The 115,343-nt window shown below is 62.6% G+C and carries 103 protein-coding genes and 1 pseudogene (2 of these 104 cut by a window edge); 37 read left to right on the plus strand and 67 right to left on the minus strand.

Annotated elements, in window-relative coordinates:
* The 9 genes from ruvB to P9250_RS20495 form a co-directional block, all read right to left on the minus strand.
* Positions 1-366, minus strand: the start of a protein-coding gene (gene ruvB / locus P9250_RS20455) for a Holliday junction branch migration DNA helicase RuvB (protein WP_244826994.1). It extends 693 nt beyond the left edge of the window; the window shows 366 of its 1,059 coding nt (coding positions 1-366); the start codon lies at positions 364-366; its stop codon lies beyond the left edge, outside the window.
* Between the two features lie 80 nt (positions 367-446).
* On the minus strand, positions 447-1,028 hold the full coding sequence (ruvA, locus tag P9250_RS20460; RefSeq protein ID WP_244826995.1) for a Holliday junction branch migration protein RuvA: 582 nt from the start codon (positions 1,026-1,028) through the stop codon (positions 447-449).
* A 24-nt stretch (positions 1,029-1,052) separates the two neighbouring features.
* A complete protein-coding gene (gene ruvC, locus P9250_RS20465; RefSeq protein WP_310394850.1) occupies positions 1,053-1,595 on the minus strand; it encodes a crossover junction endodeoxyribonuclease RuvC in 543 nt (180 codons plus the stop codon).
* Positions 1,596-1,706: 111 nt separating this feature from the next.
* Complete coding sequence (gene purH, locus P9250_RS20470; protein WP_244826997.1) at positions 1,707-3,272, minus strand: bifunctional phosphoribosylaminoimidazolecarboxamide formyltransferase/IMP cyclohydrolase; 1,566 nt, start codon at positions 3,270-3,272, stop codon at positions 1,707-1,709.
* Between the two features lie 64 nt (positions 3,273-3,336).
* Positions 3,337-3,570: a Fis family transcriptional regulator gene (locus P9250_RS20475; protein WP_310394853.1), complete on the minus strand. Its 234-nt coding sequence runs from the start codon at positions 3,568-3,570 to the stop codon at positions 3,337-3,339.
* On the minus strand, positions 3,567-4,658 hold the full coding sequence (dusB, locus tag P9250_RS20480) for a tRNA dihydrouridine synthase DusB (protein WP_250491781.1): 1,092 nt from the start codon (positions 4,656-4,658) through the stop codon (positions 3,567-3,569). The genes P9250_RS20475 and dusB overlap by 4 nt, the downstream gene beginning before the upstream one ends.
* A 257-nt stretch (positions 4,659-4,915) precedes the next feature.
* Positions 4,916-6,127, minus strand: a complete 1,212-nt coding sequence (locus P9250_RS20485) for a UbiH/UbiF/VisC/COQ6 family ubiquinone biosynthesis hydroxylase (RefSeq protein WP_310394855.1) — start codon at positions 6,125-6,127, stop codon at positions 4,916-4,918.
* Position 6,128: 1 nt separating this feature from the next.
* Positions 6,129-7,571 (minus strand): aminopeptidase P N-terminal domain-containing protein, encoded by a 1,443-nt coding sequence (locus tag P9250_RS20490; RefSeq protein WP_409014917.1) that lies wholly within the window; start codon positions 7,569-7,571, stop codon positions 6,129-6,131.
* Between the two features lie 274 nt (positions 7,572-7,845).
* Positions 7,846-9,159 carry a class I SAM-dependent RNA methyltransferase gene (locus P9250_RS20495; RefSeq protein WP_310394860.1) on the minus strand — a complete coding sequence of 438 codons (1,314 nt, stop codon included), beginning with the start codon at positions 9,157-9,159 and terminating at the stop codon, positions 7,846-7,848.
* A gap of 180 nt (positions 9,160-9,339) precedes the next feature.
* On the opposite strand from P9250_RS20495, the gene P9250_RS20500 reads away from it, so the two are divergent.
* Positions 9,340-10,059, plus strand: a complete 720-nt coding sequence (locus tag P9250_RS20500) for a hypothetical protein (RefSeq protein ID WP_309841352.1) — start codon at positions 9,340-9,342, stop codon at positions 10,057-10,059.
* Between the two features lie 54 nt (positions 10,060-10,113).
* Here the strand turns inward: P9250_RS20500 and P9250_RS20505 are convergent, their stop codons facing one another.
* The 3 genes from P9250_RS20505 to P9250_RS20515 are packed head-to-tail and all read right to left on the minus strand — an operon-like array spanning position 10,114 to position 13,041.
* Entirely contained in the window at positions 10,114-11,556 is a 1,443-nt protein-coding gene (locus P9250_RS20505; RefSeq protein ID WP_244827002.1) for an NAD(P)(+) transhydrogenase (Re/Si-specific) subunit beta, read from the minus strand.
* Positions 11,557-11,877, minus strand: coding sequence for an NAD(P) transhydrogenase subunit alpha (locus P9250_RS20510; RefSeq protein WP_244827003.1), 321 nt, complete (start codon positions 11,875-11,877; stop codon positions 11,557-11,559).
* 18 nt (positions 11,878-11,895) lie between these two features.
* Positions 11,896-13,041 carry a Re/Si-specific NAD(P)(+) transhydrogenase subunit alpha gene (locus tag P9250_RS20515; protein WP_250491784.1) on the minus strand — a complete coding sequence of 382 codons (1,146 nt, stop codon included), beginning with the start codon at positions 13,039-13,041 and terminating at the stop codon, positions 11,896-11,898.
* A 222-nt stretch (positions 13,042-13,263) separates the two neighbouring features.
* On the opposite strand from P9250_RS20515, the gene P9250_RS20520 reads away from it, so the two are divergent.
* The 3 genes from P9250_RS20520 (at position 13,264) to P9250_RS20530 (ending at position 15,627) form a co-directional block, all read left to right on the plus strand.
* Positions 13,264-13,755, plus strand: a complete 492-nt coding sequence (locus tag P9250_RS20520; protein WP_310394863.1) for an NUDIX hydrolase — start codon at positions 13,264-13,266, stop codon at positions 13,753-13,755.
* Between the two features lie 14 nt (positions 13,756-13,769).
* On the plus strand, positions 13,770-14,906 hold the full coding sequence (mnmA, locus tag P9250_RS20525; RefSeq protein ID WP_250491786.1) for a tRNA 2-thiouridine(34) synthase MnmA: 1,137 nt from the start codon (positions 13,770-13,772) through the stop codon (positions 14,904-14,906).
* Positions 14,907-15,069: 163 nt separating this feature from the next.
* Complete coding sequence (locus P9250_RS20530) at positions 15,070-15,627, plus strand: TetR/AcrR family transcriptional regulator (RefSeq protein ID WP_244827007.1); 558 nt, start codon at positions 15,070-15,072, stop codon at positions 15,625-15,627.
* 422 nt (positions 15,628-16,049) lie between these two features.
* Here P9250_RS20530 and P9250_RS20535 read toward each other — a convergent pair whose 3' ends face one another.
* From P9250_RS20535 to P9250_RS20555, 5 genes are all read right to left on the minus strand, one after another.
* Positions 16,050-16,658 (minus strand): glutathione S-transferase N-terminal domain-containing protein, encoded by a 609-nt coding sequence (locus tag P9250_RS20535; RefSeq protein WP_244827008.1) that lies wholly within the window; start codon positions 16,656-16,658, stop codon positions 16,050-16,052.
* A 72-nt stretch (positions 16,659-16,730) separates the two neighbouring features.
* The gene (locus P9250_RS20540; protein WP_310394865.1) at positions 16,731-17,453 is read right to left on the minus strand and encodes a PqiC family protein; all 723 of its coding nucleotides are present in this window, start codon (positions 17,451-17,453) and stop codon (positions 16,731-16,733) included.
* A complete protein-coding gene (locus P9250_RS20545; protein ID WP_250463054.1) occupies positions 17,450-19,117 on the minus strand; it encodes an intermembrane transport protein PqiB in 1,668 nt (555 codons plus the stop codon). The genes P9250_RS20540 and P9250_RS20545 overlap by 4 nt, the downstream gene beginning before the upstream one ends.
* Complete coding sequence (locus P9250_RS20550) at positions 19,110-19,799, minus strand: paraquat-inducible protein A (protein ID WP_250508562.1); 690 nt, start codon at positions 19,797-19,799, stop codon at positions 19,110-19,112. Before P9250_RS20550 ends, P9250_RS20545 begins: the two co-directional genes overlap by 8 nt.
* Positions 19,796-20,461 (minus strand): paraquat-inducible protein A, encoded by a 666-nt coding sequence (locus tag P9250_RS20555; protein WP_250463059.1) that lies wholly within the window; start codon positions 20,459-20,461, stop codon positions 19,796-19,798. Before P9250_RS20555 ends, P9250_RS20550 begins: the two co-directional genes overlap by 4 nt.
* Before the next feature lie 498 nt (positions 20,462-20,959).
* Between P9250_RS20555 and P9250_RS20560 the strand changes: the two genes are divergently transcribed.
* The 3 genes from P9250_RS20560 to P9250_RS20570 all read left to right on the plus strand — a co-directional run bounded on the left by P9250_RS20560 (position 20,960) and on the right by P9250_RS20570 (position 22,855).
* Entirely contained in the window at positions 20,960-21,529 is a 570-nt protein-coding gene (locus P9250_RS20560) for a cytochrome b (RefSeq protein ID WP_244827013.1), read from the plus strand.
* A gap of 119 nt (positions 21,530-21,648) precedes the next feature.
* The gene (locus P9250_RS20565) at positions 21,649-22,212 is read left to right on the plus strand and encodes a YceI family protein (protein ID WP_244827014.1); all 564 of its coding nucleotides are present in this window, start codon (positions 21,649-21,651) and stop codon (positions 22,210-22,212) included.
* A 124-nt stretch (positions 22,213-22,336) separates the two neighbouring features.
* Positions 22,337-22,855 (plus strand): YceI family protein, encoded by a 519-nt coding sequence (locus P9250_RS20570; RefSeq protein WP_244827958.1) that lies wholly within the window; start codon positions 22,337-22,339, stop codon positions 22,853-22,855.
* A 132-nt stretch (positions 22,856-22,987) separates the two neighbouring features.
* Here the strand turns inward: P9250_RS20570 and secF are convergent, their stop codons facing one another.
* From secF to queA, 5 genes are all read right to left on the minus strand, one after another.
* On the minus strand, positions 22,988-23,938 hold the full coding sequence (gene secF, locus P9250_RS20575) for a protein translocase subunit SecF (RefSeq protein WP_250463062.1): 951 nt from the start codon (positions 23,936-23,938) through the stop codon (positions 22,988-22,990).
* Between the two features lie 26 nt (positions 23,939-23,964).
* Positions 23,965-26,037 carry a protein translocase subunit SecD gene (gene secD / locus P9250_RS20580; protein ID WP_310394871.1) on the minus strand — a complete coding sequence of 691 codons (2,073 nt, stop codon included), beginning with the start codon at positions 26,035-26,037 and terminating at the stop codon, positions 23,965-23,967.
* Between the two features lie 123 nt (positions 26,038-26,160).
* Complete coding sequence (gene yajC / locus P9250_RS20585; RefSeq protein WP_244827017.1) at positions 26,161-26,487, minus strand: preprotein translocase subunit YajC; 327 nt, start codon at positions 26,485-26,487, stop codon at positions 26,161-26,163.
* A 222-nt stretch (positions 26,488-26,709) separates the two neighbouring features.
* On the minus strand, positions 26,710-27,870 hold the full coding sequence (gene tgt / locus P9250_RS20590) for a tRNA guanosine(34) transglycosylase Tgt (protein ID WP_310394873.1): 1,161 nt from the start codon (positions 27,868-27,870) through the stop codon (positions 26,710-26,712).
* Between the two features lie 111 nt (positions 27,871-27,981).
* Entirely contained in the window at positions 27,982-29,034 is a 1,053-nt protein-coding gene (gene queA / locus P9250_RS20595) for a tRNA preQ1(34) S-adenosylmethionine ribosyltransferase-isomerase QueA (RefSeq protein WP_309841366.1), read from the minus strand.
* A gap of 84 nt (positions 29,035-29,118) precedes the next feature.
* On the opposite strand from queA, the gene recG reads away from it, so the two are divergent.
* From recG to P9250_RS20630, 7 genes are all read left to right on the plus strand, one after another.
* Positions 29,119-31,536 (plus strand): ATP-dependent DNA helicase RecG, encoded by a 2,418-nt coding sequence (gene recG, locus P9250_RS20600; protein WP_310394874.1) that lies wholly within the window; start codon positions 29,119-29,121, stop codon positions 31,534-31,536.
* Positions 31,537-31,676: 140 nt separating this feature from the next.
* Entirely contained in the window at positions 31,677-32,636 is a 960-nt protein-coding gene (locus tag P9250_RS20605) for a hydrogen peroxide-inducible genes activator (RefSeq protein ID WP_244827021.1), read from the plus strand.
* Between the two features lie 335 nt (positions 32,637-32,971).
* Positions 32,972-34,456: a catalase gene (locus P9250_RS20610; protein WP_250463071.1), complete on the plus strand. Its 1,485-nt coding sequence runs from the start codon at positions 32,972-32,974 to the stop codon at positions 34,454-34,456.
* Positions 34,457-34,476: 20 nt separating this feature from the next.
* Positions 34,477-34,635 (plus strand): hypothetical protein, encoded by a 159-nt coding sequence (locus tag P9250_RS20615; protein WP_244827023.1) that lies wholly within the window; start codon positions 34,477-34,479, stop codon positions 34,633-34,635.
* Between the two features lie 196 nt (positions 34,636-34,831).
* On the plus strand, positions 34,832-35,320 hold the full coding sequence (locus tag P9250_RS20620) for a Dps family protein (protein ID WP_244827024.1): 489 nt from the start codon (positions 34,832-34,834) through the stop codon (positions 35,318-35,320).
* Between the two features lie 139 nt (positions 35,321-35,459).
* Positions 35,460-36,317: a 4-hydroxybenzoate octaprenyltransferase gene (ubiA, locus tag P9250_RS20625; RefSeq protein WP_310394877.1), complete on the plus strand. Its 858-nt coding sequence runs from the start codon at positions 35,460-35,462 to the stop codon at positions 36,315-36,317.
* A 114-nt stretch (positions 36,318-36,431) separates the two neighbouring features.
* A complete protein-coding gene (locus P9250_RS20630) occupies positions 36,432-37,262 on the plus strand; it encodes an FkbM family methyltransferase (protein WP_310394879.1) in 831 nt (276 codons plus the stop codon).
* Between the two features lie 149 nt (positions 37,263-37,411).
* Here P9250_RS20630 and proC read toward each other — a convergent pair whose 3' ends face one another.
* The 6 genes from proC to P9250_RS20660 form a co-directional block, all read right to left on the minus strand.
* Positions 37,412-38,224 carry a pyrroline-5-carboxylate reductase gene (gene proC / locus P9250_RS20635; protein WP_310394884.1) on the minus strand — a complete coding sequence of 271 codons (813 nt, stop codon included), beginning with the start codon at positions 38,222-38,224 and terminating at the stop codon, positions 37,412-37,414.
* 22 nt (positions 38,225-38,246) lie between these two features.
* The gene (locus tag P9250_RS20640) at positions 38,247-38,942 is read right to left on the minus strand and encodes a YggS family pyridoxal phosphate-dependent enzyme (RefSeq protein WP_310394886.1); all 696 of its coding nucleotides are present in this window, start codon (positions 38,940-38,942) and stop codon (positions 38,247-38,249) included.
* Positions 38,943-38,983: 41 nt separating this feature from the next.
* Entirely contained in the window at positions 38,984-40,210 is a 1,227-nt protein-coding gene (glcF, locus tag P9250_RS20645; protein WP_244827029.1) for a glycolate oxidase subunit GlcF, read from the minus strand.
* Positions 40,211-40,218: 8 nt separating this feature from the next.
* Positions 40,219-41,307: a glycolate oxidase subunit GlcE gene (glcE, locus tag P9250_RS20650; RefSeq protein WP_310394888.1), complete on the minus strand. Its 1,089-nt coding sequence runs from the start codon at positions 41,305-41,307 to the stop codon at positions 40,219-40,221.
* Between the two features lie 111 nt (positions 41,308-41,418).
* Entirely contained in the window at positions 41,419-42,972 is a 1,554-nt protein-coding gene (locus P9250_RS20655; RefSeq protein WP_244827031.1) for an FAD-linked oxidase C-terminal domain-containing protein, read from the minus strand.
* Positions 42,973-43,129: 157 nt separating this feature from the next.
* Positions 43,130-44,551: an FAD-linked oxidase C-terminal domain-containing protein gene (locus P9250_RS20660; protein WP_310394891.1), complete on the minus strand. Its 1,422-nt coding sequence runs from the start codon at positions 44,549-44,551 to the stop codon at positions 43,130-43,132.
* 338 nt (positions 44,552-44,889) lie between these two features.
* Between P9250_RS20660 and P9250_RS20665 the strand changes: the two genes are divergently transcribed.
* The gene (locus tag P9250_RS20665; protein ID WP_310394894.1) at positions 44,890-45,456 is read left to right on the plus strand and encodes a cob(I)yrinic acid a,c-diamide adenosyltransferase; all 567 of its coding nucleotides are present in this window, start codon (positions 44,890-44,892) and stop codon (positions 45,454-45,456) included.
* Between the two features lie 50 nt (positions 45,457-45,506).
* Here the strand turns inward: P9250_RS20665 and aroG are convergent, their stop codons facing one another.
* The 4 genes from aroG to P9250_RS20685 form a co-directional block, all read right to left on the minus strand.
* Positions 45,507-46,580, minus strand: a complete 1,074-nt coding sequence (gene aroG / locus P9250_RS20670; protein WP_250463084.1) for a 3-deoxy-7-phosphoheptulonate synthase AroG — start codon at positions 46,578-46,580, stop codon at positions 45,507-45,509.
* A 351-nt stretch (positions 46,581-46,931) separates the two neighbouring features.
* Positions 46,932-48,398, minus strand: a complete 1,467-nt coding sequence (tldD, locus tag P9250_RS20675; protein WP_244827035.1) for a metalloprotease TldD — start codon at positions 48,396-48,398, stop codon at positions 46,932-46,934.
* Between the two features lie 133 nt (positions 48,399-48,531).
* Positions 48,532-49,359 carry a carbon-nitrogen hydrolase family protein gene (locus tag P9250_RS20680; protein WP_310394897.1) on the minus strand — a complete coding sequence of 276 codons (828 nt, stop codon included), beginning with the start codon at positions 49,357-49,359 and terminating at the stop codon, positions 48,532-48,534.
* A 57-nt stretch (positions 49,360-49,416) separates the two neighbouring features.
* Complete coding sequence (locus tag P9250_RS20685; protein WP_310394899.1) at positions 49,417-53,739, minus strand: YhdP family protein; 4,323 nt, start codon at positions 53,737-53,739, stop codon at positions 49,417-49,419.
* 205 nt (positions 53,740-53,944) lie between these two features.
* On the opposite strand from P9250_RS20685, the gene glnE reads away from it, so the two are divergent.
* Positions 53,945-56,746, plus strand: a complete 2,802-nt coding sequence (gene glnE, locus P9250_RS20690) for a bifunctional [glutamate--ammonia ligase]-adenylyl-L-tyrosine phosphorylase/[glutamate--ammonia-ligase] adenylyltransferase (protein ID WP_310394903.1) — start codon at positions 53,945-53,947, stop codon at positions 56,744-56,746.
* A 47-nt stretch (positions 56,747-56,793) separates the two neighbouring features.
* Here the strand turns inward: glnE and recN are convergent, their stop codons facing one another.
* The gene (gene recN / locus P9250_RS20695; RefSeq protein WP_310394905.1) at positions 56,794-58,446 is read right to left on the minus strand and encodes a DNA repair protein RecN; all 1,653 of its coding nucleotides are present in this window, start codon (positions 58,444-58,446) and stop codon (positions 56,794-56,796) included.
* Positions 58,447-58,475: 29 nt separating this feature from the next.
* Positions 58,476-59,369, minus strand: a complete 894-nt coding sequence (locus P9250_RS20700; RefSeq protein ID WP_244827040.1) for an NAD kinase — start codon at positions 59,367-59,369, stop codon at positions 58,476-58,478.
* Between the two features lie 189 nt (positions 59,370-59,558).
* On the opposite strand from P9250_RS20700, the gene hrcA reads away from it, so the two are divergent.
* The 8 genes from hrcA to pabB all read left to right on the plus strand — a co-directional run bounded on the left by hrcA (position 59,559) and on the right by pabB (position 69,156).
* Positions 59,559-60,575 (plus strand): heat-inducible transcriptional repressor HrcA, encoded by a 1,017-nt coding sequence (gene hrcA / locus P9250_RS20705; RefSeq protein WP_244827041.1) that lies wholly within the window; start codon positions 59,559-59,561, stop codon positions 60,573-60,575.
* Between the two features lie 128 nt (positions 60,576-60,703).
* Positions 60,704-61,771: a ferrochelatase gene (gene hemH, locus P9250_RS20710; RefSeq protein ID WP_244827042.1), complete on the plus strand. Its 1,068-nt coding sequence runs from the start codon at positions 60,704-60,706 to the stop codon at positions 61,769-61,771.
* Between the two features lie 14 nt (positions 61,772-61,785).
* On the plus strand, positions 61,786-62,193 hold the full coding sequence (locus tag P9250_RS20715; RefSeq protein WP_310394908.1) for an RNA-binding S4 domain-containing protein: 408 nt from the start codon (positions 61,786-61,788) through the stop codon (positions 62,191-62,193).
* 575 nt (positions 62,194-62,768) lie between these two features.
* Positions 62,769-63,359: a nucleotide exchange factor GrpE gene (gene grpE / locus P9250_RS20720; RefSeq protein ID WP_310396822.1), complete on the plus strand. Its 591-nt coding sequence runs from the start codon at positions 62,769-62,771 to the stop codon at positions 63,357-63,359.
* 17 nt (positions 63,360-63,376) lie between these two features.
* A complete protein-coding gene (locus tag P9250_RS20725) occupies positions 63,377-63,781 on the plus strand; it encodes a thioredoxin family protein (protein WP_310394910.1) in 405 nt (134 codons plus the stop codon).
* Between the two features lie 166 nt (positions 63,782-63,947).
* Entirely contained in the window at positions 63,948-65,912 is a 1,965-nt protein-coding gene (gene dnaK, locus P9250_RS20730; protein WP_250463099.1) for a molecular chaperone DnaK, read from the plus strand.
* A gap of 270 nt (positions 65,913-66,182) precedes the next feature.
* Positions 66,183-67,319 carry a molecular chaperone DnaJ gene (gene dnaJ, locus P9250_RS20735; protein WP_244827046.1) on the plus strand — a complete coding sequence of 379 codons (1,137 nt, stop codon included), beginning with the start codon at positions 66,183-66,185 and terminating at the stop codon, positions 67,317-67,319.
* Positions 67,320-67,356: 37 nt separating this feature from the next.
* On the plus strand, positions 67,357-69,156 hold the full coding sequence (pabB, locus tag P9250_RS20740) for an aminodeoxychorismate synthase component I (protein WP_310394913.1): 1,800 nt from the start codon (positions 67,357-67,359) through the stop codon (positions 69,154-69,156).
* A 39-nt stretch (positions 69,157-69,195) separates the two neighbouring features.
* On the opposite strand, the gene dgoD is transcribed toward pabB, so the two are convergent.
* The gene (dgoD, locus tag P9250_RS20745) at positions 69,196-70,344 is read right to left on the minus strand and encodes a galactonate dehydratase (RefSeq protein WP_244827048.1); all 1,149 of its coding nucleotides are present in this window, start codon (positions 70,342-70,344) and stop codon (positions 69,196-69,198) included.
* 578 nt (positions 70,345-70,922) lie between these two features.
* Between dgoD and P9250_RS20750 the strand changes: the two genes are divergently transcribed.
* From P9250_RS20750 to P9250_RS20760, 3 genes are all read left to right on the plus strand, one after another.
* Positions 70,923-71,603, plus strand: a complete 681-nt coding sequence (locus tag P9250_RS20750) for a FadR/GntR family transcriptional regulator (RefSeq protein ID WP_309845125.1) — start codon at positions 70,923-70,925, stop codon at positions 71,601-71,603.
* A gap of 3 nt (positions 71,604-71,606) precedes the next feature.
* Positions 71,607-71,846: a hypothetical protein gene (locus tag P9250_RS20755; protein WP_310394917.1), complete on the plus strand. Its 240-nt coding sequence runs from the start codon at positions 71,607-71,609 to the stop codon at positions 71,844-71,846.
* 304 nt (positions 71,847-72,150) lie between these two features.
* Positions 72,151-73,164: a DedA family protein/thiosulfate sulfurtransferase GlpE gene (locus tag P9250_RS20760; RefSeq protein ID WP_310394919.1), complete on the plus strand. Its 1,014-nt coding sequence runs from the start codon at positions 72,151-72,153 to the stop codon at positions 73,162-73,164.
* Between the two features lie 86 nt (positions 73,165-73,250).
* Here the strand turns inward: P9250_RS20760 and P9250_RS20765 are convergent, their stop codons facing one another.
* The 14 genes from P9250_RS20765 to P9250_RS20830 form a co-directional block, all read right to left on the minus strand.
* Positions 73,251-74,180, minus strand: coding sequence for a DMT family transporter (locus P9250_RS20765; RefSeq protein ID WP_250491808.1), 930 nt, complete (start codon positions 74,178-74,180; stop codon positions 73,251-73,253).
* Positions 74,181-74,516: 336 nt separating this feature from the next.
* Positions 74,517-74,903: a lactoylglutathione lyase gene (gloA, locus tag P9250_RS20770; RefSeq protein WP_244827053.1), complete on the minus strand. Its 387-nt coding sequence runs from the start codon at positions 74,901-74,903 to the stop codon at positions 74,517-74,519.
* Between the two features lie 124 nt (positions 74,904-75,027).
* Positions 75,028-75,909: a M48 family metallopeptidase gene (locus P9250_RS20775; RefSeq protein ID WP_244827054.1), complete on the minus strand. Its 882-nt coding sequence runs from the start codon at positions 75,907-75,909 to the stop codon at positions 75,028-75,030.
* A 91-nt stretch (positions 75,910-76,000) separates the two neighbouring features.
* Positions 76,001-76,774, minus strand: coding sequence for a lysophospholipid acyltransferase family protein (locus P9250_RS20780; RefSeq protein WP_310394924.1), 774 nt, complete (start codon positions 76,772-76,774; stop codon positions 76,001-76,003).
* 25 nt (positions 76,775-76,799) lie between these two features.
* Positions 76,800-77,360 carry a D-glycero-beta-D-manno-heptose 1,7-bisphosphate 7-phosphatase gene (gmhB, locus tag P9250_RS20785; protein ID WP_250463113.1) on the minus strand — a complete coding sequence of 187 codons (561 nt, stop codon included), beginning with the start codon at positions 77,358-77,360 and terminating at the stop codon, positions 76,800-76,802.
* Positions 77,357-79,456, minus strand: a complete 2,100-nt coding sequence (gene glyS, locus P9250_RS20790; RefSeq protein ID WP_310394926.1) for a glycine--tRNA ligase subunit beta — start codon at positions 79,454-79,456, stop codon at positions 77,357-77,359. Before glyS ends, gmhB begins: the two co-directional genes overlap by 4 nt.
* Before the next feature lie 17 nt (positions 79,457-79,473).
* On the minus strand, positions 79,474-80,490 hold the full coding sequence (glyQ, locus tag P9250_RS20795) for a glycine--tRNA ligase subunit alpha (RefSeq protein WP_250463120.1): 1,017 nt from the start codon (positions 80,488-80,490) through the stop codon (positions 79,474-79,476).
* A 253-nt stretch (positions 80,491-80,743) separates the two neighbouring features.
* Positions 80,744-82,408 carry an apolipoprotein N-acyltransferase gene (gene lnt, locus P9250_RS20800; RefSeq protein ID WP_310394930.1) on the minus strand — a complete coding sequence of 555 codons (1,665 nt, stop codon included), beginning with the start codon at positions 82,406-82,408 and terminating at the stop codon, positions 80,744-80,746.
* An 84-nt stretch (positions 82,409-82,492) separates the two neighbouring features.
* Positions 82,493-83,398, minus strand: coding sequence for an HlyC/CorC family transporter (locus P9250_RS20805; RefSeq protein WP_244827060.1), 906 nt, complete (start codon positions 83,396-83,398; stop codon positions 82,493-82,495).
* Between the two features lie 195 nt (positions 83,399-83,593).
* Positions 83,594-84,271 carry a gamma-glutamylcyclotransferase gene (locus tag P9250_RS20810; RefSeq protein WP_244827959.1) on the minus strand — a complete coding sequence of 226 codons (678 nt, stop codon included), beginning with the start codon at positions 84,269-84,271 and terminating at the stop codon, positions 83,594-83,596.
* A 35-nt stretch (positions 84,272-84,306) separates the two neighbouring features.
* Positions 84,307-84,768, minus strand: coding sequence for an rRNA maturation RNase YbeY (gene ybeY / locus P9250_RS20815; RefSeq protein WP_244827061.1), 462 nt, complete (start codon positions 84,766-84,768; stop codon positions 84,307-84,309).
* 4 nt (positions 84,769-84,772) lie between these two features.
* On the minus strand, positions 84,773-85,858 hold the full coding sequence (locus tag P9250_RS20820; protein ID WP_250463127.1) for a PhoH family protein: 1,086 nt from the start codon (positions 85,856-85,858) through the stop codon (positions 84,773-84,775).
* A gap of 21 nt (positions 85,859-85,879) precedes the next feature.
* Complete coding sequence (miaB, locus tag P9250_RS20825; protein WP_310394933.1) at positions 85,880-87,259, minus strand: tRNA (N6-isopentenyl adenosine(37)-C2)-methylthiotransferase MiaB; 1,380 nt, start codon at positions 87,257-87,259, stop codon at positions 85,880-85,882.
* Positions 87,260-87,379: 120 nt separating this feature from the next.
* Positions 87,380-88,351 (minus strand): LysR family transcriptional regulator, encoded by a 972-nt coding sequence (locus P9250_RS20830; RefSeq protein ID WP_409014969.1) that lies wholly within the window; start codon positions 88,349-88,351, stop codon positions 87,380-87,382.
* A gap of 103 nt (positions 88,352-88,454) precedes the next feature.
* Between P9250_RS20830 and P9250_RS20835 the strand changes: the two genes are divergently transcribed.
* Positions 88,455-88,832: a VOC family protein gene (locus P9250_RS20835; protein WP_250491814.1), complete on the plus strand. Its 378-nt coding sequence runs from the start codon at positions 88,455-88,457 to the stop codon at positions 88,830-88,832.
* A gap of 19 nt (positions 88,833-88,851) precedes the next feature.
* Positions 88,852-90,033, plus strand: a complete 1,182-nt coding sequence (locus P9250_RS20840) for an MFS transporter (protein ID WP_310394937.1) — start codon at positions 88,852-88,854, stop codon at positions 90,031-90,033.
* Here the strand turns inward: P9250_RS20840 and glpK are convergent.
* On the minus strand, positions 90,030-91,526 hold the full coding sequence (glpK, locus tag P9250_RS20845) for a glycerol kinase GlpK (RefSeq protein WP_310394939.1): 1,497 nt from the start codon (positions 91,524-91,526) through the stop codon (positions 90,030-90,032). The two genes, P9250_RS20840 and glpK, sit on opposite strands and share 4 nt — an antisense overlap.
* A 255-nt stretch (positions 91,527-91,781) precedes the next feature.
* Here glpK and P9250_RS20850 point away from each other — a divergent pair, with 255 nt between their 5' ends.
* On the plus strand, positions 91,782-92,162 hold the full coding sequence (locus P9250_RS20850; RefSeq protein ID WP_310394941.1) for a hypothetical protein: 381 nt from the start codon (positions 91,782-91,784) through the stop codon (positions 92,160-92,162).
* A 48-nt stretch (positions 92,163-92,210) separates the two neighbouring features.
* On the opposite strand, the gene P9250_RS20855 is transcribed toward P9250_RS20850, so the two are convergent.
* Complete coding sequence (locus tag P9250_RS20855; RefSeq protein ID WP_244827069.1) at positions 92,211-92,408, minus strand: hypothetical protein; 198 nt, start codon at positions 92,406-92,408, stop codon at positions 92,211-92,213.
* Positions 92,409-92,852: 444 nt separating this feature from the next.
* Between P9250_RS20855 and ggt the strand changes: the two genes are divergently transcribed.
* The 3 genes from ggt (at position 92,853) to P9250_RS20870 (ending at position 96,224) form a co-directional block, all read left to right on the plus strand.
* Positions 92,853-94,490: a gamma-glutamyltransferase gene (gene ggt, locus P9250_RS20860; RefSeq protein WP_310394944.1), complete on the plus strand. Its 1,638-nt coding sequence runs from the start codon at positions 92,853-92,855 to the stop codon at positions 94,488-94,490.
* Positions 94,491-94,821: 331 nt separating this feature from the next.
* Complete coding sequence (locus P9250_RS20865; RefSeq protein ID WP_309841443.1) at positions 94,822-95,646, plus strand: ferritin-like domain-containing protein; 825 nt, start codon at positions 94,822-94,824, stop codon at positions 95,644-95,646.
* Positions 95,647-95,711: 65 nt separating this feature from the next.
* Positions 95,712-96,224, plus strand: a complete 513-nt coding sequence (locus tag P9250_RS20870) for a hypothetical protein (protein ID WP_310394946.1) — start codon at positions 95,712-95,714, stop codon at positions 96,222-96,224.
* A 17-nt stretch (positions 96,225-96,241) separates the two neighbouring features.
* Here the strand turns inward: P9250_RS20870 and P9250_RS20875 are convergent, their stop codons facing one another.
* From P9250_RS20875 to P9250_RS20890, 4 genes are all read right to left on the minus strand, one after another.
* Positions 96,242-97,834 (minus strand): DEAD/DEAH box helicase, encoded by a 1,593-nt coding sequence (locus P9250_RS20875; RefSeq protein WP_310394948.1) that lies wholly within the window; start codon positions 97,832-97,834, stop codon positions 96,242-96,244.
* Positions 97,835-98,085: 251 nt separating this feature from the next.
* On the minus strand, positions 98,086-98,706 hold the full coding sequence (gene trhA / locus P9250_RS20880; RefSeq protein WP_250463154.1) for a PAQR family membrane homeostasis protein TrhA: 621 nt from the start codon (positions 98,704-98,706) through the stop codon (positions 98,086-98,088).
* 110 nt (positions 98,707-98,816) lie between these two features.
* Complete coding sequence (locus P9250_RS20885) at positions 98,817-100,115, minus strand: cytochrome c (RefSeq protein ID WP_250463157.1); 1,299 nt, start codon at positions 100,113-100,115, stop codon at positions 98,817-98,819.
* A 21-nt stretch (positions 100,116-100,136) separates the two neighbouring features.
* On the minus strand, positions 100,137-100,880 hold the full coding sequence (locus P9250_RS20890; RefSeq protein WP_244827960.1) for a cytochrome c: 744 nt from the start codon (positions 100,878-100,880) through the stop codon (positions 100,137-100,139).
* A gap of 469 nt (positions 100,881-101,349) precedes the next feature.
* Between P9250_RS20890 and P9250_RS20895 the strand changes: the two genes are divergently transcribed.
* The gene (locus tag P9250_RS20895; RefSeq protein WP_310394949.1) at positions 101,350-102,291 is read left to right on the plus strand and encodes a CopD family protein; all 942 of its coding nucleotides are present in this window, start codon (positions 101,350-101,352) and stop codon (positions 102,289-102,291) included.
* Positions 102,292-102,306: 15 nt separating this feature from the next.
* Here P9250_RS20895 and P9250_RS20900 read toward each other — a convergent pair whose 3' ends face one another.
* From P9250_RS20900 to hda, 7 genes are all read right to left on the minus strand, one after another.
* Positions 102,307-102,606 carry a hypothetical protein gene (locus P9250_RS20900; protein ID WP_244827077.1) on the minus strand — a complete coding sequence of 100 codons (300 nt, stop codon included), beginning with the start codon at positions 102,604-102,606 and terminating at the stop codon, positions 102,307-102,309.
* An 88-nt stretch (positions 102,607-102,694) separates the two neighbouring features.
* Complete coding sequence (gene panB / locus P9250_RS20905) at positions 102,695-103,510, minus strand: 3-methyl-2-oxobutanoate hydroxymethyltransferase (RefSeq protein ID WP_244827078.1); 816 nt, start codon at positions 103,508-103,510, stop codon at positions 102,695-102,697.
* Between the two features lie 47 nt (positions 103,511-103,557).
* Positions 103,558-104,238 (minus strand): deoxynucleoside kinase, encoded by a 681-nt coding sequence (locus P9250_RS20910; RefSeq protein WP_244827079.1) that lies wholly within the window; start codon positions 104,236-104,238, stop codon positions 103,558-103,560.
* Positions 104,235-104,795, minus strand: coding sequence for a 2-amino-4-hydroxy-6-hydroxymethyldihydropteridine diphosphokinase (gene folK, locus P9250_RS20915; RefSeq protein WP_250463170.1), 561 nt, complete (start codon positions 104,793-104,795; stop codon positions 104,235-104,237). The genes P9250_RS20910 and folK overlap by 4 nt, the downstream gene beginning before the upstream one ends.
* Positions 104,796-104,893: 98 nt before the next feature.
* Complete coding sequence (gene pcnB / locus P9250_RS20920) at positions 104,894-106,456, minus strand: polynucleotide adenylyltransferase PcnB (RefSeq protein ID WP_310394952.1); 1,563 nt, start codon at positions 106,454-106,456, stop codon at positions 104,894-104,896.
* Positions 106,449-107,135 carry an HAD family phosphatase gene (locus tag P9250_RS20925; RefSeq protein WP_244827082.1) on the minus strand — a complete coding sequence of 229 codons (687 nt, stop codon included), beginning with the start codon at positions 107,133-107,135 and terminating at the stop codon, positions 106,449-106,451. The genes pcnB and P9250_RS20925 overlap by 8 nt, the downstream gene beginning before the upstream one ends.
* Before the next feature lie 11 nt (positions 107,136-107,146).
* Complete coding sequence (gene hda, locus P9250_RS20930) at positions 107,147-107,950, minus strand: DnaA regulatory inactivator Hda (protein ID WP_244827083.1); 804 nt, start codon at positions 107,948-107,950, stop codon at positions 107,147-107,149.
* 267 nt (positions 107,951-108,217) lie between these two features.
* Between hda and purM the strand changes: the two genes are divergently transcribed.
* Complete coding sequence (gene purM / locus P9250_RS20935) at positions 108,218-109,273, plus strand: phosphoribosylformylglycinamidine cyclo-ligase (RefSeq protein WP_310394954.1); 1,056 nt, start codon at positions 108,218-108,220, stop codon at positions 109,271-109,273.
* Positions 109,274-109,353: 80 nt separating this feature from the next.
* On the opposite strand, the pseudogene P9250_RS20940 reads toward purM, so the two are convergent.
* From P9250_RS20940 to mutL, 4 genes and pseudogenes are all read right to left on the minus strand, one after another.
* Positions 109,354-109,709: pseudogene (locus tag P9250_RS20940) on the minus strand (DUF86 domain-containing protein).
* Positions 109,706-109,999 carry a nucleotidyltransferase family protein gene (locus P9250_RS20945; RefSeq protein ID WP_250463250.1) on the minus strand — a complete coding sequence of 98 codons (294 nt, stop codon included), beginning with the start codon at positions 109,997-109,999 and terminating at the stop codon, positions 109,706-109,708. The pseudogene P9250_RS20940 and the gene P9250_RS20945 overlap by 4 nt, the downstream one beginning before the upstream one ends.
* A gap of 101 nt (positions 110,000-110,100) precedes the next feature.
* Complete coding sequence (miaA, locus tag P9250_RS20950) at positions 110,101-111,045, minus strand: tRNA (adenosine(37)-N6)-dimethylallyltransferase MiaA (RefSeq protein ID WP_310394957.1); 945 nt, start codon at positions 111,043-111,045, stop codon at positions 110,101-110,103.
* Positions 111,042-112,976, minus strand: a complete 1,935-nt coding sequence (mutL, locus tag P9250_RS20955; RefSeq protein ID WP_310394959.1) for a DNA mismatch repair endonuclease MutL — start codon at positions 112,974-112,976, stop codon at positions 111,042-111,044. Before mutL ends, miaA begins: the two co-directional genes overlap by 4 nt.
* A gap of 193 nt (positions 112,977-113,169) precedes the next feature.
* Between mutL and P9250_RS20960 the strand changes: the two genes are divergently transcribed.
* On the plus strand, positions 113,170-113,829 hold the full coding sequence (locus P9250_RS20960) for a VTT domain-containing protein (RefSeq protein WP_244827087.1): 660 nt from the start codon (positions 113,170-113,172) through the stop codon (positions 113,827-113,829).
* Positions 113,830-113,906: 77 nt separating this feature from the next.
* On the opposite strand, the gene P9250_RS20965 is transcribed toward P9250_RS20960, so the two are convergent.
* On the minus strand, positions 113,907-114,158 hold the full coding sequence (locus P9250_RS20965; protein ID WP_244827961.1) for a GlsB/YeaQ/YmgE family stress response membrane protein: 252 nt from the start codon (positions 114,156-114,158) through the stop codon (positions 113,907-113,909).
* A 382-nt stretch (positions 114,159-114,540) separates the two neighbouring features.
* Here P9250_RS20965 and P9250_RS20970 point away from each other — a divergent pair, with 382 nt between their 5' ends.
* Positions 114,541-115,343, plus strand: the 5' portion of a protein-coding gene (locus P9250_RS20970) for a peptidoglycan DD-metalloendopeptidase family protein (protein ID WP_310394961.1). The gene runs 88 nt beyond the window's last position; the window shows 803 of its 891 coding nt (coding positions 1-803); it begins with the start codon at positions 114,541-114,543; its stop codon lies off the right edge, out of view.

Raw genomic sequence — 115,343 nt, forward strand, 5'->3', positions numbered from 1 at the left:
ATGAATCTCGTCGATGAACAACACGTCATTCGCTTCGAGATTGGTGAGGAGGGCAGCGAGGTCGCCCGCGCGCTCCAGCACCGGCCCTGAGGTCTGTCGCAAATTAACGCCCATTTCCCGCGCGATGATGTGCGCGAGTGTCGTCTTGCCGAGACCCGGCGGCCCGAACAGCAGTACATGATCGAGCGCTTCCGAACGGCGCTTGGCCGCCTCGATGAAAATCTCGAGCTGGCCGCGCACCTTTTCCTGGCCGACGTATTCGTCGAGCTGGCGCGGTCGCAACGCGCGCTCGAAGGCTTCTTCGTTCGGCGAGACGGGCGTGGCCGCGATGATGCGCTCAGCGGCGAGTTTGTCGGTTTCGATCATCCGTCGATTGTACAGCGAGCTTTCCCGCGATAAACCTGGCCGAACGGCCTAATGGCGCAACACGCGAAACGCCCGCAGAATCAGCCTTTCGAGAGCGCCTTGAGCGCGAGCTTGATGCCCTCGGAGACGCCGGTTCCGGCAGGCACGTTCTTAATCGCGGTGAGCGCTTCTTTCTCGGAATAGCCGAGCGCAAGCAGGGCATTGAGGATGTCGGAGGCGTGATCGGACTGCGAAGCCGCGCTTGCCATCGCGCCGAGATCGGCGCCGAGCTTGCCCTTGAGTTCGAGCAGCAGACGCTCGGCCGTCTTCTTGCCGATGCCCGGCACGCGCGTGAGGCGCGCGGCGTCCTGCGTCGTCACCGTTTGCGAGAGCTCCTGCACGCTCATGCCGGAGAGCACGGCCAGCGCCATGCGCGCGCCGATGCCGCTGATCTTTAACAACTCGCGAAACGTCGAACGCTCCTGCGCGGTGAGAAATCCGTACAGCAGATGCGCGTCCTCACGCACGATCATCTGCGTGAGCAGGACGACCTTCTCGCCGGCATGCGGCAGGTTGTAGAAGGTGCTCATCGGCACGTCGATTTCGTAGCCGACGCCGCCGCAATCGACGAGCAGATGCGGCGGATTTTTTTCCAGCAGAACGCCGGCAATGCGACCGATCATATTTGCAGTAAGTATCGAGGTTGATTAGCCGATGAGACGACCGCGCCTGACGCGCAAGCCTTTTTTCGCCAGCGACGGCGCGATCGTGCCGAGCGCCGCGAGGCCGGTGCCGCCATGCGCGTGGCAGATCGCCATGCCGAGCGCATCCGCTGCGTCGGTGCTGGGTACGCCTGTCAGGCCGAGCAGACGCACGACCATCTGCTGCATTTGCTCCTTGGTGGCGCGGCCATAGCCGACCACGGCTTGCTTCAATTGCAGCGCGGTGTATTCCGCGACCGGCAGGCCGCTCGCCACCATGCCGCAGATGGCCGCGCCGCGCGCCTGGCCAAGCAGCAGCGTGGACTGCGGATTCACGTTCACGAAGACTTTTTCGATCGCCGCCTGATCTGGATTGTGCTGCCCGATGAGCGTGGAAATGCCCTCGAAGATGGTGTTCAGACGCGAAGGCAAGTCTGCGTCGGCTGTCTTGATCACGCCGCTCGTCACGTAGGTGAGCGAGTGCCCGGTCTTGTCGATGATGCCGAAGCCGGTCACGCGCAAGCCCGGATCGATGCCTAGAATTCTCATGTTTGCGGAAATGCGCTCCGGCGTGGCGGTCGTTCGAAATGAAATTGGCCTGTCTGTGCCGCCAATCAGCAGGCAGCGCAAACAGGCCAATAATAAAGGATGCCGCAGCGATTAATGGCGGAAATGACGCGTGCCGGTGAGAATCATCGCAACATTGTGCTCGTCGGCGGCGGCGACCACTTCGTCGTCGCGCATGGAGCCGCCTGGCTGGATCACGCAGGTCGCGCCTGCATTGACCACCACGTCGAGCCCGTCGCGGAACGGGAAGAACGCGTCCGAAGCCACGGCCGAGCCGGTCAGCGTGAGACCCGCGTTCTGCGCCTTGATGCCCGCAATGCGCGCCGAATCCACGCGGCTCATCTGCCCCGCGCCGACGCCAAGCGTCATGCCGCCGCCGCAGAACACGATGGCGTTCGACTTCACGAACTTCGCCACGCGCCACGCAAACATGAGGTCGTCCATTTCCTTGGGCGTGGGGTGGCGCTTCGTCACCACGCGCAGTTCATGCGGCTGCACGTTCTTCGAATCGAGCGATTGCACCAGCAGCCCGCCGCCCACGCGCTTCAGGTCGAACGCGTTATGACCGTCGCCGAGCGCGATCTGCAAGAGACGCACGTTCTGCTTGGCCGCGAACACCGCGCGCGCGGCATCGCTGAACGAAGGCGCGATCAGCACTTCGACGAACTGCTTGGCTACGGCCTGCGCCGCCGCTTCGTCCACTTCGCGATTGAACGCGATGATGCCGCCGAACGCCGACGTAGGATCGGTCTTGAACGCCTTGGAGTAGGCTTCGTGCGCGTTTGCGCCGAGCGCCACGCCACACGGATTCGCATGCTTGATGATGACGCAGGCGGGCGCGTCGAAGGTTTTCACGCATTCCCATGCCGCGTCGGAATCGGCGATGTTGTTGTACGAGAGTTCCTTGCCCTGCAACTGCTCGTAGTTAGCGAGCGCGCCAGCGGGCACCGCGAGATCGCGATAGAACGCCGCGCTCTGATGCGGATTCTCGCCGTAACGCAGATCCTGCACCTTCTCGAAAGCGACGTTGAAGGTTGCCGGATACGTATTGCGAGTTGCGTGTTGAAGCTCTTCGGTCAGACTCGTCAGATAGTTCGTGATCGCGCCATCGTATTGCGCGGTATGCGCGAACACTTTCGTGGCGAGACGGAAGTTCGTCTTGTAGGCCACGCTGTTGTGATTCGCGCGCATTTCGTCGAGCACGGTGGCGTAATCGGCCGGATCGACGATCACGGTGACATCGCGATGATTCTTTGCCGCCGAGCGCAGCATGGTCGGCCCGCCGATGTCGATGTTCTCGATGGCGTCTTCCAGCGAGCACTCTTCCTTCGCCACGGTCTGCACGAACGGATACAGATTCACCACTAGCAGATCGATGGTCGGAATGTCGTGCTTCTCCAGCGCCGCCATGTGCTCCGGCAGATCGCGGCGCGCGAGAATGCCGCCGTGAACCTTGGGATGCAGCGTCTTCACGCGCCCATCGAGCATTTCCGGAAAGCCGGTGTAGTCGGCGACCTCCGTGACGGGCAAGCCCGCGTCGGCCAGCAGTTTCGCCGTGCCGCCGGTCGAGAGGAGCTTGACGCCGAGCTCCGCCAGCGATTTGGCGAAGTCGATGATGCCGGATTTGTCGGAAACGGAAATGAGCGCTTGCTTGATCATGGTGAACACTGAAACCAAAAAGGATAGCCAGGCCAGACCAGGGCGGACGCCCCGGTCCGATGAATCAAATCAGTCCGTGCTGCTGAAGCTTCTTGCGTAAGGTGTTGCGGTTGATGCCGAGATAATCGGCCGCAAGCGACTGGTTGCCGCCTGCCTGCTCGAGCACCACTTCGAGCAGCGGTTTTTCCACGCACGAAATCACCATGTCGTAGACGTCGTGCGGGTTGGAGCCGTCCAGATCCTGAAAATAATTGTCCAGGCTCTGGCGGACGCATTGTTCGATGTTATGTCTGCTCATGCGGCTTTTTGTCGGTCTATGTCGTGATGCCCGCCGCACGATTCTTCGGCAGCCGCGTCGCAGTCGTCGCCGCTCTCGTCGACATAGACCAGACGGTCGGACAACGCTTTTTGCGCGTCGAAGAATTCGTTGACCGCGAGCAATTGTTCTTTGGTCGTGTCCAGCGTATTCATCCGGTGCCGGAAGGTGTTGGCGCCGGAAAGGCCGCGAGTGTACCAGCCGATGTGCTTGCGCGCAGTCCGTACGCCCGTGAATTCCCCGTAGAAAGCGTAGTGATCTTCGAGGTGCTCGTTCATCACCTGCTGGATCTCTTCGATGAGCGGCGGCGGCAGCCGTTCGCCCGTCGTCAGAAAATGTTCGATCTCGCGAAAGAGCCACGGTCGACCCTGCGCCGCGCGGCCGATCATGATCGCGTCCGCGCCCGTCACCGTCAGCACGTGCCGCGCCTTCTCGGGCGTCGTGATGTCGCCGTTCGCGACCACTGGAATCTTCACCGCGTTCTTGACGGCCGCGATGGTCTCGTATTCGGCGTCGCCCTTATAGAGGTCCGCGCGCGTGCGGCCATGCACGGTGAGCATGGAGATGCCGGCATCTTCCGCGATCCGCGCGATGTTCAGCGCGTTCTTGTTCTCGCGATTCCACCCCGTGCGAATCTTGAGCGTGACGGGCACGGCATCCGGCCCTACGCCGACGGCCTGAACCACCGTCTCGACGATACGCGCCACGAGTTCTTCGTTCTGCAGGAGCGCGGAACCCGCCGCGACGTTGCAAACCTTCTTGGCGGGACATCCCATGTTGATGTCGATGACCTGCGCGCCGTTCGCGACGTTGTGGCGCGCGGCTTCGGCCAGCATCTGCGGGTCGGCGCCCGCGATCTGAACGGAGATTGGCTCGACTTCGCCCGCGTGGTTGGCGCGCCGCATGGTCTTTTCGCTCTTCCACAACTGCGCGTTCGAAGCGACCATCTCCGACACCGCGTAGCCCGCGCCCATGCGCTTGCAGAGCTGACGGAACGGACGGTCGGTGACGCCTGCCATCGGGGCGACGAACAGGTTGTTGCGCAGAACGTGCGAACCAATGCTTGGCATGAAGGCTTGGGCGTGGCGCCGACGACATGAAGCAAGGCGCCATGAAAAGCGCCGCGCTGCGTCGAGCGTTTGCTAGTGATGAAGGGAAACGCGTATTTTAACGCGAAGCGGGTGCTGAAATTAAGAGCAATCGCGCGCAAGTCTTTAAATCTTCTATGAAAGCGGACGAGCTCATAGAGGATAAGTCGGGCTTTGTGCTGACGAATGAGGCGGCGTCGCGTCGTGCGACCCGCCGCCGAATACAGATAGAAAGCGGATCAGCGTCTTTGCCCGAACATCATCTGACGGGCGAGCGCCGTCTTCAATGGCGGCAGGAACTCGAGCGCCGTCAAGGCAAGCCCGCGCATCGCGGCAAGCGGAGCGAAGTCCACCGTGAAGATGCGCGCGAGCGTATCGGTGGCGCCGATCGTCAGACGCCGGTCGAGCGCGCGGCGTTGAGCGAAGCGCAGAAGCGCAAGCGGACGCGCGCCATCGGCGGACAAGGCATCCGACAGCGCGCGTGCATCGCGCAAGCCCAGGTTCAGGCCTTGACCCGCGACCGGGTGCAAGGTCTGCGCCGCGTTGCCGATTGCGACCGTGCGGCGATCCACCAGCGCGTGGAGCGCGGTGAGCCCGAGCGGAAACGCCGCCCGCGACGCGATGCGCGTGAAGCGGCCCATGCGCGTACCGAAGGCAGCGCCGAGTTCGGCGAGAAACGCCGAGTCGTCGAGCTGCATGCGCCGCGCGGCTTCATCGGGCGAACCGCACCAGACGAGCGAATAGTCCGCGTGACGCGCGCCGCCGCAGGGCAGCAACGCAATCGGACCTTCGCGCGTGAAGCGCTCCCATGCCACGTTCGCCTGAGGCTCCGATACGCTCACCGTACCGACGATCGCCGTTTGCGCGTAATCGCGCGCGTGCCGTTCGTTCGAGACGGCGCTCTCGCCCGAAGTCTGCTGATACAGCCCGCCTTCCGCGTTCACCAGCACGCGCACGCGGATCGTGCGTTCGCCCGCCGACGACTTGAGCGGCAAGGTGACGCCCTCGTCGTCCTGCAGCGGCGGCAGCGCGGAGGTCTCGGTGAGCCAGTCCACGTTCGTTGCGCGCACCCCGCTGGCAAGCGCACTGACGAGCGAACCGTAGCGCACCACGTAGCCCAGCTCGGGCAACTCGTGTTCGTCGTGCTCGATCAGCGTGCGGCCGAAGTGCCCGCGCTGCGACACGTGGATGCGGCGGATTGGCGTGGCATCGGCGGGAAAGCCGAGCGGCTGAAGCATCACGCGGCTGCCATGCGAGAGCGCGAGCGAACGCGGATCGCTCGCGGCGGCTTCAGGCGTGCGTGCGTCGATCAACGCGATCGACAAGCGTTGCGTGGCGCTGCGCCGCGCAAGCCAGCCCGCGAGCGCGAGCCCGACCGGCCCCGCGCCGACAATGGCGATGTCATGGTCGAAATTCCCTTCGTCCTGCACGGGCCTGGTCGTGTCGTTCATATCAGTCTTGGTTCGATTCGCGCATCAGCGCTTCGATTTCGTCGGCATCGACGGGCACTTCACGGGTGAGCAACTCGCAGCCATTAGGCGTGACGATGGCGTCGTCCTCGATACGAATGCCGATGTTCCAGTAGCGCTCGGGCACGTCTTCGGCGGCGCGCACGTAAAGGCCTGGTTCGATGGTGAGCGCGTTGCCCGCGGCGAGCGTGCGCCACTCGCGCGCGCCCTGCGCATCGCGCGGGCCGTCGGCGTTGCGATAGTCGCCCGCGTCATGCACGTCCATGCCGAGCCAGTGCCCCGTGCGATGCATGTAGAAGCGCGCGAAGGCGCGTTCGCCGATCACGTCATCGACATTGCCGAACTTCGCTTTATCGAGGATGCCGGTATCGAGCAAACCTTGCGACAGCACTTTCACCGCAGCCTGATGCGGTGCGTCGAAACTGACGCCGGCGCGGGTCGCTTCGATGGCGGCGCTTTGCGCGGCCAGCACGATGTCGTAAAGCTCGCGCTGCGGCGGCGTGAACAGACCGCTTGCCGGGAAAGTGCGTGTGATGTCGGAGGCGTAGCCGTCGAGTTCGCAGGCGGCGTCGATGAGGATCAGGTCGCCATCCCGCGCGATGGCATTGCCCGCCGGATAGTGCAGCACGCAGGCATTCGCCCCCGCCGCGACGATGGAACCGTAAGCGGGCGCCTGCGCGCCGCGTCGGCGGAACGTATAGAGCAGTTCGGCTTCGATCTCGTATTCGTGCATGCCGGGACGACACGCACGCATGGCGCGCCGATGCGCTTCGGCTGAAATCGACCCGGCGCGTCGCATGATCGCGATTTCGTGCGCGTCTTTCACGAGCCGCATCTCGTCGAGCAGCGGCAGGAGATTGCGTGCCTCTTCCGGCGCGCGAACACCGCTGCGGCCTTGCGCGCGCACGGCGGCGAGCCAGCCGCGCACTTGCGCGTCCACTTCCGCCGATGCCCCGAGCGCGTAGTACAACGCGGGTCTATCCGCGATGAGACGCGGCATCTCCTCGTCGAGCGAATCGATGGCGAAGGCGGCATCGAAACCGAAGGCATCGCGCGCGGCTTCGGGGCCAAACCGAAAGCCTTCCCAGGTTTCGCGCTCGGCGTTCTTTTCGCGACAAAAGAGGATGGATGCAGGCTCGCCGTCTTGCGCGCTCGCGTTCAGCACGAGCGTCGCCTCGGGCTCGGTGAAGCCTGTCAGATAGTAGAAATAGCTGTCGTGGCGAAAGGGGTAGTCGGCGTCGCGATTACGCAAGACTTCCGGCGCGGTAGCCACGACGGCGATGCCCCCGCCTTGGGCGCGCATCGCGGCGAGCACGCGTTCGCGGCGGCCGCGATAGACGTCGACGGCGATGGGGCTGGCAAGTTCGGTGAGTGAGTTCATTCGCCGATTGTAGCGCCGGGTTTCGATGCAGGGGGACTCGGCCATTCGGCCTGTTGGTGAGTGCGGTGAGGGTAGGGCAGAATTTGCGGTCGAGTGGAGCGCGCGGGGCGTATGTGCTTTCGTCGCGGACGAATCGGCGCGCGGAATGTCGATTTTCGGCGATGCGCAGGGTCTCAGGCCCGATGGATCTACGCAGCATCACGGATTGATTCGTCGCATGTCTTCGACCTCCGTGGTGCGCACTGTCGGCAGTCGAGTCACCGAAGCGAAGCGGCGAACGCCGCACTGCCACGTGTCGCCCACTCGCAAACCAAGCTGCTTACTCTTCGCTCGCCCGATTTCGCACGCTGCCCGCGATCAGATCGAAGCGGAACAAACGGCATTCGAGCGCGCCATTAAAGAGCGGCGTCTTGGTCGATTCGCGCAACCGCAACATGCCCGGCAGCTTGCGGTCCGAAGTCAGCACGTAAGCGCGCCAGCCCGGGAAGCGTTGCTTGAGCGCGTTGCCGAAGGAGATGAAGAATTCGGTATCGGCGGGATCGGGTTGAGCGCGCGCGAAGGCTTCTTCGTCGTCACGATCGTCGCGACGCGAGCGCGGCGTGTCGCGAATCTCGCCGCGCGGGCCGCGTCCACGCACTTCGATCCGCTCGCCATACGGCGGATTCGCCACGAGAATGCCGGGCGCTTCCGTGGGCGGCATCATGTTGCGGGCATCGACCTGTTTGAGCTGCAGGTTCGATACACCGGCGCGGCTCAGATTGGCGCGCGCCTTTTCCAGCATGTCGCCGGAGATGTCGCTGCCGAAGATGTTCAACTCCGAGCGCGCCGAGCGCGCGGCGCGCTTCGCTTCGCCAGCGGCCGACTTGAGCTTCTGCCACATGCCCGGATGAAACGGCTTGAGCTTCTCGAAGCCAAAGCGCCGTTCGCTACCCGGCGCGATATCGAGCGCGGTCTGCGCGGCTTCGGCGAGGAAGGTGCCGCTGCCGCACATCGGATCGAAGAGCGGCGTGCCGGGCGTCCATCCCGTGAGACGCAGGATGCCGGCTGCAAGATTTTCGCGCAGGGGCGCCGCGCCCTTGTCCAGACGCCAGCCGCGCTTGAAGAGCGGCTCGCCGGAGGTATCGAGATAGAGCGTGCATTCGTTCACCGTGAGGAACGCAAACACGCGCACGTCCGGCTGCGCGGTGTCGATGCTCGGGCGCGCGCCGGCAACATCTCGCAGGCGGTCGCAGACGGCATCTTTGACACGCAGCGTCGTGAATTCGAGGCTCTTCACCGGCGACTTGATGGCGGTGAGATCGACGCGCATTGTCTGGCTCGGCGTGAACCATTGCTCCCAGCGCTGCTGGTGCGTGAGTTCGTAGATATCGTGTTCGTTGCGATACGGGCCATGCGCGATCTTCAAGAGCACGCGGCTCGCAATACGCGAATGCAGATTCGCCGCCATGCCCGCGACCCAGCCGCCCCGGAAGTGCACGCCACCGGGAACCTGTGCGCCGACGGCAAGCGTTCCGCCGCCGGATAACGGCGCGCTTGCGACATGGCGCTCCCCGATCTCGGCGAGCTCGGCGGCAAGCGGCGCTTCGAGACCGCGCGGGCAGGGGACAAACCAGTCGAAGAGGGGGGAGGACATGAGGGGGCTTTCGTTTGCGTGAATCGGAAGGCGACATTGTACGCGGCAGGTGGTTCGGCCGACCGGCGGCGCATTTCAGACGATTCACGTTGTGTACCAGCCGCTTAACATTTACCGTCGCACCGCCGTTGCTTTCATGGCGGCCAGATAGTAGCTCGTCCAACTTGTCGGGAAAAAAAGATGGAAGCCGCAGTGCAGCATGTACTAGACGCGCTCAGAGATGCAGAGCCACTCAGAGCGAAAGCTCTTGAGAAAGAAAAAAAGCCGCAACATCAAAAGAGAAAGCGGCTAACAAGTATTGTCTTTTATGGAGGTTTCTTCGTTGTCTTCCTCGCAGGGTTTTTCGCTTGGATGGCAAAACATCAATTTCTGCCTGGGAGGACGGGTTGGCTGCTAACCTTTACTGTCGTCTGGTTGATCTGGCTGGTTTCCAATCTTGTTATCGCTTGGCCAGAAAGCGGCCAATTAAAGCTAGCCTTTCAGTTTAGGCAGTACGAGAACCTGCGCGAACGAAAAGAGTTCGAGCACGATATGACGTTTGCCAGCAGGTTAGCTGCATTTCCAACAGCAGACTTGCAGAGCGCCACCGAATGGATTCGTATTGTCTCCGAGCGTCGAAAAGCCGCCATTGCACGATGCATTGGGTCCGTCGACAAAATCGCGCTATCGGCACTAGTCGCGACTCTTGTCGAAGCGAGTGGAACCCTTAAAGGTGTGGATGCGATTATTCACTTTAAGAGCTTCGAGGCTGCAGCAGCGGGTCTCGTCGCGCTGGGGACCACTTCTACGCAAGTGGGTTTTGCCATCGGTGCGCTCTTCCTGAGCAGCGTGGTCGCGCGTTACGACTATCATCGTGATCTGCTCTCGCTCGCAATGCGGATTCAAGATTTTCATAACTGATGCTTGCCTGGTCCAGATGCTCCCTCGGACCAGGCAAAAATGAACGTCAGCCCCTCAATCCACCGCCTTCATCATATCCTCCACCACCTTCTTCGCGTCCCCGAAAACCATCATCGTCTTGTCCATATAGAACAGTTCGTTATCGAGCCCGGCGTAGCCCGCCGCCATCGACCGCTTGTTCACGATGATCGTGCGCGCCTTGTACGCTTCAAGAATCGGCATGCCTGCAATCGCCGATTTCGGGTCGGTCTTTGCCGCAGGATTCACCACGTCGTTGGCGCCGAGCACGAGCACCACATCCACCTGCCCGAACTCGCTGTTGATGTCGTCCATCTCCTGCACCATTTCGTAGGGCACTTCCGCTTCGGCGAGCAGTACGTTCATGTGCCCCGGCATGCGCCCCGCGACCGGGTGAATCGCATAGCGCACGTCGATGCCTTTCTCCACGAGCTTGTCCGTCAATTCCTTCAGCGCATGCTGCGCGCGCGCCACCGCAAGCCCGTAACCCGGCACGATCACCACGCTTTCCGCATTGCCGAGCATGAAGGCCGCGTCATCGGCGGAACCGGATTTCACCGGGCGCTGTTCCTGCGCGCCGCCCACCGCCGGGCCGCCCGCTTCGCCGCCGAAGCCGCCGAGAATCACGTTGAAGAAGGAACGGTTCATCGCCCGGCACATGATGTAGGACAGAATCGCGCCCGACGATCCCACCAGCGAACCCGCGATGATCAGCATCGGATTGTTGAGCGAGAAACCAATGCCCGCCGCCGCCCAGCCCGAGTACGAATTGAGCATGGACACGACCACCGGCATATCCGCGCCGCCAATCGGAATGATGATGAGCACGCCCAGCGCGAACGCGATCAACGTCATCACGATGAACGGCAACCATGATTGCGTCAGCATGAAGATCACGCCGAAGCCGATCATCGCCACGGCAAGGAGCAAGTTGATGAGATGCTGTCCCGAATACGTGACGGGCGCGCCCTGAAAGAGCCGGAACTTGTACTTGCCCGACAGCTTGCCGAACGCGATCACCGAACCGGAAAACGTGATCGCCCCGACGAACGTGCCGATGAACAACTCGACGCGATTGCCGTACGGCATGTAATAGCCCGGCGGCGCAAGGCCGAACGCCGAAGGTTCCGACACCACGGCATACGCAATGCAGACCGCCGCGAGCCCGATCAGCGAGTGCATCGCGGCGACGAGTTCGGGCATCTTCGTCATCTCGACTTTCGCCGCGATATAGGCGCCCGCCGCGCCGCCGATCAGAAGCGCCGCGAACAAGAGCGTGAGTCCGAGCGAGAGATTGGAACCGAGATAGGAAGCCTGCTTCGCAATGAGCGCGAGCGTGGTGACGATGGCGATCGCCATCCCCGCCATGCCGAACGTATTGCCGATGCGCGCGGTCTTCGGATTGGACAAGCCCTTCAGCGCCTGAATGAAGCATACCGAAGCGACGAGATACAGAAGAGTGACGACGTTCATGCTCATTTACGCGCCCTCCTTCTTGATGAGTTTTCTCGGCTCTTTGCGCTTGAACATTTCAAGCATTCGCCGGGTCACGAGAAAGCCGCCGAACACGTTCACCGCCGCAAGCAGCACCGCGAGCGTGCCGAAGAACTTGCCAGCGCCGCCGATTGTCAGACCGACCGCGAGCATCGCGCCGACGATGACGATTGCCGAGATTGCATTCGTCACCGCCATCAAGGGTGTGTGCAGCGCGGGCGTGACGTTCCAGACCACGTGGTAGCCGACGTAAATCGCCAGCACGAAGATGATGAGATTGATCACCGTGTGATTGATGACGTCCATGTTGATCTCCGTGTGCTTTTAAGCCGCCGGGCGCGTGACTTGCCCGTCGCGGCACTGAAGCGTGGCCGCGACGATATCGTCCGCAAGGTCGATGTTGAGCGTGCCTTCCTTCGTGATGATCAGCTTCAGGAAGTCGAGCAGGTTGCGCGCGTAGAGCGCGGAGGCGTCGGTGGCGACCATCGACGCCAGATTCGTGAAGCCTACGATATGCACGTCATGCTTCATCACCACCTGATCGACTTCGGTGAGCGGACAGTTGCCGCCTTTGCGGCCGTCGAATTCGGGTCCGCGTCCCGCCGCGAGATCGACGATCACCGAGCCCGGTTTCATATGCTTGACCGTTTCCACGGACAGCAAGGTGGGCGCGGGACGGCCGGGAATCAGCGCGGTCGAGATGACGATATCCGCCGCCTTCGCGCGTTCATGCACCTGCGCTGATTGACGCGCGAGCCAGCTCGGCGGCATGGGCCGCGCGTAGCCGCCCACGCCTTCCGCCGCCGCGCGTTCCTCGTCGGTTTCGAAGGGGACATCGACGAACTTCGCGCCCAGGGATTCGATCTGCTCTTTCACGGCTGGCCGCACATCCGACGCTTCGACCACCGCGCCCAAGCGCTTGGCCGTCGCAATCGCCTGCAGTCCCGCGACGCCCGCGCCCAGCACGAGCACGCGCGCGGCTTTCACGGTGCCGGCGGCGGTCATCAGCATCGGCATGAAGCGCTGGTAATACTGGCAGGCGACGAGCACCGCCTTGTATCCCGCGATGTTCGCCTGCGACGACAGCACGTCGAGACTCTGCGCGCGCGTCGTGCGCGGCGCGGCTTCGAGCGCGAACGCGGTCACGCCGGTGGCGGCGATCCGCGCGGTGTTTTCGGTATTGAATGGATCGAGCATGCCGATGACCACGGCGCCCGGCGTGAGCCACGCGAGTTCGTCGATGCCCGGAGACTGAACTTTTAGAACGAGTTCGGCGGAAAAAGCGGTGGCGGCATCGACGAGATCGGCGCCCGATTGCGCGAAGGCGTCGTCGACATAACTTGCTCGCAAGCCCGCGCCGCTTTGCACCGAAACACGATGCCCCTGAGTGACGAGTTTCTTGACCGTTTCGGGCGTGGCGGCGACACGCGCCTCGTTCGCCCCCGTTTCAGCAGGCACTCCGATGTGCATATTCGAATCCTCCTGTCTTCTCGCTTCCGCGCCGGGGCTGGCGTCAGGAAACTCGGGGCTGAGTTTCGTTTCAAATGCTGGAATCAACGGCTGTCTCCACTGTAACCGAAGAATGAGCCGATCCGGCACTCGTTCTTTCCCGCCGAGGGTTGTCACTCGTTCTCACGAGCGAGCTTCGAAGGCGCCGGGCGCGATGAGCGTCGGCACGATAAAATATCGAACATGAAATCAGATACTTGGGCTCCTCACGTCACGGTGGCTTCGGTCATCGAAGCCGATGGACGCTTCCTCGTCGTCGAGGAGCACACATCCAGCGGCCTGAAAATCAACCAGCCTGCCGGTCATCTGGAAGCAGGCGAATCGCTGGTTCAGGCAGCTATCCGCGAGACGCTGGAGGAAACGGCGTATCGCTTCGAACCCGAGGCCCTCGTCGGCGCGTACATGACGCACTTCACGCGGGCGAGCGGCGATGTCACGTATCTGAGCTTTACGTTTTGCGGCAAGTCGCTCGGCGAGATGGCGGGGCGGGCGCTGGACGAAGGCATTGTCCGCGCGATGTGGTTGACCGCCGACGAGCTCCGCGCGATCAGCGAGCGGCATCGGACGCCGCTCGTCATGCAGCGGGTCGACGATTATTTATCCGGGCGGCGCGTGCCGCTCGATTTCATTCATACGCATTCGGTCGCGCCGGTCGCGCCTCTTAAGCAGACTTGAGCCGCGGTATTCCTATGAGCAAGCGCAGAGTAGTGGTGGGCATGTCGGGCGGCGTGGATTCGTCGGTCACGGCATGGCTTCTGAAAGAGCAGGGTTACGACGTCGTCGGCCTCTTCATGAAGAACTGGGAAGACGACGACGACGGCGAATATTGCTCGACGCGTCAGGACTGGATCGACGTGGTGTCGGTGGCGGATCTGCTCGGCATCGACGTGGAAGCCGTGAACTTCGCCGCGGAATACAAGGACCGCGTCTTCGCGGAGTTCCTGCGCGAGTACTCGGCCGGCCGCACGCCGAATCCGGACGTGCTGTGCAATGCCGAGATCAAGTTCAAGGCGTTCCTGGATCACGCGATGTCGCTTGGCGCGCAAACCATCGCGACCGGGCATTACGCGCGCGTGCGCGAGCAAGACGGCCTGTTCCAGTTGCTCAAGGCGACCGATTCCACGAAAGATCAGTCGTACTTTCTGCATCGGTTGAATCAGCAGCAGTTATCGAAGACGCTGTTTCCGCTCGGAGAAATTCCGAAGACGCAGGTCCGCGAGATCGCGGCCCGGATCGGTTTGCCGAACGCGAAGAAGAAGGATTCGACCGGTATCTGTTTTATCGGCGAACGGCCGTTTCGCGAATTCCTGAATCGCTACCTGCCGACCAAGCCCGGTCCGATGAAGACGCCGGATGGCAAGGTCGTCGGCGAGCATATCGGACTGGCGTTCTATACCTTTGGGCAGCGAAAGGGCATTGGTATCGGCGGCGCGAAGGACGGCAGCGGCGAGCCGTGGTTCGTCGCGGGCAAGGACATGGCGAGCAACACGCTTTATGTCGTGCAGGGGCATGACCATTCGTGGCTCTTGTCGAACACGCTGGAAGCGGGAAACACGAGTTGGGTCGCCGGGTTTGCGCCGGAAGAAGGCGCGGCTTGCGGCGCGAAGACGCGCTATCGGCAACAGGATGCCGCGTGCCAGTTCTCGCGCGCCGACGATGCCCGCTTCGCGCTCCATTTCGACGACGCGCAATGGGCGGTGACGCCGGGGCAATCGGCGGTGCTGTATCAGGGCGATGTGTGTCTTGGTGGCGGCATCATCGAACAGGCGGCTTCGGGGCAGACTTCCGCGATGAGCGCGGAGCAGTTGGCCACGCAGGCGCTTTGACGCTTATCGGCGAGTTTTCCGGATCATCGAGACTCGCCGACTTCCACCGACGCAATAAAGCTTTTTTGATACAAGTGCTTGACTGTCTATCTAGCGATAGATAAATTCTCCGGCGTGGGATGCGATAACTATTGTTAGTGTCAGAAAATCCGGAGACTGCGCAATGGACAAGAACACCGTACGCGAAGCACTGCTGGAACATGCACAGACGCTCATCATGACGCGCGGGTACAACGGCTTCAGCTATCGCGACTTGTCCGAGTTGGTCGGCGTGAAGACGTCGAGCATCCATTACTACTTTCCCGCCAAGGAAGACCTGGCGCTGGAAGCCGTGAACGCCTACAGCGCGGATGTCATGTCGTCGGTTTATGCCATCGACAGTTCCGCGGCGGCCGACAAAAAACTCGATCGATACACGAAGCTGTTTGGGCGCATTCTCGGCGACGGGAAGCAAGTGTGCCTGTGCGGCATGCTTTCGGCGGATTTCGATTCGTTACCCGAAAAGGTTCGTCAAGCCGTGCAGGGTTTTTTCAAGGCGAACGAGAATTGGCTGGCGAAAGTGCTCGCGGAAGGTGAAGCGCAAGACACGCTCGATGCGGGTGGCAAGCCGGAAGCGGCGGCGCGCGCCTTATATGCCGCATTTCAAGGCAGTTTGCTTGCTTGCCGGCTTTTTCAAACGCGCGCCAGACTGGACGAAGTTGTCGACGCTGTCAGACGGTAGATAACCCTGTGGATAACTATGTGGATTTCATGGGTTTTCGCGTTGTGTAACCTATCTTTAGGTAGATAGATTTTGACGGGAGGTGTTTTACTTTGCCTTCGAATGGTGTCGGTGCGGCCAATTGAGCGACAGTAGCCGCCGTTTAAAGCTTGCGGCTTGAATTCCGTCGCATATTAATTATTTGCAACGGCTTAAACGTTACGAAAATCTATCTAGGAGTAGATTCAATTTGAATTGCGGATTAGTGACGATTTCGTGCAGCAGTCGTCGTATGAAGCAAGCCGCAAAACAATCGGAAATTTGCCGCGATTATCGTGACAAGATCGATTTGCTAATGCTGAATGGGCCACGCGTAGCTTTTAACAAAGCAAACGCGGCCATCGAGGCCGCGTCAATCCGGGAAGCGAAGCGTCCGCTCGCGTTCAAGCCGGCGCCGTATCCACGAACGACTGCCGTTGCGCAAGCCGCGCGTAAAACTTATCGAGCGCCGGGTGCGCATCGCGCCAATTCAACTCCGGCAGGCGGAAATCCAGATAACTGAGCGCGCAGCCACAGGCGATATCGGCAAGTGTGAAACGGTTCGCCGAGCACCATTGCTTCGAGCCAAGACCGCGCGCCATTGCGCGAATGCCGTCGTCGATCTTCAAACGCTGCCGCTTGATCCACGCCTCGCTGCGCTGTCCTTCCTCACGCAGCACGCCTTCCAGGCGAATCAGCACGGCGGCGTCGAGCATGCCGTCGGCGAGCGCTTCCCAGCAGCGCACTTCGGTGCGCTCGCGGCGTTCCTGCGGCAGAAGCTTGCCGACAGGCGTGAGCGTATCCACGAACTCGCAGATCACGCGCGAATCGAACACCGCTTCGCCGTCGTCCAGAATCAGGCAGGGCACCTTGCCGAGCGGGTTGTAGTCGTGGATCTTGGAATCGGATGCCCATACGTCCTCGAGCACCAGTTCGCAATCAATCTTCTTCTCTGCCATCACGATCCGAACCTTGCGGACGTATGGACTTGTGTGCGAACCGATCAGTTTCATTATCTATCTTCGCGATCATTTCTTAATGCAGTCGAGAATGATCTTAACGGACGCACGCAAGCCATCGGCAAATTACAGGGGACGCCGCGCGTGGGTGTCGTCTGGTGACAACGCCGCCAGATTCCCCGCCGGGCACGGCAAGAGCGGCGCATTCGGCGTGCTGGCGGCCGTCTTGCCCTTCGCGGACGACGAGACGGCGGGCGCGGGCGGCAGCGCGGCGACACTTCGCACGCCGCTCGAAATCGCCGATGCAATCTCGCTCACCGCCTGCCGATGCCCGTCGACGAGCGCATCGAAACCATCGCCGACGCGTTCCTGCGCCACGGTCCGGCACGTGAGCGTCGTCTGCGCTCCCGCCGATGTCTGCACGCTCCACACGGCGTCGATCACGGCCCGCGAGCCCGGCCACGATTCGAAGCGCTGCACGTTCACCTTCACGCGATACAGCGGCGTTCCTTCCGGCCGCGCCGTGCCCGAGACATCGATTGCCCCGAGCTGGCGTGTCAGATCCGCGGACAGCGCGCGCCGCATTTCGTCGGACGGCAGCGAGGCCCAGCGTTCCGTTTCGAGCACCTTGACCTGCGCGGGGCTCGTCTGCACGACCAACTGGTTGCGCGTGACCTGCTGCGGCATGTCCACCGGCGCGAGTTCGAAATAGAGCGAGGCCGGCTGCGCGGGCGCCGCGCCCGGCGCGTCCGTTCCGGTGAGCGTGTAGAAGCGGCTCGACGGCGACGAGGCGCAGGCGGCGAGCACGCCTGCCGCGCCCAGAGTCAACAACGACGCGACGAACCTCATGGTTTTTCTCCCGTTTTCCCGCGCAACAGCGATTCCGGATGGCGTTCCAGATAATCGGCGAGCGCATTGAGCGATTGCAGCGTCCGCGTGAGTTCCTGCATGGCCTGACGCACGTCGGACTGGACCGGCGAATCTTGCGAAAGCGTCGACTGCGCCGCGCCGAAGGTTTTCTGCGCCTCGGTCAGCGTGCTGCGCATTTCCGGCACGACTTCCGTATCGAGTTGCTTGAAGAGCGCATTGGCCTGCTTGAGCGAGCCGTTCAGATTCGTGCCGATCTCGTCGAACGGAATCTTGTCGAGCTTGCGGGCGATGTCGGCGATCTGCAATTGCAATTCGTCGAGCGTGTTCGGCACGGTCGGCAACTCGATCGGGTCTGTGTTGGCGAGCACCTTCGCGGCCGGCGCCTTCGGGAAGAAGTCGAGCGCGACGTAAAGCTGGCTCGTCAGCAGATTGCCCGTGCGCAACTGGCCGCGCAGACCGCGCTTGACGAGCAGATTGAGCATGTCCTGGCTCGCCGGCGACCCCTTGTCGGGGAGCGCTTCCTTCGCGCGCCGGCCGAGGCGGTCCGGATAGAGGTCGATCGTCACCGGCATCATGAAGGAATGCGATTCCTGGTCGTAGCGCACGCCGATACCCGTCACCTGACCGAGCACGATGCCGCGGAAATCGACCGGCGCGCCGACCGACAAGCCACGCAGCGATTGATTGAAGTTCATCACCACGTGCACGGGCTCGCCGTCCGGATCGCGCATGGCGTCGGCTTGGTCGGCGGCGAGGCGGAACGTGGAGTTGTCCTTTGCCTGCGCGCCCGACTGCTGGTTCGGCGGCGTCTGGAACGCAATGCCGCCGAGAATCACCGTCGCGAGCGACTGCGTGTTCAGCGTGAAGCCGCTCGAATCCAGGCGCAGATCCACGCCGCTCGCATGCCACCAGCGCGAATTGCCGCCTACGTATTGATCGTAGGGTGAATTGACGAACACTTGCATGGTGACGCCGGTGCCGTCCTTGTCGAGCGAAAACGCCGTCACCTGACCGACCTGCACGCGCCGGTAATAGACCGGCGAGCCGATGTCCAACGAACCGAGAGATTCTCCGTGCAGCGTGAAAGTGTGGCCTTTCTGATCCGCCGTGACGGCGGGCGGCGTCTCCAGCCCGACGAAATAGCTCTGATCCTCGGAGGACTTGCCCGCATCGACACCGATATACGCACCCGAGAGCAAGGTGGATAACCCCGTCACCCCGCTTGCCGCCACGCGCGGGCGCACGACCCAGAAGCGCGTGTCCTTCACGGCGAAATCGGTGGCTTCCTTGGTGAGTTGCACATCGACGAGTACGCGTGAATGGTCTTTCGACAACGTGATCGACTTGACCGTGCCGATATCCACGTCCTTGTACTTCACCTTGGTCTTGCCGGTCTCGAGCCCTTCCGCGCTGACGAAGCTGATGGTCACCGTCGGTCCACGGCTCGTCACCGTCTTGACCACCAGAAAGATGCCGATCAACGCCGCCACGAGCGGAATGACCCACACGAGCGAAGGCAGCCAGCGGCTGCGTGGCTCGATCACCGGTTCCGGCAGATTGGGCGGCAGTCCGCCGCCTTGTTTCGACGGCTCGTCACCACGCGTGGATTCGTTCGGCCCGTTCGGCCCCTGGCCACTAGTCATGTTTCTTTCCTGACGGTTCTATGTTGTCCCATATGAGGCGCGGGTCGAATTGCATGGATGCGAGCATGGTAAGCACGACCACCGAAGCGAAGGCGATGGTTCCCGGTCCCGCCGTGATGACCGCGAGCGACTTGAAACGCACCAGCGCGACGGTGAGCGTGACCACGAAGACGTCGAGCATCGACCATCGTCCGATGCCTTCGACGATTCTAAAGAGCGTGGTCCGCTGGCGCGGTCGCCACACCGAGCGTCGCTGTACGCTGATGAGCAGGAAGCCGAGCGTGGCGAGCTTCATCATCGGTACGAGAATGCTGGCGATGAAGATGATTGCCGCGAGCGGATAGTCGCCATCGTTCCAGAAGAGCGCGACGCCCGACATGATGGTGTCGTCCTCGGAGCCGAGAATGGACGACGTGTGCATGACCGGAAACAGGTTTGCCGGAATGTACAAAATCGCCGCGCTGATAAGAAGTGCCCACGTGCGCGCGATGGCATCCGGGTGCCGCCGGTGCACGACCGCGTCGCAGCGCGTGCAGCGCTGTCTTTCGATGGTATGCGCGAGCGGCTGCACCAGACCGCATGCGTGGCACGCCACGACGTTCTGGCGCGATGCCGTGGTGTAGAGCGTAGGCGGAGGCGCTGCGGGTTCATCGACGGCCGCGCTGGTTTGATCCGGATTCATGATTTCTGCCTCACCGTCGGTGCGATGCGTTGTCTGCGTTCCGCGCGCTTGGGCAGCTTTTCGGCGATATCCCACAGCCGTTGCGGATCGAAGCTCACGACCACGGCGACCATCAGCGTCAGCGCGCCGAAAGCGAACAGCGCGGCTTCGGGAATCACGCGCGCGAGACTCACCATCTTCACGAGCGTGACGAGCACGCCGAGCATGAACACCTCGATCATTCCCCACGGACGCACGAACTGAATGGTGCGTAACGTGGCATTGAAGCCCGGCGGCACGTAACCCGCGCGCAGCGGCACGAGCACGTAGAGCAGCGCGAGCAGTTCGGCGAGCGGCGCGAAGATGGTGGCGAAGAACACCAGCACCGCGATGATCTCCATCTGCTCGTTCCACAAGGAAACGATTGCACCGATCAGCGTGGTCTGCGAAGTGATGCCGTTGGCGTCCAGTTCGACGATGGGAAACGCCTGCGCGATCACGAAGGTGATCAGCGCGGCGAGCGTCATGGCGCTGATGCGATCGAGATTGCCCGCGATACTGCGATAGAGCAGCGCACCGCAACGCGGACAGCGCGCCGACGTATGCCGGGGCAACGCGCGCTTCTTGAAAAGCGCGTCACACTCGTGGCACGCAATGAGTTCATCCGGTTCGTTCTCGTTCATGGTCTGAAGCCGAGCCTTCTGATGCGGGTTGATCTGGCGCCGCGAAGATCGGCTCGGAGCGAGCACAGCAAATTACGAGCCAGCGCGATCGGAAGCAGCATGGTAACAAACGTCGCGGGACTGACGCTTATCCGGCGGCGCGGACAGGTGGTGGACGCGGTGAAACGAGCGCGGGAATATTGGCGCATGCTCCATCGTTATTCCTCATTGGGCGCCGGTCGGGCGTCGGTCGGGCGTGTAATAGGCGTCTTGCAGGGCGCGCGGGCGACTGAAGCCGAATGAATCAATCGACCGTTGCATGGGCGGAATAGTTCGTTGCAACAGTGCGACGTAGCAGCAAAAGAGCGCGCAGCGTCAATGGCGGCGGGGCTTTGCGGCTATTGGGCAGACACCTCGCACGCGCTGGCAATTCCGTATTGTTGATGTAGGATTGCGGCCTTGAAGACCCGTCGTTCCGGACGGCCAGCCGCATAACGATGAATATCAGGGTGAAGCAATATGGAAAGCAGCGTTCGCATCGCGTCGGCTCAGTCGACCGGACGATACAGCGCCACGGCAATCGGCCTGCACTGGCTGATTGCGTTGCTGATCGTATGCGGCTTTTATCTCGGCTGGATCATGACGGACATCCCGGGGTTCACGCCGACCAAGCTCAAGTATTTTTCGTGGCACAAGTGGATTGGCGTGACCGTGTTCGCGCTTGCCGTTCTGCGGCTCGTGTGGCGCGCCACGCATCGCGCGCCGCCGATGCCCGTCGACATGCCGGGCTGGCAGAAGGGCGCGGCGCATCTCACGCATTTCCTCCTTTACGCACTCATGCTGGTGATTCCCGCATCGGGTTATCTTTATAGTTCCGCGGCCGGCTTGCAGGTGGTTTATCTCGGCGTGTTGCCGTTGCCAACCATCATCGGGCCGGACAAGGCTTTGAAGGCGACGTTGAGAATCGTGCATATTGCGCTGAACTACACGTTGCTCTTCTTCGTCGTGATGCACGTGCTCGCGGCACTCAAGCATCATTTCGTCGATCGCGATGGCTTGCTCGGCCGCATGCTTCCGTTTCTGCGCTAAGCCGCCGATGCGATTGTTTCCTGTGCGTTGGCAAGGCGTTTCCCGCCTGCTGTTTTTTCCAGCATTCTTTTGATTTCCAATACCGGATGTTCGTCGGACCCGATCAGGAAAAGGTACACATGAAAGTGAAACTCAATCGTTGGATGCTGGCCGCCGTATCGGCGAGCTCGCTTGCGCTCGCCATCGGCGCACATGCGCAAGTGGACGTGAGCAAGAGCAGCGTGACCGCGACATCGAAGCAGATGAACGTGCCCACGGACGGCAAGTTCAACAAGTTCACGGCGCAGATTTCGTTCGATCCGGCCAAGCCCGCCGCCGGCAGCGCGAATATCACGATCGATACCGGCAGCTACGATCTCGGCGACGACGACTACAACAAGCAGGTGCGCGGCAAGGAATGGTTCGATGCCGCGACCTATCCGACCGCCACGTTCGTTTCGAGCGCCATTGCGCCGGCGGGCGGCAATCAATACAAGGTGACGGGCAAAATCACCATCAAGGGCAAGTCGCAGACGGTCACGGTGCCCGTGACCATCACGCAGCAGGGCGCAACGGAAACGTTCGACGGCTCGCTGCCGATCAAGCGCAACCAGTTCGACATTGGAACGGGTGAATGGAAAGACACGTCGGTGGTCGCCGACGATGTCGTCATCAAGTTTCATATCGTCGCCGCGAAGAAGTAAGCGGCCGACTCAAGCAAATCAAAGCCAACTCATTGCATCGCAACGATTCAACCAGGAGAAGCACTTGAACAAACTTTCCGTTTTCGCCGCAGGCGCGCTTGCAGCCAGCCTTTCGTTCAGCGCAATGGCCGCTGATACCTACCAGCTCGATCCGAACCACACGTATCCGAGCTTCGAATCCGATCACTTCGGCGGCGTGTCCACGTGGCGCGGCAAGTTCAACAAGAGCAGCGGCACCGTCGTGCTCGATCGCGCGGCGAAGACTGGAACGGCTGAAGTGACGATCGACATTGCATCGATCAACACCGGCAACGCGAAGCTCGACGAGCATCTGCAAAAAGCCGAATTTTTCGATGTCGCCAAGTACCCGACCGCGGTGTACAAGGGCACGTCGATCCGCTTCAACGGCGACACGCCGGTTGAAGTCATCGGCACGCTGACCATGCACGGCGTGACCAAGCCGCTCAACCTGAAGCTCGACACCTTCAAGTGCTTCGTCAATCCGATGATGAAGAAGGAAGTGTGCGGCACGGAAGCGTCGGCGACGTTCGATCGCGGCGACTTCGGCATGGACTACGGCAAGTCGTACGGCTTCAGCCTGAAGACGACGCTGCATATCCAGGCCGAAGGGGTGAAGCAGTAAGTTTCATCGATTGTGGAATGAAACCGCCTCGCGTGCTGTGCGTGAGGCGGTTTTTTTGCGCCCGTGCCAAATGCAAAGGGCCGGTCTCCTTTCGAAGACCGGCCCTTTGCTTGTCCATCGTTACGACGCGCCTTAAACCTGAGCGCCCGCGTTCGGATCGTTCGGATCGAACCTGTCCTTCTTGTCCTTGACGAGATCTTCACGCTTCACGCCCAGCCACATCGCAAGCGCGGCGGCCACGAACACCGACGAGTAGATACCGAACAGAATACCCACCGTCAGCGCCAGCGCGAAGTAATGCAGCGTCGGACCGCCGAAGAAGAACATCGAGAGCACCATCATTTCCGTACAGCCGTGAGTAATGATGGTTCGCGACATCGTGCTCGTGATCGCGTGGTTGATGACCTCGATCACCGTCATCTTGCGCTGCTTGCGGAAGGTTTCACGAATCCGGTCGAAGATAACCACCGACTCGTTAACCGAATAGCCGAGCACCGCGAGAATCGCCGCCAGCACGGACAGCGAGAACTCCCACTGGAAGTAAGCGAAGAAGCCGAGAATGATCACCACGTCGTGCAAGTTGGCGATAACGCCCGCCACCGCATACTTCCACTCGAAGCGGAACGACAGATAGATCACGATGCCGATCACCACGCAAGCCAGCGCCAACAGCCCGTTGGTCACGAGTTCCTTGCCCACCTGGGGCCCGACGAACTCGACACGTTGCAGTGTGACTTGCGGGTCGTTGACCTTGAGCGCGGTGATCACCTGATCGCTCTGCTGCGCCGACGTGAGGCCTTGCTTGATCGGCAAACGGATGAGCACGTCGCGCGATGTGCCGAAGTTCTGCACTTGCGCATCGGCGTAACCGAGCCTGGCCATGGTGCCGCGCACGGGTTCGAGCGGCACGGCTTGCGGATACTGCACCTCGATGACCGTCCCGCCCGTGAACTCCACCGACAGATGCAGGCCTCGATGCACGAGGAAAAAAACAGCCGCGAGGAACGTGATGAGCGAGATCGCGTTGAAGATCAACGCGCGCTGCATCAACGGCAAGTCGCGGCGAATGCGGAAGAATTCCATGTTTCGTTTCTCCGGGGTTCAGTCAATCAGCGGGGCGAACCCGGTTTTTCCTCATCGATGCCAGGACCAGAACGGCGGCGCACGCTCGGCTTGCCACCGCGCGCAGGCGTCTGAACCTGAGCACGCGGCGCCGCGACGGGAACAGCCGTCTTGGTCTTGCCTTTCGCCGTCTTGATGATTTCGTCGACGGGCGAATCGTCACCGCGTTGGGCGGCGAGATACGCGGCCGCCGCAGCTTCGGTGTTGCCGCCTTCCGGGCGCCACACCTGACCGATAGCCAGCGACTTCAGCTTCTTCTTGCCGCCGTACCACAGGTTCACGAGGCCGCGCGAGAAGAACACCGCCGAGAACATCGAGGTCAGAATGCCGATACAGTGCACGACCGCGAAGCCGCGTACCGGACCCGAGCCGAACGCGAGCAGCGCGAGACCGGCGATCAGCGTGGTGACATTCGAGTCGAGAATGGTCGCCCAGGCGTGTTTGAAACCTTCCTGTATCGCCGTTTGCGGCGGCGCGCCGTTACGCAGTTCTTCGCGGATACGTTCGTTGATCAGCACGTTCGCGTCGATCGCCATGCCGAGCGCAAGCGCAATAGCCGCGATACCCGGCAAGGTCAGCGTGGCCTGCAGCATGGAGAGGATCGCGACGAGCAGCAGCAGGTTGACCGACAGCGACAACATGGAGATCAGGCCGAACAGCATGTAGTACACGATCATGAAGATGGCGATCGCGGCGAAACCGTACTGCACCGAATCGAAGCCCTTCTTGATGTTGTCGGCGCCAAGGCTCGGCCCGACCGTGCGTTCCTCGATGATGTCCATTGGCGCTGCGAGCGAACCGGCGCGCAAGAGCAGCGCGAGATCCGTGGCGGCTTGCGGCGTCGGCTGGCCGGTAATCTGGAAGCGGTCGCCGAGTTCGGACTGGATGGTCGCGACCGTCAGCACTTCGCCCTTGCCCTTTTCGAACAGAACCATGGCCATCGGCTTGCCGATGTTGTCGCGCGACACGCTCGACACCGCGCGGCCGCCGGCCGAGTCGAGGCGAAGATTCACGGACGGACGCTGATGATCGTCGAAGCCCGTGGACGCGTCGATGATGCGGTCGCCCGTGAAGATGATCTGCTTGCGCAGGAACACGGTGCGGTCGCCCTGCTTGAACGCTTCGTCGCCCGGCGGCACCGGGTCGGTTGCGTTTCCGTAGGTGTTCACGGGATCGGCGAGACGTGCTTCGAGCGTCGCCGTGCGGCCGATGATGTCCTTTGCCTTCGCCGTGTCCTGCACGCCCGGCAGCTCGACGACGATCCGGTCCGAACCCTGCTGCTGAATCACGGGCTCGGCCACGCCGAGTTCGTTGACGCGGTTATGCAGCGTCGTGATGTTTTGCTTGAGCGCGCCGTCTTCCACCGTGCGCTGCGTGCCCGGCGTGAAGGTGCCGACCACCTGATAGCCGTCGCCGCCCTGACGCGTGGTCCATTGCAATTCGGCGACGCCCGTCGTGAGCAACGTGCGCGCGTTGTCGGCCGCGGCCGCATCGGCGAAATTCACCACCACCGATTGCCCCACGCGATTCACGCCGCCATCGCGGATATTGCGGTCGCGCAGGTACGTGCGCGCGTCGGCGGCGTCGGAATCGAGCTTCTTGTTGAGCGCGCCGGCCATGTCCACTTGCAGCAGGAAGTGCACACCGCCGCGCAAGTCGAGACCGAGGTACATCGGCAATGCATGCAGCGCGGAGAGCCAGCGCGGCGATGCGCTCTGCAGGTTCAGCGCGACGATGTACTGCGGGTCGGTCGGGTCGCTGTTCAGCGCCTTCGTGATGATGTCTTTCGCATGCAACTGCGTGTCCGTGTCTTTCAGACGCACACGAATGTTCGCACTCGCCGCCGAGTTGTCGAACGTGACTTCGTCGGACTGGATCTTTGCCGCGGCGAGCGCGCTCTCGACAGTCGAAAGCGTGGCGGAGTCGAGCTTCACGGTTGCCTTGCCGCTCGATACCTGCACGGCAGGCGCTTCGCCGAAGAAATTGGGAAGCGTGTAGACGAGACCGATGACGAGCGCCACCAGCATCACGACATACTTCCAGAGGGGATAACGATTCATGGGGATGGCCGAACGGAAAGTTGGCTGCGGGGGAGGGGGCGTCCGGCGTCATGCGCTGCGAACCGCATGGGAAGACCCGGTGGCTCGGTGGCGAGGCCGCGCCGGACGCGAAGGAACGTGGCCTTACAGCGCTTTGATGGTGCCCTTCGGGAGAATGGTCGTGACGGCAGCCTTCTGCACGGTGATTTCCGTGCCTTCGGCGATTTCCACGCCGACGTAAGCTTCCGACACCTTCGTGACCTTGCCGACGATGCCGCCGTTCGTGACGACTTCATCGCCCTTGGCCATGGCCGACAGCATGTTGCGATGTTCTTTCTGACGCTTCATCTGCGGACGGATCATGATGAAGTACAACACGGCGAACATCAGGATCAGCGGCAGGAAGCTCATCAGGCTCGATTCCGCGCTGCTGGCGGTGCCTTGTGCAAAGGCATTGGAAATGAACGACACGTTGGTCTCTCCGTTAATACGTTCAGAATTGCGTTCGAAATGACGTTCGCAAATGCGTTTGAAAACCTGGGCCAGAAATTAGCCCGATATTCTACCACTCGCCGCGCCCCTCAAATGGCTGGAATGCGCTTTGGCATCAAGCCGTTACCGCGACTTTCGAGAGTCCGTTGCGAGCGACGGAAAGGCGATTGTAATGCTTGTCCGGGCGATATCCGTCCCGCCTTAGTCGACGCCGCGCGCCCGATTCTCCGCGAACGTCTTGCGAAATGCCTCGAACGTGTGTGTTTCGATCGATTGGCGCACTTCGCCGATAAGTTCCAGGTAGTAATGCAAGTTGTGAATGGTGTTCAGTTGCGCGCCCAGAATTTCCCCGACGCGATGCAGATGGTGCAGATAAGCGCGCGTGAAATGGCGGCACGTATAACAACCGCAGCTTTCGTCGAGCGGCTTTTGCGAGTTCTTGTGCGTCGCGTTCTTGATCTTGAGGTCGCCGAAGCGCGTGAAGAGCCAGCCGTTGCGCGCGTTGCGCGTGGGCATCACGCAATCGAACATGTCGACGCCTGCGGCCACGCCCGCGACCAGATCTTCCGGCGTGCCGACGCCCATCAAATAATGCGGCTTGTCGGCGGGCAGCTTCGGACCGATGTGATCGAGCACGCGCATCATGTCCTCCTTCGGCTCGCCGACCGAAAGGCCGCCTATGGCGAGCCCATGGAAGCCGATTTCCGAGAGACCCGCGAGCGACTCGTCGCGCAAGTCCTCGAACATGCCGCCCTGCACGATGCCGAACAGCGCGTTCGGATTGCCGAGTCCGCTGAACTCGTCAATGGAGCGCTTCGCCCAGCGCATGGACATGCGCATGGAGTCGGCGGCTTCCTGGTGCGTCGTCGGTACGCCGTTTGTGGCGTAAGGCGTGCACTCGTCGAACTGCATGACGATGTCTGAATTCAGCACCTTCTGAATCTGCATCGACACTTCGGGCGAGAGAAAAAGTTTGTCGCCATTGATCGGCGAAGCGAACGTCACGCCTTCTTCCGTGATCTTGCGCAGTTCGCCCAGCGAAAACACTTGAAAGCCGCCTGAATCCGTGAGAATGGGACGGTTCCATCCCATGAACCTGTGCAGCCCGCCATGCGCGCCGATGGTCTCGAGACCCGGACGCAGCCAAAGATGAAACGTATTGCCGAGGATGATCTGCGCGCGAATCTCTTCGAGTTCGCGCGGCTGGATTGCCTTGACGGTGCCGTAGGTACCGACCGGCATGAAGATCGGCGTTTCGACGACGCCGTGATTCAGCGTCAGACGGCCGCGACGCGCCTGTCCGTCGGTGGCGAGCAGTTCGAACTTGAGGCCGTTGTCGGGCGGAGTGTGATTCTCGGTCATTGTGGTTCCTGGGCCGCCGGGGAGTGCAGAGATTGTCGCCATGGTAAGCGCTGTCGCTGGCCATGGAAGTCAAGCCGTCAGCTTCGGTCGATACGTCCGGCGCGTAGATGGTTAAGTTTGGGAATGGCGAGTCAAAAGCATGGCATCGCCATAACTGAAGAAGCGGTATTTCTCGTCGATGGCGTGCTGGTAAGCCGCGCGGATCGCGTCCATGCCGGCGAAGGCGGACACGAGCATCAGGAGCGTCGACTTCGGCAAATGGAAATTGGTGACGAGCCGGTCGACCACGCGGAAGGTGTAGCCCGGCGTGATGAAGATATCCGTCTCGGCGCTCGTCGCGGCGAGCGGGCGGCCGGCTTCGGCGGCGTCGCGGGCGGCGGCTTCCAGCGCGCGCATGGACGTCGTGCCCACGGCGATCACGCGATTGCCGCGCGCCTTCACCGCCGCGATTTTATCGACGAGCGACTGCGGCAACTCGTACCACTCGCTGTGCATCTTGTGCTCGGCGATATTGTCCACGCGTACCGGCTGAAACGTGCCCGCGCCGACGTGCAGCGTGAGCGTGGCGCGTTCGACTCCACGCGCGTCGAGCCGGGCGAAGAGGGCATCGTCGAAATGGAGGCCTGCCGTCGGCGCCGCTACCGCGCCGGGATTCGCTGCGTAGACGGTCTGATAACGCGTTTCGTCGTAGGCGTCGGGGTCGTGCTCGATATACGGCGGAAGCGGCAAGCGCCCGTATTGCTCGATGAGCGTCAGGCATTCGGCCGGAAAATGCAGCGTATAGAACGGTTCGACGCGCTCACCGACGGTGACATCGAATGCATCGGCGAGGCGAATGGTCGTGCCCGGCCCGGGACTCTTGCTCGCGCGAATCTGCGCAAGCGCGGTGGTTGCGCCCGTCAGACGCTCTACCAGCACTTCCACGCGTCCGCCACTGGCCTTCTGGCCGAGGAAGCGCGCCTTGAGTACTTTGGTATCGTTGAAGACGAGCAGATCGCCGGCGTCGAGCCGGTTCGGCAGATCGGAGAAACGCCGGTCGATGAGCGTGGCCGGCGAAACGCGATTATCCACTTCGAGCAGACGGCTCGCGCTGCGCTCGGTGAGCGCACTCTGCGCGATCAGCTCGGGCGGCAGATTAAAATCGAAATCGGAAAGCGTGAACATGGCGTTTGATAGTTGCCCGATGTTGCTTGAGGGCGGCACAGGCGCGCCGACCAAAACCCCATATTGTACTTGCGAAGAGAGCAGATGCCCTTGTCCGACCGCCGCGTGACTTCTCCCGACGAAGCGTTTCCAAGCGCCGAAGACAGCGGCGCGCGTGTCGAAGGGAAGGCCGCGCGCACGCGGAAGAAAGCGCCGAAGCCGGTGATAACGGGCACGATCCAGCCGGAGGGCGAGGTGCGGGCGTCCGCGCTCGACGACGGTGATTCGCAGCCGACTGCTTCGGCGGCGAAGGCTCAAGACGCGGGTTTCGACAGCGCCGCCGAAACCTTCGAGGAGCCAAGCGTGGCGGACGCGCAGTCCACTCGCGCCGCCCAACCCGCGTCGGCCGCGAAAACTGGGAACGCCGGTCTGACTAGCGCCGGCAAAACCGCGCCCAAGCTCGTCAAACCCGCCGACAAGCTCGCCAAGCTCGGCTTGAAGACCGACATCGACCTCGTCTTGCATCTGCCGATGCGCTATGAAGACGAAACGTCGCTCACGCCAATCGCCGAACTCATTCCCGGCGACATCGCGCAGACGGAAGGCGTCGTGTTCGATAACGAGATCGCGTATCGGCCGAAGCGGCAATTGCTCGTGAAGATTCGCGACGATGCCGGCGACGACCTGACGCTGCGCTTTCTCAACTTCTACGGTTCGCAAGTCAAGCAGGTGTCCGTCGGCGTGCGCCTGCGCGTGCGCGGCGACGTGCGCGGCGGCTTTTTCGGCTTGGAGATGGTGCACCCGGTCGTGCGCCCCGTCGATGACGACACGCCGCTGCCGCAAGCGCTCACGCCCGTCTATCCGGCGACCGCGGGCGTCTCGCAGGCGTATCTGCGCAAGGCGATCGACAGCGCGCTCTCTCGCGTGTTTCTGCCGGAGTTGCTGCCCGAGCCGATCGCGCGCGCGCATCTCGCCCCGCTCAACGTGCCCGGCCTGCTCGACGCGGTGCGCACGCTGCATCATCCGCGCGCGGATTCCGACGAAACCGCGCTTATCGACGGCACGCATCCGGCGTGGACGCGCATCAAGTTCGAGGAACTGCTCGCGCAGCAGTTGTCGCTCAAGCGCGCGCACGCCGAGCGCCGCACTCGCGCCGCGCCTGCCATGCCGCGCCGTGCCGCTGGCGATTCCGCCTCGCTCGTCGTGCGTCTACTGAAAGCGCTGCCGTTTTCGCTGACCGGCGCGCAGCAGCGCGTCAGCGCGGAAATCGCGCACGAACTGACGCTCGCGCATCCGATGCAACGTCTTTTGCAAGGCGATGTCGGCAGCGGCAAGACCATCGTCGCGGCGCTCGCGGCGGCGCAGGCCATCGACGCCGGTTATCAGGCCGCGCTCATGGCGCCGACCGAAATTCTCGCGGAACAGCACGCGCGCAAGCTGCGCGGCTGGCTCGAACCGCTCGGCGTGTCGGTCGCGTGGCTCGCCGGCAGTCTCAAAGCCCGGGACAAACGCAGCGCAAGCGAGGCCGCCGCGCTCGGCACCGCGCACCTCGTCATCGGCACGCACGCGATCATTCAGGACTCGGTCGAGTTCGCGCGTTTGGGCCTCGTGATCGTGGATGAGCAGCATCGCTTCGGTGTCGCGCAGCGGCTTGCGCTGCGGGCGAAGGCGCAGAAAGCATCGAACGGGGCGAAGGACTTCCAGCCGCATCAGCTGATGATGTCCGCGACGCCGATCCCCCGAACGCTCGCCATGACCTATTACGCCGATCTCGATGTCTCGACCATCGACGAACTGCCGCCTGGCCGCACGCCGATTCTCACGAGAATCGTCTCCGACAGCCGCCGCGACGAGATCATCGGCCGCGTGCGCGAGGCGGCGCTGACTGGCCGGCAAGTTTATTGGGTGTGTCCGTTGATCGAGGAAAGCGAGACGCTGCAGTTGCAAACCGCCGTCGAGACTTACGAAACGCTCGTCGCGGCGCTGCCCGAACTGCGCGTCGGGCTGGTTCACGGTCGGCTTGCGCCCGCTGAAAAGGCGGCGGTCATGGACGCCTTCTCGCGCAACGAAGTGCAATTGCTGGTCGCGACCACGGTGATCGAAGTGGGCGTGGACGTGCCGAATGCGTCGCTGATGGTGATCGAGCATGCGGAGCGTTTCGGGCTCGCGCAGCTGCATCAGTTGCGTGGACGCGTGGGGCGCGGCAGCGCCGCTTCCGTGTGCGTGCTGATGTACGCGAATCCGCTCTCGCAAACCGCGCGCTCCCGGTTGCAAACGATGCGCGAAACGACCGATGGCTTCGAGATCGCCCGCCGCGATCTTGAAATTCGCGGTCCCGGCGAGTTTCTCGGCGCGCGCCAGTCCGGTGAGGCGATGCTGCGTTTTGCCAGCCTCGAAAACGACGGCTGGCTGATCGAACCCGCGCGCGCGGCCGCGGATCGCATGCTCGAAGCGTTCCCAGACGCCGTTACGCGCCATCTCACCCGCTGGCTGGGCGTGCGCGAACAGTATTTAAAAGCATGATGGATGAACTTGAGCGGGCGTCGTCGGTCCCTATTTGCTAGATACACAGCCGCGTTTGCAATAGCCGCGAGAGTTGTCGAATTGCGCTTGGCGGGTGTATAAGATAAACCTATCGAATCAATGTATTCCATTGGCCTCCAATGACGCTCACTGAACTGAAGTACATCGTCGCGGTTGCGCGCGAGCGGCACTTTGGCCGCGCCGCCGAAGCGTGCTTCGTCAGCCAGCCGACGCTGTCGGTGGCAATCAAGAAGCTCGAAGACGAACTCAACGTGCAGATCTTCGAGCGCGGCACGAGCGAAGTCAGCGTGACGCCCATCGGCGAGCAGATCGTCACGCAGGCGCAGCGCGTGCTCGAACAGACGCTCGCCATCAAGGAAATCGCCAAACAGGGCAAGGACCCGCTTGTCGGACCGCTGCGCCTAGGCGTCATTTATACGATCGGGCCGTATCTGCTGCCGACGCTCGTCAAGCAGATGATCAAGGCGGTGCCGCAGATGCCGCTAATGCTCCAGGAAAACTACACGCTCAAGCTGATCGAACTGCTGAAGCAGGGCGAGATCGATGTGGCGATCATGGCGCTGCCATTTCCCGAAACGGGCCTCATGGTGCGCGCGCTGTACGACGAGCCGTTCGTCGTTGCCATGCCTTCGGGTCATGCGTGGGAAAACCGCGCGAAGATCGATCCGGACGATTTGAAGCAGGAAACCATGCTGCTGCTCGGCAGCGGCCATTGCTTCCGCGATCACGTTCTCGGCGTGTGTCCGGAGCTGATGCGCTTCTCGCAGAACGCGGACGGCATTCAAAAGACCTTCGAAGGCTCGTCGCTGGAAACCATCCGGCATATGGTGGCAAGCGGCGTCGGCATCACGGTCCTGCCGCGTATGTCGGTGCATGAAGTGAAGCCGCACGCGGCGGGCATCGATTCCGGCCTGCTTAGTTACGTCGCGTTCGATGACCCCGTCCCGGACCGGCGCGTCGTGCTGGCGTGGCGCAAGAGCTTCACGCGCGTGCCTGCCATCGACGCGATCAGTGATGCCATCGCTGCCTGCGATTTGCCTGGCGTGAGAAAGCTGGACATACCAGTGGCGGTGAACTGAGTTCGCCGCAAGTTTCACGTTTCATTGCAAAGCCGTGCCTTCATCGAAGTCACGGCTTTTTTATTTGGGTGGCGCCCCCAGCTATCGAATAGATAAATTCAATCAAATTTTTGTTTTCGATAGTTTTCTATAAGATTCCTCCATCGACAGCGCTTGGCCACTCCGGCCAAGCCCACGGAGGAACGTCATGCACCGCCACGCCGCCATCGCCAAATCATGGAACGAACTGCGCCACGTCGCCGTGCGCGTTCTAGCGGACTTCGCCCGCGTCGCCTGAAACTCGGCGAACCGTCGCATCACTCATCTCAAGCCAACGCAAAAACAGGAGTATCACGATGACCAACGAACGCCTCACGACTGCCGCTGGCGCACCCGTCGGCGACAATCAGAATTCGCAAACCGCCGGTCCGCGCGGTCCCGTGACCTTGCAGGATTTTTGGCTGATCGAAAAACTCGCGCATTTCGACCGCGAAGTGATTCCCGAGCGCCGCGTGCATGCAAAGGGTTCGGGCGCCTTCGGTACGTTCCGCGTCACGCACGACATCTCGCGCTATACGAAAGCCAAGATTTTCTCGGAGATCGGCAAGGAAACGCCGATTTTCATGCGCTTCTCGACGGTGGCAGGCGAACGCGGCGCCGCCGATGCCGAACGCGACGTGCGCGGCTTCTCCATCAAGTTCTACACCGAGGAAGGCAACTGGGACGTGGTCGGCAACAACACGCCGGTGTTCTTCATCCGCGATCCGCTGAAATTTCCCGACTTCATCCACACGCAGAAGCGCGACCCATACACGAACACGCGCAGCAATGTCGCCGCTTGGGATTTCTGGTCGCGTCATCCGGAATCGCTGCATCAGGTGACGATTCTCATGAGCGATCGCGGTATTCCGAAGAACTATCGGCAGATGCATGGCTTCGGCTCGCACACGTTCTCGTTCATCAACGCCGATAACGAGCGCTTCTACGTGAAGTTCCATTTCAAGTCGCAGCAGCCGCTCGAAAACTACACGGATGCCGAAGCCGGCGCCGTGATCGCCAACGATCGGGAAAGCGCGCAGCGCGATCTGGTCGACAACATCGATCGTGGCGAGTTTCCGCGCTGGAATTTCCGCATTCAGGTGATGAGCGAGGAGGAAGCGGCGCGCTATCGCATCAATCCGTTCGATGTCACCAAGGTGTGGCCGCACAAGGACCATCCGCTGATCGATGTCGGCGTGATCGAATTGAACCGCAATGCGCAGAACTATTTCGCGGAAGTCGAGCAGGCCGCGTTCACGCCCGCCAACGTGGTGCCGGGCATCGGCTTCTCGCCGGACCGCTTGCTGCAAGGGCGCCTCTTCTCTTATGGCGACACGCAGCGCTATCGGCTCGGCATCAATCATCATCAGATTCCGGTGAATGCGCCGCGCGTGCCGGTGGCGAATGCATTTCATCGCGATGGCGGAATGCGCGTCGACGGCAATCTCGGATCGCGCGTCAATTACGAGCCGAACCGCTTTGGCGAATTCGCGCAGGACGCGAGCGTGAACGAGCCGCCGCTCGCGGCGGGGACGGTGTATCGCTTCGATCACCGTGAGGACGACGACTACTACAGCCAGGCAGGCGCGCTTTTCCGTCTCTTCGACGAAGCGCAGCGCGAGCGGTTCTTTGGCAATATCGCGCGGCATATCTTCGGCGTACCGGATGAGATCGTCGCGCGTCAGATCGAACACTTCCGCCGCGCGGACCCGGCTTATGCGGCAGGCGTGATAGATGCTCTTATCAAGCTCGGACAGAAAGTAACCGTGAAGCAGGACGAGGAAGATACCGCGGCCGCGTGATCGGCCAGGGAGAAACGACCATGAATCAGGCATTCAACACCATCGAGCAGGCCATGAAACATATCGAAGCCACTAGTCGCAAAGTGCGCGTGACGCTTGCGTTTGGCGCCGTCGCGATGGGTTACGGGCTCGTCGTTGCCAGTGCATTGCATGGCGCGGGCGCGGGCGTTTTCGCCTGAGGCAGGACGTCTATCGACACGAAGACAGGCCGCTCTGTCAGCACGACGCGGCGGCCTGTCTTCCACGCATGCAAAGCCGCGCCATATAAAAAAGTGACCTTGTTTCTACGATAAACTAGCGGACGGTCTGTAGCTTCGCGCCTCGCTTGAGCAATAGGCGCACTCAACGTTCGAATCACACTTTCACGGAGTCAATATGGCGAACAAAGACGCTGCACCTCCCGTCAACATCGGCATCAACGACGAGGATCGCAAGAAGATCGCCGACGGGCTGTCCCGTCTGCTGGCCGACACGTACACGCTATACCTGAAGACGCATAATTTTCACTGGAACGTCACGGGGCCGATGTTCAACACGCTCCATCTGATGTTCGAGACGCAATACAACGAACTCGCACTCGCCGTGGATGCCATCGCCGAACGTATTCGCGCGCTGGGCGTGCATGCACCGGGCAGCTACAAAGACTTCGCGCGGCTGTCGACCATTCCGGAAGCGGATGGCGTGCCCTCGGCCGAAGAGATGATTCGCCAGTTGGTACAAGGTCAGGAAGCGGTGGTGCGCACGGCGCGCGAAATCTTCCCCGCGACGGACGCCGCCAACGACGAGCCGACCGCCGACTTGCTCACGCAGCGCATGCAGACGCATGAAAAGACCGCGTGGATGTTGCGCGCCATGCTGGCCTGACGTCTCGGCTTCAAACGCTTGGAAAGCTTCAAACGCTTCGATGAAAACCCCGTGCGCGGGGTTTTTTTGTGGGCGCAATGCGCGGGCTTGCGCCAGCACGCTGGTCTAGAATAGGCCATCGAACTTTCGCTGCCTTGCCATGCTCGCCCGCCTTCCGCTGTATATGCGCCTCGTGCGCCTGGATAAACCCATCGGCAGCCTGCTGCTGTTGTGGCCGACGCTCAACGCATTGTGGATCGCATCCAACGGGCATCCTTCGCCAATGCTGCTCGTCATCTTCGTGATCGGCACCATTCTCATGCGCTCGGCGGGCTGCGCCATCAACGACTACGCCGACCGCGATTTCGACCGCTACGTGAAGCGTACGGCCGAGCGTCCGATCACGTCGGGCAAGATCAAGGCATGGGAAGCGGTGGCGCTCGCGGCGGCTTTATCGCTCCTTGCGTTTTTGCTGATACTGCCGCTCAACACACTCACGAAAGAACTGTCGGTGTTCGCGCTGTTCGTCGCGGGCAGCTATCCCTTCACCAAGCGATTCTTCGCCATACCGCAGGCGTATCTCGGCATTGCGTTCGGCTTCGGCATTCCCATGGCGTTTGCCGCCGTGCAGAATCACGTGCCCGCGCTCGCGTGGATCATGCTCGCGGCCAACGTGTTCTGGTCGGTGGCCTACGACACCGAATACGCCATGGTCGATCGCGACGACGACATCAAGATAGGCATCCGTACATCGGCGCTCACTTTCGGGCGATACGACGTGTTCGCCGTCATGCTTTGCTATGCCGTGACGCTCGCCATCTATGTGGGCATAGGCGTGGCGCTTGGCTTTGGCTGCGCGTACTGGCTTGGCTGGCTTGCCGCCGCGGCATGCGCCGTCTATCACTACGCGCTGATTCGCGAGCGCGACCGCATGGGATGTTTCGCTGCGTTCAAACATAACAACTGGCTCGGCGGCATGTTGTTCGTGGGAATTGCGCTGCATTACGCGCTGGCTTGATGCGCCGTTGATCTTGCCGACGCATCTTTATGACAGTTTTCGGGCCATCGACTGATTGCGTCAATCCATCCAGTGGCTAGACTCTTGCGGATTTCCGGACACACTTAAAACCGCATGAGTCACATCGAGCGCCCCATCGCCTTCATTCTCGCCGCGTCAAACCATGGCACGCTGATCGTCAATCGCAACGACTTCAACGCCGTGCAGAACGCCGTATCGAACTACACCTACGGCGTCGGGCATCAGATCCTCAGCAAGTCCAGCTTCGATCCGCAAGAAGTGCAGTTCGTGCTCTCTCTTCTCGCGCTGCGTCGTCGTTATTTCGGTGACGGCGTATTCGCCATAGACGGCGGCGCGAATATCGGCGTGCATTCCGTGGAATGGGCGCGTCACATGAACGGCTGGGGACGGGTGCTGAGTTTCGAGGCGCAGGAGATCATCTACTACGCGCTGGCCGGCAATCTCGCGCTCAACAACTGCCTCAATGCGCGGGCCAGGCTGGCTGCATTGGGTGAGTCCGTGGGCGAGATCGGCATTCCTCAACCGGATTACTTCTCTTCGGCGAGCTTCGGCAGTCTGGAGATCAGGCCGCGTGAGCACACCGAGTTCATCGGCCAGGCTATCTCTTACGATGCCGCCGCAAGCACGACGGTGCCGATGATCAGTATCGATTCCCTGAAGCTCGAACGCGTCGATCTTCTGAAGATCGACGTCGAAGGCATGGAAATGGATGTGTTGAGAGGCGCGCGCGAGACCTTGCTTCGATGCAAGCCTGCGCTTTTGGTCGAATGGATCAAGGGCAGCGAGAACGATATTCGCGACTATCTGAGAGGCGTTGGCTACGAGACGTTTTATTCGGTCGAACCGAATGTGCTTGCCATCGCCGAGGGTGATCCGCTGCATGCTCATTTGAACGAGCGCGATGGCGTGCTCAATATCGGTTGAGCGAGCTCGCGCGGCGGCGGTGAGCGCGAGCGAATCCTTCAATGCGCGGGTGCGAAGCCCGCGCACCGCGCAAGCTGCACGTGTTGCCGTGCCGCCAGTTCCTTTTGTGCGCATGCGAGTTGCCAGCGCACCGCGCACGATTCACGTTTTCACAAGCCGCCCAACTCGTCACCCATCTCCTTCGCGCGCGCCTGCGCCGCGAGCGCGCCACGCACGATGGCGTCCTTCACACCTTCAGCCTCGAACGATGCCAGCGCCGCCGCCGTCGTGCCGCCTTTCGATGTCACCCGTTCGCGCAGCACGCTCGCCGCTTCGCCCGATTGTGCAGCAAGCTGTGCCGCGCCGGTGAAGGTCGCCACCGCGAGTTCGCGGCCCTGGGCTTCGTCAAGGCCGAGTGCGCGCGCGGCTTCCTGCATCGCTTCGATGAAGTAGAACACGTAGGCCGGACCGCTGCCGGAAATAGCAGTGACGGCATCGAGTTTCGCTTCGTCGTCGAACCAGACGGAGGAGCCCACCGCTTCCAGAACTTGCGATGCCAGCGCCTTCGCGTCGTCGCTCACGCCCGGCAGCGCGGCGAGTCCGGTCACGCCCATGCCGATCAGCGCGGGCGTATTCGGCATGGTCCGCACGATCTGCGTATAGCCGTTCAGCCAGCGCGACAGATCCGTCGCGCGAATGCCCGCCGCGATGCTGATGATGGTTTGCTTCGACAGATGCGGCGCGAGCGATTCGGCCACGCTCTTGAGCACTTGCGGCTTCACGGCCAGCAGGATCGCGTCGTAGGCCGCGAGTTTCTCGTCGATGGTCGCGCCCGTCGCAATGCCGAACTGCTTCGCGGTGCGTTCGCGCGCTTCGTCGTTGATATCGACGGCATAGATATCCGCCGGCGCGACGCCGCGCTTGACCAGACCGCCGATGAGCGCGGCAGCCATGTTGCCACCGCCGATGAATGCAATTTTCATGGTGAAGTAGTCGAGAGTGAAATCAATGCGAATAGTCGCGCGCACCGAAGATCGCGGTGCCAATGCGCACCATGGTCGCGCCTTCGAGCACGGCGGCTTCGAGGTCGGCGGACATGCCCATGGAAAGCGTGTCGAGATCGAGACCGTCTGCGCGCAGCTTGTTCATGAGTTCGCGAAGGCGCGCGTGCGGCTCGCGTTGCGCGTCGAGTGTGTCGGCGGCTTCGGGAACGGCCATCAGGCCACGCAAGCGCAGGGCGGGAAGCGCCGCGACCGCATGCGCGAGCGCGGCGGCTTCTGCCGGTTCCACGCCGCTCTTCGAAGCCTCGCCGCTCACGTTGACCTGCACGCAGACATTGAGCGCGGGCGTGCCTTCGGGCCGTTGCGCGGACAGACGCTCGGCAATCTTCAGCCGGTCGATGGAATGCACCCAGTCGAACTGCTCGGCGACGAGCTTGGTCTTGTTCGATTGCAGCGGCCCGATGAAGTGCCACTCGATGTCGCTGCGTAAGTCGGCGAGCGTGGCAATCTTCGCGATGCCTTCCTGCACGTAGTTTTCGCCGAACGCGCGCTGGCCGGCAATGAACGCGGCGCGCACGTCTTCGGCGGGAAAGGTCTTGGAGACGGCGAGAAGCTGCACGGACGCGGCGTCGCGCGAGGCGTCCGCCGCGGCCTTCGCGATACGCTGCCGGACTTCTTCGAGATGTTGAGCGATAGACATGCTGGCCGCCTGAAAAGCAATCCAGCCATTATACGAAGCGCTCAACCGTAAAGCAGATGCTCGAGCAACTGAATCCAGTGCGCGACGGGCGTGGACGTGCCGCTTTGCAGATGCGCGATACACCCGACATTCGCCGACACGATCATCTGCGGCTCGGTCTTTTCCAGCCGGTCGAGCTTTTGATTACGCAGCGTGTATGAGAGCTTTGGCTGTAGCACCGAATACGTGCCCGCCGATCCGCAGCAGAGATGGCTATCCGCGGGCAAACGCACTTCGAGCCCGAGCGCGGTCAGCAGATGCTCGACGCGTCCGCGAATCTGCTGCCCGTGCTGCAAGGTACACGGCGGATGGTAGGCGACCGTATGCACGCTGCGGCGTCTTGCCAGCGCGATGAGTTCTTCCTCGTACATCGGCAGGATTTCGGCGAGGTCGCGCGTAAGCTCGACGATGCGCGCTGCCTTGTCCGCGTAGACCGGATCGTCGCGCAAAAGGTGCGCGTATTCCTTCACCGTCGCGCCGCAACCCGATGCGTTCATCACGATTGCCTCGACGCCGTTCTCCACATACGGCCACCATGCGTCGATGTTGTTGCGCACGTCGTCGAGCGCTTCGTCGTTGTAGCCGAGATGCAGGCGGATTGCGCCGCAGCAGCCCGCATCCGGCGCGGTGACGATCTCGATGCCGAGCGCGTCGAATACGCGTGCGGTCGCCGTGTTGACGTTGGGCATCATGGCCGGTTGCACGCAGCCGGAAAGCATCAGCATCTTGCGCTCGTGTTTGCGCGTGGGCGCGGCGAGCGGCTTCTCCGGGACGGGAATCTTCGCGCGCAGATTGCGTGGCAGGATGCCGCGAAACTGCTGGCCGAGTTTCATCGCCGGCGTGAAGAGCGTGCTGTTCGGCAGAAAGCTCGCCAGCAAGCGCCGCTGCAAACGCTGGCGCATGGGGCGCTCGACTTTCTCTTCGACCACCTTGCGGCCAATTTCCACGAGCCGCCCGTACTGCACGCCCGACGGACACGTGCTCTCGCAATTGCGGCAGGTGAGGCAGCGATCCAGATGCAGTTGCGTGCTGCGCGTGACCGGCGCGCCTTCGAACATCTGCTTCATCAAATAGATGCGCCCGCGCGGTCCGTCGAGTTCGTCGCCGAGAATTTGATAGGTCGGGCAAGTCGCCGTGCAAAAGCCGCAATGGACGCATTTGCGCAGGATGGCGTCGGCTTCGTCGCCATCGGCCGTGCCGCGGATGAAATCGGCGAGATTGGTTTGCATCGAGGCGCCTAGAAATCGGGGTACAGCCGGGCGCGATTGAACACGCGCGCCGGATCGAACGCCGCCTTCAGCCCGCGATGGATTTTCATCAGCGGCGCGGGCAACGGCGTGAACACGCCCGCATTGCGGTCATACGCGGAACCGGCGCGGAAGATGGTCGCGTGCCCGCCCGCCTGCTTCGCGCTGATACGCACGGTCTGCGGGTCGGTGTCCGTGATCCACCAGCGCTGCGCACCGCCCCATTCCATGAGTTGCGCGCCCGGCAAATGCAGCGGCTCCGCAATGGACGGCAACGCGAGCCGCCAAAGCGCCGAGCGCGGCTGAATGACCGCGAAGAACGGATCGGTCTGCTCGCGCATGCCGATCCAGAAACGGTCGGCTTCGACGGCGTCGACCACCTCGCCGCCGAGCGTGTTGCGCGCGGATTTAACAGCAGCTTCCGCGCCCGCGAGACGTAGCGCGAGCGTGCCGTCGCGCCACGCGCTGCCGGTGATCGGCAATGGATGACCGCCCCATTCGTTGAGCTTGCGCACGCCGTCCGTTGCATGCATGTCGAATTTGAGCGTGGCTTCGGCGACGGGGCGGGGCAGCACCTTGATCGACAGTTGCAGCATGAGGCCGAGCGTGCCGAGCGAGCCCGCGAGCAAGCGCGCGACGTCATAGCCCGCCACGTTTTTCACCACTTGGCCGCCGAAGTGCAGCACTTTTCCGTGCCCGTTCATTACCACCGCGCCGAGCACGAAATCGCGCGGCGCGCCGGTCCATGCGCGACGCGGGCCGGCAAGTCCCGCCGCGATGCAGCCGCCGAAGGTCGCGTTGCGGCCGAAGTGCGGCGGCTCGAAGGGGAGCATCTGCCCGTGCTCCATGAGCGCGGCTTCGATTTCCGCGAGCGGCGTGCCGCTCTTCGCGGTGATCACGAGTTCCGCCGGATCGTATTCGACGATGCCGCGATGCGCGCGCGTGTCGAGAATCTCCCCTTGGAGCGTCTGTCCGTACCAGTCCTTCGTCCCGCCGCCGCGAATGCGCAGCGGCGTGCCGGTCTCGGTGGCGTGTGCAATCCGCTCCGACCAGCCGGCGACGATGTCGTCCTGTTCCATGGGTGTCCCGCTTGATTGATGCTTTTTCTATTCCGTCTCGTCCGGTCGATTGTACCGGGCGCTTAACGCAGCCACAGTCGGACAAACGTGGATAGCGGGATCGCGCACTCGTCAGAAGCGCGGAATCTCCGGGTGCGGCAAAAGCCCGCCGCGAATGTGCATCTTCCCGTATTCGGCGCAGCGCGCGCGCGTGGGAATGCCCTTGTCGGGATTGAGCAGGCCGGGCGGATCGAAGGCGCGCTTGACCGCGTGAAAGGCGTCGCGTTCCTCGGGCGAGAACTGCACGCACATCGAATTGATCTTCTCGATGCCCACGCCGTGTTCGCCCGTCACCGTGCCGCCCAGTTCCACGCAGGTTTCGAGGATATCGCTGCCGAACGCCTCCGCGCGATGCCATTCGTCGAGATCGTTGCCATTGAAGAGAATGAGCGGGTGCATGTTGCCGTCGCCCGCATGGAACACGTTGATGCAGCGAAGCGCGTACTTCTGTTCCATCTCTTCGATCCGCTTGAGCAGCGGCCCGATGGAGCGGCGCGGCACCGTGCCGTCCATGCAGTAATAGTCGGGCGACATGCGGCCGGCGGCGGGAAAGGCGTTCTTGCGGCCCGACCAGAACTTGAGCCGCTCGCTTTCCGTGCGCGAAATCTGGATGCGCGATGCGCCGAACTCGCGCAGCACCGCCGTCATGCGGACGATTTCCTCGGCGACTTCGTCGTGCGTGCCATCGGATTCGCACAGCAGGATGGCGGCGGCGTCCAGGTCGTAGCCAGCGTTGACGAATTGCTCGACGGCGCGCGTCGCGGGCTTGTCCATCATTTCGAGGCCGGCCGGGATGATGCCTGCCGCGATGATCGCCGCGACCGCGTTACCGCCTTTGACCACGTCGTCGAAACTCGCCATGATGACTTGCGCTGTCTGCGGCTTCGGGATCAGCTTGACGGTGATCTCGGTGACGATGGCAAACATGCCTTCGCTGCCGATCAGCACGGCGAGCAGATCGAGGCCGGGCGCGTCGGGTCCGAGCGAGCCGAATTCGACGGCATCGCCGTCCATGGTGACGGCGCGCACGCGCAGCACGTTATGCACGGTAAGGCCGTATTTCAGGCAATGCACGCCGCCCGAATTTTCGGAGACGTTGCCGCCGATAGTGCACGCGATCTGCGACGATGGATCCGGCGCGTAGTAGAGCCCGTAAGGGGCGGCGGCCTCCGATATGGCGAGATTGCGCACGCCCGGCTGAACCGTCGCGGTGCGCGCGTACGGATCGACTTCGATGATCTTGCGAAAGCGCGCAAGCGACAACACGATGCCATGACGGATCGGCATCGCGCCGCCCGAGAGCCCCGTGCCCGCGCCGCGCGGCACGATCGGCACGTCGAGGCGCGCGCAAATCTGCACGACGCGCTGCACCTGCGCTTCGGTTTCCGGCAATGCGACCGCAAGCGGCAGACGGCGATACGCCGCGAGACCGTCGCATTCGTATGGCGCCGTGTCTTCCTCGCGAAACAGGAGGCAATGCGTGGGCAGCACGGCCATCAGCGCCTGCACGACATCGCGCTGACGCGCCGCGAGTTGTTCCTCGGAGAACCGAGGCGCGTCCGCATGCGGCAAATTCGGCGAAGTGTCGGTCACGAGTGCGGTCTTGAGCTCGTCGGGTGCGTTCATGTCTCCTCCGGGCGCTCGGCGGCGCTTCGTTCGGTTTGATCGACGCAGATGCTCTTCGTCGACGAATGATTGGGTTACCGCGGTCCATCTTGCCCGCTTGCGGCGACAGCGTCCATTGCCGTCGCCGTGTGCGCGAAATGAAGCGCAAACCGCGCGATTACTGCTCGAACGCGAAGATCTTGCCCGGATTCATGAGGTTTTTCGGGTCGAGCGCGTGTTTGATCGAGCGCATCACGGCGATCGCGTCCTCGCCGTGCTCCTCGATCATGAAGCCCATCTTGTGCAAGCCGACGCCGTGTTCGCCCGTGCAGGTGCCGCCGACCTTCAGCGCGCGTTCGACGATGCGGTGATTCAGCCGTTCGGCTTCCGCCAGTTCCTCGGGCTTGGCCGGATCGAGCAGCATGGCGACGTGGAAGTTGCCGTCGCCGACATGGCCGACGATTGGGCAGGGAAGCGGCGAATCCACCAGGTCTTTTTCCGTTTCCTCGACGCATTCCGCGAGACGCGAGATCGGTACGCAGACATCCGTGGTGACGGCGCGGCAGCCGGGCTTCAGTTGCAGCATCGCGAAGTAGGCGTTGTGGCGTGCGTTCCAGAGACGGCTGCGGTCTTCGGGACGGGTCGCCCATTCGAAACCGGTGCCGGCGTTCTCGGCGGCGATGTCCTGCACCGTTTGCGCTTGCTCCTTGACGCCGGCTTCGGTGCCGTGAAATTCGAAGAACAGCGTCGGCGATTCGGCGAGCGTCAGATTCGAATGACGATTGATTGCGCGCACGGCGAGCGAATCGACGAATTCGACGCGCGCAATCGGCACGCCCATCTGAATGGTCTCGATGACGGCGCGTACCGCATCGCCCATCGACGGGAAAGCGCAGATGGCGGCGGAAATGGCTTCGGGCTGCGGATAAAGCCGCACGGTGATTTCGGTGATGACACCGAGTGTGCCTTCCGAGCCGACGAAAAGACGCGTCAGGTCGTATCCCGCCGACGATTTGCGCGCGCGCGTGCCGGTTTTGATGACTCGGCCATCGGCGGTAACCACCGTGAGGCCGAGCACGTTTTCGCGCATCGTGCCGTAGCGCACGGCGTTGGTGCCGGAAGCGCGCGTTGCCGACATGCCGCCGATGCTCGCGTCCGCGCCGGGATCGATCGGGAAGAAGAGGCCGGTGTCTTTCAGCGCTTCGTTCAGTTGCTTGCGCGAAATGCCGGGTTCGACGGTGACCGTGAGATCTTCGGCGTTGATCGAGATGACGTTTTTCATCTCCGACAAGTCGATGGAAACGCCGCCTTGCACTGCCAGCAGATGCCCTTCGAGCGACGAGCCGTTGCCGTAAGGGATGATCGGCGTGTCGTGTTCGGCGCAAAGTCTGACGATGGTCTGCACGTCATCTGTGCTGCGCGCGAAGACGACGGCGTCGGGCAGTTGCGGGTCGAACGGGGATTCGTCGCGGCCGTGGTGCTCGCGCACCGCCTGGGCGGTGGAAACGCGCTCCGCGAATCTTGAGCGCAGCGCATCGAGCAGGGCGGCGGGGAACGGGCGGCGGAAGGCGGTTCGTGCGGCTTCGGCGGGGTGGTTCACGGTGTCTCCGGGGCAGCTTGGGCGCTGCGATTGTTCGGTCGATTTTCGCAGCGGATTCGTTGCGTGTTGCTTATTCGTGCCACTAACCGCTTCAGGCGACGGATCGAGCACGTTGCCTTTTGCGCGCCGGTGCTTAATCGTCGCGCTCGTTGGGCTGCTGCGCTCGGCGTGGTCGAGTGCTTGCTTCACGATTTCCATCTCATTTTACGCCGATGAGATGGAAGGCGGCAGGCGGGTAAAACCGTGGGACCGCGTGCCTATAATGGGTCGGAGTTTCGGCGCGGTTCAGAGCGTGAACGCGCGTTTCGAACGATGAATCAACGAGCAAGGAGAAAACGATGGGCAACCGTCTGAGCAAGATCGCCACCCGTACCGGCGATGATGGCACCACGGGGCTCGGCGACGGCCGTCGCGTTTCCAAGGACGATGCGCGGATTGCCGCAATCGGCGATGTCGATGAATTGAATTCGACTTTGGGCGTATTGCTATGCGAACCGCTGCCAACGGACGTGCGCGATGCGTTGACGACGATTCAGCACGATCTCTTCGATTTAGGCGGCGAGTTATCGATTCCCGGGCATTCGATGATAGAGGAATCGCATTTGGCGCAGCTCGATGACTGGCTCGCGGAATACAACGGGACGTTGCCGCCGTTGGCTGAATTCATTCTGCCGGGCGGATCGAGAGCGGCGGCAGTGGCGCATGTGGCGCGGACGGTTTGCCGAAGAGCGGAGCGGTCGATCGTGGCGCTGGGGAAAATCGATAAAGCCGGAGTAAATGAAGCGCCGAGGCGGTATGTCAATCGGCTGTCGGATTTGCTTTTTGTACTGGCGCGGGCTTTGAATCGCGCGGATGGCCAGAACGATGTCTTGTGGAAGCATCAGCGCGACGCGGCAACCGATTAACCGTGAACAAATAGACAGCGGCCGCTGAGTTAGCGGCCGCTGTCTATATCTTAATTGCCGCCGCCTCGCGCAATGCGCCGCTGTTTAACCGACGCTGCCAATCCTTCGAGTACAGTCACGCTCTCATCCCAGCCGATACAAGCATCCGTCACGCTTTGTCCGTAAGTCAGCTCGCATCCTGGCTTGAGGTCTTGCCGGCCGCCAACCAGATGCGATTCAATCATCACGCCGATAATTCGCTCATCGCCGGAAGCGAGTTGCTTGCCAATATCCTCGCAAACCGGAATCTGATTCTCGTGTTTCTTCGAGCTATTCGCGTGACTGGCATCGATCATCAAGCGCGCCGCTAATCCCGCCTTGCCGATATCGCTGCAAGCCGCATCGACACTAGCGGCATCGAAATTCGGCGATTTACCGCCGCGTAAAATGATATGGCAATCCTCGTTGCCGGCGGTGGAAACGATCGCCGAATGTCCGCCCTTCGTGACCGACAGGAAATGATGCGGCTGCGAAGCGGCCTTGATAGCATCGACGGCAATCTTGACGTTTCCATCCGTGCCATTTTTAAAGCCCACTGGACAAGACAATCCCGATGCAAGCTCACGGTGAACCTGAGATTCGGTAGTCCGCGCCCCAATCGCGCCCCACGAAATCAGGTCCGCAATGTACTGCGGACTAATCATATCCAGATACTCGGTGCCGGCCGGCAAACCAAGCTCGTTGATATGCATGAGCAATTCCCGCGCAGCCCGCAATCCATCATTGATCTTGAAGCTGTTATCCATATACGGATCGTTGATCAGCCCTTTCCAGCCCACCGTGGTACGCGGCTTTTCGAAGTACACGCGCATCACGATTTCCAATTCGCCCGCGAAGCGCTTACGCTGCTCGATCAGTCGCCCCGCATATTCCATCGCCGCCTTGGGATCGTGAATGGAGCACGGTCCGACGATCACGATCAAGCGATCATCCATTCCGTGCAGTATGCGATGCATCGACTTGCGCGCGTTGTAGATCAGTTCCGACACGGGTTCGGCGCAAGGGAATTCGCGGATCAGATGCGCGGGAGGCGTCAGTTCTTTCAGCTCACGAATGCGGACATCGTCGGTATTGTGCGGGGGCATTTCTTTTCTCCTGCGTCTCTTTCAATCAAAACCAACGTGTGAAGGGCGAAAAAAAAACCGCCAGACTCGCTGGCGGTTTTTCGGGAATTTGGTTTTGCGTACTTACCGTACTTGCAACGACCCCTCTCCATCCGCCAGCGGCTTGAGATGCCAAAAGAAATAAAAATAAAACTTGGCGGTCATGGCTTAAGAGAGAAAAGTCTGTCGCAAAAAATCAGGTAGCTGCTTTTATAACCGCAAACACGCGGCGCTGGCAAGCCTTCCAATCGAAGAACGCGGGAATCCCGCATCGCCGGCCCGTGCAATCGCAAACCCAGCCCGAAGCGACGCGGAAAGCCCGCATCGAAAACATTAAACCGTGCCGCCCACCGTCATTTTTTCGATGCGCAACGTCGGTTGCCCAACGCCCACCGGCACGCTCTGGCCTTCCTTGCCGCACACGCCGACGCCCGTATCCAGCGACATGTCGTTACCGATCATCGTCACGTATTTGAGCGATTCCGGTCCGCTGCCGATCAAGGTCGCGCCCTTCACCGGATACGTGATCTTGCCGTCCTCGATCATGTACGCCTCGGACGCCGAAAACACGAACTTGCCGTTGGTGATATCCACCTGACCGCCGCCGAAATTCACCGCGTACAAGCCTTTCTTCACCGAAGCTAGAATCTCCTTCGGGTCCTTGTCGCCGTTGAGCATGTACGTGTTGGTCATGCGCGGCATCGGCAGGGCGGCGTAGGATTCGCGGCGCGCGTTGCCCGTCACGGGCATTTTCATCAAACGCGCGTTGAGCGAATCCTGAATGTAGCCCTTGAGAATGCCGTCCTCGATCAGCGTCGTGCACTGCGTCGGATTGCCTTCGTCGTCGATGTTGAGCGAGCCGCGCCGATTCGGCAGCGTGCCGTCATCGACCACGGTCACGCCCTTCGCCGCGACCTGTTCGCCGATACGACCCGCGAACGCCGACGATCCCTTGCGGTTGAAGTCGCCTTCGAGCCCGTGCCCGATCGCTTCGTGCAAGAGCACGCCCGGCCAGCCCGGCCCAAGCACGACGGTCATGGCGCCTGCGGGAGCCGGACGCGCTTCCAGGTTCACCAGCGCCGCGTGCACCGCGTCGTCGACGTAGCGGTTCAGGATGTCGTCGGTGAAATAGCCGTAGTCGAAGCGTCCGCCACCGCCGCCCGTGCCGATCTCGCGGCGTCCGTTTTGCTCGGCGATCACCGTGACCGATACGCGCACGAGCGGTCGCACGTCGGCGGCGAGCGCGCCGTCGCTGCGCGCCACCAGCACGACGTCATATTCACCGGCGAGCCCGGCCATGACTTGCGTGATGCGCGGATCGCGGCCGCGCGCCATCTGCTCGACGCGCTCCAGCAGCTTCACCTTCGCGTCGGAATCGAGCGAATGCAGCGGATCGGCGGGCAAATACAGATCGCGGCCCGACACGCCCGTGAGCGTGCTCGCCGACTTGATTTTGTGCTTGCCGCCGCCCGCCTTGGCGATCGCGCGTGTTGCGTGCGCCGCCTGGCGAATCGATTCGGGCGAAAGATCGTCGGAGTAGGCGAAAGCCGTGCGCTCGCCCGAGACGGCGCGCACGCCGACGCCCTGATCGATGCTGAAGCTGCCCGATTTGACGATGCCTTCTTCCAGACTCCACGCTTCGCTGCGCGTGGACTGAAAATAGAGGTCGGCGTAATCGACGCGATGCGTGAAAATTTCCGCAAGCGTACGCGTGATAAGCCCCTCGTCGAGGCCATACGGCGTAAGCAAAACGTCCTTCGCCGTGACCAGATTCCTAATGCCGGGTTCGATGATGTTCATGCGGTGCCTGTTGCGAGTTCGGTGATATTTCAGACCATTCTAATGGCTGACGGGGTTCGGTCATGTGCGGAGAAAAAATCGCGCTTTCAAGACCGTCGGAAAACCTATTTTCAAGATACTTAGCGCGCGCGTCTCAGCCGATCACGCGATGCCGATACGCCGGCAAGCTCTGTCGCACTGACGCGATGCGCGCCGGATCGATCTGGCCGGCCACGACGCCCGCGCCTTCATCGCGCACGTCGATGATTTCGCCCCAAGGGTCGATCAGGATGCTGTGGCCGAAAGTGCGCCGGCCGTTTTCATGTTTGCCGCCTTGTGCCGCGGCGAGGACGTAGCACTGGTTTTCAATGGCGCGGGCGCGTAGCAAGATTTCCCAATGTGCCTTGCCGGTCGTGTAGGTGAACGCGGAGGGGACGACCATCAACGCGCAGTCGCCCATTTTTCGGTACAGCTCCGGGAATCGCAGGTCGTAGCACACCGAAAGGCCGACTCGTCCGAATGGCGCGTCGAAAGTCCGCACTTCGCTGCCGGGGCAGATGGTGCGCGCTTCGTCGAACGATTCCTCGCCTTTCTCGAAATTGAAGAGGTGAATCTTGTCGTAGCGCCCAACCTGCTTGCCGGCGGGGTCGAACACGAGCGTGGTGTTCAGCACGCGATCCGGCTCCGCCGACTGCAACGGCAAAGTCCCGCCGATCACCCACACGCGATGCTCGCGCGCTGCATCGGACAAGAATTGCTGGATCGGACCCGCGCCCGGCGTCTCGCGAATGGCGAGTTTGTCGGTGTCCTTGAAGCCCATGTAGCAGAAGTATTCGGGCAGGAGCACGAGTTGGGCGCCGTCGCGCGCGGCTTCCGCGATCAGCCGGCCGGCCTCGGTCAGGTTGCGATCGCGGTCCGGCGCGCTGACCATCTGCAGCGCGGCGACGCGGAAAGTCGCGCTTTCGCTCGATTTATCGTTCATATTTTTGTGCGCGTTTGCCAAAAAAGGTGACGAAAATAGGGCGGAACCGTGCCGCCTTCACGGAGCGACTGCTGGTACGGCAGCAGGGACAGCGGCGGCGGCAGGTGTTTCGATCTTACCCTGATCGCCCCGCAGGCGCTGAACGACGGGTTTCGACCAGGGACCGGTGATCGAATAGTCGAGTTCGAACGCCTTCTGGATGGACTTCGACAATGCGAGATCGGCGGCCAGCGCGCCCAGACCGAGCAGCGGATTGATGACCGCCGCGCCGATTGCGACCGCGCCCGCGCCGACGGTCGGTATGACCTTCACGTGCAAATCCTGCGTGCGTTGCGGCAGGTCGACGAGCCCTTGCATCTGCACGCGCGCGGGCGATGTGATCATCACCAGATCGTCCGTCCTCGCGATGCCCTGTTCGATATGCGCGTCGCCCGTGACTTTCTCGAACGGCAGTCCCTTGCCGACGACATCCTGAAAATGCAGCGTGAGCAGATTCGCAAGGCTGCGCAAGCTGAAGATGCCGAGCCATTTCGCGGCGCCGGGCGCGCGCAGAATTTGGCCGTGACGCAAATCGACAGCGACGTTGCCATCGAGCGAATTTGGATCGACTGTAGTCGGGCCGCCGTTCCACGCCGCGTGACCGGACACCGTGCCCGCGCCGTGATCGACCGTGCGCGGCAGACCGAAGCGGTCGATCAACTGACCGGCGTCGTTCACGTCGAGCTTGAAGTCGAGTGCCGTGCGGCGCGGAAGGGTGTCGTCGTTCGCGGGTTTCACGGCGGTCGAGACCACGCCGCCCGGCAGCGTGCGCCACGTCGCGTTTGCGGTGAGCGTGGCGTCGGGGTTCGCGAGTTCGAGCTTGTCGAGCGTCCAGACGGGTTGATCGGCGACGACTTCGTTATGCGCATCGACCTGAAGCCGGCCGAGATCGTGCTCGCGATATACGAGCTCGTTCACGATGAGATCGATCGCGGGCATGTTGCGCGGCGGCTTGCTCACGATGCGTTCGTCCGGCGCGTTCGTCGCCGCTATCTTCTCGGGAATGACCACTTTGTCGAGGCGCGCCTGCAATGCGCCCGGACTTCCCTTGAGCGCGCCCGGCGTGAACGCGAGCGTGCCCGTCACCTGATTCGACGCCACGTTCGCCTGCCATTTGCGATTCGCCGGCTCTTCGTTCGCGCCGATCCGCACGTTGTCCCAGCGGCGGTCGAGCAGCTTGAGCGTGGTGAAGTGGATGTCGGCACGCGTCGGGATGAACTGCCTGACCATATCGTTCATCGGTGGCGAGGCGGGCGCGGCCGTATCGGCCACGGGTGAAGCGCTCGCGGATGCGTTGATATCGGCGATGAACTTGCGCCACGCGTCGGCATCGAGCGTGTCCATATCGACGGATGCCGACACGCCTTCGGCGGGCAACGCCGCCGGCTTGTTCACGGCGATCGCGCCGCGCGCGACCTTCAGCCGGGCGCGCATGTTCATCGGCTCGGCGGGGTTCTGCGGATCGACCGTGACCTGCGCGCGGCCGATTTGCTGCAGCGAGTAATGCGCCTGCACGGGCCCGAACGTGAGTTGCGCGTCATGCAGATCCGAAGGCCCGCCAGGCGCGGGCTGAAAGGTGAACGCGAACGGCATGGGCGTGCCCTTCGCCTTCCCGAACGGCGCGGGCAGATCGAAGCCGATGCCCGTCAGATCCGAACTCGCCTGCACGACAGGCAACGCGTTCTTCACGCCATGCACGTGCGCCTGATACGGCGCGGAACCGTCGATGCGCTTCAGGAACTGCGCTACCTGCGGCGTGATGCGCGTGTTCAGACGCTGTGCCGCGTCCGCGCCGATGCGCCCGTTCACATCGAACGTGTAGCTGCCGTCCGGTTGCACGCCGCCTTTCGCGCGCACGTCGCCGCCAAGCAGTTGCGCGTTCAGTCCGTCGAGCGTCACGGTCTTCGCCGCGAAATTCGCCTTGCCGCGCAGATGTTCGAGCGGCGGCAGATTGGCATAAGCGACTTCGTTGTCCGCGAACGTGAGCGAGCCTTTATATTCGGTGCGAAGCGGCGGCGCGGGCGGCGGCGGCCGGAATCGCGGAATGCCGAGCGTAAGCGCGAGCGCGGCATCGCCTTTAGCTTGCAGTTTGCGCGTGGCGTGCTTGGCCATCAGGCCGAGCGAACTGTCGTCGACATACTGAAGCATGTCCGAGAGCGGTCCGCGCGCTTGCCCGTCGATCCACAGTTTCGATTCGCGATCGCCGGTATCGTCGATTCGCCCGCTCAGATTCGATACCTTCACGCCACGATAATGTCCGCGCTCGACATCGAAGCGCAGCTTGTTTTGCGCGAGCTTGAACGTGCCGTCGATCCCGTCGAAACCCGGCCAGATGCTCGGCATGCCGTTGGCGAGTTTGCGCGGCGGGAACGGCGTCGGATCGAAACGGCCGCCGGTGAACGGCGCCTCGATGCGAAACACGCCCGCGTCCGGCGCCTTCGCATACGGGAACTTGGTGAGGTCGCCATGCACTTCGAGCACGCTGTTGCGCGCCACGCCCGCTTGCAGCGCATGCCCGAGATAGACGCGCACGCGTTCGTTGAGACTCGTCGGCAGATAGCGCACGAGCCTTGTGACCTGCATGTGCGCGATCTTCGCCTTGAGATCGAGATTGCCGCGCCCGTGGCCTTGATTCCAATATGAAGCGGTGACGTCGCCTTCGGCATCGGCGTTCTTCACACGCAGCGTGTCGAGGTGAATGGTGAATGCGCGGCGCAATTCGCCGGGCGCGATTTCATCGGCGACGGTCCAGGTTGCGTGGCCTTGCAGCGTATCGAAGGTCAGACGCGGATCATCGAACGCGCCGGGAATGGTGATGGCCGCATTTTTCGTATCGATGTCGATAGCGCCTTGCGCCTCGTTGGCATCGACATGACCCCACAGGTTTTCGATGCCCGGAATGCCCGCACGCGGATGGTTGTTCACGGTAAGTCCCGGCGGCGGTTCCTGCGCCTGCACGCTGATGCCCTGCAAGTCGGCCTTGAGCGTGAAGTGCAAGAGCTTGGCGTCGCCTTTTTCGTGCTGCTGCTTTACCTCTTCTTCATTGCGCGGCGCCGCGCGCTCCGTGTAGATCGAGTAGTTCGCAATCTGCCCGCGCGGATTGAAGCGCACGAGTTCGTTGAGCACGCGCGGCGGCACGGGCAGCGCCCGCACGAAGTCCGCGAGGATGCCGAGATCGACGTGATCGCCCGCGACGCGAAACATCAATCCCTTGCCAACCGATGCCGGCCGGTACGTGCCCGTAAGCGTATGCGCCGCCAGAAGACGCGCGACCGGCGTGCCGTCCGAGAGCGCGGGCTGACCGAGTTCGGCATGGATGTCGGACAGATTCAGCGTGTAGGCCGTGTTGTTCTTGTCGATGGTCCAGTCGAAGCGCGCAATCGGCAATTCGAGGCGCGGCTGGGTGGCGCGCACGCGCAGCGCGACGTTGCCGCCGTTTAGATCGCCGCCTGCCTTTTGCAACTGGCCGCGCGCGAAGTCCACCCAGATACGGTTTTCGACGCGGCCATCGTAGATCTGAAAAGGCAGCTTCACGTAGCGGCCGAGCGTCGGCAGGTCGAGCGGCCCGGTGGAAACGTAGAGACGTCCGGTCCAGTTTGCGGGCGCGCCCATCGCGGTGAACGGCTCGTGGCGAAAGTCCGCGCGCACATCGAGCGGGCCGTGCAGCACGTCGCCGTCGGCGGGTGCATCGAGTGCGAGCCGATGCCTCAAGCCGTCGTTGAGGATGGTCAGTTGCAGGCGCTTGAACGCCACCTCGGGCGCGTCGCGTTCGGCATCGCGCCAACGCAGCGTGCCGTCGCGCAGACGAATGCGGTCTTGTCCGAGCAGCCAGTTCGTGAACGCGCCAGAACCCGTGCGATGCGTGGGAACAGGCACGCCCGCCACGGTCAGTTCGCCCTTGGCATTGCGCGCGACGATGACATCGGGACCATCGACGGTGAGATCGGCAAGCTTCGGCCGAAGATGCAGCAGCGAGCCCCACGCAATGCTCGCGCGCGCATGCGGCACCGCTACGCCGGGCGATCCGTCGGCGGCGTCGATACGCAAATTGTCGATCAGAAAGGTGGGTTGCGAACCCGCCATGACCGCCGTAATCCGGCCGATATGTAGCTGCGCGTGAATGCGCGAGGAAACGAGTTGCTCGATGCGCGGCCGGAACGAATCGACCTGCGGCAACACGATATAGCGCAGCGCGAGATAGATGCCCGCAACCGCGAAGTACACCACGGCTGCGAACACGAGAACGATTTTGAAGACGCGTGAAAGCACGCGCTCGGCGTTGCCGCTGGGCTGGGCTTGTCCAACTTCGGTCGGGTCGACGGATCGTCTGCTGTCGGACATGCTGCGGCTAGTCGGCGATATGGTAGTTTTGCGTGTTTGACGCTGCAATGTAACACAGGGAAAAGCGGGCAAGGCTTGGCCGCGCCGCTCTGGAAAAGTCTCTCGGAGCCGCTTCGGACAAGCCTCGCGGACCGTTGGTTCAAACCGCTTCGCTGCCGGTGTACGATCAGCTTCTGTACCAAGCAACGAGCGAGCCTACCCTTTCATGACCGACGCGAAACTCCTCAGTTCCAGCTATTCCAACTACGCGTCGCGCGCCTATTCGGCGCGTCCGGAACTAGCCTCCGATGTCGCCCAGTGGGCAAGGACGCCGATCACGCGGCAATGGATCGAAGCGCGCCTCGACGCTCATTGCGTGCCGTGCGTCGAAACCGGCACGCTCGATGAAGCCGCGCTCAAGACGGCGTTGCGCCGCTTGCGCATGGAGGTTTTCTGCACGGCGATGGAGCGCGATCTAGCGGGCACGGCGGATGTCGCCGAAGTCACCGGCGCAATGACGGATCTCGCCGAAGTAACGATCCAACGCGCCATCGCGGTACTCGCGGCCGACCTCGAAGCGCTCTTCGGCGAGCCGCGCTCACCCGAAGGCGAACGGCTTACGCTCGGCGTCGTCGGCATGGGCAAGCTTGGCGGGCGCGAACTGAACGCGTCGTCGGATATCGATCTGATCTTCGTTTATGAAGACGATGGCGAAACCGCCGGCGGCAAGCGCTCGCCGCTCTCGGTGCAGGAATTCTTCACACGGCTCGGGCGGCGCGTGATCGGCGCGCTCGCGGAGATGACGCAAGACGGCTACGTGTTTCGCGTCGACATGCGGTTGCGTCCCAACGGCGATTCGGGTCCGCTCGTGTGCAGTCTCGGCATGCTCGAAGAGTATTTCTATGTGCAAGGGCGGGAATGGGAACGCTACGCGTGGATCAAGGGGCGCGTCGTCTCGGAGACGAAGAGCGATGCCGCGCGCCGTCTCGTCAAACAACTCGAAGCCATTGCGACGCCTTTCATCTATCGGCGATACCTGGACTACGGCGTGATCGCCGCGATTCGCTCGCTGCATCTGCAGATTCGGCAGGAAGCGCGGCGGCGCGCGTCCATGCGCCCCGACAAGGCCGACGACATCAAGCTCGGACGCGGCGGTATCCGCGAGATTGAGTTCAGCGCGCAGGTGTTCCAGTTGATTCGCGGCGGACAGGCGGCGGATTTTCGCATTCGTCCGACGCTCAAGGTGCTCGAACGCGCCGCCGCGCACGGGCTGATCGCGCAGAACGTGTGCGACTCGCTCACCGACGCGTATCTGTTTCTGCGCACGGTGGAGCATCGGCTGCAGTATCGCAACGACGCGCAGACGCATGCGATGCCGGTTGCCGACGACGAGCGCGCGTTGCTCGCGGCATCGCTCGGATTTGCGAACTACGCCGCGTTGATGGACAAGCTCGATGCGCATCGCGAATTCGTCGAACAACAGTTCGATGCCATCTTCGCCGACAAGATCGGCGGTGAAAACGGCTGCGGCGTGTCGGACGATTCGGCTGCATCGTGGATCTGGAGCAGCGCGCTCGCCGACGATTCCGCGCAGGAAGAACTCGCCGGCCGTCTGTCCGAACTCGGCTTCGCGGACCCGGCGCCGGTGCTCGCGCGTCTAACGGGCGTGTGGAATTCCACGCGTTACGCGAGCCTGAACGAGCACAGCCGCGAGCGCTTCGACGTGGTCGCGCAGCGCGCGCTCGAAGTCGTGCAGTCGATCGATGCCGCGCGTCGCGGCGATGTGATCGCGCGGCTTTTCGACTTGCTCGAAGCCATCGGCAAACGCGGCGCGTATCTCGCGCTTCTGACTGAATATCCGGCGGCGCTCGAACGCGTGCTGTCCGTGTTGTCCGGCTCGCGCTGGGCGGCGGGTTATCTCATTCGCCATCCACAATTGCTGGACGAATTGCTCGATGACGAAGCCATTGCCAGCCCGTTCGACTGGGATGGGTTCAAGCGTTCGCTGCTCGCCCGGCTTGCGGCAGCGGAGGACGCGGAGCATCAGATGGACTTGCTGCGTCACGCGCATCAAGCCGAAGTGTTCCGCATTCTGCTGATCGATCTGGCGGGACATCTGTCGGTGGAACATGTGAGCGACCGTCTGTCCGAACTCGCCGATGCCGTGCTCGACGTAACCGTGCAGACGGTTTGGCGGCAGTTTCCGAAGCGGCATCGCGATACGCCGCGCTTCTCCGTCATCGCGTATGGAAAGCTCGGCGGCAAGGAACTGGGTTATGCGTCCGATCTCGATCTGATCTTTCTCTACGACGATCCCGACGATTCGAACGACAGCGCCGCCGACATTTACGCGATGTTCGCGCGCCGTCTCATCACGTGGCTCACGGCGGCGACCGGCGCGGGCACGCTGTTCGATGTGGACTTGCGTCTACGGCCGAACGGCGAATCGGGTTTGCTGGTGACGAGTCTGGAGTCGTTTCGCCGCTATCAGATTCGTGAAGGCGATGCCGCGAATACCGCGTGGGTCTGGGAGCATCAGGCGCTTTCGCGCGCTCGCTACAGCGCCGCCGACGCCGAGATCGGCGCGCAATTCGAAGCCATTCGCGCGGACGTGCTGGTGATGGAGCGCGATGCGGCATCGCTTGCCCGCGAAATCGTCGCGATGCGCGAGCGTGTGGCGGCGGGGCATCCCAATCGCAGCGAATTGTTCGATCTGAAGCACGATCGCGGCGGGATGGTGGATATCGAGTTCATCGTGCAGTACTGGGTGTTGCTGCACTCGCGCGAGCATCGCGAGTTCGTGCGCAATGCGGGCAATATCACCTTGCTCAAGATCGCGGCGCAGAGCGGCTTGATCAGCGCGGACGAAGCGGAAACGATTGGCGCGGTGTACCGGCACTACCGCAAGCTGCAGCACACGCTGCGGCTCGATGGAATGGAGAAGGCGCGCGTCGCGCCGGATGCGGTGAAGGGCGAAAGGGAAGCGGTGACGGCGTTGTGGAGACGCGTGTTCTCGATTGCCGAGTAAGGTGGAAGGCGGCGCAGCGTTTTTGCGCCGCCTCGTTCGCCCGCGCCTCAAGCCGCGAGCATCTCCTTTGCATGCTTGCGTGTCGTCGCCGTGATTTCGATTCCTCCCAGCATCCGCGCCACTTCTTCGATGCGTTTCGACTTGTCAAGCGGCGTCACCGTGCTGACCGTGCCGCCGGCATCGTCGGAAGTTTTCGCCACCTGGAAATGCTGATCGCCGCGCGCCGCGACTTGCGGCAAGTGCGTGACGCACAGCACTTGCCGGTCGCGTCCGAGTTGATGCAAGAGCCGTCCGACCACTTCCGCCACGCCGCCGCCAATGCCCGTATCCACTTCGTCGAAGATCAGCGTGGGCGTCGGGCTCGCGGTGCTCGCGATCACGGCGAGCGCGAGGCTGATGCGCGCGAGTTCGCCGCCCGATGCGACCTTCGCGAGCGGCCGTAACGCGACGCCAGCGTGGCCCGCCACGCGAAACTCGATCTGTTCCAGCCCGTTTGCGCCGCCTTCCGCAAGCGGCACGAGCGCGACTTCGAAGCTGCCGCCCGCCATCGACAATTCCTGCATGCCTTCGGTTACTGCCTTCGACAAAGTCTTGGCCGCTTTCGCGCGCGCCTTCGACAGCGCTCTTGCATCCGCGAGATAAGCGTCCTTCGCTTTCTCGGCGACGGCGTTGAGCGCGTCGAGGTCCGCGGCGGCATCGAGTTCCGCTAGCTGGCTGCGGCGCGCTTCATGTTCCTCGGGCAGCGCTTCGGGCTGAAGGCGGAACTTGCGCGCCGTCGAGTGAAGCTGATCCATGCGACGCTCGACCTGCGCGAGCCGGTCAGGATCGAGTTCGAGACGCTGCGCGTAGTGCGAAAGCGAGTACGACGCTTCCTGCAACTGAATCTCGGCGGGTTCGAGCGAGGCGAGCACGTCGCTCAACGCGGGATCGATATCGGCCAGATCGCGCAGCTTCGTGATGATGGCGGCGAGTTGGGAAATCATGGCTTCGTCGGATTCGGACAATGCGGACAGCGCGCTTTGCACGCCGTCGATGAGACTTGCCGAGTGCGAGAGCCGATGATGCTCCGCGCTCACTTCCTCCCATTCGCCCGGCTGCGGCGCGAGCTTGTCGAACTCGCTCAACTGCCATGCGAGACGCTCGCGTTCCAGTTGCAGTTCGCGGTCGCGGCTTTGCGCGGCTTCTACGGCCTGCTGGGCCTCGCGATACGCACGCCACGCGCGATTCACGGTGCTCGCTGTGTCGACGAGACCGGCGTGCGTGTCGAACAGTTCGCGTTGCGCGTCGGGGCGCATCAGCAATTGATGCGCGTGCTGGCCGTGGATGTCGACGAGCATTTCGCCCACTTCGCGCAGTTGCGTAAGCGTGGCCGGCGTGCCGTTGATGAACGCGCGCGAGCGGCCGCCGGAATCGATCACGCGGCGCAACATGACGGTGTCGCTGTCTTGCGAGAGCGCGTGCTCGTCCAGCCAGCGCGCCACTTGCGCGTGCGTGGTGAATTCAGCGGTGATGTCGGCGCGCGCTTCGCCCGTGCGCACGACGCTCGCGTCGGCGCGGGCGCCGAGCGTGAGCGCGAGGGCGTCGATCAGGATGGATTTGCCTGCGCCGGTTTCACCCGAAAAAACCGTGAAGCCGGAGTCGAACTCGATATCCAGCGCGGCAACGATGACGAAGTCCCGAATGGAGAGATGACGGAGCATGGACGCTTGGAAAGGGCGTGGTGAGCGCTTCAGAGGGCGGAGTCTTGCGAGGGATGCTCGTTCCAGTGCAGCTTTTTGCGCAGCGTGGCGTACGTGCTGTAGCCGACCGGATGCAGCACCGGCACCGTGTGCCGTGAGCGCCGCACTTCGATGGCGTCGTTCAGCTCGACGGCCGTGAACGACTGCATGTCGAAGTTCACGTTGACATCGCGCCCGCCGATGAACTGAATGGTCACCTTGGAGTCGTCGGGCAGCACGATCGGACGGTTCGAGAGCGAATGCGGCGCAATCGGCACGAGCACGAAGCCCTGCAACTGCGGATGAAGAATCGGCCCCGCCGACGAAAGCGCGTAGGCGGTCGAGCCAGTGGGCGTCGCGACGATCAGACCATCCGAGCGCTGGTTGTACATGAAGTGGCCATCCACCGACACGCGCAGTTCCGCCATGCCTGAAAAGCCGCTGCGATTGACCACGACATCGTTGAAGGCGAGCGCGTGATAGATGGGCTTGTCGTTGCGCACGATACGCGCTTCGAGCAGGCTGCGTTCCTCGCGCTCGAACTGTCCGGCGAGCATCTGCGGCACGATCTCGCGCATCTCGGTGAGCGGGATGTCCGTGATGAAGCCGAGCCGCCCGTGATTCACGCCGATGAGCGGCGTCTTGTACGGCGCAAGTTGGCGGCCCACGCCGAGCATGGTGCCGTCGCCGCCCAGCACGACCGCCACGTCCGCGCGCGCGCCGATTTCGGCGACCGAGAGCGCCGGGTAATCGGTCACGCCGACATCCTTCGCGGTGCCGGCCTCGAACACGACCTCGAAACCCTGCTTCGAGATCAGCTCCGCGAGCAGGCGCAGCGGCGTCTCGATGCCGGGCGTATTGGTGCGCCCGATGAGCGCGACAGTCTTGAATTGGCCAATTTCCATGCCGGCATTACACCATAGGTGGAAGGCGAAAAGAACCGTGCGCGAAGGGCGGCTGCGACGCCAGCCGATCACGCCGGGGCGCGCCCGTTGTTTATCGCTAGAATGGAGCGGACATTGAATCGCTCGACAAGCGATTCATCGCGGCGGGTACGTTCGCCGCGCCACGACACGTTAGGCTAAAATTTCCCCATGCTAGACCCACGTGCACAAACCCTCCTCAAAACGCTGATCGAGCGCTACATCGCCGAAGGTCAGCCGGTCGGTTCGCGCACGTTATCACGGCATTCCGGCCTGGAGCTGAGTCCCGCGACCATTCGCAACGTGATGTCGGACCTGGAAGACCTCGGTCTCGTCGTCAGCCCGCACACGTCGGCGGGACGCATTCCCACGCCGCGCGGCTATCGGCTCTTCGTCGACACCATGCTCACCGTGGAAGCGCCGCAAGACGAAGCCATGACCACCGCCGTGAAGACGCGCCTGCAAGGCGAGGAGCCGCAGAAGATCGTCGCGGCGGCGGCGAGCGTGCTGTCGAGTCTCTCGTCGTTCGCTGGCGTGATCCTCACGCCGCGCCGCAGTCACATGTTCAAGCAGATCGAATTCATGCGGCTGTCGGACAAGCGCATTCTGCTTATCATCGTGACGCCCGAAGGCGACGTGCAGAACCGCATGATGGCGACGCAGCGCGACTATTCGCCGTCGCAGCTCACGGAAGCCTCCAACTACATCAACGCGCATTTCGCGGGCCTGTCCTTCGACGAAGTGCGTCTGCGGCTGCGTCAGGAAATCGACGAATTGCGCGGCGACATGACCGCGCTCATGCAGGCGGCCGTGGTCGCGAGCACCGCCGAAACCGATCCGGGCGAGACCGTGCTGATTTCCGGCGAGCGCAACCTGCTCGAAGTGGCGGACCTTTCGTCCGACATGGCGCGGCTGCGCAAGCTGTTCGATTTGTTCGACCAAAAGACGAGCCTCCTGCAATTGCTGGATGTTTCGAGTCACGCGCAGGGCGTGCAGATTTTTATCGGCGGGGAATCTAATCTGGTGCCGATCGAGGAAATGAGCGTCGTGACCGCGCCGTATGAAGTCAACGGCAAGATCGTCGGCACGCTCGGCGTGATCGGACCCACGCGCATGGCCTACAACCGCGTGATTCCCATCGTCGATATCACCGCACGCTTGTTGTCCATGTCGCTCAGTTCTCAATAGCTTTTCCTTCAGCCCATCATGCCGGCCCGCGCGCCGCGCCGCCACTAGGCCGTTCGGCCAATGATGCGGCGTGAAACGCGCCGCTATAATGGGTTTCACCTTTCGACCACTTCCGGCCGCCTTGCCCTATGCGTTTCGATCTCGAGTTGCCTTCGCAGCCTAGCGCTTCGCATCGTGTCGCGGTGCTGCTGATCAATCTCGGCACGCCGGACGCGCCCACGCCGCGTGCCGTGCGCAAGTATCTGGCGCAGTTCCTCTCCGATCCGCGCGTGGTCGAGATTCCCTCCTTGCTCTGGCAGATCATTCTGCGGTTGATCATCTTGCCGTTTCGCGGGCGCGCGTCGGCAAAGAAATATGCGCAGGTCTGGATGGCGGAAGGCTCGCCCTTGCGTGTCTATACGGAGAAGCAGGTCGAGGGCTTGCGGCGCCTCTTTGCGGCAAACGACTATCACGTGCTCGTCGACTACGCGATGCGCTACGGCACGCCGGGCATCGGCGTCATGCTCAATCAGCTCAAGCTCGAAGGCGCCGAGCGCATTCTCCTGGTGCCGATGTATCCGCAGTACTCGTCTTCGACCACCGCGACCGCTTTCGACGACGCCTTTACCGCGCTCAAGCGCGTGCGCAATCAGCCCGAGATTCGCACCATTCGTCATTACGCGGATCATCCGGCGTATATCTCCGCGCTTGCAGAGCAGGTGCGCGATTACTGGCGTCATCACGGCGTGCCGGATTTTGCCGCCGGCGACAAGCTCGTGCTGAGTTTTCACGGCGTCCCCAAGCGAACCATGGATCTCGGCGATCCGTATCACGACCAGTGCCAATTGACGGGCTCGCTGCTCGCCTCCGCGTTGGGGCTCACGCCGGTGGAATGCCGCGTCACGTTCCAGTCGCGCTTCGGCCGCGCGGAATGGCTGCAGCCATACACCGCGCCGACGCTCGCGGAGCTCGGCGCGGCGGGTGTTGCGCGCGTGGACGTTTTTTGTCCCGGCTTCACGGCGGATTGTCTTGAGACGATCGAGGAAATCGGCATCGAGGTGCGCGACGAATTTCTGCACGCAGGCGGCAAGCAGTTTCACCGCATTCCTTGCCTGAATGCATCGCCGGCGTGGATCAAGGCGCTGGGAGAAATCGCGGCGCAGAATCTGCAAGGCTGGCCGGTGCAGGCCGTGCAGCCATTGACGGTTGCCGCCTGAACGAACGGTTATTCATGAATTACACGATTTCGACGGAACCAGGCGCGCGTCTGCGCATCGACAAATGGCTTTGGGCGGCGCGCTTCTTCAAGACGCGTTCGCTCGCGAGCGACGCGGTGGAAAAAGGCCGCGTGAAGATCGGCGGGGCGAACGTGAAGCCGTCGAAGGACGTGCGCGTCGGCGATCTCGTCGAGATCGATATCGAGCGGATCGTCTGGCAAGTGGAAGTAAAGGGCGTGTGCGACGTGCGCGGACCGGCTAGCGTGGCCGAGACGCTTTACGCGGAAACGGAAGAGGGCCGAGTGAAGCGGTTAGCCGAAGCCGAGCGGCGCAAGACGTTTCGCGAGCCGGCTCTCGGAATTCAGGGCAGGCCGACGAAGCGCGACCGGCGCATTATCGACAAACTGGCAGGTTCGGATTGAAGTAATTTTCGATGGTCGCATGAACGCCGCCGTACTCGGTGTTACGGGCGGTGACAGCGCCGGACATACATATGGTGGTCGTTCCCGCAACCAGTACCAGAGCGACCACCGCGATAGCAAAGGTCAGTTTCATGGTACCCCCGGTGAGCGGGATAACCGGTCGTGAAAACCGGAAGGAAACGGGCAAGGGCTGAGCGGTTACTGCATTCGTAGGATTAGGGTTAACGTGTTCCTGCGACGCATGTTCGAAGTGTAGGCGAACAACGCAATCGCCTCAATCTGATTTTGGCTTACTGCGACGAAACGCCCATTACGAAGTGTTTCTCGCAGTCAAATGTGGCGAATTTTGCACTTAACGCGTCACGCAGCCGACAAGCGTGGCCCGCCGTTGTCCGATGTTTGAAGCGCACGCGAAAAAGCTAAGTTTCGTCCGAAAAACCGCTTCTGGAGCCTTGAAAATCCCTCGGATGCCCCAAATTCCGCCGCTAGTGCGAAAAAGCCTGGCCTGGTTCTCGGCGGTAAGAGGACTCCCGGCCGATCGCATCCATTTCACTCACAGCAATACATTCAGCGACATGGAAAACACGCAAGAGAATCCAGCGAGCCAGAACCCCACGCCCGCAGACGAAACCGCGCGCCAGGCCGCCGACCCGACCCAAGCCGGCGCAACCGGAGCGCCGACGGGCGCCGATGCGCCGCGAGTCGCGCCGGACGCGAACGAAGCCGCGCTGGCCGAAGCGCAGGCGAAGATCGCCGCGCTCCAGGAAGAGTTCCTGCGCGCCAAGGCGGAAACGGAAAACGTGCGTCGCCGCGGTCAGGACGATGTGCAGAAGGCGCACAAGTTCGCCATCGAAAGCTTTGCCGAACATCTGCTGCCGGTACTCGACAGCCTTGAAGCCGCGCTTGCCGATCAATCGTCCGATCTCGTCAAGGTGCGGGAGGGCGTCGAACTCACGCTGCGTCAACTGACCGCCGCGCTGGAAAAGGGGCGCGTCACCGCGCTGAATCCGGTGGGCGAGAAGTTCGACCCGCATCGTCACCAGGCTATTTCCATGGTGCCGGCCGAGCAGGAAGCGAATACCGTCGTGTCCGTGCTGCAAAAAGGCTACGTGATTTCGGATCGCGTGCTGCGTCCGGCTCTCGTCACCGTCGCCGCACCGAAGTAACGCGCCGCGAGAACGCCATGGCCACCTCGGAGAATCGCGTTCCCGTCGATGCCACCGCGTTTTCGGTCTTCGCCATGCAGGAGCTCGACGCGCCCGGTTTCGACGCCGGGCTGGCTTCGGCGGGCGATGATCTGGCCGTCGTGTTCTTCTGGGGCGTCGACTGCTTCAACTGCGAAATCGCCAAAAAAGCGATGCTCGCGAAGCCCGATGAAATCCGCGCGCTCGGACTGAAGTGGTTTCACAGCAATGTCTACGAGCATCGGGAACTGGGACGGCGCTTTTTGCTGCATGGCGTGCCGACGTGGTTTTTCTTTCATCGCGGCAAGCGTCTCGGGCGCGCCACCGGCTGGCATGGTCTCGCGCAATTCGAAGCGGCGGTCGTGGCGGCGCGGGAAAAGATCCGCGGCAAGGCTTCCGAGTGAAAAAAGATATAGACCGCATCGCTTTCAGGGTCTTGAAAACGAAATCCGCGTTCTTATCTTGCGTACAGGTATGAATATTTGGGCGTTCGGCCCGGTAAATCGGCCGCAAAAGCCGGCGTTTTCCGGCCGCAGCGCTAAAGCGATTAAAGCTAGGAGAGTATAAAAAATGGGCAAAATCATTGGTATCGACCTCGGCACCACGAACTCGTGCGTGGCGCTGATGGAAGGCAATCAGGTCAAGGTCATCGAGAACTCGGAAGGCGCGCGCACCACGCCGTCGATCATCGCGTATGTCGACGACAACGAAATTCTGGTTGGCGCACCTGCCAAGCGTCAGTCGGTTACGAATCCGCGCAACACGCTTTATGCAGTGAAGCGCCTGATCGGCCGCCGCTTCGACGAGAAGGAAGTGCAGAAGGACATCAGCCTGATGCCCTACAAGATCGTCAAGCACGACAACGGCGACGCATGGGTCGAAGCGCACGGCAAGAGCCTCGCGCCGTCGCAGATTTCCGCTGAAGTGCTGCGCAAGATGAAGAAGACCGCTGAGGACTACCTCGGCGAGCCGGTTACGGAAGCCGTCATCACGGTCCCGGCGTACTTCAACGACAGCCAGCGTCAGGCAACGAAGGACGCAGGCCGCATCGCCGGTCTGGAAGTGAAGCGCATCATCAACGAACCGACGGCAGCCGCGCTCGCCTTCGGTCTCGACAAGGCCGAAAAGGGCGACCGCAAGATCGCCGTGTTCGACTTGGGCGGCGGCACGTTCGACATCTCGATCATCGAAATCGCGGACGTGGACGGCGAAATGCAGTTCGAAGTGCTCTCGACCAACGGCGACACGTTCCTCGGCGGTGAAGACTTCGACCAGCGCATCATCGATTACATCATCGGCGAGTTCAAGAAGGAACAAGGCGTCGATCTGTCGAAAGACGTGCTCGCGCTGCAACGCCTGAAGGAAGCGGCTGAAAAGGCGAAGATCGAACTGTCGTCGACGGCTCAGACCGACATCAACCTGCCGTACATCACGGCTGACGCGTCGGGCCCGAAGCACTTGAACCTCAAGTTCACCCGCGCCAAGCTCGAAGCGCTCGTCGAAGAGCTGATCGAGCGCACGATCGAACCGTGCCGCACCGCCATCAAGGATGCGGGTGTGAAGGTCGGCGATATCGACGACGTGATCCTCGTCGGCGGCATGACGCGTATGCCGAAGGTGCAGGAGAAGGTGAAGGAATTCTTCGGCAAGGAACCGCGCCGTGACGTGAACCCGGACGAAGCCGTGGCCGTTGGCGCCGCGATTCAAGGTCAGGTTCTGTCGGGCGACCGCAAGGACGTGCTCCTGCTCGACGTGACGCCTTTGTCGCTCGGCATCGAGACGCTCGGCGGCGTGATGACGAAGATGATCAACAAGAACACGACCATCCCGACGAAGCACGCGCAAGTGTATTCGACGGCGGACGACAACCAGGGCGCCGTGACCATCAAGGTGTTCCAGGGTGAGCGCGAGATGGCCGCGGGCAACAAGCTGCTTGGCGAGTTCAACCTCGAAGGCATTCCGCCTTCGCCGCGTGGCGTGCCGCAGATCGAAGTGACTTTCGACATCGACGCGAACGGCATTCTGCACGTCGGCGCGAAGGACAAGGCAACGGGCAAGGAAAACAAGATCACCATCAAGGCGAACTCGGGTCTGACGGACGCGGAAATCGACAAGATGGTGAAGGACGCCGAAGCCAACGCCGAGGAAGATCACAAGCTGCGTGAACTGGCCGATGCCCGCAACCAGGGCGACGCGCTGGTCCACAGCACGAAGAAGGCGGTTGCCGAGTACGGCGACAAGGTCGAAGCCGGCGAGAAGGAAAAGATCGAAGCTGCGTTGAAGGAACTCGAAGACGCGCTGAAGGACAACGCGAGCGACAAGGCGACCATCGAAGCGAAGGTCGAAGCACTGGCGGCGGCATCGCAGAAGCTCGGCGAAAAGATGTACGCCGACATGCAGGCGCAGCAAGGCGCGGCGGGCGCGGCGGCAGGTGCGGCCGGTGCGGCGGGCGCGGGTGCATCGGCGGAAGCGGGTGCGAGCCAGCAGCACGATGACGTGGTCGACGCCGACTTCAAGGAAGTGAAGAAGGACTAAGCCGGAGGGCGCGTGAGTGGCGACATTCATGCGCCCTTGGTCGTTTCGCGGCGCGTATGCGTCACGCGAAGACCGGCATCGGGACGCGTCTAGCGTCTGACGTGGAACGCGCCTGGCGAGCCTGACGGCTCTCCGGGCACGTTGTTTTTAGAGGCGTCTTGCTTCGAGCCGAGTTTGGGGCGAGGCGTCAGAGGTTTCAAGCGCGGGTCGAATGGCCCGGAGCATCTCAGAGGAACCGTCGGGTTAGAAGCGCGGCGGAATCGAACCGACATGGCGAAACGGGATTACTACGACATTCTGGGCGTCGCGAAAAACGCGAGCGACGAAGAGATCAAGAAGGCGTATCGCAAGCTCGCGATGAAGTATCACCCTGACCGCAACCCGGACAACAAGAAGGCCGAGGAGAATTTCAAGGAGGCGAAGGAAGCCTACGAAATGCTCTCCGACCAGCAGAAGCGCGCGGCCTACGATCAATACGGCCACGCTGGCGTCGATCCGAACATGGGCGGCGCGGGCGCGCAGGGCTTCGGCGGTTTTGCCGATGCCTTCGGCGACATCTTCGGCGACATCTTCGGGCAAGCCGCAGGCGGCGCGGCGCGTGGCGGCCGCGCGGGTCCGCAGGTGTATCGCGGTGCGGATCTGCGCTACAGCATGGAAATCACGCTGGAGCAGGCGGCGCACGGCTACGACACGCAGATTCGCGTGCCGAGCTGGGCCAACTGCAATGTTTGTCACGGCTCGGGCGCGAAGCCCGGCACGAAGCCCGAGACTTGCCCGACTTGTCATGGTCAGGGCCAGGTGCGCATGTCGCAGGGCTTTTTCAGCATCCAGCAGACGTGCCCGAAGTGTCACGGCAGCGGCACCTATGTTCCGGACCCGTGCACGAACTGCCACGGCGCGGGCAAGGTGAAGGAAACGAAGACGCTGGAAGTGAAGATTCCGGCGGGCATCGACGACGGCATGCGTATCCGCTCCGCCGGCAACGGCGAGCCGGGTCTCAATGGCGGTCCGAGCGGCGACTTGTATGTGGAGATCCACATCAAGCAGCACTCGGTGTTCGAGCGTGACGGCGACGACCTGCATTGCCAGATGCCCATTCCGTTCACCACGGCGGCGCTGGGCGGCGAGATCGAAGTGCCGACGCTGGCGGGCCGCGCGAGCTTCACGGTGCCGGAAGGCACGCAGTCGGGCAAGACGTTCCGGTTGCGCGGCAAGGGGATCAAGGGTTTGCGTTCGAGCATCGCGGGCGACTTGTATGTGCATGTACAGGTCGAAACGCCCGTGAAACTCACCGATCAGCAGCGCGATCTGCTCAAGCAGTTCGAGAAGTCGCTGACGGAAGGCGGCGCGCGCCACAGCCCGCAAAGCAAGAGCTGGTTCGACCGCGTGAAAAGCTTCTTCGATTGATGTGTAAGACGTGGCACGACCGGCAGCGAGTGTTGCCATGACGACTGAAGAGCGCGGCGCGGTGTTCGCGCTGCTCGACGACTGCGAAGCGACCGCCGAAAGGCGGTCGAGTCGTTTGTACACGGGATTCGTGCGCGCCCATGTCTGCGAAGACGGGCGCACGCTCGACGCCGTATGTGCGGCCATCGATGCCGATTTGCAGAGCGGCCTGCATGCGCTCGTCGTCGCGGATTACGAGTTCGGCCGCAATCTCCAGTTCGGCGGTATCGGGCGCGGCGAGGATCGTGCGTTGCGAGTGCTCATGTTCCGCGAGTGCGCGCCCATGTCTCGCGACGAAGCCAGCGCGTGGCTTGCATCGCGAGATGGCGGTTGTGAGACGCCCTCGGTGGCGGGCGTGGCGGGCATCGAGCCGAGCATCACGCGCGACGAATTCGATACCGCCATCGCCGCCGTTCATCACGCGCTGCGCGAAGGCGAGTCGTATCAGATCAACTTCACGTTCCGGTTGAATTTCGATGTATTCGGCACGCCGCTCGCGTTGTATCGGCGTTTGCGCGAGCGTCAGCCGGTGCGCTTTGGCGCGTTCATCGCCATGCCGGACGGCCGCGTGGTCGTCTCGTGTTCGCCGGAGTTGTTCGTCGAGAAGCAAGGAGCGCTTTTGCGCGCGCGGCCGATGAAAGGCACCGCGCCACGCGACTCCGATCCCGCCGCGCTCCACGACGACCCGAAGAATCGCGCGGAGAACGTGATGATCGTCGACCTGTTGCGCAACGACATGTCGCGCGTGGCGGCGACGGGCTCGGTGCATGTGCCGGCGTTGTTCTCGGTCGAGGCTTATGCGTCGGTGTGGCAGATGACGTCGACCATCGAGGCGCGCGTGAATCCGGGCGCTTCGTTCGCCGATATCGTCCGCGCGCTGTTTCCCTGCGGCTCGATCACGGGCGCGCCGAAATACCGCACGATGCAGCTCATCGACGGAATCGAGAGCACGCCGCGTGGTCTTTATACCGGCGCGATCGGCTGGCTTGATACGCACGGCGACTTTTGTCTGTCGGTCGCGATCCGCACGCTCGTCGTGGATGCCGACGGCACGCGCGGCGTGATCGGTATCGGCGCGGGAATCGTGCTCGATAGCGATGCCGCGAGCGAGTACGAAGAGTGTCTGTTGAAGGCGCGCTTTCTGATGGGCGCGGACCCCGGCTTCGAGTTGTTCGAGACGACGCACGCCACGCGCGATGACGGCGTGCGCCACGCCGCGCGTCATCTTTCGCGTTTGAAGGCGAGCGCCGCGTGGCTTCGTTTTCCGTTCGATGAGCGCAAGCTGGACGCGCAACTCGCGCAACATCGTGCGGGCTTCGAGGCGGGCGCGCCGTATCGGTTGCGCATCGCGCTCGACAAGAGCGGACGCTTTGCATTGACGAGCGCGCGGCTTGCGCCGTTGGCGTCGGATAGCGTGGATGTGTTGCTCGCTTCGGATCGCGGGTTTGCGCCGCGATACTCCGGCGACGCGCTGTTGCGTCACAAGACGACGCATCGTGCCGACTACGATCGCGCGTGGAAAGCGGCGGAAGCGGAGGGCGCGTTCGACATGCTCTTTTGCAACGAACGCGGCGAGATTACGGAAGGCGGGCGGTCGAGCGTGTTTGCGCGCATCGACGGAAAGTGGTGGACGCCGCCCATCGAGGCGGGCGTGCTGCCGGGCGTGATGCGCGCGGTGTTGATCGAAGAACTGGAAGCCGCCGAGCGCGTAATGACGACCGAAGACCTCGAGGGCGCCGATGAGTTGCTCATCAGCAATGCGTTGCGCGGCGGGGTGAAGGCGCGTCTGAGACGGTGACGGCTCGCGATCTCGACGAGCCGTCAGCGCGTCAGGAAATCACCACTCGGCTACGCTTCCATCCGCATGCCGCCAGACCGGATTGCGCCACCGGTGACCGATTTTCGCCATTTCGCGCACCTTCTCTTCATTGACCTCGATTCCCAGCCCCGGTCCTTGAGGAATCGCGACCATCCCGTCCGCATAAGCGAACACTTCGGGATTCTTGATGTAGTCGAGCAGGTCATTGCCCTTGTTGTAGTGAATGCCGAGGCTCTGTTCCTGAATGAACGCGTTGTAGCTCACGGCGTCGATCTGTAGACACGTGGCAAGCGCAATCGGCCCGAGCGGACAATGCAGCGCGAGCGCGACGTCGTACGCTTCGGCCATCGAGGCAATCTTGCGGCACTCGGTCAATCCGCCGGCATGCGACGCGTCCGGCTGAATGATGTCCACATAACCGCCCGCGAGGATGTGCTTGAAGTCCCAGCGCGAATAGAGCCTTTCGCCGAGCGCGATGGGCGTGCTCGTCTGACTGACGATATCGCGCAACGCCTCGACGTTTTCCGACAGCACGGGTTCTTCGATAAACATCAGCTTGAACGGATCGAGTTCACGCGCGAGCACCTTCGCCATCGGCTTGTGCACGCGGCCATGAAAATCGACGCCGATGCCCACGTTCGGTCCCACCGCTTCACGCACGGCGCGCACGTTGTCGATGACGCCTTGCACCTTGTCGAAGGTATCGATCATCTGCAGCTCTTCCGAGCCGTTCATCTTCACGGCCTTGAACCCGCGTTCGACGACCGCGCGCGCGTTGTTCGCGACATCGCTCGGACGGTCGCCGCCGATCCACGAATACACCTTGATTTTGTCGCGCACTTGTCCGCCGAGCAGCGCGTGAACCGGCACGCCATGATGCTTGCCGAGAATGTCCCAGAGCGCCTGATCGACGCCTGCAATCGCGCTCATGCCGATAGGCCCGCCGCGATAGAAGCCCGAGCGATACATCACTTGCCACAAGTCTTCGATATGTCGCGGGTCTTTGCCGATGAGATAGTCGGCGAGTTCATCGACGGCGGCGGCGACGGTATGCGCGCGTCCTTCGACAACGGGTTCGCCCCAGCCGGTGATGCCCTCGTCGGTTTCGATCTTGAGGAAGCACCAGCGCGGTGGAACGATGAAGGTTTCCAGTTTCGTGATTTTCATGGACGTCTCCTAAACGGGTTCGCTATCTTAGCAAAACGCGGCGTGAAGTAGTATTAATAGTACTATTGGCGGATTGGCGGATTGGCGGATTGGCGGATTGGCGGATTGGCGGATTGGCTGATTGGCGGATTGGCGGATTGGTGGATTGGCGGATTGGCGGATTGGCGGATTGGCGATTGGCGATTGGCGGCAAGGCGGCAAGACGGCAAGGCGGAATGGCTGAAAGGCCGAAAGGCATTGGCGGAATGGCGGAATGGCGGAATGGCGGGTGGCGGAATGGCGGATTTGCCAATCTGCGGATTCGCAGATTCGCTAGATGTTCGGTGGTGAGTTGGTGTAGTGGGAGTCGTGGGAGTCGTAAGTAGCTTGATGGTTAAGTGACCAAGGTGCGAGGTGAAACAGCAGAGTGGCGAAGTCGCGGATCGGTGCACGAGCAGTCGGATGGTGGAGTGGTGGAGATATGGCGACACTCGCGCATGCCCCATCCGCTCCATGCAAAGCCGCTTCGTTCCAAGGAAACCGCTTCGGCACACTCGGCCAATGCCCGATAATCGTGCGCAAACGAGCAGGAGAACGAGATCATTCATCGCGATTTACACGGCCGCGTCGCTCACGAACTCGGCATGGCCATTTTGCGCGGCGATTTCGCGCCGCAGACTTCGTTGCCGCGCGAGGCCGAATTGATGGAGCGCTTCGGCGTGAGCCGCACGGTGCTGCGCGAGGCGCTACGCACGCTCACATCGAAAGGGCTGATCGAATCGCGGCCCAAGGTCGGCACGCGCGTGCGCGCAAAGGACGCGTGGAATCTGCTCGATGCCGACATGCTCGACTGGTACTCGCGCGTGGCGCCGCCGCTGCAATTCGCGCTCAAGCTGCAGGAGATGCGCGAGATGATCGAGCCATACGCAGCCGCGCTCGCCGCTGACAATCACGAAGCGCAGACGCGCGAGCGGCTCACGAGCGCGCATCAGGCGATGGTCGGCGCGCAGAACGTCGACGAATGGGTACGCGCCGATCTGGATTTTCATTTGTGCGTGCTGGCCGCCTGCAGCAACGAGTTGCTGATTCCGCTTGGCGCGCTGATCGAACGCACGCTGGAAGGCCAGCTTCGGCTGAACGCGAAGCGCGCGGAGGTGTACAACGCGTCGCTTGCCGAACACACGGCGGTGTTCGATGCGATCATCGCGCGCAATGCTGGCGCCGCTCGCCGCGCAATGGCCGATCTGCTCGGCGTGACGCGGTCGCGGATCGAGAGTTGAGGCGTGCGTCGGTGGATCATCGTGCGCGATGCCGCACGACGCACGACGCACGACGCACGACGCACGACGCACGGCGCACGACGCACGACGCACGACGCACGACGCACGACGCACGACGCACGACGCACGACGCACGACGCGCGACGCACGGCGCACGGCGCACGGCGCACGACGCACGACGCACGGCGCACGACGCACGACGCACGACGCACGACGCACGCCGGCCAATCGGCTTTGGCGTGACGCAATCGCAGATAGCAGACAGTAGATCGAGGCGTACATCGGAGGCATGAACCATCTGTCCTGCGACCTCGGCATGTGTCGTCGCCGAACCGGCTGGTGTTCATCGGCAAGAAGGCAATGCGCGCCTTCTTCCTCGCACATCACACCGCAGTGACAGCGCCACGCACACACGACCCAAACGCCCCGCTGACACCGCTACATTCAGGCAAACCGTTCACGATCGCGATAAAGTGGACCCCTTGCGCACCGCACCGAAAGCACGCCCGCATCGAAGAACCGTGCGCTAGCTCGTGAAGGAGTTTGAATGCCGCACGTCCCGACTTCGCTTGCGTCGTCGTGGGGCGCGTGGGCCGTGTTCGTCAGCGTCCTCGCGACGCAACTTGGCGTGCCGGTCCCCGCCGCGCCGATGCTGATTCTCGCCGGCTCGCTCGTCGCGTCCGGCGAGTCGTCCTTCTGGCCGATGCTCGGCGCGGCCGTGCTCGCGGTGCTCATCGCCGATTCGCTCTGGTTCGCGGCAGGCCGTCTCTACGGCCGACGCTTCCTCAACTCGCTGGTGCGCTTCTCCCTCTCGATCGACTCCACGCTGCGCACCGCGCGTCGCTGGTTCGAACGCTTCGGCGTGCCGCTGCTCGCGTTGTCCAAGTTCGTTCCCGGACTCGGGCTCGTGTCGGCGCCGCTGCTAGGCACCACGCAGATCGACGTGCGCGTGTTCGTGTTGTGGGACTTGATCGGCGCGACCGCCTGGGCCAGTTTCTGGATTCTGGGCGGCGCGGCGCTGCAGGAGCAGATCGCGCGCCTCGTCGTGCTGGTTCGCGCGAACGGCGCGACCGTGATCGATATTCTCGTGCTCGCGGGCGTCGGTTTCATTCTGTATCGATGGGTGCGGCGCGTGCAGTTTCACCAGTGGCTGGAGAAGTATCACATCACGCCCGACCAGCTCGACGCCATGATGCAAAGCGATACGCCGCCCGTCATCTACGATGCACGGCCAATCGACATACGCCGCAAGGAGCCGTATCGCATTCCGGGCGCGGTCGCGCTGGATCTCGATTCCCCCGACCGCGTCGATCAGTTGCTGTCGGAGCACGAAGTCGTCGTGTATTGCGTCTGCCCGAACGAAGCGACGGCCAAGTCTATCTCGCGTCGGCTGCGCGCCAAGGGTTTCACCAACGTGCGTCCGCTCAAGGGCGGCCTGGACGCGTGGGAGAAGCACGGCTATCCGATCGAATCCATTCCGCCGGAAAAGCCGCACGTCGATACGCACGAAGACAGCGACATGGACGACATGGTCACGATCCGCGCGACGGCGCCCGAGTAATCGAAACTCGGGCGGTCCTGCCGCGCCGGCTTACTCGGGTGATAGCCGCAAGCGCCCATGCTCCAGGTCGGCGCTCGAATAAAAATTCAAGCGTTCCCGCCGCGCCGGTTGACGAGCGCGATGCCCGCAAGCACCATCGCCGCGGCGACCATGAAGCGCGCGGTGAAGTGCTCGCCGAGCAGCAACACGCCGAAGGTCACACCGAAGATCGGCGTCAGAAACGAAAATACGGAGAGCCGCGACGCCATATAGCGCGTGAGCAGCCAGAACCAGGTCAGATAGCTCACGAACGCCACCACCACGGCCTGATAAACGAGACTTGCGATAGCGAGCGGCGGCAGCGCGTCGACATGGGTTTGTCCAGTGACGGCCGCGAGCGCGAGCAGCATGACCGCCGATACCGCGAGCTGATAGAAGAGCGTCTTGCTCGCACTCGTTCGCGAGAGTGACGAGGCGCGCACGACCACCGTCGTCGCGGCCCAGAAGAGGCCCGCCATGACGCCGAGCGCATCGCCTGCGATGCCGCGCAAGGTCGATGCGCTTTGCGGCGCGCCGTGCAGAAAACCATCCGCGAAGGCAAGCGCCATGCCGCAAAACGCGAGCATGATGCCGCACCACTGCGTGCGCGCAAGCCGCTCGCCGGCGACGAACCAATGCAGGCCAAGTGCGGTGAAACAGGGGGCGGTATAGAGAAAGACGGCCATGCGCGAGGCTGTCGTGAGACTCAGGCCGAAGAAAATGCAGACGAATTCACCGCCGAACAATATGCCGGCAAGGATTCCGGCGGGCAGGGTATCGTCGCGCTGAAAGAGCGGCACGCCGCGCGTGCGCGTCCAGATCAACACCAGAAAAGTGGCGATGAGCGAGCGTACGCCCGCTTGCAGCATCGGCGGAATGAAGCTGTTCGCTTCCTTGATGGCGACTTGCTGAAAGCCCCACACGCCGCACAGCGCAATCATCACGGCGACGGCCGTGAGGTCGGGCGCGCGGCGCAGGGCGAAAGAGGATGTGCTCATGTTCACGCATCGACGTCGCACTGTTTTGGAGCGTCGATTGTGCCAGCGAAGTGGTGACGCTGCCCGTGAAAAACCAGAAATAGCACGACGGTGATGCGAAAACGTGACCGGCCTTACGTTCGAGCGCGATGATCACGGCCGGCTTAGCCGTGGTCGGTCGTGCGCCCACAGCCTGACGTTCGAACACGCCGAGTTCGGCTTGACGACAAGCGCCGTCGTGCGCAAGCGCACGTCGTTTGGAAGCGGTAAGCACGGTCTGCTTGAGCAAACGGCATCACTTCGCCGCTTCCGATTTCCGCAATTGCCCTAAATCGAACGTCCAACGTCGGACGTCGATCAAGAATGTTTTTCGATCAACTCGACCTTGTACCCGTCCGGGTCTTCGACGAACGCGATCACCGTCGTGCCGCCCTTCACCGGGCCGGCTTCGCGCGTGACCTTGCCGCCGGCTTCGCGGATACGGTTGCACGCGTCGGCGGCGCTGTCCACTTCCAGCGCGATATGACCATATGCCGTGCCCATCTCGTACTTCTCGACGCCCCAGTTGTAGGTCAGCTCGAGCACGCTGGTTTCGCTCTCATCGCCGTAACCGACGAACGCGAGCGTGTACTTGTACTCGGTGTTCTCGCTTTGACGCAGCACTTTCATGCCGAGAATGCGCGTATAGAAATCGATGGAACGTTGCAGATCGCCGACGCGCAGCATCGTGTGAAGGAGTCGCATGGTGGGGTTCCTGTTGTTTGATTGCGAAAAGACGACGCGCCCGGTTCATTTTTATCGATTGGTCGGGCGGCGCGGTTCTCGTCTCGAATTGTACCGGGCACCCGCGGCGTGCGCTGACGGGCGCTCAAAGCGCGGGCAGCAGATCCGGCGGATGATGCTTGAGCGTATGCCGGGCTTCGCGGAACTCGGGAAAGATGGATTCGACGGTCTGCCAGAAACGCGGACTGTGGTTCATCTCGCGCAGATGCGCAAGCTCGTGCGCGACCACATAGTCGATGATCGACATCGGAAAATGAATGAGCCGCCAGTTCAGGCGAATCTTGCCATCGCTCGAACAACTGCCCCAGCGCGTCGCCGCCGACGAAAGCGCATACGCCCGGTATTCCACGCCGAGCTTTCGTGCATAGACCGCGAGCTGCTCGCCGAAGATGCGCTTCGCTTCGCTTTGCAGCCAGCCTTGCACGCGGTCCTTGATCTGCTGCGCATCCGCGAGTGCGGGAAGCGGCACACGCAGCACGCCGGTCTCGTCATCGAACGAAAGCGATCCCGCGCCCGCATTCAGCGCCACGCGTATGGTCTTGCCGAGATACGGAAACTGCGCGCCGTCTTTCCAGTCGATGCGCGGCAACGCGCGCTCTTCCACACGCGTCTGCCATTCGGTCAGCTTCTTGAAGATCCAGCTTTGCTTGCCGCCGATCGCGCTTTCGATATCGGCGATCGTCACCCAGCGCGGCGCGGTGATGGTGAGTCCGGTGCCATCGATGCAAAAGCCGATGGTGCGCCGCGCCGACCGCTTCAGCCGATAGTCGAGCGCGCGCGCACCCAGGACGATGCGGCGCTGACGCACGCCTTCCGGCAGTGGTGCGCTTGAAGGAGGAACTTCGCCGCGCAGAGGCGCGGGCGCCGTGGATGGCGCACAGAACTCGGGCGCATGCTCGAACGGTAGATCGAGTTGCAGGGTATCGAGCGCGACGGCGGGGCGCTGTCGCGAAGGTTGCTTCTGCATCGGCTCGGCTTTGCGCTCCCGGCGCAGGAATGACGAGAAGAACGAGAAAGGCACGCCGCGGCTCGATCGGATGCGAATGCGAACGAGCGCGTCAGCGGCCAGCGCCCGCCGCGCCAGGTTCACCCGGTCGCACGTCGGGCGTCGCATACGCGAGCGGATCGATGCGGCGCATTTCCATTTCGATCCAGCTCTCGACTCGCGTGTTCACTTCCTCGGGCGTGAGTCCGGCAGTGTCGATCGGCTGGCCAATCGACACCGTGACTATACCCGGATATTTGATGAACGAATTACGCGGCCAGAGCCGCCCCGCGTTATGCGCGATAGGCACGACCGGCGCGCCCGTCGCCACCGCGAAGCGCGCGCCGCCCGTCTTGTACTTGCCCTGCGTGCCGGTGCGTGTGCGCGTGCCTTCCGGAAACATGATGACCCACGCGCCTTCGTCCATGCGCGCACGGCCTTGCCGCGCGACGGACACGAACGCGTCGCGGCCTTGCTTGCGGTCGATATGCACCATCTTCAGGAGGCCGAGCGCCCAGCCGAAGAACGGCACATAGAGCAGCTCGCGCTTGAACACATAGCAGAGCGGACGCGGCATGAGCGCCGGAAACGCGAGCGTCTCCCAGGCCGATTGATGCTTCGACAACAGCACCGCCGGACCATGCGGCAGATTCTCCATGCCGACGATCTCGTAGCGAATGCCGATCAGATAGCGCAACACGACGATGGTCGACTTGCACCAGCCGGCCGCCATCCAGTAACGCTTGTCGGCCCGCATGAAGGGGAACGCGATGAAGCACGCGGTCGCGTACGGCACGGTGTACGCGACGAAGTAAAGCATCAACAGCAACGAACGGATGAAGCGCATGGAAGGTCAGTGATGCGGCGGCCGGTCAGTCACGATGCCGCGCGAGATAGTCGAGCGCAAAGGCGCGCAAATCCTTGTGAACGCTTAAGCCTTCGGGCAGATTGCCTTCCGCGAGCGTAATCGGTCCCTTGCCGGTCAGAACGAGATGCACGGGAAAGCCGAGCGCCGCGCCGGCTTGCAGGTCGCGCAGCGAGTCGCCGACGACCGGCGTGTCTTCCGGGTCGATCTCGAAGCGCTCGATGATCTGCTGCAACATGCCAGGCTTCGGCTTTCTGCAATCGCATTGGTCTTCGGCCGTATGCGGACAAAAGAAGATGGCGTCGATACGCCCGCCGACTGCCGCCGCCGCGCGATTCATCTTCTGATGCATGGCGTTGAGCGCGGCCATGTCGAACAGGCCGCGCCCGATCCCCGACTGATTCGATGCGATCGCCACGCGAAAACCGGCCTGATTCAGCCGCGCGATGGCTTCGAGACTGCCGGGAATGGCGACCCATTCGTCCGGCGACTTGATGAAGGCATCGGAGTCGACGTTGATGACGCCGTCGCGATCGAGAATGACCAGTTTGCGATTCATCGTCGTCATGCGGCCAGTTTGGAGATGTCCGCGACGCAGTTCATCTGCTGATGCAATGCGTTGAGGAGCGCGAGGCGGTTGTTACGCAACGCCGCGTCTTCCGCGTTCACCATCACGTCGTTGAAGAATGTGTCGACGGGAGCGCGAAGGGCGGCGAGCGCGGTCAGCGCTTCGGTGTAGTTGCGTGCGGCGAGCTGGCTCTGCACGCGCGGCGTGACACTTTCGATCTGCGCGTAAAGGTCTTTCTCCGCAGCCTCGACGAGCAGTTCCGGATTGACCGCCGTCGGCACGCCTTGCTCGGACTTCCTGAGAATGTTCGAGATGCGCTTGTTGGCCGCCGCGAGCGATGCCGCCTCCGGCAACGAGGCGAATTCGCGCACGGCATCCAGGCGCGCGACGATGTCGTCGAGACGCGTAGGATTCAGGCTCAGCACGGCGTCGATTTCGCTCGCGTTGAAGCCGCGTTCGCGCAGAAGACCACGCAGACGATCGAGGAAAAACGCGTAGATTGCTTCGGTCGAATCCGCGACTTGCGGCATGCCGGCGAATTGGCGTTGGGCCGCGTTGACGAGCTCGCGCAGGTCGATCGGCATCTTCTTTTCGAGCAGGATGCGCAGCACGCCGAGCGCATGACGGCGCAGCGCGAACGGATCTTTCTCGCCCGTCGGCGCAAGGCCGATGCCCCAGATGCCGACGATGGTTTCCAGCTTGTCCGCGAGCGCCACCGCGCAACCGACGCCGGTGGACGGCGTGTCGTCGCCCGAGAAACGCGGCTGATAGTGCTCCGAGCATGCGAGCGCCACTTCCTCCGGTTCGCCGTCGTGGCGTGCGTAGTACGTGCCCATCGTGCCCTGCAATTCGGGGAATTCGCCGACCATGTCGGTGAGTAAGTCCGCCTTCGCAAGACGCGCGGCGCGGCGCGTGAGCGCGGCATCGACACCGACGAGCGGCGCGATCTCGCCCGCGAGCGCTTCGAGACGCTCCACGCGCTGCAAGGCCGAGCCGAGCTTGTTGTGATAGACGACGTTCGCAAGTTGCGGCACGCGGTCTTCGAGGCGCTTCTTCTTGTCCTGCGTGAAGAAGAACTTGGCATCGGCGAGACGCGGACGCACCACGCGCTCGTTGCCTTCGATGATCTCGCCGGGCGTCTTCGTATCGATATTGGAGACGATCAGAAAGCGCGAGCGCAGCTTGCCGTCCTGGTCCGTGAGCGCGAAATATTTCTGGTTGGTCTGCATCGTGAGGATGAGACATTCCTGCGGCACTTGCAGGAACTCATCGTCGAACCGGCACTGATACACGACCGGCCATTCGACCAGCGCGTTCACTTCGTCGAGCAGCGCTTCGGGCATCACGACGCGATCTTCACCCGCGAACGCCTGCAATTGCGTGCGAATGGATTCGCGGCGGTCGTCGAAATTGGCGACGACATGGCCCTTGGTGCGCAGCGTTTCGGCATAGTCGTCCGCGCGAGCGATCGCAACGAAGCCTTCCGACATGAAGCGATGACCGATGGTCGTGTCGCCCGCATCGATGCCGAGCGCGCTGACCGGCACGATATCGCGGCCATGCAACGCGACCAGACGCTGCACCGGACGCACGAACTGCACGCTCGCGCCGTCCGGACGTTGATACGTCATGACCTTTGGAATCGGCAACTTGGCCAAGGTTTCGTCGAGCGCGGCTTGCAAGCCTTCGGTGAGCCTTGCGCCCGGCGCCGCGTAGCGCAGGAAGAACGCTTCGGCCTTGCCGTCCTGCGCGCGTTCGAGTTCGCCAACGGGGAAGTCGGGGAAGCCGAGCGCCGCGAGCTTCTTGGCGAGCGGCGGCGTGGGATTGCCGCTCGCGTCGAGCGCGACGGTCACGGGCAGCACCTTCTCGCGCACCTGCTTTTCCGGGGCGACGTTGCGCACGTTTTCGATCAGCACGGCGAGCCGGCGCGGCGTGGCGTATTTTTCGAACGAAGCCGCGCCTTCGATCAGATCGCGCGCGGCCAGACGCTCGACGATGCCTTCGGCGAAAGCGGTGCCGAGACGCGCGAGCGCCTTCGGTGGCAGTTCTTCGGTCAACAGCTCGACGAGCAGAGAAGCGGAAGTGGATTGCGTCATTGTTCTGTCGTCTCTCGTCAAGCTTGTTCGGTGTTGCCGGGATTGCTTTCGACTTTCAACGCGGGCGCCCAGGCGGGACGCGCCGCTTCCTCGCTGTCGGTGATGAGCCCGGCTGCGGCGTGCACCGGATTGCCGAGCATCGGGAAGCCGAGCGCTTCGCGCGAATCGTAATACGCCTGCGCGACGAGTCGTGACAACGCGCGGATGCGGCCGATATACGCCGCGCGCTCCGTCACGGAAATGGCGCCGCGCGCATCGAGCAGATTGAATGTGTGGCCGGCCTTGAGCACGAGTTCGTAGGCGGGCAGCGCGAGCTTCGCTTCGATCATCTTCTTCGCTTCGGCTTCATAGCTGTTGAAGAAGGTGAAAAGCAGATCGACGTTCGCGCGTTCGAAGTTATACGTGGACTGTTCGACTTCGTTCTGGTGATAGACATCGCCATACGTAAGGCGCCGCAGTTCGCGGCCATTCGGGCCGTCTTCCTGCCATTCGGTCCAGATGAGGTCGTAGACGTTATCGACCTTTTGCAGATACATCGCGAGACGTTCCAGACCGTAGGTGATTTCGCCGAGCACCGGCTTGCAGTCGAGACCGCCTGCTTGCTGGAAGTACGTGAACTGCGTGACTTCCATGCCGTTCAGCCAGACTTCCCAGCCGAGACCCCAAGCGCCGAGCGTGGGATTTTCCCAGTCGTCTTCGACGAAGCGCACGTCGTTCTGCTTCAGATCGAAGCCGAGCGCTTCTAGCGAGCCGAGGTAGAGATCGAGGATATTTTCCGGCGCGGGCTTGAGCACCACTTGATACTGATAGTAGTGCTGCAGGCGGTTCGGGTTCTCGCCATAGCGGCCGTCCTTGGGGCGGCGCGACGGCTGCACGTAGGCGGCACGCCACGGTTCCGGGCCGATGGCGCGCAAAAACGTATGAACGTGCGAGGTGCCGGCGCCGACTTCCATGTCGATCGGCTGAAGAAGCGCGCAGCCCTTGTCGTTCCAGTAGGACTGCAGCGTCAGGATGATTTGCTGAAAGGTGAGCATGATTGCCTTTGATGCGGACCGGACGCGGCCGTGGACGCAGACGTCATGGTGCTCGTGACGGCACGGACCCGAAGCTCGGCGGAATACCGAAACTCTCGATTCTAGCGTATGGCGGGGTGGGGGAGCTTGCGTATGCGTTGCCGAGCGCGGATAGGGTGTTGGACCGATCCCATGCGCGGTGAGCCTTCGCGTGACTCGGCAGCTTGGATCGATGCGGCGCGCGCACCGGCATGAGCGCACGCCGCAGTCGCATTTACGAGCGTTTTCTCCCCGGCGCAAACGCAAATGCCAACGCCAGCAACAACAGCGAAACGGCAATCACGATGACGTTCCCGCTCGTCACATAAGGCGTGCGCCCCGACATTCCCTGCACCGTCGCCTCCAGCACGCCTGTCGTGAACGTCGGCAGACGCGAGACAACATCGCCGTTCGCCGCGATCACCGCGGTCATTCCCGTGTTGGTCGCGCGCAGCATAGGCCGGCCGGTTTCGATCGAACGCATGCGTGCGATCTGCAAGTGCTGGTCGAGCGCGATCGTATTGCCGAACCACGCGAGATTGGTCGAGTTCACCAGCACGCCCGCAGGCGCTTCCTGCTCGCGGATCGTATGCGCGATCTCTTCGCCGAAAATGTCCTCGTAACAGATATCGACGGCTACGGGCTGGTTATGCACGAAAAACGCCTTCTGCGCGATCGGCCCGCGCGCGAGATCGCCGAGCGGAATGCCCATCAGTTGCACGAACCAGTGAAACCCGAGCGGCACGAACTCGCCGAACGGCACGAGATGATGCTTGTCGTAGCGATAGACATCGAGCGTCCCCGGCGTGATGCCAAAGAGACTGTTCGTGAAGTCGGTCACGCGGCCATCGGGCAGAACCGTTACGCCAATTGCACCGAACAGGATCGATGACTTCGTATTGTCGGCGAAGCCGCGAATCTTGACGGCGAAATCATGCGGCACCTGAACAGCCAGCACCGGCAGCGCGGTTTCGGGTGTCACGATGAGATCGGCGGGTTTCTCCGTGATGAGCCGCTCATAAAGCGCGAGCGATGCATCCACGCCCGCCTGTTCGAACTTCATCTCCTGTTTGACATTGCCTTGCAGGAGCCGCACGGTGAGCGGCGCGTTGGCGGGCGTCGTCCATTGCACGAGCGAGAGCAGCATGCCGGCGACGATCAGCGCGAGCGCAACCGCGCCCGGTACAAAACGCGCAGCGCGGGCTCGGCTGACTTGATAGACCGTTTGAACGATCAGCGCGGCGACGAGCGCCAGCACCCATGCAACGCCATATACACCGACGACCGAACCGAAGCCCGCGAGCGGTCCATCGACTTGCGCATAGCCGCTTGCGAGCCACGGAAAGCCCGTGAACACGAGCCCGCGCAACCACTCGCCGATAGCCCACGCGCTCGCGAAGGCGAACGCGCCGTGCCAGGTGGGCACATAGCGCGACGCGGTTTCGATATCTTGCACGGTGGCCGCGTCTTCATCGCCGAAACGCGCGCGCCCTGCGACGAGCGCCCAGAGCGCGCTCGATAACGCCGGATACATCGCGAGATACAGGCAAAAAAGCGCGACGGCGGCCGCCGCGAGCGGCGCGGCCATGCCGCCGTACACATGCATGCTGACATAGAGCCACCACACGCCCGTGACGAAATTGCCGAAACCGAACGCCCAGCCGGTTGCCGCCGCGCTCTTCCAACTGGTCGTGCGTGAGAGCCACGCGAAGAACAGCGTGAAGAGCAGGAGCTCGATCCAGCCGCCATGCGGCGTCGGCGCGAACGAAAGCGTGTTGGCCGCGCCGAGCACGGCGGCCACGAGGTAATGCCAGAAGGGAAGAGCGCGGGGCGTATTGCCGGTTGCGGATTCAGATGCCGCGCGTCGGCGCGAGAGAAGACGGAACGATGAGTCGGTCATGGAATACGTGGTTGACGGCGGAGCCGTGCGGGAGCGGAGGCGTGGTTGTGGTTTGCGATCGAGACTTTATCAATCGCGCACCCCTCAATCCCGCAGCTCATCCTCGTCATCGGCATCATGCCGGCGATGCTGCGCCACGCTCGGCACGCGCCTCACGAGCAGCACGTGAATCTGCCGCGCATCGCCACGCAGTATCTCGAACACGAAGTCGTCGATGCGCACCTTCTCGCCGCGATGCGGCACGCGCCCGAAACGATGCGTGACGAGCCCGCCGATGGTGTCCACTTCTTCGTCGGAGAAGTCGCTGCCGAATTGCTCGTTGAATTGTTCGATGCCCGTCAGCGCGCGCACCCGATACTTTCCGTCCGGCGACGCGATGATATTGCCCGCTTCCTCGTCGAAATCGTATTCGTCCTCGATATCGCCGACGATCTGCTCCAGCACGTCTTCGATGGTGATGAGGCCCGCGACGCCGCCGTATTCATCGACGACGATGGCAATGTGATTGCGGTTCACACGAAAGTCGTGCAGCAGCACGTTCAGACGTTTCGATTCCGGAATGAACACGGCGGGGCGCAGCATGCCGCGCACATCGAATTCTTCTTCCGCGTAATAACGCAGCAAATCCTTCGCGAGCAGGACGCCAATGATGTTGTCGCGATTGCCCTCGAACACCGGATAGCGCGAGTGTGCTTTTTCCAGCACGAACGGGATGAATTCCGCGGGCGTTTCGGCGATGTTTATGGCGTCCATCTGGGCGCGCGGCACCATGATGTCGCGCGCGCAGAGATCGGACACCTGAAAGACGCCTTCGATCATCGAAAGCGAATCGGCGTCGAGCAGGTTGCGTTCGTGCGCGTCCTGCAGCACTTCGAGAAGCTCGTCGCGCGACTCGGGTTCGTGCGAGATGAAGTCGGTCAGGCGTTCGAGCAACGAGCGCTTTTCCGGCGGTTTTTCGGAGTGTCGTCGACTGGGATAGGGTTCGTTCATAGCGGAGCGCCCGGGAATGCCCGGGCGCGTTTTAGCGGAAAGTTAAGCATACACCAAGGAAAATAGCGGCCGGGGTGAAGCGGCGCGCGCGCTTCTTCTGCGAAGGAGATGCTAGCCGAGAATTATGCGAGATGTGTGTCTCGTGCGCGGATTGGCCATCCGGACGATCTTCGTACGATGCCCGAGCGCGCGCCTTCACTCCGCGTTTTGCCCCTTGCAGCGCCGCAACAGCGCTTCCAGCGCGCGGTCCGGCATGCCGCTTTCGCGCAGCGCCACGACCGTGCGGCTCACGTAATCGAGCGTCGTGCCATAACGGCCGCTCGCGCAGCCGAGCACGGTCCGAACGATCGGGTCCGCGAGCTTGCCCGTGTACGACACCACGTCGCGACGCATCACGAAGGCAAGCGCATCGACGCGCCGGCCGTCGATCAGCGTGCACGGCAGCCACGCGGGACGGTATGAGCCCATTGCCATTTCGCGTCGCCAGAGCACTTCGAGATGTTCGTGCGCCTCGGTTCCGGACAGGCGAAACGCCATGCCGGTGCACGAGCCGCCGCGATCGAGCGCGAGCACGAGGCCCGGCTGTTCCGGCGTGCCGCGATTCACGCGCGACCATAAGTAGAGCCCGCGATGATACCCATGCACCTTGCCGCGCACGGCTTCGAGCGTCGGCAAGCCGGGGTTCCAGATGAGCGATCCATAGCCGAAAAGCCAGATGTCGGATTTGCCGTCCCAATCGGCAAAAGTCACCGCGCGCGAGGCGGCGAGCTCCTCGTCGGTGAGAAGCGCGGAGTTGCCCAGCACCGGCGGATAGTCGGGGCACGGCGTGGCGGGTTCGTAAAAGGGCGTGGGTTCAGGCGTCTTGTCGTTCACGGCGCGTGGCAAGGCATCTCGATGAAGACCGGGGATCAGACGAGCGGCACGTAGGGATCGGTGAAACCCAGAGACTGCATGATATCCGTCTCGATCGATTCCATCTCTTCCGCCTCGCTTTCGACCTCGTGGTCATAGCCTTGCGCATGCAGCGTGCCATGCACGATGAGATGCGCGTAATGCGCGGCGAGCGGCTTGCCTTGCTCGGCGGCCTCGCGCTCGACGACCGGGCAGCAAAGAATGAGATCGCCGGCGACCGGATCTTCTTCCGACTCGGCATAGGCAAAGGTCAGCACATTGGTCGCGTAATCCTTTTGCCGATACGTCCGGTTCAGCATGCGGCCTTCTGCTTCATCGACGAAACGCACGGTCAATTCGGCGTCAGCGAAGAGCGAAGCCTTGATCCAGCGCGCAACCGTCGCACGCGGCAACAGCGCCTTGTGCGACGGATACGCTTTCGCGGCAGGAAACTGCAGCGTCAAAGTGAGGCGAGGCATGACTTCACTCGGACCTTTGCCGCGCTTCCGCGATTGCCGCATCTTTTTGCGATTGCGCGTCGTAAGCCTCGACGATACGCGCGACCAGCGGATGGCGCACCACGTCCGCCGACGTGAAGTGCGTGATCGCGATGCCGCGCACTTCCGCCAGCACATGCTGCGCTTCGATCAGGCCGCTCTTGTGTCCGCGCGGCAAATCGACCTGCGTGGTGTCGCCGGTTACGACCGCCTTCGAGCCGAAGCCGATACGCGTGAGGAACATCTTCATCTGTTCGGGCGTGGTGTTTTGCGCCTCGTCCAGAATGATGAACGCGTGGTTCAGCGTGCGCCCGCGCATGTAGGCGAGCGGCGCGATTTCGATCATCTGGCGCTCGAACATCTTGGCGGTCTTGTCGAAGCCGAGCAGGTCGTAGAGCGCGTCGTAGAGCGGGCGCAGATACGGATCGACCTTTTGCGCGAGATCGCCCGGCAGGAAGCCGAGCCGCTCGCCCGCTTCCACGGCGGGTCGCGTAAGCACGATGCGCTTGACCTGATCGCGTTCGAGCGCGTCCACCGCGCAGGCAACCGCGAGATAAGTCTTGCCCGTGCCCGCCGGCCCGATGCCGAAGGTCACGTCGTGCGCGATGATCTGCTTCAGATAATCGCGTTGCGCGGGTGTGCGGCCGCGCAAATCGGCGCGGCGCGTGTAGAGCTTGGGACCGTGGTCTTCTTCGTCGCCCAGGTCGATGGTGGCGCTGGGTTCGTCGAAGGGATGGTCCGGATCGCCGCGAAAACGCGGATCGATCGGCGCTTCTTCTTCCTTCGCCTTCGCGCGGCGCGTTGCGTGGCGCGCTTCGACCAGCGCGAGCTGGATGTCGTCCACCGAGAGCGGATCGCGCGCGCGGTTGTAGAAGTTTTCGAGCGCGGTAAGCGCGACCTTTGCGCCACGGCCGCGAATGGCGATCTTGTGGCCGCGCCGCGAAAGCGTCACGTCGAGCGCCTGCTCGATTTGCCGCAGGTTCTCGTCGAGCGGGCCGCAGAGGTTGGCGAGCCGCGCGTTGTCATCGCGCGGAGCGGTAAATTCCAGATGCTGCTGAGGAGCGTTCTTCAAGGCGAAGGGGGTGTCCTTAACTTAGTTGGCCAACTCGGGCGTCGCCGCCGTATCCGGCGCGAGCACCAGTGCGCCGCGCAACGAGTGCGGGTACGCGTGATTGATCTCGACGTCGATCATTTGGCCGATCAGGCGCTTGTGAGCCGAAAGCGGCGCCGGGAAATTGACCACGCGATTGTTCTGCGTGCGTCCGGCGAGCTCGCTCGGGTCCTTGCGCGACGGGCCTTCCACGAGAATACGCTGCACCGAGCCGAGCATGGAATTGCTGATCTTGACGACGTTTTGCTCGATAGTCGCCTGCAAATGTTGCAGGCGCTTGAGCTTGACTTCGCGCGGCGTGTCGTCGTGCAGATTCGCGGCGGGCGTGCCGGGACGCGGGCTGTAGATGAACGAGAAACTCGTGTCGTAGCTCATCTCGTGAATGAGCGCCATCATCTTGTTGAAATCGTCTTCGGTTTCGCCGGGGAAGCCGACGATGAAATCCGTCGACAGCGAAAGGTCCGGGCGAATGGCGCGCAGCTTGCGGATCACCGATTTGTACTCGAGCACGGTATAGCCGCGCTTCATCGCCATGAGAATGCGGTCGGAACCATGCTGCACCGGCAAATGCAAATGGCTCACGAGCTTCGGCACCTTGGCGTAGGTATCGATGAGGCGCTGCGTGAATTCCTTCGGATGCGACGTCGTATAGCGAATGCGCTCGATGCCCGGCACTTCCGCGACATACTCGATGAGCGTGGCGAAGTCGGCGATTTCCTGCGAACCGAGCGTCAGCGCGCCGCGATAAGCGTTCACGTTCTGGCCGAGCAGCGTGACTTCGCGCACGCCCTGGTCGGCCAGGCCGGCGATTTCGGTGAGCACGTCGTCGAGCGGGCGCGAGACTTCCTCGCCGCGCGTGTAGGGCACGACGCAATAGCTGCAATACTTGCTGCAGCCTTCCATGATCGATACGAACGCGCTCGGGCCTTCGACGCGCGCGGGCGGCAAGTGATCGAACTTTTCGATTTCCGGAAACGAGATGTCCACCTGCGCGCGGCCGGTCGAGCGGCGCTTGTCGATCATGGCGGGCAGGCGATGCAGCGTTTGCGGACCGAACACGAGATCCACGTAAGGTGCGCGCGAAACGATGGACGCGCCTTCCTGGCTCGCGACACAACCGCCTACGCCGATCAGAAGATTCGGGTTTGCTTCCTTCAATTCGCGCACGCGGCCGAGGTCGGAGAACACTTTTTCCTGGGCCTTCTCGCGCACCGAGCAGGTGTTGAACAGGATGACGTCCGCATCTTCAGGCGTGTCGGTCTTGACGAGCCCTTCCGCCGCGCCGAGCACGTCGACCATCTTGTCGGAGTCGTACTCGTTCATCTGGCAGCCGAAGGTCTTTACATATACTTTCTTGGTCATGAATGGTCGCCGGTCGCAGTGGTTAACCTGGGGGCGCTAAAAGAGATTGAGAGGGTTTTGCGCGTGAGTGCCGCGCTTTTGCAGCAATCTGCACGGCTTCTACTTGTAATTAGGCCGATATTATAGCTCTGGCGACAAATCCTGACGAAGCCCGACGCGCTCGGGCGGATACGCCAGATCGCCAAGCAGTTCGCCCGTGGTCGTCTCGAAGCGTTCGATCAGAAAATCCAGCAGCACGCGCACGCGCGGCGCCATATATCGATTGGCGTGGAAGAGCGCGTGTACGGGCGCTTCGTGCGTGCACCAGTCGGGCAGAATCAACTGCAGCGCGCCCGAGCGCACGTCGGCGGCAATGTCCCAGATCGACTGATGCGCGATGCCATGTCCCGCCAGCGCCCAGGCGCGCGCGATGGCGCCGTCGTTGGTTTCCCAGGCATCGGCGACGGGCAAGGTGTAGGAATAGCGCTCCTCGCCGCGCACGAAAGCCAGTTCGTTGAGGGTTCCCGCAGCGGTGAAAATCACGACGAAGTGGTGCCCGGTTAGTTCGGCGGGCGTTTGCGGCACGCCTTTGCGCGCGAGATAGTTCGGCGACGCGCACAGCACGCGCCGATTCGGCGCTAGCGAGCGTGCCGCGAGCCCGCTGTCCGGCGGCGCGCCGAAGCGAATCGCCAGATCGATTTCCTCCTGCAGCAGATTCGACACCGAGTCCGACAGCGTGAGTGCGAAGCTCACGTCCGGATGCAGGCGGCTGAAGTCGTCGAGCCAGCCGCGCAGCATGTGCCGGCCGAAATCCGACGTCGCGGAAATGCGGACTTTGCCGCGCACGCGATTTTGCCCGGCTTGCAGCGCCGCTTCGGCGTCGTCGATAGCCTGCAGCGCGATACGGCAATGCTGCAAGTACAGCCGCCCTTCGTCCGTCAGGCGCAATTGGCGCGTGGTGCGCTCGAAGAGGCGCGCGTGCAGCGCTTTTTCCAGCTTGATGAGCCGCGCGCTCGCCGCCGCTGGCGACAAGCCGAGTTTGCGTCCCGCCGCCGACAGGCTGCCGAGCGTGGCGGCTTCGGTGAAAAGGCGCATGTCGCCAAGCCGATCCATTGTCATCTTCAAATCCGGTTTGACAATGATTCAAAGGCTAGCCCAATTATCAACGGCGCGCCATGCGGTCACAATCCGTCCAACTCGTTTCAGGTTCAACGCCATGCAACTCGATCACGTGACTATCGTCGCGCCGGACTGCGATTCGATGATGCGTTTCTTCGTCGATGTCGCCGGGATGTCGGTGGGCCCGCGACCGCCATTCGGTGTGAGCGGCTACTGGCTGTATCTCGGCGCGCGGCCGGCCGTGCATCTGATCGCGACGGGCGATGCGTCTGTCGCCGCGCACCCCGATGCGACGCGCATCGACCATCTCGCGCTGCGTATCGACGACGAAGCCGAGTGGCGCACGCTCATCGACCGTCTCGAATGTCGCGGCTACGCCTATCGGATCGCGGAAGTGCCGCTTGCGCGCGAACGTCAGCTTTTCGTGCGGCTTGCGCCGGGCGTGGTCGTCGAGTTCGTGACCGCGCGCCATTGATCTATTTCGGAGCATGACCATGCCTTTACCTCTTCTCGCGCTGGCGATCAGCGCGTTCGCCATCGGCACGACCGAGTTCGTCATCATGGGCTTGCTGCCCAACGTCGCACGCGATCTTTCCGTGTCGATTCCATCGGCAGGGCTGCTCGTCACGGGCTATGCGCTCGGCGTGGCGGTCGGCGCGCCGCTGCTCGCCGTGCTTACGAGCAAAATGCCGCGCAAGCTCGCGCTGCAATTGCTGATGCTCGTGTTTATCGTCGGCAACGTGTTTTGCGCGCTCGCACCGAACTACGGTTTGCTGATGATCGCGCGCGTCGTGACCTCGTTCGCGCACGGTTCGTTCTTCGGCATCGGCGCGGTGGTCGCGGCGTCGCTCGTGCCCGCCGACAAGCGCGCGAGCGCCATTGCGCTCATGTTCACCGGCCTCACGCTCGCGAACGTGCTGGGCGTGCCGTTCGGGACGTTCGTCGGTCAGGAACTGGGCTGGCGCGCGACGTTCTGGATCGTCGCCGGTCTCGGCTTGCTGTCCGCGCTCGGCGTGACCGCGCTCGTGCCGAATCGTCACGATGCGGCACCAAGCGGACTCGGCCGCGAAGTACGCGTGTTGCGCGACCCGCAGGTCTGGCTCGCGCTGACGATGACCGTGCTCGGCTTCGGCGGCGTGTTCGTCGTGTTCACGTATATCGCGCCGATTCTCGAACAGGTCGGCGGCTTCTCGCCGCGCGGCGTGACGCTCGTGCTCGTGCTGTTCGGCATCGGGCTTACGGTCGGCAATACGATTGGCGGCAAGCTCGCGGACCGCGCGTTGATGCCTTCGCTGATGGGCATTTTGCTGGCGCTTGCCATCGTGATGGCCGTGTTCGCAAAGACGAGCCACAGTCAGGTCGGCGCGATCGTGACGATCTTCGTCTGGGGCATCGCGGCGTTCGCGACGGTGCCGCCGTTGCAGACACGCGTGGTCGAGAAGGCGAAGGACGCGCCCAATCTTGCTTCGACGTTGAACATCGGCGCGTTCAATATCGGCAATGCGGGTGGCGCCTGGCTCGGCGGCGCGGTATTGACGCATGGTTTTGGGCTCGATGTGTTGCCTTGGGCGGCGGCGATGGTCGCAGTGGCCGCTCTTGGGGTGACGTGGTTCGCGGCGCGCTTCGATGCGCCGCAGGTCAGGTCGGGGGTGAAAGCGGCGGATTCGAATGCTTAACCATCCGCCCACGCCTTCGCCGCCTTCACCGCCCGCTGCCATCCCGCGAGAGACGCCTCGACATCGTCGGCGGGCATCGTCGGTGTGAACTGCCGCTCAAGTTGCCACTGCGATTTCAGCTCGTCGATATCCTTCCAATATCCGACCGCGAGCCCCGCGAGATAAGCCGCGCCAAGCGCGGTCGTTTCGGCGATGCGCGGTCGCACCGCATCCACACCCAGGATGTCCGCCTGAAACTGCATCAACAGATCGTTGGCGCAAGCACCGCCATCCACCCGCAATTGGGCGATGCGTATGCCCGAATCCGCTTCCATCGCGCGCAAGACATCGACCGATTGATAAGCGATCGAATCCAGCGCCGCCCGCGCGATATGGGCGGAAGTCGTCCCGCGCGTCACGCCGAACAGTGTGCCGCGAGCCCGCGCGTTCCAGTGCGGCGCGCCCAAGCCAGCGAAAGCGGGCACGAGATACACGCCATCGCTATGCGGCACGCCGCGCGCAAGGGCTTCGACGTCACTCGCGCGGCGAATTAGTCCCAACCCGTCGCGCAGCCATTGCACGACCGCGCCCGCAATAAAAATACTGCCTTCGAGCGCATAGTTCACCGTATCGCCGATTTGCCAGGCAATCGTCGTCACGAGATTGTTGCTCGACTCGATCGGCGTTTCGCCCGTGTTCATCACGAGGAAGCAGCCGGTGCCGTAAGTGTTCTTCACCATGCCGGTATCGATACACATCTGGCCGAACAACGCGGCATGCTGGTCGCCGGCAATGGACGCGAGTGGAAGATCGGCCGCGAACACGGTGCCCTGCGTCGTGCCATACACCTCAGATGAACTACGTACTTCCGGCAGCATGCTGCGCGGTATCTCGAATGCATCGAGCAGTTCGTCGTCCCAGCGGCGCGCGTGGATGTCGAACAGCATGGTGCGCGACGCATTGGTGATGTCGGTGACATGCAAACCGCGCCGCGTGAAATTCCACACGAGCCAGCTATCCACCGTGCCGAACGCGAGCCGTCCCTGCTTCGCCTTGTCGCGCGCGCCTTCGACGTTATCGAGAATCCAGCGGATCTTGCTCGCCGAGAAATACGCGTCGATGGGCAACCCCGTCTTCGCGCGCACCATGGCTTCGAGCCCGCGCGCCTTGAATTCGTCGCACAGCGAGGCCGTGCGCCGGTCTTGCCAGACGATCGCGTTATAGATCGGCTTACCCGTTTCCCGATCCCACACGATGGTCGTTTCGCGCTGATTCGTGATGCCCACCGCCGCAATCGACGACGCGCTCAAACCTGCCCGCGTCACGGCTTCGGCGGCGACGCCCGCCTGAGTCGACCAGATTTCCTGCGGATCGTGCTCGACCCAGCCCGCTTGCGGATAAATCTGCTGAAACTCCTTCTGCGCCACCGAAACGACATTGCCATTCCTGTCGAACAGCATGGCCCGCGAACTGGTCGTGCCCTGGTCGAGCGCGAGGACGTACTGATCCTGCATGTTCATCTCCGGAAAGTGCACGGATCGGCGTGCTTGTGAAATCGAGCGATGCCGTGCGAGGTCTGCATGCGCAATCTATCGGACGCGCGGCATGCGTACAACCTGGCCGGATGGCATAGGCCATTAGCACATAGCGCCGTAAGGAGCCGTTCGCGCCAAGGAAACCGTAAGAATGCCTATGCCATTTGGCCGAGTGGCGCGAACTCGCGGTTCGTCCGATACTGGCAACTCGAAATCGGGCAACGGGTGAATGCAATGCGAATGCAGGTTGTGTCAGGCGTGCTGGGCGTGGCTGTTCTGGCCGGCTGTGTAGCGACGCCGAATATCGACGGATCGAGCGGTGCGCCGTCGTTCAGCGCGTTGCAGGAAATGTGCGGGACCACGCAGGTGGACTACGGCGGGGACGCGCCGTCCGTCTACACGGCGTTCTTCGACGCTTACGTGGCGCAACGGCGCGGCGGGTTATCGAAGGATCGCTATTGCGCGTTTCAGGGGACGATCGCCGCGCGCTACGGCGTATATCGCGCGAATCCGGGGCCGGAGGCGCAAAGTGCGTGGGCCAGCTTCTTTCTGGATCAGCGGGCGCAGGCTTTGAGTTGGCGCGCGGCAGTCGACCCGACGCTGCGCGCAGGATAGGACGCGGCGCAGATAAGTCCGCGTCCGAAATCGCTTCGGAAGCGAAGGCTAGGAGAACCGCTTGAATGCCTTGATGGTGGAGTCGCCAGTTGCGGTAAGGCGCCATTGCTGTCGGCCCGAAGCCAGGTTCTCGAGTTGAACGAGTTGACGTTCGAGCAATGCATCGAGTTCATCGCGTTCCATGTCGACCTGATTGGGCTCTTCCTGAACCAGCAGCAGCGTGGCGAATTCGTGCGGACTCAGCATTCGTGTTCTCCATTAAGACCGAACGGCAAGGCGACCGGCTTTGTGAGCCGGGTCTCTTTGCTTCTAAGCGTTTCTTTGGAAGACTTCAATCTGCCGGGCAGTCGCGTTGTCGTGTGCTGCGTTTGCCGGGAATTCGGATTGTAGGCAAGCGTCTGAAGAGTGCCAAACTCCCGGTGAAAATTTTGGCTTTGACATTTCCTCGTCGCGCAAGCGGGTCCCAAGTCAGCCGAACTTGAAGAAATTACTTGAAGGTTTTGCCGCACTGCAAACACCTCAAACTAGGTCTTTTTCAGCGCCATGCCATTGACTCATCAATTGCGGCGGCAAATGAATTTGCTTTGAATTAAGCAGACAATGCACCATTCGTTCTTTTGAACTGTCGGCTGATCGACGCGGCAAGCCGTCAGACCAGATCGGCTCGCTGTTAATCCGGACATCAATCACATGACTCGTTTCAACTGGCAGAACCCTTATCCGACTCCGCGCTTGCCGGTTTTTGCGCGCAATATCGTTTCGACGTCGCATCCGCTGGCCGCTCAAGCTGGCTTGCGCATGCTCTGGAAGGGCGGTAACGCCGTGGATGCGGCCATCGCCGCAGCGGCCGCCATCACGGTCGTCGAGCCGGTTTCATGCGGGCTCGGCGGCGACGCGTTCGCGCTGGTCTGGGATGGCAACAAATTGCATGGACTGAATGCTTCGGGCGTGGCGCCAGCGGCCTGGAACGTGGACTACTTCCGCAACAAATACGGCGAAGAGAACGGTCTTGCCCGTCAGCCCAAACGCGGCTGGGACGCGGTGACGGTGCCCGGCGTCATCGCCGGATGGGAAGCGCTTCACGCGAAGTTCGGTTCGCTGCCATTCGCCGATTTGATGGAACCGGCCATCGAAATCGCGGAGCGCGGACACGCGGTGGCCAGCATCGTCGCCTATAAATGGGCGGCCGCCGTGCCTGAACTGAAAGACCAGCCAGGTTTCGCGGATGTCTTCATGCCGCGTGGACGCGCGCCCGAAGTCAGCGAACTCGTGCGTTTTCCCGGCCATGCGAACACGTTGCGACGGCTCGCGGAGCACGGCCCGCGCGCGTTTTACGAAGGCGAAAGCGCCGAGCGCATCGCTGCGTTCTCGCGGCAGGGCGGCGGCGCCATGACCATGGACGATCTCCGAAACTACCGCGCCGAGTGGGTCGAGCCGATTCAGAAGGATTATCGCGGCTACACCGTGCACGAGATTCCGCCGAACGGACAGGGAATCGCGGCGCTCATCGCGCTTGGCATCCTCGACAAGTTCGATGTCCGCGCGCTGACCGTCGACCGCATCGAGTCGCAGCATCTGCAGATCGAGGCGATGAAACTCGCGTTCGCGGATGTATATCGCTATGTCGCCGATCCGCGCTCGATGGAAGTCACGCCCGAGCAAATGCTCGACGACGCCTACCTCACGGAACGCGCCAAGCTGATCGATCCGAACAAGGCAAGGCATTTCGACTTCGGCATGCCGAAAGCGGGCGGCACCATCTACATGTCGGTCGCCGACGAGCGCGGCATGATGGTGAGCTTCATTCAATCGAACTACATGGGTTTTGGCTCGGGCGTGGTCGTGCCGGATACGGGCATCTCGCTGCAAAACCGCGGTTGCGGGTTCTCGATGGACCCGAAGTCAGCGAACGTGGTCGAGGGCGGCAAGCGGCCGTTCCACACGATCATTCCTGCGTTCCTCACGCAAGAAGTGGATGGCCAGCGCGAGGCCGTCATGAGCTTCGGTGTGATGGGCGGCGACATGCAGCCGCAAGGACATCTGCAGTCGATCGTGCGCATGCTCGACTACGGGCAACAGCCTCAGGCCGCCTGTGACGCGCCGCGCTGGAAGGTGAATCACGATTTCACGATCGATATCGAAGCGACACTCGACCTCGAAACGGCCCGCGCGCTCGAAGGGCTCGGCCACACCATCAAGTCGGTCGACGATCCATACATGGATTTCGGCTCGGGACAATACATCTGGAAGCTGGATCGCCACGATCCAGAGCGTGGTTACGTTGCCGCAAGCGACAGTCGACGCGACGGGCTCGCGGCCGGCTTCTGAGCATGCACGCGCCGGCAGCTAATCACGGCGGCAGGCGCGTCGTCGACGCCAAATCGCGCAACCTCCCTTGGCGGCACATTTCGTGCTCCTTCGTGCGCCAGCCGTTCTTGCGCATCGACTCGTGAGAATTTGACATAGACGGAACTGCGCTGATGCGGCGCAAGTCTGTCCCCATGTCTGCAAATTCATTGCAGGACGGCTAAGATGGAAAAACAAGCCGTTAAGACGCGAAGTTGAAGTCGCCCGAGCCGAATGGTTCGCGGCGTCGCCTGAACCTCGGCCCGCTCTTGTTGGCCGATGGCGCGTTCAGTCCATCCAGGGAGCGCGATACATGCACACCGATAGTACCCATGTGATGCCGTGGCGCATCGAAGACATCGATCTCAACCGGATCGATCGTCAGAAGGCGGCATCCAACGAACATCTTCTTTTGCTGTTGTGCGCATGCTCATTCATCGAGAGCGGCACGGATCTCTACACGAGCAATCTCAGCAAGTATTTTCACGATGACCCCGAGATTTCGGCGTGGCTGAACGACGAATGGGAGCCCGAAGAAATGCAGCACGGCCGGGCGCTCAAGATTTACATCAACCACATCTGGCCGGAATTCGACTGGGACCGGGCTTTCAAGAGCTTCTTCGACGAGTACTCGCTAACGTGTTCCTACGAAGCGTTTGAGAAAAAGCGTGCGCTCGAAATGGTGGCACGGTGTGTTGTCGAAACGGGCACGGCCACGCTGTATCGCGCGATCAACGACTGCTCGGACGAGCCGGTGTTGAAGGAGATTACCGACAACATCCGCACAGACGAAGTGCGCCACTACAAGCACTTTTTCCGCTTCTTCAAGAAGTGGAACAAGATCGAAGGCAACGGGCGTCTCGCCGTGCTTGGCGCGTTGATCCGTCGCGTGATGGAACTGAAGAGCGAAGACTCGGAGATCGCGCTACGGCACGTGTTTGCGGTGCGTTATCCCGAGCGCGTCAAGGACTCGAGCTATAACCGCGAACTGTTCGCGCAGGTGAACGCGCTCGTGCGGCGCAATCTTTCGGCGGATCAGTGCATCAAGATGCTACTGAAGCCGCTCGATCTGCCCGCGCGTATTCAGCCGGGCGTTCACTATCCGCTTGCCAAGATCACGCAGTTGTTTTTCCGCTAATCAGGACGATGCCCGCTCAGGTTCATGCGGGCATTCGGTGGATCTGCCTTTCAAGTCATTTCCCCATGACCGATGCCACGCCGCGTCAGGCCGAACTCTCGTCGCAAACGCCTTTCGATGAATGGCCGCCTGAACTCAGGACGCTCTTCGATGGCACGCTGACCGGCGCGCCCGTCGGCTTCACGGCGTCGCTATGTGCCGTCGACAGCGGCGGGCGCGTCCGCACCGCGCTCCTAAGTGCGGGCGAGCTGCTCGCGCCCGACGCGCGCACGCTCGTGTTCGCGTTGTGGCCCGGCTCGCGTACCGCGCAGGCGATCGCCGCGAGCGGGCGCGCGACCATCGCCTTCGTATTCGACGAAGCGTTCTTTCAGGTTCAACTGGATACGCGCCGCGTGGCGCTCGACGATGTCCCGCTCGCATGCTTTGTCGCCACGATCGAAAGCGGCGAAGCGCAACGTGTCGCCTATGCGCGTTTGAAGAGCGGGATTACGTTCGAACTGACGGAGACCGAGAGCGTGCCCACGCGCTGGCGTGAGCAGCTTGACTGGCTGAAGCGGGCAGCGAGCGCTGCCGCCTGAAACACACCTACGAATACTTAACGTCCGCGGCCGCCCGAGCGCATGCCGTCGCGCCGCGCGCCGCCGCTGTCGCTGCGCGCCTTGCCGCCGAGCAGCGCGCCGGGATTACCGGCCTTTGCGTTCGGATTCGCCGCGCGTGCCGCATCCGGACGGCGCGTTGCCGCGCCTGCATTGGCGTTGGGAGCGGCGGGCTTCGCGCCGGCAGGCTTGGGACCGCGTGCATCGCGGCCATCGCGTGAATTCGCTGCTTGCGATCCGCCGTTGCGATTACCGTTCGCCGGCTTGCCACTGCCGCGCGCTTCGCCAGATGCCGCGCCGCTTGCACGGCTGCCATCGCGTCGTGCTTCGCCGCCACCGCGCTTCGCTTCGCCTTCGCGTCGCGGGGCGCTGCTGCGCTTCGCTTCGCCGCCTTCACGCGGACCGCCGCGCCCTTGGCTGCGGCGCTGAATCGGTTCGGGACGCGCATCCGGGTCCGGCTCGAAGCCGGGAATCACTTCCTGCGGAATCGGGCGCTTGATCAGACGCTCGATGTCCTTAAGCAACTGAAGCTCGTCCACACAGACGAGCGATACCGCTTCGCCATCCGCGCCCGCGCGACCCGTGCGGCCGATACGGTGCACGTAATCTTCCGGCACGTTCGGCAGATCGAAGTTGACCACGTGCGGCAACTGATCGATATCGATACCGCGCGCCGCGATGTCGGTGGCGACGAGCACCTGCAAGGTCTGATCCTTGAACTCGGCCAGCGCACGCGTACGCGCCGACTGACTCTTGTTGCCGTGAATCGCAAGCGCGCTGATGCCGTCCTTGCCCAATTGCTCGGCAAGCCGGTTCGCGCCGTGCTTCGTGCGCGTGAACACGAGCACCTGGAACCAGTTGTTCGTGCGGATCAGATGCGTGAGCATCTCGCGCTTTCGGTCGCGATCCACCGGATAAATCTTTTGTTCGATACGCTCGGCCGTCGTATTGCGGCGCGCGACTTCGATCAGCGCGGGCGAATCGAGCAGGCTGTCGGCCAGCGCCTTGATTTCATCCGAGAAAGTAGCCGAGAACAGCAGGTTCTGACGCTTCGCGGGCAGGCGCGCGAGCACGCGCTTGATGTCGTGAATGAAGCCCATGTCGAGCATGCGATCGGCTTCGTCGAGCACGAGAATCTCGAGCTGCGACACGTCGATGGTCTTCTGCTGCATGTGATCGAGCAAACGTCCCGGCGTTGCCACGACGATATCGACGCCGCGCTTCAACGCGTCGATCTGCGGGTTGATGCCCACGCCGCCGAACATCACGGTCGACTTGAGCTTCAGATATTTGCCGTAGGCGCGCACGCTTTCCTCGACCTGCGCGGCGAGTTCGCGCGTCGGCGTGAGGATGAGCGCGCGGATCGGACGCTTCGTTCCGGCGGCAGCGGGCGCCAGTTGCGAAAGACGTTGCAGGATGGGCAGCGTGAAGCCGGCGGTCTTGCCCGTGCCGGTCTGCGCGCCCGCCAGGAGATCGCCGCCCTTCAGAACGGCGGGGATGGCCTGGAGCTGGATCGGGGTCGGAACGGTGTAGCCCAGTTCGTTGACAGCGCGTAGCAGAGGTTCGGACAGGCCGAGTGAATCAAAGGACATAAGGGATTTTCGAATTCGTTGTGTCGAACGGCGTGCATGCGAATGACGTTGCGGCGAACCGTGGTTCTGCCGGTTGCGCGCATGTGCGACGCTCGGAAAAAAATCGGGCGGCTTGCCATCGAGCGTTCATCGATTCATCGACGAGCGCGAAGCGTTGCCGCGGGGATTCGACGCGTTATCAAGACACGCCGGCTGGCCGTAAGTTGCATCGATGAAGCCGCGATGCCCGGGCTCACTCGCTGTTCGCCGTTTCACGCGACATAGCGCGCGACGCTCACGAACTGACAGAGACTGCCCGCCAGCACGAACAGATGCCAGATACCGTGGCCGTGCCGGATACGCTCGTCGTTGATAAAAAAGTAGATACCGGCGCTATAGATCACGCCGCCCGCCACCAGCCACGCGGTGCCCGCGGGCGGCAGCGCCGTCACGAGCGGACGGACGGCTACGAGCGCGAGCCAGCCCATCAACACGTACAGCACCATCGAAACGCTGCGGGTTCGGCGCCCGAGCGTGAGTTCCTGCGTAATGCCGAGAACCGCGAGGCCCCAGCTTACGCCGAATAGCGACCAGCCCCAGGGACCGCGCAATGTCACTAGTGTAAACGGTGTGTAGCTGCCTGCTATCAGCAAATAAATTGCCGAATGGTCGCACTTTTGCAGAATCGACTTTAGGCGAGGCGAGCGCACGCAGTGGTACAGCGTCGAAATCAGGTAGAGCGCGCAGAGCATGGCGCCATAGATGGCGAAGCTCACGACCTTATAGGCATCGCCGTCCAACGCACCCATGACGACGAGCGCCACCAGACCGGCGATCGACAAGACCGTGCCGATCAAATGGCTGATGCTGTTGAACCGCTCGCCTACGTACATGCCCGATCCATACCGAAAGACGCGCCGGTGACGCGCCACAAAAGACAAGGGGCGCGGCCTAAGTTGAAGGCTGCGCCCCAATGCGTATTGTACGCTGTCTTTCCCGAATGTCAGTCGAGCGGCGCCGAACGCAGATTACTCACCTGCTGCGGCGACACCGGCGTGCCGTGATTGCCCCACGACATACGGATGTACGTCACGACCGCGGCCACTTCCGTATCCGACAACGACTGCGCGAACGGCGGCATGCCGTGCGGCATCGGGTTGCCACCCGTGCTCGGCGGATAACCACCGTTGAGCGTCATGCGAATCGGGTTGACGGCCGACGGCATCTGGATGGACTGGTTATTCGCGAGCGGCGGATATGCCGGCGGCTTGCCAAGACCATTCTCCTGGTGACACTTCGCGCAGTTCTCGGTGTAGACCTTCTTGCCCATGGTCAGCAATTCGCCGCCGAACTTCTCGGAGGTTTCGAGCTGCAACGACTCCGGCGCTTCCTTCTTTTGCGGAATCGACTTGAGATACGTCGAGATCGCGTTGATGTCGCCGTCGGTCATGTACTGCAAGCTGTTGTGGACGACTTCAGCCATCGGGCCGAATACCGCGCCACGCTGCGACACGCCGGACTTCAGCAAGTCGTTGATGTCCTTGATGTCCCAGTCGCCGAGACCGGCTTCCTTGTTCGACGTCAACGACGGCGCATACCAGTTTTGCAGCGGAATCAGACCGCCGGCAAATGCCGCCGAGCTGACCGGACCGCCCATGGCGTTGATCGACGTATGGCACATGGCGCAATGGCCGAGGCCTTCGACCAGATACGCGCCGCGGTTCCATTCGACCGATTTGGTCGGGTCCGGCTTGTACTCGCCTTCGCTGAAGAACAGGGTGCGCCAGCCGATCAGCAGATTGCGGTTGTTGAACGGGAAGCGCAGTTCATGCGGACGGCTCGCTTCGTTGACCGGCGGGACGGAGCGCAGATACGCGTAGATTGCGTCCGAATCGGCGCGCGTGACCTTCGTGTAGCTCGTGAACGGGAAGCCTGGATAGAGCAGACTGCCGTCCTTCGAGCGGCCGGTGTGCATCGCGCGATAAAAGTCGTCCGACGTCCATTTGCCGATGCCGAATTGATCGTCCGGCGTGATGTTCGGCGTGAACATGGTGCCGAACGGCGTCGCCATGGGCAGGCCGCCCGCGAATTCCTTGCCGCCGCGCACCGTGTGGCACGCGATACAGTCGCCGGCGCGCGCGAGGTATTCGCCTTGTTTGATCAGCGCGGCTTTGTCGGTAGGCGTCGCCGCGACGGCGCCGCCCGAATGCAGGTTGTCGCCGCCCGACCAGAGGACGGCGGCGGCTGCGACGGCTGCCACCACGACAGCCGAGGAGAGTGCGAACAGAGACTTGCGTTTCATTATGTTGTCGCTCCAGACGCCTTATTGCGGTTCGCTGCCGCAGGTCAGCGGCATCTTCAACGAGCCAGCGGGCGCGGGCACCGGGTTGGCGGGTGCGGTTTGCGTAGAGAGCCAGGCAGCGACGGCGGTCACGTCGTCGTCGGTCAGGCGCGAGGCGATTTGCTGCATGCAGTCAGGCGCTTTCGCGTGGCGCGTGCCCGATTTCCATGCGCCGACTTGCGCGCTGATGTAATCCGAGTGCAACCCGACGAGGCCCGGAATGGCCGGCTGCATGCCGGTCAGACCCTTGCCGTGACAGGCCGCGCAGGCGGGAATGTTCTTCGATGCATCGCCGTTCAGCACGATTTGCTGGCCGCGCGCAAGCGTGGAAGCCGAAACATTCGTCTTGGCGGGCGGCGGATACGGCGGGCGCTGGCTCGAGAAGTATCCGGCAATCTGATGAAGGTAGTCGTCCGATAGATACGTGACGAGGTAGTTCATAGGCGGATACTTGCGCCGGCCTTCGCGGAAATTCTGGAGCTGGTTGTACAGATAATCGGCAGGCTTGCCGGCAAGACGCGGGAAATAGTCATTGTCCGTGCCTTCGCCATGAACACCGTGACATGCCGTGCAGCCTTGCACGCGCGCTGCCATGGTGTCCGGGGCGATCGGCTGGTTCTGCGCCTGGGCTTGTGCCTGACCCGCGCCGAATACGCCGGCGCTGCTGACGACGGCCAAAGCGAGCAGCGGACGAAAAATGCGTCTTGAAAACACGCGACACTCCATGAAATTCGGGGACCTGCCGAGCTTCGTGCGGCTCGGTGCGAAGGTGGCGAACCACGGCCACGCGTTGGGTGGCGGAGGGTGGCGGGCCACGGCCATAGTGGCTCGACGAGCCTCTGATGCGACGCGGAATTCTATCATCGATGCATGATGATGACTATTTGACACAACTTTCCGCCCTCACTGAGGTGCAATCGCGACAATCTGCCGCGTCGCAACCAAGAACTTTGACATAGCGCAACACAAATGCATGTCGACAAAGCATCGACTTTCTTCGTGCGAAAAACGGGGTCGCTGCACTCCATTCTCACGGCAAGCTTAGGAAGCTCGATGCACAGGTTCAAGACCTTTCAATGGTGCCGCGCAAGGTGCGTTCGTTTAGACTGCGCGGGCCGAGACTCGCAGGTTCTTCCATGATTTCCCCAGCCTCACATCCAACAATTGGCGTTCCCGAAGCGTCCACGGCGGCTCCATGAACGGCGATTTCGACTTTCTCTGGCTCGCGCAGGTCGTATTCGGAGCATTGAGCGATACCGCGTTTGCCTGTGCGCTTGGCGCGGCGCTCCTCGACGCGTGGCTCTGCGGCGAAAGAGCGCACGCGGTCGTTTCGCCTGCGCATCGGGGTTGGCGGCATGCAGCGCGTGCCGGAACCGTGGCCGCAATTACCTTCGTGGCTTGCAACTTCGTGTGCTTGTGGCTTCAGGCCGCGGCGATGAGCGGTTCGCCTGTCAGCGATGCGGGCGCGTCGCTGTGGCTCGTCGCGACTAGCACGCAAGCGGGCATCGGCTGGCTGGTGGCGTTGGCGGGCGGCCTGGTGATCGTGCTGGCCTGCGCGACGGGCAGACCGCAAGGCGCATCGAAGACAGGGTTCGCGATCTTCGGCGCGCTCGTGGCCGCTGCAGGGAAAGCGGCTATCGGCCATGCCGCCGATGCCGGTGCGTTTTCCCTCGCCGAAGCCGTGCAGACGCTGCATCTGCTTGCCACGGGCGTGTGGGGCGGGATCGTCATCGTGGGCGCGCTGGCGATGTTGCCGGCGCTCGGAACATCGGTGGCGCGTGCGTCGTTGATTCGCAACGTCGCGCGCATGTCGCGGGCGGCGACGCTCGCGGTGATCGTCATCATCGCGACGGGCGTGTTCAACGCGTGGCGCGGCACGGACGGATCGGCGGCGGTGCTCCTCGACAGCAACTGGGGGCACGCGCTGATCGTGAAAACGGGACTGGTTCTGGCGGCGCTCGCCTTGGGCGCGCTCAACCGCTGGTCGGTGTTGCCGCGCCTGCAGCGCACGGCATCGACGATGGATGCGCACACGGTCATCAACGTGATGCGCCTTGAAGCGGTGCTGATGCTTTGCGTGTTCGCCACGGCGTCGGTGTTGTCTCACGGCGTGCCGGGCGCGGCACTCGCCGGCTGAACGCGTTTCGAACGCTTACTCGTATCCCAGCCGATGGCTGACGATCGGCGCGCAGAACAGCGCCACCGCGCAGCCGATCACTTTCCCCTGCAATTCGACATAAGCCGTGTGCGAGCTTGCAACGAGCAGCACTTCGAGCATTTGCGGCGCGCAGAAAATGCCCGCCACGCCAATGAACCAGTTAGTAACGACAGGAATGCGCCAGCCACGCTGCGCGCCAATTGCCGCCGCAACGACGCGCGCGACGCCGAAAACGACGAGCGCGCCGACGGCCATCTGCGCGCGGATATATTCATCGGGAAGGACTTGCCACATGGCTGTTCTCGTTCTTGGTGACTGTTCGCAGCTTACTTTGCAAGAATCTCGCCATATGTACGACAAAACGCAATCGGCGTCAAAAAAATTAGAAGGTGTGTTCCGGGCCGGGGAATGTGCCTTCACGCACTGCGCGCACGTACGCGTCGACCGCCGCGAAAATGGTCGGCTGTCCCTGCATGAAATCCTTGACGAAACGCGGACGCTTGCCGTGGAAGATGCCGAGCATGTCGTGCAGCACCAACACCTGTCCCGAGCAGTCGATGCCCGCGCCAATGCCGATTGTCGGAATCGCCAGACTTTCGGTCACTTCGCGCGCGAGCAGCGTCGGCACGGCTTCGATCACGAGTAAGCGGGCGCCCGCCTGCTGGAGCGCCAGCGCGTCGCGGCGCATTTGCTCGGCGGCCGCTTCGGACTTGCCCTGCACCTTGAACCCGCCGAACGCGTGCACCGATTGCGGCGTGAGACCGACGTGTCCGCATACGGGAATCGAACGCTCGACGAGAAAGCGCACCGTGTCCGCAAGCCATTCGCCGCCTTCGAGCTTCACCATCTGCGCGCCGGCGCGCATCAGTTGCACGGCGTTGGCGTAGGTTTCCTCGCGCGATCCGATGGTGCCAAACGGCATATCCGCGACGATCAGCGCGCCCTTGCTGCCGCGCGCCACGCAAGCCGTGTGATACGCGATGTCCGCGAGCGTGACCGGCAGCGTCGTCGCATGGCCCTGAAGCACGTTGCCGAGCGAATCGCCGATCAGCATGACGTCGACGCCCGCGCGATCGAGCAGCGCGGCGAAGCTCGCGTCGTAGCACGTGAGCATCGCGATTTTCTCGCCGGCTTCACGCATGGCCTGGAGTTTCGGGACGGTGATCGCCGAACGGCTCGTTTCCTGCAAGTACGTCATGGTCGTTTCAAAACTCGATTAGGGGAAAACAGCAGCAAGCCTGGCGCTCAGACCGACACGCCTTTCACGAAAGATTCCTTGCGTCCGCGCATGGTCTCGATGCGCTCGACGAGCAACGCGAGATCTTCTTCCGATGTCAGCGGGTTCAGATGCTCCGCGTTCACCGTGAGCAGCGGCGTTGCATCGTAGTGATAGAAGAACTCGTTATACGCATCGCACAGTGCGCGCAGATACGAATCCGAAATCTGCAGTTCCATGGGCAGCGCGCGTTTTTGAATGCGCGAAAACAGCACTTCGGGACTCGCCTGCAGATACACGACGAAATCCGGCGCGGGCCCGGTCGTACCGATGCGTGAGGCCAGGTCCTTGTACAACTGGAACTCGTCGTCGGGCAGCGTGAGGCGTGCGAAAAGCTCGCTCTTCTGCGTGAGAAAGTCCGCGATCAACGGCGTGTGGCCGGTGAGCATTTCCGCGGCTTCACGCGTCTGCGTCACGCGCTGCAACGCGAAACTCAGTTGCGTCGCGAGCGCATGGCGCGTGGTGTCGCGATAAAAGCGTTCGAGAAACGGGTTGTCCTGCGGGCGCTCGAACAGCGTGCGCATGGACCAGCGTTCGGCGAGCAAGGTTGCAAGCGTGGTCTTGCCCACGCCGATAGGACCTTCGATCGCGATATAGCGGTGCGGCGGGCGCAGTTGCGGCGCGGTGACAGTGAGAGGCGGAGCGCTCATCGGCAATTGGGTTTGGTGGCGGCAGCGGGTGCCTCTGCTGCACTGGATGGAGCGGCGCGCGTGAGCACCTGACATTGGCAGGTCGCGACCTGCTCGATACGCTGATCGGCGACGCCCGCGAGAAATGCATTGGCGCGGCCGCGTTGCGGAATGACGAGTTCGGGTTCGAGTTCGAGCAGCGGCACGAGCACGAACGCGCGCTCCGTCATGCGCGGATGCGGCACGATCAGGTCCGCTTCGTCGATGCCCGACTGGCCATACAGCAGGATGTCGAGGTCGAGCGTGCGCGGCGCATTGCGATACGGCCGCTCGCGCCCGAATTGTTCCTCGATGTGGTGACACAAACGCAAAAGCGCGCGCGCCGGCAACGATGTTTCGAGCTTCACGACGCAATTGAAATAGTCGTCGCCCGAAGAGTCGATCGGCGCGGTGCGGTAAAGGCTCGATTTGGCGAGCACGGTGATCGTGTGCTGCTGGGCGAGACACACGACTGCGTCTTTCAGGGTCTGGCGCGCATCGCCGAGATTCGCTCCCAGGCCCAGATAAGCAATCGTCATGGCAGAAGTCCTACGCCGTCGTTCGGCGAAAAGCGGGTAGTTCCCGGCGATACGGCCCGGGGGCAAACCTGTATTCGCTACTGTAACGAAAAGCGGCGTTATTCGTTGTCGGCGCCTTCGACTGGGCCCGAGTCGCTCGCCGCGCCTGCTTCGTGTGCTTCGTGCTCCGCGGTCTCGCTGTTCTTGCGCTTTGCGTTGCTGCGCCGCCGGCGCTTCTTCGGACCGCGATCTTTCGTGCCGCCTTGCGAAAGCAATGCTTCGCGATCGGCGTGATCGGCTTCGATGAAATCGGTCCACCATTGACCGATCTCGGCATCCAGTTCGCCCGACTCGCAACGCAGCAGCAAGAAATCATAACCCGCTCTGAAGCGCGGATGTTCCAGCAGCTTCAAGGCGGTGCGGCCGCGCTTTTCGAGCCGATGCTGAAGCCCCCAGATCTCGCGCATATCCGACGAAAAACGCTTGTGAATGGCGAGCTTTTCGGTCTGCATGTCGAGCACGTCGTCCATTGCGCGATGCAGCGCCGGCACCGGATAGTCGCCGGCTGCGGTGAACTGTTGCCAGCGCGTCTGCACGTCGTGCCAAAGCAGCGTGGCGAATAGAAAGCCCGGCGACACCGGCTTGCCCGCGCGCACGCGTTGGTCGGTGCTCGTCAACGCGAGCGTGACGAACTTCTCGCCATGCGGTTGCTCCAGCACGACGTCGAGCAAAGGCAGGACACCATGATGCAGCCCTTCCTTGCGCAGACGCGTGAGACACGCCAATGCGTGACCGGAAAGCAAGAGCTTAAGCATCTCGTCGAACAGACGCGCGGCGGGCACGTTGTCCATGAGATCGGCGAGTTCTTGAATGGGCGCGCGCGTGGCGTCGTCGATCTCGAAGCCGAGCTTGGCCGCGAAGCGCACGACGCGCAGCATCCGCACCGGGTCTTCACGATAACGCGTGGCCGGGTCGCCGATCATGCGCAACAGGCGCGCGCGGATGTCGGCCATGCCGTCGTGATAATCCAGCACGGTTTGCGTGGCCGGATCGTAGTACATCGCGTTGATGGTGAAGTCGCGGCGCGTGGCGTCTTCGTGCTGCTCGCCCCACACGTTGTCGCGCAAGACGCGGCCGCTCGCGTCGACCGCGTGCGTGCGCGTGTCGAGTTCGCTGCGCTTGTAGCGGCGCGGCGCTTCGGCGGCGGGCGCGGTTTGCGCGGGCGGTGCATCCACGAGCGCGCGGAACGTGGAAGTCTCGATGATCTCCTGCCCGAACTGCACGTGCACGATCTGAAAGCGCCGCCCGATGATGCGCGCGCGCCTGAAAAGCCGTTGCACTTCGTCGGGCGTGGCGTCGGTCGCGACATCGAAGTCTTTCGGCGCGACGCCGAGCAGGAGATCGCGCACCGCGCCGCCGACGATGAATGCGCGATGCCCCGCCTGTTGCAGCCCGTCGGTCACGCGCACCGCGTTCTTCGAGATGAGCGAAGGATCGATGCCATGAACATCCGACGACAGGATGACCGGCACGCTCGGATCGCGCTTGGGCGGCGCGACGGTTTTCTTGCGCGTGCTCTTGCGAGCCGGTTTCGTTTCTGACGAAGCGCTGGCTTGAACGTCGCCATCGGTGGTATCGGCGCTTTCTTGTCCGAACAGCTTGCGGATGAGTTTTTTAATCACGTGTATCGAAGAGGTTCAGAATGCGCCAGCCTTTGGCTTGCGCATGCGCGCGCAGGGTGTCGTCGGGATTGGTTGCGACCGGGTCGGTCACGCGTTCGAGCAACGGGATGTCGTTGTGCGAATCGCTATAAAAATAGCTGTGTTTGAAGTCGGCGAGCGACTTGCCGAGCGTGCCGAGCCATTCCTCGACCCGCACGATCTTGCCTTCGCGATAACTCGGCGTGCCGGTCGGCCGGCCCGTGAGCGCCCCTTGCGGGTCGTTGTCGACGGTTTCGAATTCGCAAGCGATCAGCGTTTCGATGCCGAACGCTTCCGCGATAGGCGCGGTGATGAACGCGTTGGTCGCGGTGACGAGGCAGCAGAGATCGCCATTATCCTGATGCTCGCGCACGAGCGTGACGGCAGCCGGGACGATGCGCGGATTGATCACCTCGCGCATGTACTGCGCGTGCCAGTCGTCTAGTTGCTCGCGCGAATGCTTGGCAAGCGGCCCCAGCATGGCGTGCAAATACGCGTTGATATCGAGCACGCCCGCCTGGTATTGAGCGTAGAAGGCATCGTTTTGCCGCGCGAAGCTGTCTGCATCGACGATACCGAGCTTGACCATGAAGCGGCCCCATTCGTGGTCGCTGTCGGTGGGAATGAGCGTGTGGTCGAGATCAAAGAGGGCTAGGTTCATGGGAGCGCATTTTACTTGAAGCGGGTCGGAGCGTTGTCTGTAGCGGCGTGCGCGTGAGGCTCGCCGAACAGGTCGATGGAATCGGGCGATGCGCTTTCCGTCTCGGACCCGGCCAGGTCCCACGAAGGCTGGCCGAAGCGCGCGAGCACGGTGCGCAAAAGCGGCATGGTCACGGCGCGCTTTTTTTCGAGCGAGAAGCGGTCGAGTTCGTCGAGCAGCGCCATGAGACTCGGCATGTCGCGCCGGAAATGCGTGAGCAGATAAGCGGGCACGCCTTCGGCCAGCACGATGCCGCGCTCGCGCGCCGCGTGCCGCAGCACCGACGCCTTGGCGTCATCCGCGAGCGGCAGCAGATGGAACACGAGGCCCCAGCCGAGCCGCGTGCGCAGGTCCTCGCGCACGGCGAGCTGCATTGGCGCGACGTTGCCGGTCGCGACGAGCGCGCTGGCGGGATAAGCGCGCACTTCGTTGAAGAGATTGAACAGCGCGATTTGCTGCGCGGGCGAGAGGCCGTCGCAATCGTCGACGGCGTAGAGCGTCACGCGCGGATCGAAACCGAACGCGTTCAGCGCGCTTTGCGGGCTCAGAAAGCGCGCGCGGCCGTTCGCCTCGTACACGAGCGCGTGCAGCAGATGGCTGCGGCCGCTGCCGGCTTCGCCCCAGATATAGAACGTGCGATCCGCGACGGGTCCGGCCGCGAGCGCGCCTTCGAGCTCGCGCAGGCGCGTCACCAGTTCGTGGTTGCTCGCGGCGAAGAAGTTGTCGAAGGTGGCGGGCGGTGGTGTGCCCAGGTCGAGCGTCAGTTGGCGTTGCACGTGAGAAAGGAGTCGGTTCGGGCTGTTTGGGCGGATCGGTTGTGTCTTCGTCTTGTCTTCGTCGTGTCTTGAAAACAGGCGGTTCGGGTGCGCCGATGTTCGAAACGCCGCCGCTGGCCGCCTTTCGCGCGCGGCGCCGCTGCTTTCGCCGGACCGTATTCGATCTCGAAAAGAGCGTCGGCAGGCTTCGATGCACGCGCGGGAAAACCAGCCGGACGGCTGTCATCGGGTAAAATCGCATTTTACCGACCTTCTTGCGCTCCCCCCATGAATCAACCGAAATCCGCCCCTGATGCTCCCGGTTTGTCGTATCGCGATGCGGGCGTCGACATCGACGCAGGCGACGCGCTCGTCGACCGGATCAAGCCGTTCGCCAAGAAAACCTTGCGCGAAGGCGTGCTGGGCGGCATCGGCGGATTCGGCGCGCTGTTCGAAGTGCCCAAGAAGTACAAGGAACCGGTGCTCGTGTCGGGCACGGACGGCGTCGGCACCAAGCTGCGTCTCGCGTTCGAACTGAACCGGCACGACACGGTGGGCCAGGATCTCGTCGCCATGAGCGTGAACGACATCCTCGTGCAGGGCGCGGAACCGCTCTTTTTCCTCGATTATTTCGCCTGCGGCAAGCTGGACGTGGATACGGCGTCGGACGTGGTGAAGGGCATCGCGCAGGGTTGCGAATATGCGGGCTGCGCGCTGATCGGCGGCGAGACGGCGGAAATGCCGGGCATGTACCCGGACGGCGAGTACGACCTCGCGGGCTTCGCGGTCGGCGCGGTGGAGAAGAGCAAGATTATCGACGGCAGCACGATCAAGCCGGGCGATGTCGTGCTGGGTCTGGCGTCGAGCGGTATCCATTCGAATGGGTATTCGCTGGTGCGCAAGATCATCGAGCGGGCAAATCCCGACTTGAACGCCGATTTCGACGGCCGTTCGCTCGCCGACGCGCTGATGGCGCCCACGCGCATCTACGTGAAGTCGCTGCTGTCGGCCATGCAGACCGTGACCGTGAAGGGCATGGCGCATATCACGGGCGGCGGTCTCGTCGAAAACATTCCGCGTGTGCTGCGCGAAGGGTTGACGGCTGAGCTGGATCATCGCGCTTGGCCTTTGCCGCCGCTGTTCGCATGGCTGCAGAAGCACGGCGGCGTCGCGGATGCGGAGATGCATCGCGTGTTCAACTGCGGCATCGGCATGGCGGTGATCGTCGCGGCGGAAGACGCGCAGGCAGCCACCGGCTTGCTGTCGGCAGCGGGTGAACAGGTTTGGCAGATTGGTGTGGTGCGGGAAAGCGCGGAAGGGGAGGCGCAGACGGTGGTGGTTTGAATGCTTGCCGCGTTGTGATGTCGGTGTTGAAAACCCTCGCTGGTGGCGGGGGTTTTTGTTTTTCAACTACAGCAACGACATTACTCAGACGGCTGCGCGAGGACGCGTTCGAGTTTGGGCAGCGCGCTTTGCACCGTTTCCCAAACAATGTCCAGATTCGTATCGAAATAGCCGTGTGTCATGCGATTGCGCATGCCGCGTAGCTTTTCCACGGTACGGTAGCGTTGCTTTTCGCGAAGCCGGGAAACTCGGTCTCAATCTGAACCGCGGCTTCCCCTATTACGATGAGGTTCAGAATAACTGCCTGCTGAACCATCCGATTCGCGACGAAGTCTGCCTTGCTCAGCTTCTGAACGTAGCCGCGTGCAGTTCGCGAAGCGTCCAGCAAGTGGTCGATATAGTCGGTCAGGCGCAACTGGCGCTGTTTTGCATTCATACCGCGCGCGCCTCACTCAGAACAACGGATCGAAACTTCATTGGCAAGTCTTGCGGTGTCACGACGTCCACCGGCACGCCGAGCAGTTCTTCCAGTTCGACCTGAATTGCTCCAAGGTCGAAAAGCGTCGCTCCTTGTAGAGCATCAACCAAAATGTCGAGATCGCTGCCGTCGTCGTCTTCGCCGTGAAGAACCGAGCCGAATACCCGCGGATTTGCCGCATGGTTGGCCGCGATGATGCGACGAACGTCGTTGCGATGCACTTCGAGCGCTGATGAAGGTTTGGTCATGGGACGGAACGATAAGAAGCCACGCATGAATGATAACGCGGCTTTGCCTTGAGGCATGAAGCGCAAGCGAGAACCGGTTCCGCCGCTTTTCTTGACGCCACTCACCCCGCGACCGCTAACACCGTCGCCACCGCCCGCTCCGTTGCATCCCCCGCGCAACAATCCACCACCGCCCGCTCCGGTATCGAACGCAGCCACGTCAACTGCCGCTTGCACAACTGCCTCGTCGCGAAGACGCCCTTATCGCGCATTTCGTCATAGCGTGTCGCGCCGTCGAGATACTCCCATGCTTGCCGATAACCCACGCAACGCATCGACGGCATCGACAGATCGAGGTCGCCACGGGCGCGCAGCCGCTTCACTTCGTCGATGAAACCGTGCGCCAGCATCGCATCGAAGCGTGCCGCGATACGCGCATGCAGCACCGCGCGATCCGAAGGTTCGAGTGCAATCGGCACGAAGCGATACGGCGCATCGCCCGAAGACTCGCGCGGCGCGGCAAGCAGCGCCGACATCGGCTGCCCGGTGAGCATGAACACTTCGAGCGCGCGTTGAATGCGCTGCGAGTCATTCGGCGCGAGACGCGCGGCGGTTTGCGGATCGATTGACGCAAGTCGCGCATGCAACGCCGGCCAGCCGTCGCGCGCGGCATCGGCATCCAGAAGAGCGCGCGTATCGGCATCGGCGGGAGGCAAGTCGTTCAAGCCCTGCGTGAGCGCCTTGAAGTACAGCATCGTGCCGCCGACCAGCAGCGGCACATGCCCGCGCGCGACGATCTCGCCGACGAGCCGCAGCGCATCGCCGCGAAACTGCGCGGCGGAATAGCTCTGTGAGGGATCGATGATATCGATCAGATGATGCGCGGCCAGCGCGCGTTCTTCCGCGTTCGGCTTGGCCGTGCCGATATCCATCTCGCGATAAACCAGCGCCGAATCCACACTGATAATCTCGACCGGCCGCGCCGAGCGCGCGGCAACCGCAAGCGCCGCCGCTGTCTTCCCCGATGCCGTCGGCCCCAATAAACACGCGATGGAACGAGCCGTCATTGTCCGCGCATGAAGAGGCGGTCGAGGTCGGCGAGCGTGAGTTGAAACCACGTCGGCCGGCCGTGATTGCATTGATCGGCGCGTTCGGTTGCTTCCATCTGGCGCAAAAGGCCATTCATTTCATCGAGCGTAAGGCGCCGGTTGGCGCGCACGGCGTGATGGCACGCGAGCGTTCCAAGCAACTCGTGCTGACGCTCGGTGAGCACGCGCGACCCGCCATACGCCTGCAAATCCGCCAGCACGGCGCGCGCAAGCGCTTGCAGATCGGCATCCTTGAGCAGCGCGGGAACTGCGCGAATGGCAATCGATGTCGGCGAGAGCACGGCCAGATCGAAGCCGAGCGCATCGAGCGTGGCGCGCTCCTCCTCGACGATGCCGATCTCGACCGCATCCGCCGTCATCGATACCGGAATGAGAAGCGGCTGCACGGCGATCGCACGATCCGCAAGCGCATTCTTGAACTGCTCGTAGAGAATGCGTTCGTGCGCGGCGTGCATGTCGACGATCACGAGTCCGCGCGCGTTTTGCGCAAGCACGTAGATGCCGTGAATCTGCCCGACGGCGAAGCCGAGCGGCTGGTCATCGGCGTGATCGAGCGGAGCGGGTCGCGGCGCATAAGCCGGCGCGCTTTCGCCGGCCCACGCCACCGAAGGCGACGCCTCGGGCGCGGCGTTGTCCTTGCGGCCGAAGAGCGCGTCGTACAGCGCAAGCGGCTGCGCGACAGGCAAGGTGCCCTGCGTCATGCGCGACTGGCGCATCCATGACGTGCCGTTTTCGCCGCGCATCGGCGCCGTATCGCCGCTGCCCGTGGCGTAAGGCTTTGCGCTGAACGAAGCCGGTCCGGTCGGCGACAACTGCGCCGCATGCCCGCCCGACGTGGTTTCCGGCGACGCGCCCGCTTGCCGCGCGAGCGCGCGCTGCACGGCATGAAACACGTATTGGTGAATCGAGCGCGAATCGCGAAAGCGCACTTCGATCTTCGACGGATGCACGTTCACATCCACCGATTCGGGCGGCAAGTCGAGAAACAGCACATAGGCCGGATAGCGATTGCCATGCAGCACGTCTTCATAGGCCGCGCGCACCGCGTGCGTAAGCAGCTTGTCGCGCACGAAGCGGCCGTTGACGAAGAAATACTGTTGATCGGCGCGTCCGCGACTGGCGGTCGGCAGGCCCGCGCAACCGTAGACGGCGAGCGGCCCGGCGCGTTCATCGAGCGGCAGATGCGCGGTTTCGAACACCTCGCCGAGAATCTTCGCGACGCGCGTCCGCGGATCGCTCGCGTTCCAATGCTCGACGGCCTTGCCGTTGTGCATCACCGAAATGGCGACGTCCGGGCGCGCGAGCGCCATGCGCCGGATCACATCGAGGCAATGCCCGAGTTCGGTCTGTTCGCTCTTGAGGAACTTGCGCCGCGCGGGCGTGTTGAAGTACAGCTCGCGCACTTCCATGGTGGTGCCGACCGTGCCGGCTGCCGGGGAAATGGCGCCCGTTTGCGCGTCGATGCGCGTCGCGTGCGGACAACTCTCGGTGCGGCTCGTGATGAACAACTCCGCGACGGAAGCGATCGAGGCAATTGCCTCGCCGCGAAAGCCGAGCGTGGCGACGGCTTCCAGGTCCGCGAGCGAGCGGATTTTGCTGGTCGCGTGGCGTAAAAGCGCGAGCGGAAGTTCGTTGGGCGGAATGCCGCTGCCGTCATCGGCAATGACGATTCGCTTCACGCCGCCTTCATCGAGCGTGATGCGCAGGGTGCGCGCGCCTGCATCGAGCGCGTTTTCCAGCAGTTCCTTCACGACCGATGCCGGCCGTTCCACCACCTCGCCCGCCGCGATCTGGCTGATGAGCTGGTCGGGAAGCGGCGCGATGGCGCGCGAACCGCGCGCGGCGTCTGCGGTCAATGTGTAGGCGGAGGGATCGTTGAGTTCGGCCATCCCGAATTATAGCGATTCGCATCCGAGCGTCCCGATGCGCGATTTTGGCGGCAAAAGGGCGTCGAGACGGCGTCTGGATGAGCGCTTCCTAATTGAAGGCGCGTTTGCGTTCGGTATCATGGCGCGACCTTCCACGGTTCTTGACGGCGGGCAGATTCCTGTCGCGCCGGGCCATTTTTTTCGAGGAAAGCTTTTGGACACGCTGCTGCAATTTCTAGGGATGATCCTTCACATCGACAAGTCGCTCGGTGTCTTTATCCAGCACTACGGCGCTTGGGTCTATGCGGTGTTGTTCCTTATCGTGTTCTGCGAAACCGGGCTCGTCGTATTCCCGTTCCTGCCGGGCGATTCGCTGTTGTTCATCGGCGGCGCGTTTGCCGCGTCCCACGCGATGGACTTGAGCGCGCTCATCGTGCTGCTGCTCGTGGCGGCTGTTCTGGGGAACACGGTGAATTACTGGATCGGGCGCGCTATCGGCCCGAAGGTGTTCGACACCAACATTCCCGTGCTGGAGCGCTTTCTCGACCGCGCGGCGCTGCAAAAGACCCACAACTTTTATGAGCATCACGGCGGCAAGACTATCGTGATCGCGCGCTTCGTGCCGGTGGTACGGACCTTCGCGCCGTTCGTGGCGGGCGCTTCGTCGATGAATCACACGCGCTTTCAGTTCTTCAATATTCTGGGCGCGCTGGTTTGGGTCCTGTTGCTCGTGCTACTCGGCTACTTCTTCGGCAACATTCCGTTCATTCGGCAGTATTTGAACGTGATCGTGCTGGTGGGAATCGGCGCGGCAGTGGTGCCGATCGCGCTGGGTGCGCTTTGGAAGCTGACGCGGCGGCGCTCGAAGGCGTAAGCCGCAACGGCGATTGCTGCTTCGGGGCACTGAAATCGAGCGAGACGCGTGTTACTGCGCGCCTCGCTCGATGCGTTTTATCCGCGGCGAATCAGGCGGATAAGGAACAGCAGCACGACTGCGCCGATCACGGCCGTCACGAGCGAGCCGAAGATGCCGCCGCCGAACGAGATACCGAGCGTGCCGAACAGCCAGCCGCCGATCAGACCGCCGACCACGCCGACGATAATGTCGACGATCACGCCGAAGCCGCTGCCGTTCATGATGAGACCGGCGAGCCAGCCCGCGACGCCGCCGATGATCAGCCAGAGGATGATTCCGTGTTGCAAGAAATTCATGAGAAAAAACTCCGAGAGATTAGATGATTGCAGGACTGCAGGAAGCTCCTGCTTTCGAGCGCGGTGAATTTAGCCCAAAGAACGGCCACGCGGACCGGCCTGAGTGTCAAGTTTTGTCGATGCCACGGCTCGCGCCAGACACGGCAAGCGCGCCGAAGATAGTGTGTAATTTGATCAAAATTTAGAATGCCGAAACGCCCGGTGCACCGAATGGCCACTTGTGTCGTTTATGTCACGACGGCGGAATTGTTTCGGTAATGTTTTATGCTGGCGGATGTTGATCGTTTCACGTACTGCAACAGGAGCGGCGCGACGCATTGCTGTAATCGGCGCTGTGGGCTTTGAACACGCTGCAAGAGACTAGAACAAGAGAATGAGAACGTTGGTGTCGATGCAAATGGAAGGTTTCAAGCTATTCAGCCGCGCGGGCATCGCGGGGGCAGCGGTCGCGGCAATGCTCGCCGGATGTTCCTCCACACCGCGCACGCCCGCGCCTATCGTCGAGAGTTCGGCGTCGAGCGCGCCGCCTGTCGTTCAGACGACGTCGCCCGCCGTCATTCCCGCGCCGGTCGTGCCGCTCAACGCGCCGCCAGCGGAGCCGGGCTTCTATCGCGTGAAGCCGGGCGACACGCTTTATGGCATCGCGCGAAACTACAAGCAGAAGCCCGACGACCTCGCCAAATGGAACACGCTGCCCGAAAGCAAGCAGGTGAATATCGGACAGTTGTTGCGCGTGGTGCCGCCGGGCGCAGCCGTGGCATCCGCGAGCACGGCGCAAAAGAAAGACATGCCGCCGCTCATTCCCACACCGCAGAAGTCATCGAGCGACAAGACCGAAAAGTCCGTCGTGCAAAAGCCCGCGCCCGAAGCCAGCGAAGAACATGTGAGCGCCGCCAGGGGCACGTTCGTGTGGCCCGCGAAGGGCGAGGTCGTGCGCAAGTTCGGCGCAAGCGGCAACAAGGGAATCGATATCTCCGGCAAGGTCGGGCAACCCGTGAAGGCGGCGGCCGGCGGCAAGGTCGTGTATGCGGGCAGCGGCTTGCGCTCGTATGGGCGCATGATCATCGTGCGGCATGGCAACGATTTTCTGACCGCTTACGCCTATAACGACAAGCTGCTCGTGCACGAAGGCGATATGGTCAAGCAAGGTGCGACCATCGCCGACATGGGCACGGG

The organism is Caballeronia sp. LP006 (assembly GCF_031450995.1).
In the GTDB taxonomy this organism is placed as follows: domain Bacteria; phylum Pseudomonadota; class Gammaproteobacteria; order Burkholderiales; family Burkholderiaceae; genus Caballeronia.

Bases quoted from the DNA above. Each gene is read 5' to 3' on its own strand.
- P9250_RS20805 (WP_244827060.1), bottom strand. From the start codon at position 83,398: ATGAACGAACCCTATCCCAGTCGACGACACTCCGAAAAACCGCCGGAA.
- proC (WP_310394884.1), bottom strand. From the start codon at position 38,224: ATGAAAATTGCATTCATCGGCGGTGGCAACATGGCTGCCGCGCTCATC.
- purM (WP_310394954.1), top strand. From the start codon at position 108,218: ATGAATCAACCGAAATCCGCCCCTGATGCTCCCGGTTTGTCGTATCGC.
- P9250_RS20875 (WP_310394948.1), bottom strand. From the start codon at position 97,834: ATGTCCTTTGATTCACTCGGCCTGTCCGAACCTCTGCTACGCGCTGTC.
- hemH (WP_244827042.1), top strand. From the start codon at position 60,704: ATGCGTTTCGATCTCGAGTTGCCTTCGCAGCCTAGCGCTTCGCATCGT.
- P9250_RS20850 (WP_310394941.1), top strand. From the start codon at position 91,782: ATGCGAATGCAGGTTGTGTCAGGCGTGCTGGGCGTGGCTGTTCTGGCC.
- tgt (WP_310394873.1), bottom strand. From the start codon at position 27,870: ATGACCGAGAATCACACTCCGCCCGACAACGGCCTCAAGTTCGAACTG.
- P9250_RS20865 (WP_309841443.1), top strand. From the start codon at position 94,822: ATGCACACCGATAGTACCCATGTGATGCCGTGGCGCATCGAAGACATC.
- P9250_RS20520 (WP_310394863.1), top strand. From the start codon at position 13,264: ATGAAATCAGATACTTGGGCTCCTCACGTCACGGTGGCTTCGGTCATC.
- P9250_RS20505 (WP_244827002.1), bottom strand. From the start codon at position 11,556: ATGAGCATGAACGTCGTCACTCTTCTGTATCTCGTCGCTTCGGTATGC.
- P9250_RS20560 (WP_244827013.1), top strand. From the start codon at position 20,960: ATGGAAAGCAGCGTTCGCATCGCGTCGGCTCAGTCGACCGGACGATAC.
- P9250_RS20765 (WP_250491808.1), bottom strand. From the start codon at position 74,180: ATGAGCACATCCTCTTTCGCCCTGCGCCGCGCGCCCGACCTCACGGCC.
- ybeY (WP_244827061.1), bottom strand. From the start codon at position 84,768: ATGCCTCGCCTCACTTTGACGCTGCAGTTTCCTGCCGCGAAAGCGTAT.
- P9250_RS20725 (WP_310394910.1), top strand. From the start codon at position 63,377: ATGGCCACCTCGGAGAATCGCGTTCCCGTCGATGCCACCGCGTTTTCG.
- P9250_RS20685 (WP_310394899.1), bottom strand. From the start codon at position 53,739: ATGTCCGACAGCAGACGATCCGTCGACCCGACCGAAGTTGGACAAGCC.
- P9250_RS20485 (WP_310394855.1), bottom strand. From the start codon at position 6,127: ATGAACGACACGACCAGGCCCGTGCAGGACGAAGGGAATTTCGACCAT.
- pabB (WP_310394913.1), top strand. From the start codon at position 67,357: ATGACGACTGAAGAGCGCGGCGCGGTGTTCGCGCTGCTCGACGACTGC.
- panB (WP_244827078.1), bottom strand. From the start codon at position 103,510: ATGACGTACTTGCAGGAAACGAGCCGTTCGGCGATCACCGTCCCGAAA.
- P9250_RS20900 (WP_244827077.1), bottom strand. From the start codon at position 102,606: ATGTGGCAAGTCCTTCCCGATGAATATATCCGCGCGCAGATGGCCGTC.
- P9250_RS20545 (WP_250463054.1), bottom strand. From the start codon at position 19,117: ATGACTAGTGGCCAGGGGCCGAACGGGCCGAACGAATCCACGCGTGGT.
- glyS (WP_310394926.1), bottom strand. From the start codon at position 79,456: ATGACGCAATCCACTTCCGCTTCTCTGCTCGTCGAGCTGTTGACCGAA.
- dnaJ (WP_244827046.1), top strand. From the start codon at position 66,183: ATGGCGAAACGGGATTACTACGACATTCTGGGCGTCGCGAAAAACGCG.
- folK (WP_250463170.1), bottom strand. From the start codon at position 104,795: ATGACGATTGCTTATCTGGGCCTGGGAGCGAATCTCGGCGATGCGCGC.
- purH (WP_244826997.1), bottom strand. From the start codon at position 3,272: ATGATCAAGCAAGCGCTCATTTCCGTTTCCGACAAATCCGGCATCATC.
- P9250_RS20530 (WP_244827007.1), top strand. From the start codon at position 15,070: ATGGACAAGAACACCGTACGCGAAGCACTGCTGGAACATGCACAGACG.
- recG (WP_310394874.1), top strand. From the start codon at position 29,119: ATGCCCTTGTCCGACCGCCGCGTGACTTCTCCCGACGAAGCGTTTCCA.
- P9250_RS20500 (WP_309841352.1), top strand. From the start codon at position 9,340: ATGGAAGCCGCAGTGCAGCATGTACTAGACGCGCTCAGAGATGCAGAG.
- P9250_RS20540 (WP_310394865.1), bottom strand. From the start codon at position 17,453: ATGAGGTTCGTCGCGTCGTTGTTGACTCTGGGCGCGGCAGGCGTGCTC.
- P9250_RS20630 (WP_310394879.1), top strand. From the start codon at position 36,432: ATGAGTCACATCGAGCGCCCCATCGCCTTCATTCTCGCCGCGTCAAAC.
- P9250_RS20515 (WP_250491784.1), bottom strand. From the start codon at position 13,041: ATGCACATCGGAGTGCCTGCTGAAACGGGGGCGAACGAGGCGCGTGTC.
- P9250_RS20620 (WP_244827024.1), top strand. From the start codon at position 34,832: ATGGCGAACAAAGACGCTGCACCTCCCGTCAACATCGGCATCAACGAC.
- P9250_RS20830 (WP_409014969.1), bottom strand. From the start codon at position 88,351: ATGGATCGGCTTGGCGACATGCGCCTTTTCACCGAAGCCGCCACGCTC.
- hrcA (WP_244827041.1), top strand. From the start codon at position 59,559: ATGCTAGACCCACGTGCACAAACCCTCCTCAAAACGCTGATCGAGCGC.
- dgoD (WP_244827048.1), bottom strand. From the start codon at position 70,344: ATGAAAATCACGAAACTGGAAACCTTCATCGTTCCACCGCGCTGGTGC.
- P9250_RS20715 (WP_310394908.1), top strand. From the start codon at position 61,786: ATGAATTACACGATTTCGACGGAACCAGGCGCGCGTCTGCGCATCGAC.
- mutL (WP_310394959.1), bottom strand. From the start codon at position 112,976: ATGGCCGAACTCAACGATCCCTCCGCCTACACATTGACCGCAGACGCC.
- ubiA (WP_310394877.1), top strand. From the start codon at position 35,460: ATGCTCGCCCGCCTTCCGCTGTATATGCGCCTCGTGCGCCTGGATAAA.
- mnmA (WP_250491786.1), top strand. From the start codon at position 13,770: ATGAGCAAGCGCAGAGTAGTGGTGGGCATGTCGGGCGGCGTGGATTCG.
- trhA (WP_250463154.1), bottom strand. From the start codon at position 98,706: ATGTACGTAGGCGAGCGGTTCAACAGCATCAGCCATTTGATCGGCACG.
- P9250_RS20890 (WP_244827960.1), bottom strand. From the start codon at position 100,880: ATGGAGTGTCGCGTGTTTTCAAGACGCATTTTTCGTCCGCTGCTCGCT.
- P9250_RS20700 (WP_244827040.1), bottom strand. From the start codon at position 59,369: ATGGAAATTGGCCAATTCAAGACTGTCGCGCTCATCGGGCGCACCAAT.
- P9250_RS20910 (WP_244827079.1), bottom strand. From the start codon at position 104,238: ATGAGCGCTCCGCCTCTCACTGTCACCGCGCCGCAACTGCGCCCGCCG.
- P9250_RS20665 (WP_310394894.1), top strand. From the start codon at position 44,890: ATGGGCAACCGTCTGAGCAAGATCGCCACCCGTACCGGCGATGATGGC.
- lnt (WP_310394930.1), bottom strand. From the start codon at position 82,408: ATGACCGACTCATCGTTCCGTCTTCTCTCGCGCCGACGCGCGGCATCT.
- ruvC (WP_310394850.1), bottom strand. From the start codon at position 1,595: ATGAGAATTCTAGGCATCGATCCGGGCTTGCGCGTGACCGGCTTCGGC.
- miaB (WP_310394933.1), bottom strand. From the start codon at position 87,259: ATGACCAAGAAAGTATATGTAAAGACCTTCGGCTGCCAGATGAACGAG.
- secD (WP_310394871.1), bottom strand. From the start codon at position 26,037: ATGAATCGTTATCCCCTCTGGAAGTATGTCGTGATGCTGGTGGCGCTC.
- P9250_RS20535 (WP_244827008.1), bottom strand. From the start codon at position 16,658: ATGAAACTGATCGGTTCGCACACAAGTCCATACGTCCGCAAGGTTCGG.
- P9250_RS20835 (WP_250491814.1), top strand. From the start codon at position 88,455: ATGCAACTCGATCACGTGACTATCGTCGCGCCGGACTGCGATTCGATG.
- miaA (WP_310394957.1), bottom strand. From the start codon at position 111,045: ATGACGGCTCGTTCCATCGCGTGTTTATTGGGGCCGACGGCATCGGGG.
- grpE (WP_310396822.1), top strand. From the start codon at position 62,769: ATGGAAAACACGCAAGAGAATCCAGCGAGCCAGAACCCCACGCCCGCA.
- P9250_RS20615 (WP_244827023.1), top strand. From the start codon at position 34,477: ATGAATCAGGCATTCAACACCATCGAGCAGGCCATGAAACATATCGAA.
- P9250_RS20610 (WP_250463071.1), top strand. From the start codon at position 32,972: ATGACCAACGAACGCCTCACGACTGCCGCTGGCGCACCCGTCGGCGAC.
- glyQ (WP_250463120.1), bottom strand. From the start codon at position 80,490: ATGCTCACCTTTCAGCAAATCATCCTGACGCTGCAGTCCTACTGGAAC.
- P9250_RS20680 (WP_310394897.1), bottom strand. From the start codon at position 49,359: ATGAACGATAAATCGAGCGAAAGCGCGACTTTCCGCGTCGCCGCGCTG.
- glcF (WP_244827029.1), bottom strand. From the start codon at position 40,210: ATGCAAACCAATCTCGCCGATTTCATCCGCGGCACGGCCGATGGCGAC.
- P9250_RS20640 (WP_310394886.1), bottom strand. From the start codon at position 38,942: ATGTCTATCGCTCAACATCTCGAAGAAGTCCGGCAGCGTATCGCGAAG.
- P9250_RS20760 (WP_310394919.1), top strand. From the start codon at position 72,151: ATGCCGCACGTCCCGACTTCGCTTGCGTCGTCGTGGGGCGCGTGGGCC.
- ggt (WP_310394944.1), top strand. From the start codon at position 92,853: ATGACTCGTTTCAACTGGCAGAACCCTTATCCGACTCCGCGCTTGCCG.
- tldD (WP_244827035.1), bottom strand. From the start codon at position 48,398: ATGAACATCATCGAACCCGGCATTAGGAATCTGGTCACGGCGAAGGAC.
- P9250_RS20605 (WP_244827021.1), top strand. From the start codon at position 31,677: ATGACGCTCACTGAACTGAAGTACATCGTCGCGGTTGCGCGCGAGCGG.
- P9250_RS20550 (WP_250508562.1), bottom strand. From the start codon at position 19,799: ATGAATCCGGATCAAACCAGCGCGGCCGTCGATGAACCCGCAGCGCCT.
- P9250_RS20855 (WP_244827069.1), bottom strand. From the start codon at position 92,408: ATGCTGAGTCCGCACGAATTCGCCACGCTGCTGCTGGTTCAGGAAGAG.
- secF (WP_250463062.1), bottom strand. From the start codon at position 23,938: ATGGAATTCTTCCGCATTCGCCGCGACTTGCCGTTGATGCAGCGCGCG.
- ruvA (WP_244826995.1), bottom strand. From the start codon at position 1,028: ATGATCGGTCGCATTGCCGGCGTTCTGCTGGAAAAAAATCCGCCGCAT.
- P9250_RS20840 (WP_310394937.1), top strand. From the start codon at position 88,852: ATGCCTTTACCTCTTCTCGCGCTGGCGATCAGCGCGTTCGCCATCGGC.
- P9250_RS20775 (WP_244827054.1), bottom strand. From the start codon at position 75,909: ATGCAGAAGCAACCTTCGCGACAGCGCCCCGCCGTCGCGCTCGATACC.
- aroG (WP_250463084.1), bottom strand. From the start codon at position 46,580: ATGCCCCCGCACAATACCGACGATGTCCGCATTCGTGAGCTGAAAGAA.
- P9250_RS20510 (WP_244827003.1), bottom strand. From the start codon at position 11,877: ATGGACGTCATCAATCACACGGTGATCAATCTCATCATCTTCGTGCTG.
- queA (WP_309841366.1), bottom strand. From the start codon at position 29,034: ATGTTCACGCTTTCCGATTTCGATTTTAATCTGCCGCCCGAGCTGATC.
- recN (WP_310394905.1), bottom strand. From the start codon at position 58,446: ATGCTCCGTCATCTCTCCATTCGGGACTTCGTCATCGTTGCCGCGCTG.
- gloA (WP_244827053.1), bottom strand. From the start codon at position 74,903: ATGCGACTCCTTCACACGATGCTGCGCGTCGGCGATCTGCAACGTTCC.
- P9250_RS20655 (WP_244827031.1), bottom strand. From the start codon at position 42,972: ATGAACGCACCCGACGAGCTCAAGACCGCACTCGTGACCGACACTTCG.
- P9250_RS20895 (WP_310394949.1), top strand. From the start codon at position 101,350: ATGAACGGCGATTTCGACTTTCTCTGGCTCGCGCAGGTCGTATTCGGA.
- dusB (WP_250491781.1), bottom strand. From the start codon at position 4,658: ATGCCAAGCATTGGTTCGCACGTTCTGCGCAACAACCTGTTCGTCGCC.
- P9250_RS20475 (WP_310394853.1), bottom strand. From the start codon at position 3,570: ATGAGCAGACATAACATCGAACAATGCGTCCGCCAGAGCCTGGACAAT.
- glcE (WP_310394888.1), bottom strand. From the start codon at position 41,307: ATGGAACAGGACGACATCGTCGCCGGCTGGTCGGAGCGGATTGCACAC.
- P9250_RS20490 (WP_409014917.1), bottom strand. From the start codon at position 7,571: ATGGCCGAGTCCCCCTGCATCGAAACCCGGCGCTACAATCGGCGAATG.
- P9250_RS20885 (WP_250463157.1), bottom strand. From the start codon at position 100,115: ATGAAACGCAAGTCTCTGTTCGCACTCTCCTCGGCTGTCGTGGTGGCA.
- P9250_RS20925 (WP_244827082.1), bottom strand. From the start codon at position 107,135: ATGAACCTAGCCCTCTTTGATCTCGACCACACGCTCATTCCCACCGAC.
- P9250_RS20945 (WP_250463250.1), bottom strand. From the start codon at position 109,999: ATGACCAAACCTTCATCAGCGCTCGAAGTGCATCGCAACGACGTTCGT.
- P9250_RS20555 (WP_250463059.1), bottom strand. From the start codon at position 20,461: ATGAACGAGAACGAACCGGATGAACTCATTGCGTGCCACGAGTGTGAC.
- P9250_RS20870 (WP_310394946.1), top strand. From the start codon at position 95,712: ATGACCGATGCCACGCCGCGTCAGGCCGAACTCTCGTCGCAAACGCCT.
- P9250_RS20570 (WP_244827958.1), top strand. From the start codon at position 22,337: ATGGCCGCTGATACCTACCAGCTCGATCCGAACCACACGTATCCGAGC.
- P9250_RS20495 (WP_310394860.1), bottom strand. From the start codon at position 9,159: ATGTCCTCCCCCCTCTTCGACTGGTTTGTCCCCTGCCCGCGCGGTCTC.
- glnE (WP_310394903.1), top strand. From the start codon at position 53,945: ATGACCGACGCGAAACTCCTCAGTTCCAGCTATTCCAACTACGCGTCG.
- gmhB (WP_250463113.1), bottom strand. From the start codon at position 77,360: ATGACGACGATGAATCGCAAACTGGTCATTCTCGATCGCGACGGCGTC.
- P9250_RS20780 (WP_310394924.1), bottom strand. From the start codon at position 76,774: ATGCGCTTCATCCGTTCGTTGCTGTTGATGCTTTACTTCGTCGCGTAC.
- P9250_RS20565 (WP_244827014.1), top strand. From the start codon at position 21,649: ATGAAAGTGAAACTCAATCGTTGGATGCTGGCCGCCGTATCGGCGAGC.
- dnaK (WP_250463099.1), top strand. From the start codon at position 63,948: ATGGGCAAAATCATTGGTATCGACCTCGGCACCACGAACTCGTGCGTG.
- glpK (WP_310394939.1), bottom strand. From the start codon at position 91,526: ATGCAGGATCAGTACGTCCTCGCGCTCGACCAGGGCACGACCAGTTCG.